The sequence below is a fragment of the Kineosphaera limosa NBRC 100340 genome, assembly GCF_000298215.1.
GTDB classification, from domain to species: domain Bacteria; phylum Actinomycetota; class Actinomycetes; order Actinomycetales; family Dermatophilaceae; genus Kineosphaera; species Kineosphaera limosa.
Window position 1 is genome coordinate 1 of record NZ_BAHD01000003.1, and the last position, 112,644, is coordinate 112,644.

At 71.0% G+C, this 112,644-nt stretch carries 103 protein-coding genes, 4 tRNA genes and 1 pseudogene (1 of these 108 only partly in view); 74 read left to right on the top strand and 34 right to left on the bottom strand.

The window, feature by feature from the left end; genetic code table 11:
* A partial coding sequence (locus KILIM_RS00385) for a hypothetical protein (protein ID WP_006590612.1) occupies positions 1-2,839 on the top strand: 2,839 nt, incomplete at its 5' end.
* A gap of 23 nt (positions 2,840-2,862) precedes the next feature.
* On the opposite strand, the gene KILIM_RS00390 is transcribed toward KILIM_RS00385, so the two are convergent.
* The 5 genes from KILIM_RS00390 to KILIM_RS00405 all read right to left on the bottom strand — a co-directional run bounded on the left by KILIM_RS00390 (position 2,863) and on the right by KILIM_RS00405 (position 5,545).
* On the bottom strand, positions 2,863-3,126 hold the full coding sequence (locus KILIM_RS00390; RefSeq protein WP_006590613.1) for a metal-sensitive transcriptional regulator: 264 nt from the start codon (positions 3,124-3,126) through the stop codon (positions 2,863-2,865).
* Positions 3,127-3,326: 200 nt separating this feature from the next.
* On the bottom strand, positions 3,327-3,470 hold the full coding sequence (locus tag KILIM_RS23795) for a hypothetical protein (protein WP_157551369.1): 144 nt from the start codon (positions 3,468-3,470) through the stop codon (positions 3,327-3,329).
* 57 nt (positions 3,471-3,527) lie between these two features.
* Entirely contained in the window at positions 3,528-4,178 is a 651-nt protein-coding gene (gene msrA / locus KILIM_RS00395) for a peptide-methionine (S)-S-oxide reductase MsrA (protein ID WP_218880129.1), read from the bottom strand.
* Between the two features lie 74 nt (positions 4,179-4,252).
* Entirely contained in the window at positions 4,253-4,741 is a 489-nt protein-coding gene (greA, locus tag KILIM_RS00400; protein ID WP_006590616.1) for a transcription elongation factor GreA, read from the bottom strand.
* Between the two features lie 330 nt (positions 4,742-5,071).
* Positions 5,072-5,545, bottom strand: coding sequence for a DUF4307 domain-containing protein (locus KILIM_RS00405; protein WP_006590617.1), 474 nt, complete (start codon positions 5,543-5,545; stop codon positions 5,072-5,074).
* Positions 5,546-5,658: 113 nt separating this feature from the next.
* Between KILIM_RS00405 and mca the strand changes: the two genes are divergently transcribed.
* Positions 5,659-6,600 carry a mycothiol conjugate amidase Mca gene (gene mca, locus KILIM_RS00410; protein ID WP_006590618.1) on the top strand — a complete coding sequence of 314 codons (942 nt, stop codon included), beginning with the start codon at positions 5,659-5,661 and terminating at the stop codon, positions 6,598-6,600.
* 1 nt (position 6,601) lies between these two features.
* On the top strand, positions 6,602-6,883 hold the full coding sequence (locus tag KILIM_RS00415; RefSeq protein WP_006590619.1) for a hypothetical protein: 282 nt from the start codon (positions 6,602-6,604) through the stop codon (positions 6,881-6,883).
* A gap of 34 nt (positions 6,884-6,917) precedes the next feature.
* Here KILIM_RS00415 and trhA read toward each other — a convergent pair whose 3' ends face one another.
* Entirely contained in the window at positions 6,918-7,697 is a 780-nt protein-coding gene (trhA, locus tag KILIM_RS00420; protein WP_006590620.1) for a PAQR family membrane homeostasis protein TrhA, read from the bottom strand.
* A 192-nt stretch (positions 7,698-7,889) separates the two neighbouring features.
* Between trhA and KILIM_RS00425 the strand changes: the two genes are divergently transcribed.
* The 4 genes from KILIM_RS00425 to KILIM_RS24530 all read left to right on the top strand — a co-directional run bounded on the left by KILIM_RS00425 (position 7,890) and on the right by KILIM_RS24530 (position 13,045).
* Positions 7,890-8,654, top strand: a complete 765-nt coding sequence (locus KILIM_RS00425; RefSeq protein ID WP_006590621.1) for an isoprenyl transferase — start codon at positions 7,890-7,892, stop codon at positions 8,652-8,654.
* 157 nt (positions 8,655-8,811) lie between these two features.
* The gene (gene mptB / locus KILIM_RS00430; protein WP_006590622.1) at positions 8,812-10,449 is read left to right on the top strand and encodes a polyprenol phosphomannose-dependent alpha 1,6 mannosyltransferase MptB; all 1,638 of its coding nucleotides are present in this window, start codon (positions 8,812-8,814) and stop codon (positions 10,447-10,449) included.
* Positions 10,450-10,618: 169 nt separating this feature from the next.
* On the top strand, positions 10,619-12,022 hold the full coding sequence (gene phoH2, locus KILIM_RS00435; RefSeq protein WP_006590623.1) for an RNA 5'-3' helicase PhoH2: 1,404 nt from the start codon (positions 10,619-10,621) through the stop codon (positions 12,020-12,022).
* A gap of 312 nt (positions 12,023-12,334) precedes the next feature.
* On the top strand, positions 12,335-13,045 hold the full coding sequence (locus KILIM_RS24530) for an aggregation-promoting factor C-terminal-like domain-containing protein (RefSeq protein ID WP_006590624.1): 711 nt from the start codon (positions 12,335-12,337) through the stop codon (positions 13,043-13,045).
* 48 nt (positions 13,046-13,093) lie between these two features.
* Here KILIM_RS24530 and coaA read toward each other — a convergent pair whose 3' ends face one another.
* A complete protein-coding gene (coaA, locus tag KILIM_RS00445; protein WP_040561763.1) occupies positions 13,094-14,026 on the bottom strand; it encodes a type I pantothenate kinase in 933 nt (310 codons plus the stop codon).
* 161 nt (positions 14,027-14,187) lie between these two features.
* Here coaA and glmS point away from each other — a divergent pair, with 161 nt between their 5' ends.
* The 6 genes from glmS to tsaE all read left to right on the top strand — a co-directional run bounded on the left by glmS (position 14,188) and on the right by tsaE (position 21,165).
* The gene (glmS, locus tag KILIM_RS00450; RefSeq protein ID WP_006590626.1) at positions 14,188-16,047 is read left to right on the top strand and encodes a glutamine--fructose-6-phosphate transaminase (isomerizing); all 1,860 of its coding nucleotides are present in this window, start codon (positions 14,188-14,190) and stop codon (positions 16,045-16,047) included.
* 16 nt (positions 16,048-16,063) lie between these two features.
* Entirely contained in the window at positions 16,064-16,438 is a 375-nt protein-coding gene (locus KILIM_RS00455) for a holo-ACP synthase (protein WP_006590627.1), read from the top strand.
* 96 nt (positions 16,439-16,534) lie between these two features.
* Positions 16,535-18,187 carry a bifunctional ADP-dependent NAD(P)H-hydrate dehydratase/NAD(P)H-hydrate epimerase gene (locus tag KILIM_RS21905; protein ID WP_006590628.1) on the top strand — a complete coding sequence of 551 codons (1,653 nt, stop codon included), beginning with the start codon at positions 16,535-16,537 and terminating at the stop codon, positions 18,185-18,187.
* The gene (alr, locus tag KILIM_RS00465; protein WP_006590629.1) at positions 18,184-19,470 is read left to right on the top strand and encodes an alanine racemase; all 1,287 of its coding nucleotides are present in this window, start codon (positions 18,184-18,186) and stop codon (positions 19,468-19,470) included. The genes KILIM_RS21905 and alr overlap by 4 nt, the downstream gene beginning before the upstream one ends.
* Entirely contained in the window at positions 19,467-20,648 is a 1,182-nt protein-coding gene (locus tag KILIM_RS00470) for an alpha/beta fold hydrolase (protein ID WP_006590630.1), read from the top strand. Before alr ends, KILIM_RS00470 begins: the two co-directional genes overlap by 4 nt.
* 58 nt (positions 20,649-20,706) lie before the next feature.
* The gene (gene tsaE / locus KILIM_RS00475) at positions 20,707-21,165 is read left to right on the top strand and encodes a tRNA (adenosine(37)-N6)-threonylcarbamoyltransferase complex ATPase subunit type 1 TsaE (protein WP_006590631.1); all 459 of its coding nucleotides are present in this window, start codon (positions 20,707-20,709) and stop codon (positions 21,163-21,165) included.
* A 40-nt stretch (positions 21,166-21,205) separates the two neighbouring features.
* On the opposite strand, the gene KILIM_RS00480 is transcribed toward tsaE, so the two are convergent.
* Genes KILIM_RS00480 through KILIM_RS00495 form a run of 4 tightly spaced genes read right to left on the bottom strand, consistent with a single transcriptional unit; the run spans position 21,206 to position 24,681 of the window.
* On the bottom strand, positions 21,206-22,135 hold the full coding sequence (locus KILIM_RS00480; RefSeq protein WP_006590632.1) for an ABC transporter substrate-binding protein: 930 nt from the start codon (positions 22,133-22,135) through the stop codon (positions 21,206-21,208).
* Positions 22,125-22,907, bottom strand: a complete 783-nt coding sequence (locus KILIM_RS00485) for an ABC transporter permease (protein ID WP_006590633.1) — start codon at positions 22,905-22,907, stop codon at positions 22,125-22,127. The genes KILIM_RS00480 and KILIM_RS00485 overlap by 11 nt, the downstream gene beginning before the upstream one ends.
* Positions 22,904-23,578, bottom strand: coding sequence for an ABC transporter permease (locus KILIM_RS00490; protein ID WP_006590634.1), 675 nt, complete (start codon positions 23,576-23,578; stop codon positions 22,904-22,906). The genes KILIM_RS00485 and KILIM_RS00490 overlap by 4 nt, the downstream gene beginning before the upstream one ends.
* On the bottom strand, positions 23,575-24,681 hold the full coding sequence (locus tag KILIM_RS00495; protein ID WP_006590635.1) for an ABC transporter ATP-binding protein: 1,107 nt from the start codon (positions 24,679-24,681) through the stop codon (positions 23,575-23,577). The genes KILIM_RS00490 and KILIM_RS00495 overlap by 4 nt, the downstream gene beginning before the upstream one ends.
* Positions 24,682-24,909: 228 nt before the next feature.
* Here KILIM_RS00495 and tsaB point away from each other — a divergent pair, with 228 nt between their 5' ends.
* From tsaB to KILIM_RS00515, 4 genes are all read left to right on the top strand, one after another.
* Positions 24,910-25,638: a tRNA (adenosine(37)-N6)-threonylcarbamoyltransferase complex dimerization subunit type 1 TsaB gene (gene tsaB, locus KILIM_RS00500; RefSeq protein WP_218880994.1), complete on the top strand. Its 729-nt coding sequence runs from the start codon at positions 24,910-24,912 to the stop codon at positions 25,636-25,638.
* Complete coding sequence (gene rimI, locus KILIM_RS00505; protein WP_006590637.1) at positions 25,635-26,168, top strand: ribosomal protein S18-alanine N-acetyltransferase; 534 nt, start codon at positions 25,635-25,637, stop codon at positions 26,166-26,168. The genes tsaB and rimI overlap by 4 nt, the downstream gene beginning before the upstream one ends.
* Positions 26,165-27,226 (top strand): tRNA (adenosine(37)-N6)-threonylcarbamoyltransferase complex transferase subunit TsaD, encoded by a 1,062-nt coding sequence (gene tsaD, locus KILIM_RS00510; RefSeq protein WP_006590638.1) that lies wholly within the window; start codon positions 26,165-26,167, stop codon positions 27,224-27,226. Before rimI ends, tsaD begins: the two co-directional genes overlap by 4 nt.
* Positions 27,227-27,390: 164 nt before the next feature.
* Positions 27,391-28,380, top strand: coding sequence for a sodium:calcium antiporter (locus KILIM_RS00515; RefSeq protein WP_006590639.1), 990 nt, complete (start codon positions 27,391-27,393; stop codon positions 28,378-28,380).
* Here KILIM_RS00515 and KILIM_RS00520 read toward each other — a convergent pair.
* Positions 28,347-29,486: an alcohol dehydrogenase catalytic domain-containing protein gene (locus KILIM_RS00520; protein ID WP_006590640.1), complete on the bottom strand. Its 1,140-nt coding sequence runs from the start codon at positions 29,484-29,486 to the stop codon at positions 28,347-28,349. The two genes, KILIM_RS00515 and KILIM_RS00520, sit on opposite strands and share 34 nt — an antisense overlap.
* A gap of 22 nt (positions 29,487-29,508) precedes the next feature.
* A complete protein-coding gene (locus KILIM_RS00525) occupies positions 29,509-30,213 on the bottom strand; it encodes a phosphonatase-like hydrolase (RefSeq protein ID WP_040561753.1) in 705 nt (234 codons plus the stop codon).
* Positions 30,214-30,416: 203 nt separating this feature from the next.
* On the opposite strand from KILIM_RS00525, the gene KILIM_RS00530 reads away from it, so the two are divergent.
* A complete protein-coding gene (locus tag KILIM_RS00530; RefSeq protein ID WP_006590642.1) occupies positions 30,417-31,622 on the top strand; it encodes a TIGR03364 family FAD-dependent oxidoreductase in 1,206 nt (401 codons plus the stop codon).
* 60 nt (positions 31,623-31,682) lie between these two features.
* Here the strand turns inward: KILIM_RS00530 and phnE are convergent, their stop codons facing one another.
* From phnE to KILIM_RS00545, 3 genes are read right to left on the bottom strand one after another with little or no spacing between them, the layout of a single operon-like run.
* Complete coding sequence (gene phnE / locus KILIM_RS00535) at positions 31,683-33,404, bottom strand: phosphonate ABC transporter, permease protein PhnE (RefSeq protein ID WP_006590643.1); 1,722 nt, start codon at positions 33,402-33,404, stop codon at positions 31,683-31,685.
* Positions 33,404-34,261, bottom strand: a complete 858-nt coding sequence (phnC, locus tag KILIM_RS00540; RefSeq protein ID WP_006590644.1) for a phosphonate ABC transporter ATP-binding protein — start codon at positions 34,259-34,261, stop codon at positions 33,404-33,406. The genes phnE and phnC overlap by 1 nt, the downstream gene beginning before the upstream one ends.
* Before the next feature lie 11 nt (positions 34,262-34,272).
* Complete coding sequence (locus KILIM_RS00545; protein ID WP_006590645.1) at positions 34,273-35,247, bottom strand: phosphate/phosphite/phosphonate ABC transporter substrate-binding protein; 975 nt, start codon at positions 35,245-35,247, stop codon at positions 34,273-34,275.
* A gap of 181 nt (positions 35,248-35,428) precedes the next feature.
* Between KILIM_RS00545 and KILIM_RS00550 the strand changes: the two genes are divergently transcribed.
* From KILIM_RS00550 to KILIM_RS00570, 5 genes are all read left to right on the top strand, one after another.
* Positions 35,429-37,159, top strand: coding sequence for a glycoside hydrolase family 3 protein (locus KILIM_RS00550; protein ID WP_006590646.1), 1,731 nt, complete (start codon positions 35,429-35,431; stop codon positions 37,157-37,159).
* Positions 37,156-37,995 (top strand): PfkB family carbohydrate kinase, encoded by an 840-nt coding sequence (locus KILIM_RS00555; protein WP_006590647.1) that lies wholly within the window; start codon positions 37,156-37,158, stop codon positions 37,993-37,995. Before KILIM_RS00550 ends, KILIM_RS00555 begins: the two co-directional genes overlap by 4 nt.
* A gap of 35 nt (positions 37,996-38,030) precedes the next feature.
* Positions 38,031-39,026 (top strand): carbohydrate kinase family protein, encoded by a 996-nt coding sequence (locus KILIM_RS00560; RefSeq protein WP_006590648.1) that lies wholly within the window; start codon positions 38,031-38,033, stop codon positions 39,024-39,026.
* 75 nt (positions 39,027-39,101) lie between these two features.
* On the top strand, positions 39,102-41,021 hold the full coding sequence (gene menD / locus KILIM_RS00565; protein WP_051988570.1) for a 2-succinyl-5-enolpyruvyl-6-hydroxy-3-cyclohexene-1-carboxylic-acid synthase: 1,920 nt from the start codon (positions 39,102-39,104) through the stop codon (positions 41,019-41,021).
* Between the two features lie 452 nt (positions 41,022-41,473).
* Entirely contained in the window at positions 41,474-42,358 is an 885-nt protein-coding gene (locus tag KILIM_RS00570) for a MerR family transcriptional regulator (RefSeq protein ID WP_006590650.1), read from the top strand.
* A gap of 37 nt (positions 42,359-42,395) precedes the next feature.
* On the opposite strand, the gene KILIM_RS00575 is transcribed toward KILIM_RS00570, so the two are convergent.
* Entirely contained in the window at positions 42,396-43,739 is a 1,344-nt protein-coding gene (locus KILIM_RS00575; protein WP_006590651.1) for an isochorismate synthase, read from the bottom strand.
* A gap of 59 nt (positions 43,740-43,798) precedes the next feature.
* Here KILIM_RS00575 and KILIM_RS00580 point away from each other — a divergent pair, with 59 nt between their 5' ends.
* The 18 genes from KILIM_RS00580 (at position 43,799) to KILIM_RS00665 (ending at position 64,015) form a co-directional block, all read left to right on the top strand.
* Positions 43,799-44,494: a demethylmenaquinone methyltransferase gene (locus KILIM_RS00580; protein ID WP_006590652.1), complete on the top strand. Its 696-nt coding sequence runs from the start codon at positions 43,799-43,801 to the stop codon at positions 44,492-44,494.
* A gap of 65 nt (positions 44,495-44,559) precedes the next feature.
* The gene (locus KILIM_RS00585) at positions 44,560-45,870 is read left to right on the top strand and encodes an NAD(P)/FAD-dependent oxidoreductase (protein ID WP_006590653.1); all 1,311 of its coding nucleotides are present in this window, start codon (positions 44,560-44,562) and stop codon (positions 45,868-45,870) included.
* Positions 45,871-46,066: 196 nt separating this feature from the next.
* Positions 46,067-46,432 carry an NADH-quinone oxidoreductase subunit A gene (gene ndhC / locus KILIM_RS00590; protein ID WP_006590654.1) on the top strand — a complete coding sequence of 122 codons (366 nt, stop codon included), beginning with the start codon at positions 46,067-46,069 and terminating at the stop codon, positions 46,430-46,432.
* Between the two features lie 3 nt (positions 46,433-46,435).
* Positions 46,436-46,990 carry a NuoB/complex I 20 kDa subunit family protein gene (locus KILIM_RS00595; RefSeq protein WP_006590655.1) on the top strand — a complete coding sequence of 185 codons (555 nt, stop codon included), beginning with the start codon at positions 46,436-46,438 and terminating at the stop codon, positions 46,988-46,990.
* Positions 46,987-47,769 (top strand): NADH-quinone oxidoreductase subunit C, encoded by a 783-nt coding sequence (locus KILIM_RS00600; protein ID WP_006590656.1) that lies wholly within the window; start codon positions 46,987-46,989, stop codon positions 47,767-47,769. The genes KILIM_RS00595 and KILIM_RS00600 overlap by 4 nt, the downstream gene beginning before the upstream one ends.
* On the top strand, positions 47,769-49,151 hold the full coding sequence (locus KILIM_RS00605) for an NADH-quinone oxidoreductase subunit D (protein WP_051988571.1): 1,383 nt from the start codon (positions 47,769-47,771) through the stop codon (positions 49,149-49,151). The genes KILIM_RS00600 and KILIM_RS00605 overlap by 1 nt, the downstream gene beginning before the upstream one ends.
* The gene (gene nuoE, locus KILIM_RS00610; protein WP_006590658.1) at positions 49,151-49,930 is read left to right on the top strand and encodes an NADH-quinone oxidoreductase subunit NuoE; all 780 of its coding nucleotides are present in this window, start codon (positions 49,151-49,153) and stop codon (positions 49,928-49,930) included. The genes KILIM_RS00605 and nuoE overlap by 1 nt, the downstream gene beginning before the upstream one ends.
* 4 nt (positions 49,931-49,934) lie before the next feature.
* Entirely contained in the window at positions 49,935-51,248 is a 1,314-nt protein-coding gene (nuoF, locus tag KILIM_RS00615; protein WP_040561772.1) for an NADH-quinone oxidoreductase subunit NuoF, read from the top strand.
* The gene (locus KILIM_RS00620) at positions 51,245-53,749 is read left to right on the top strand and encodes an NADH-quinone oxidoreductase subunit G (RefSeq protein WP_006590660.1); all 2,505 of its coding nucleotides are present in this window, start codon (positions 51,245-51,247) and stop codon (positions 53,747-53,749) included. Before nuoF ends, KILIM_RS00620 begins: the two co-directional genes overlap by 4 nt.
* A complete protein-coding gene (gene nuoH, locus KILIM_RS00625) occupies positions 53,746-55,167 on the top strand; it encodes an NADH-quinone oxidoreductase subunit NuoH (protein WP_006590661.1) in 1,422 nt (473 codons plus the stop codon). Before KILIM_RS00620 ends, nuoH begins: the two co-directional genes overlap by 4 nt.
* Positions 55,160-55,864: an NADH-quinone oxidoreductase subunit NuoI gene (gene nuoI / locus KILIM_RS00630; RefSeq protein WP_006590662.1), complete on the top strand. Its 705-nt coding sequence runs from the start codon at positions 55,160-55,162 to the stop codon at positions 55,862-55,864. Before nuoH ends, nuoI begins: the two co-directional genes overlap by 8 nt.
* Positions 55,861-56,628: an NADH-quinone oxidoreductase subunit J gene (locus KILIM_RS00635; protein ID WP_040561756.1), complete on the top strand. Its 768-nt coding sequence runs from the start codon at positions 55,861-55,863 to the stop codon at positions 56,626-56,628. The genes nuoI and KILIM_RS00635 overlap by 4 nt, the downstream gene beginning before the upstream one ends.
* A complete protein-coding gene (gene nuoK / locus KILIM_RS00640; RefSeq protein ID WP_006590664.1) occupies positions 56,625-56,924 on the top strand; it encodes an NADH-quinone oxidoreductase subunit NuoK in 300 nt (99 codons plus the stop codon). The genes KILIM_RS00635 and nuoK overlap by 4 nt, the downstream gene beginning before the upstream one ends.
* Before the next feature lie 70 nt (positions 56,925-56,994).
* Complete coding sequence (gene nuoL, locus KILIM_RS00645; protein WP_051988578.1) at positions 56,995-58,869, top strand: NADH-quinone oxidoreductase subunit L; 1,875 nt, start codon at positions 56,995-56,997, stop codon at positions 58,867-58,869.
* Positions 58,869-60,575: an NADH-quinone oxidoreductase subunit M gene (locus KILIM_RS00650; protein ID WP_006590666.1), complete on the top strand. Its 1,707-nt coding sequence runs from the start codon at positions 58,869-58,871 to the stop codon at positions 60,573-60,575. The genes nuoL and KILIM_RS00650 overlap by 1 nt, the downstream gene beginning before the upstream one ends.
* A gap of 47 nt (positions 60,576-60,622) precedes the next feature.
* Positions 60,623-62,152, top strand: coding sequence for an NADH-quinone oxidoreductase subunit NuoN (gene nuoN / locus KILIM_RS00655; protein WP_051988579.1), 1,530 nt, complete (start codon positions 60,623-60,625; stop codon positions 62,150-62,152).
* Positions 62,149-63,153, top strand: coding sequence for a polyprenyl synthetase family protein (locus KILIM_RS00660; protein ID WP_006590668.1), 1,005 nt, complete (start codon positions 62,149-62,151; stop codon positions 63,151-63,153). The genes nuoN and KILIM_RS00660 overlap by 4 nt, the downstream gene beginning before the upstream one ends.
* Positions 63,154-63,361: 208 nt before the next feature.
* Complete coding sequence (locus KILIM_RS00665; protein WP_051988572.1) at positions 63,362-64,015, top strand: TetR/AcrR family transcriptional regulator; 654 nt, start codon at positions 63,362-63,364, stop codon at positions 64,013-64,015.
* 23 nt (positions 64,016-64,038) lie between these two features.
* Here KILIM_RS00665 and rarD read toward each other — a convergent pair whose 3' ends face one another.
* The 3 genes from rarD to KILIM_RS00680 form a co-directional block, all read right to left on the bottom strand.
* Entirely contained in the window at positions 64,039-65,040 is a 1,002-nt protein-coding gene (gene rarD, locus KILIM_RS00670) for an EamA family transporter RarD (RefSeq protein ID WP_006590670.1), read from the bottom strand.
* Positions 65,025-66,101 (bottom strand): 2-oxoacid:ferredoxin oxidoreductase subunit beta, encoded by a 1,077-nt coding sequence (locus KILIM_RS00675; RefSeq protein WP_006590671.1) that lies wholly within the window; start codon positions 66,099-66,101, stop codon positions 65,025-65,027. The genes rarD and KILIM_RS00675 overlap by 16 nt, the downstream gene beginning before the upstream one ends.
* Before the next feature lie 73 nt (positions 66,102-66,174).
* A complete protein-coding gene (locus tag KILIM_RS00680; protein ID WP_006590672.1) occupies positions 66,175-68,127 on the bottom strand; it encodes a 2-oxoacid:acceptor oxidoreductase subunit alpha in 1,953 nt (650 codons plus the stop codon).
* 289 nt (positions 68,128-68,416) lie between these two features.
* Here KILIM_RS00680 and htpX point away from each other — a divergent pair, with 289 nt between their 5' ends.
* Positions 68,417-69,274, top strand: coding sequence for a zinc metalloprotease HtpX (gene htpX, locus KILIM_RS00685; protein WP_006590673.1), 858 nt, complete (start codon positions 68,417-68,419; stop codon positions 69,272-69,274).
* A gap of 36 nt (positions 69,275-69,310) precedes the next feature.
* The gene (gene pepN / locus KILIM_RS00690; RefSeq protein ID WP_006590674.1) at positions 69,311-71,872 is read left to right on the top strand and encodes an aminopeptidase N; all 2,562 of its coding nucleotides are present in this window, start codon (positions 69,311-69,313) and stop codon (positions 71,870-71,872) included.
* A gap of 87 nt (positions 71,873-71,959) precedes the next feature.
* Here pepN and KILIM_RS25385 read toward each other — a convergent pair whose 3' ends face one another.
* The 5 genes and pseudogenes from KILIM_RS25385 to KILIM_RS00710 all read right to left on the bottom strand — a co-directional run bounded on the left by KILIM_RS25385 (position 71,960) and on the right by KILIM_RS00710 (position 76,718).
* Complete coding sequence (locus KILIM_RS25385; RefSeq protein ID WP_373280980.1) at positions 71,960-72,610, bottom strand: MFS transporter; 651 nt, start codon at positions 72,608-72,610, stop codon at positions 71,960-71,962.
* Positions 72,605-73,135 (bottom strand): annotated as a pseudogene (locus tag KILIM_RS25390) (MFS transporter); the annotation flags it as partial. The pseudogene KILIM_RS25390 and the gene KILIM_RS25385, both read right to left, overlap by 6 nt.
* Before the next feature lie 258 nt (positions 73,136-73,393).
* A complete protein-coding gene (locus tag KILIM_RS00700; protein WP_006590676.1) occupies positions 73,394-75,097 on the bottom strand; it encodes an AMP-binding protein in 1,704 nt (567 codons plus the stop codon).
* 86 nt (positions 75,098-75,183) lie between these two features.
* On the bottom strand, positions 75,184-76,086 hold the full coding sequence (locus KILIM_RS21910; protein ID WP_006590677.1) for a polyphosphate polymerase domain-containing protein: 903 nt from the start codon (positions 76,084-76,086) through the stop codon (positions 75,184-75,186).
* On the bottom strand, positions 76,083-76,718 hold the full coding sequence (locus KILIM_RS00710; protein WP_006590678.1) for a DUF4956 domain-containing protein: 636 nt from the start codon (positions 76,716-76,718) through the stop codon (positions 76,083-76,085). Before KILIM_RS00710 ends, KILIM_RS21910 begins: the two co-directional genes overlap by 4 nt.
* Positions 76,719-76,902: 184 nt before the next feature.
* Between KILIM_RS00710 and KILIM_RS24435 the strand changes: the two genes are divergently transcribed.
* The 6 genes from KILIM_RS24435 (at position 76,903) to KILIM_RS00740 (ending at position 83,204) form a co-directional block, all read left to right on the top strand.
* Positions 76,903-77,322 (top strand): hypothetical protein, encoded by a 420-nt coding sequence (locus tag KILIM_RS24435; protein WP_006590679.1) that lies wholly within the window; start codon positions 76,903-76,905, stop codon positions 77,320-77,322.
* 9 nt (positions 77,323-77,331) lie between these two features.
* Positions 77,332-78,834, top strand: a complete 1,503-nt coding sequence (locus tag KILIM_RS00720; RefSeq protein WP_006590680.1) for a sensor histidine kinase — start codon at positions 77,332-77,334, stop codon at positions 78,832-78,834.
* On the top strand, positions 78,831-79,496 hold the full coding sequence (locus KILIM_RS00725) for a response regulator transcription factor (RefSeq protein ID WP_006590681.1): 666 nt from the start codon (positions 78,831-78,833) through the stop codon (positions 79,494-79,496). Before KILIM_RS00720 ends, KILIM_RS00725 begins: the two co-directional genes overlap by 4 nt.
* A gap of 214 nt (positions 79,497-79,710) precedes the next feature.
* Positions 79,711-82,458 (top strand): ATP-dependent helicase HrpB, encoded by a 2,748-nt coding sequence (gene hrpB / locus KILIM_RS00730; RefSeq protein ID WP_255247578.1) that lies wholly within the window; start codon positions 79,711-79,713, stop codon positions 82,456-82,458.
* Between the two features lie 93 nt (positions 82,459-82,551).
* Positions 82,552-82,779, top strand: coding sequence for a FitA-like ribbon-helix-helix domain-containing protein (locus KILIM_RS00735; RefSeq protein WP_006590683.1), 228 nt, complete (start codon positions 82,552-82,554; stop codon positions 82,777-82,779).
* Entirely contained in the window at positions 82,776-83,204 is a 429-nt protein-coding gene (locus KILIM_RS00740; protein WP_006590684.1) for a type II toxin-antitoxin system VapC family toxin, read from the top strand. Before KILIM_RS00735 ends, KILIM_RS00740 begins: the two co-directional genes overlap by 4 nt.
* A 29-nt stretch (positions 83,205-83,233) precedes the next feature.
* On the opposite strand, the gene KILIM_RS00745 is transcribed toward KILIM_RS00740, so the two are convergent.
* Positions 83,234-83,734 carry a YajQ family cyclic di-GMP-binding protein gene (locus KILIM_RS00745; protein WP_006590685.1) on the bottom strand — a complete coding sequence of 167 codons (501 nt, stop codon included), beginning with the start codon at positions 83,732-83,734 and terminating at the stop codon, positions 83,234-83,236.
* A 115-nt stretch (positions 83,735-83,849) separates the two neighbouring features.
* On the opposite strand from KILIM_RS00745, the gene KILIM_RS00750 reads away from it, so the two are divergent.
* Positions 83,850-83,933: transfer RNA gene (locus KILIM_RS00750), tRNA-Tyr, on the top strand.
* A gap of 80 nt (positions 83,934-84,013) precedes the next feature.
* Here the strand turns inward: KILIM_RS00750 and KILIM_RS00755 are convergent.
* Together KILIM_RS00755 and KILIM_RS00760 are read right to left on the bottom strand one after the other, a co-directional pair.
* Positions 84,014-84,790, bottom strand: coding sequence for a helical backbone metal receptor (locus KILIM_RS00755; protein ID WP_006590686.1), 777 nt, complete (start codon positions 84,788-84,790; stop codon positions 84,014-84,016).
* A gap of 220 nt (positions 84,791-85,010) precedes the next feature.
* Positions 85,011-86,066 (bottom strand): glycoside hydrolase family 16 protein, encoded by a 1,056-nt coding sequence (locus KILIM_RS00760; RefSeq protein WP_006590687.1) that lies wholly within the window; start codon positions 86,064-86,066, stop codon positions 85,011-85,013.
* Positions 86,067-86,390: 324 nt separating this feature from the next.
* On the opposite strand from KILIM_RS00760, the gene KILIM_RS00765 reads away from it, so the two are divergent.
* The 4 genes from KILIM_RS00765 (at position 86,391) to KILIM_RS00780 (ending at position 91,731) form a co-directional block, all read left to right on the top strand.
* Positions 86,391-87,227 carry an enoyl-CoA hydratase-related protein gene (locus KILIM_RS00765; RefSeq protein ID WP_006590688.1) on the top strand — a complete coding sequence of 279 codons (837 nt, stop codon included), beginning with the start codon at positions 86,391-86,393 and terminating at the stop codon, positions 87,225-87,227.
* Between the two features lie 283 nt (positions 87,228-87,510).
* Entirely contained in the window at positions 87,511-88,536 is a 1,026-nt protein-coding gene (locus tag KILIM_RS00770) for an LLM class F420-dependent oxidoreductase (RefSeq protein ID WP_006590689.1), read from the top strand.
* A gap of 102 nt (positions 88,537-88,638) precedes the next feature.
* The gene (locus tag KILIM_RS00775; RefSeq protein ID WP_006590690.1) at positions 88,639-90,348 is read left to right on the top strand and encodes an NAD-dependent malic enzyme; all 1,710 of its coding nucleotides are present in this window, start codon (positions 88,639-88,641) and stop codon (positions 90,346-90,348) included.
* Positions 90,349-90,363: 15 nt separating this feature from the next.
* The gene (locus KILIM_RS00780) at positions 90,364-91,731 is read left to right on the top strand and encodes an MFS transporter (protein ID WP_006590691.1); all 1,368 of its coding nucleotides are present in this window, start codon (positions 90,364-90,366) and stop codon (positions 91,729-91,731) included.
* A gap of 73 nt (positions 91,732-91,804) precedes the next feature.
* Here KILIM_RS00780 and pntB read toward each other — a convergent pair whose 3' ends face one another.
* Together pntB and KILIM_RS00790 are read right to left on the bottom strand one after the other, a co-directional pair.
* The gene (gene pntB, locus KILIM_RS00785) at positions 91,805-93,214 is read right to left on the bottom strand and encodes a Re/Si-specific NAD(P)(+) transhydrogenase subunit beta (protein ID WP_006590692.1); all 1,410 of its coding nucleotides are present in this window, start codon (positions 93,212-93,214) and stop codon (positions 91,805-91,807) included.
* A gap of 7 nt (positions 93,215-93,221) precedes the next feature.
* Positions 93,222-94,772, bottom strand: coding sequence for a Re/Si-specific NAD(P)(+) transhydrogenase subunit alpha (locus tag KILIM_RS00790; protein ID WP_218880131.1), 1,551 nt, complete (start codon positions 94,770-94,772; stop codon positions 93,222-93,224).
* A gap of 352 nt (positions 94,773-95,124) precedes the next feature.
* Between KILIM_RS00790 and KILIM_RS00795 the strand changes: the two genes are divergently transcribed.
* The 11 genes from KILIM_RS00795 to KILIM_RS00845 all read left to right on the top strand — a co-directional run bounded on the left by KILIM_RS00795 (position 95,125) and on the right by KILIM_RS00845 (position 102,380).
* Positions 95,125-95,766 (top strand): biotin transporter BioY, encoded by a 642-nt coding sequence (locus KILIM_RS00795; RefSeq protein ID WP_006590694.1) that lies wholly within the window; start codon positions 95,125-95,127, stop codon positions 95,764-95,766.
* A 16-nt stretch (positions 95,767-95,782) separates the two neighbouring features.
* Positions 95,783-97,039: an AMP-binding protein gene (locus KILIM_RS00800; protein WP_006590695.1), complete on the top strand. Its 1,257-nt coding sequence runs from the start codon at positions 95,783-95,785 to the stop codon at positions 97,037-97,039.
* Positions 97,032-98,291, top strand: coding sequence for a thiolase family protein (locus tag KILIM_RS00805; protein WP_006590696.1), 1,260 nt, complete (start codon positions 97,032-97,034; stop codon positions 98,289-98,291). Before KILIM_RS00800 ends, KILIM_RS00805 begins: the two co-directional genes overlap by 8 nt.
* Positions 98,288-98,968 carry an energy-coupling factor ABC transporter ATP-binding protein gene (locus tag KILIM_RS00810; RefSeq protein ID WP_006590697.1) on the top strand — a complete coding sequence of 227 codons (681 nt, stop codon included), beginning with the start codon at positions 98,288-98,290 and terminating at the stop codon, positions 98,966-98,968. Before KILIM_RS00805 ends, KILIM_RS00810 begins: the two co-directional genes overlap by 4 nt.
* Before the next feature lie 30 nt (positions 98,969-98,998).
* The gene (locus KILIM_RS00815; protein WP_006590698.1) at positions 98,999-99,595 is read left to right on the top strand and encodes an energy-coupling factor transporter transmembrane component T family protein; all 597 of its coding nucleotides are present in this window, start codon (positions 98,999-99,001) and stop codon (positions 99,593-99,595) included.
* Between the two features lie 86 nt (positions 99,596-99,681).
* A tRNA-Thr gene (locus KILIM_RS00820) sits at positions 99,682-99,754 on the top strand.
* 72 nt (positions 99,755-99,826) lie between these two features.
* Positions 99,827-99,903: transfer RNA gene (locus tag KILIM_RS00825), tRNA-Met, on the top strand.
* A gap of 105 nt (positions 99,904-100,008) precedes the next feature.
* Positions 100,009-100,179 (top strand): 50S ribosomal protein L33, encoded by a 171-nt coding sequence (gene rpmG / locus KILIM_RS00830; RefSeq protein ID WP_006590699.1) that lies wholly within the window; start codon positions 100,009-100,011, stop codon positions 100,177-100,179.
* Positions 100,180-100,277: 98 nt separating this feature from the next.
* Entirely contained in the window at positions 100,278-100,727 is a 450-nt protein-coding gene (locus KILIM_RS00835) for an FAS1-like dehydratase domain-containing protein (RefSeq protein ID WP_006590700.1), read from the top strand.
* Positions 100,724-101,155 carry a MaoC family dehydratase gene (locus tag KILIM_RS00840; protein ID WP_006590701.1) on the top strand — a complete coding sequence of 144 codons (432 nt, stop codon included), beginning with the start codon at positions 100,724-100,726 and terminating at the stop codon, positions 101,153-101,155. Before KILIM_RS00835 ends, KILIM_RS00840 begins: the two co-directional genes overlap by 4 nt.
* 136 nt (positions 101,156-101,291) lie before the next feature.
* Positions 101,292-102,380 (top strand): UDP-N-acetylmuramate dehydrogenase, encoded by a 1,089-nt coding sequence (locus KILIM_RS00845; RefSeq protein WP_040561788.1) that lies wholly within the window; start codon positions 101,292-101,294, stop codon positions 102,378-102,380.
* A gap of 106 nt (positions 102,381-102,486) precedes the next feature.
* On the opposite strand, the gene KILIM_RS00850 is transcribed toward KILIM_RS00845, so the two are convergent.
* Positions 102,487-102,717 (bottom strand): PTS sugar transporter subunit IIB, encoded by a 231-nt coding sequence (locus KILIM_RS00850; protein ID WP_006590703.1) that lies wholly within the window; start codon positions 102,715-102,717, stop codon positions 102,487-102,489.
* A gap of 358 nt (positions 102,718-103,075) precedes the next feature.
* Here KILIM_RS00850 and KILIM_RS00855 point away from each other — a divergent pair, with 358 nt between their 5' ends.
* Positions 103,076-104,443: a PTS transporter subunit EIIC gene (locus tag KILIM_RS00855; protein WP_006590704.1), complete on the top strand. Its 1,368-nt coding sequence runs from the start codon at positions 103,076-103,078 to the stop codon at positions 104,441-104,443.
* A gap of 6 nt (positions 104,444-104,449) precedes the next feature.
* On the opposite strand, the gene KILIM_RS00860 is transcribed toward KILIM_RS00855, so the two are convergent.
* Together KILIM_RS00860 and KILIM_RS00865 are read right to left on the bottom strand one after the other, a co-directional pair.
* Positions 104,450-105,496 carry an adenosine deaminase gene (locus KILIM_RS00860; RefSeq protein ID WP_040561757.1) on the bottom strand — a complete coding sequence of 349 codons (1,047 nt, stop codon included), beginning with the start codon at positions 105,494-105,496 and terminating at the stop codon, positions 104,450-104,452.
* 60 nt (positions 105,497-105,556) lie between these two features.
* Positions 105,557-106,783, bottom strand: coding sequence for a pyridoxal phosphate-dependent aminotransferase (locus KILIM_RS00865; protein WP_006590706.1), 1,227 nt, complete (start codon positions 106,781-106,783; stop codon positions 105,557-105,559).
* A 197-nt stretch (positions 106,784-106,980) separates the two neighbouring features.
* Between KILIM_RS00865 and KILIM_RS00870 the strand changes: the two genes are divergently transcribed.
* The 7 genes from KILIM_RS00870 to rplL all read left to right on the top strand — a co-directional run bounded on the left by KILIM_RS00870 (position 106,981) and on the right by rplL (position 111,368).
* Positions 106,981-107,053: transfer RNA gene (locus tag KILIM_RS00870), tRNA-Trp, on the top strand.
* Between the two features lie 117 nt (positions 107,054-107,170).
* Entirely contained in the window at positions 107,171-107,440 is a 270-nt protein-coding gene (gene secE, locus KILIM_RS00875; protein ID WP_006590707.1) for a preprotein translocase subunit SecE, read from the top strand.
* A 76-nt stretch (positions 107,441-107,516) separates the two neighbouring features.
* On the top strand, positions 107,517-108,542 hold the full coding sequence (gene nusG / locus KILIM_RS00880) for a transcription termination/antitermination protein NusG (RefSeq protein WP_006590708.1): 1,026 nt from the start codon (positions 107,517-107,519) through the stop codon (positions 108,540-108,542).
* Positions 108,543-108,698: 156 nt separating this feature from the next.
* The gene (gene rplK, locus KILIM_RS00885) at positions 108,699-109,130 is read left to right on the top strand and encodes a 50S ribosomal protein L11 (protein ID WP_006590709.1); all 432 of its coding nucleotides are present in this window, start codon (positions 108,699-108,701) and stop codon (positions 109,128-109,130) included.
* A 186-nt stretch (positions 109,131-109,316) separates the two neighbouring features.
* Complete coding sequence (rplA, locus tag KILIM_RS00890) at positions 109,317-110,027, top strand: 50S ribosomal protein L1 (protein WP_006590710.1); 711 nt, start codon at positions 109,317-109,319, stop codon at positions 110,025-110,027.
* A gap of 310 nt (positions 110,028-110,337) precedes the next feature.
* Positions 110,338-110,907 (top strand): 50S ribosomal protein L10, encoded by a 570-nt coding sequence (gene rplJ / locus KILIM_RS00895; protein WP_006590711.1) that lies wholly within the window; start codon positions 110,338-110,340, stop codon positions 110,905-110,907.
* A 71-nt stretch (positions 110,908-110,978) separates the two neighbouring features.
* Entirely contained in the window at positions 110,979-111,368 is a 390-nt protein-coding gene (gene rplL / locus KILIM_RS00900) for a 50S ribosomal protein L7/L12 (RefSeq protein ID WP_006590712.1), read from the top strand.
* A 118-nt stretch (positions 111,369-111,486) separates the two neighbouring features.
* Here rplL and ctlX read toward each other — a convergent pair whose 3' ends face one another.
* Entirely contained in the window at positions 111,487-112,512 is a 1,026-nt protein-coding gene (gene ctlX / locus KILIM_RS00905; RefSeq protein ID WP_217997023.1) for a citrulline utilization hydrolase CtlX, read from the bottom strand.
* A gap of 67 nt (positions 112,513-112,579) precedes the next feature.
* Between ctlX and KILIM_RS00910 the strand changes: the two genes are divergently transcribed.
* Positions 112,580-112,644, top strand: partial view of an Lrp/AsnC family transcriptional regulator gene (locus tag KILIM_RS00910; protein ID WP_006590714.1) — the beginning only. The gene runs 361 nt beyond the window's last position; only the first 65 of its 426 coding nucleotides appear in the window; the start codon lies at positions 112,580-112,582; its stop codon lies off the right edge, out of view.

Genomic DNA, 112,644 nt, shown 5'->3' on the forward strand with positions numbered 1-112,644 from the left:
CGACGACGCGCGCGTCAGCGAGCAGCTGGCCCAGCGGGCGGCCGATCGGGTCGCCGACCGGCGCGACGCCGTCGACCGCCGCCAGGCCACCGAGCGCTCCGCGCAACACCTCGCCCGGGACGTGCAGGCCCAGCGCCTCGAGATCGCCGACCGCGAGAGCGCGAACCTCGCGGCCCAGCAGGTGCAGGCGCGGCAGATCGCCAGCGATCAGGCGGATGCCGTGGCCGCCGCCATGGCGCAGGCCTTGGCGCGCATCGGCGCCGCCGACCCGACCGTGGGATCTGCAGCGGCCGCGGCAGCGGGCGCGGGGACCGTCGGAGCAGGAGCGGAGCACGGTGCGGCGGGGGTGCCGTCGGGTGCGCTGCGCTGGCCCGACGGGCAGGCGGTCTCAGGCATCTCCGGTGTGCTGGCCGGGCAACTTGCGGCCGCGCATCAGATCGTGCCGGAGGCCATCGACGGGCTCGCCGCCGTGCAGCAGCAATTCGTCGAGGCGGTGCGAGGGCTCGCGCTGCCGGGCGGCCCGCTCGCCGGGCAAGACCTCGCGTCCCTGCTGCACCCGTTGGCCAACTCACCCATGTCAACCTCGCTGGCCACCTTGCTCAGCGGTGACGCGCTCGCGGGTGGTGCGTCGGCGGCAGCCTCCGATCGTCAATTCACCGGCTCAGCCGGCTCGGCTGCCGCGTCGTCTCCCGGAGCAGCCGGGTCCCCGCGTACTGCCGCGCCAGTGCCTGCGGCCGGCGGCGGGCCCATCCACCGGCCAGGAACACCCGTTCCCAGCCCGGGCAGCACCCCCGACATCCCCATCCCGGGCACTCCGGGCACTTCGGGCGTCGGTCCGGTCGACCCCGAGGAGCTGGCCGCCGCCGCGATCGAGGAGGCGCTCGCCACGTTGGCGCAGCTGCCGGCCGCGCTCACCGGGCTCCGCGACGCAGCGGGCGACCAGGCGCAGGGTAGTCAGCGGCGCCTCGACGTGCTCTCGGTCGTCGACGCCGTGCTGGCCGGAGCGCCCGCCGCGAGCACCGGCGGCATCCTCTCGGCGTCGCTCGGTGCCACGTCGGCCGCGGACAACTCGTGGCGCCTCTCCCAGTCCGGGCAGCGGCTCGTCTCGAGCCTGCAGGCGGTCAACGCGTTGACCGCCTCGATGGGCGCCGTCGCCGGCCTGGCGGTCGCGGTGGGCCCGACCCCGCCGACCGTCAGCATCAGCGGTGTCGGCCCGCTCGTCGCGACGCCCGCCAACACTGCGACCCCGAGCCTCGGCGCGGCGGCCTTCGCCGCTGTCTCCGGCAGTGGCGCCACCCCGAACGGCACGTCTCGAGGTAACACCAACGGCGCGGCAGCGAGCGGCGCGGCCACGGGGCCGATCCCGGGAGTGATCCCCACGCCGGTCGTGGGCGCCCTCGGCGGCGCCGCCACCTCCACAGCCCCGGAGGGGGCGCTGGGGGCGTGGCGCCCCGGCGCCGGTGTGCAGGTGCAGTTGTTCAGCGCACCGCCGGAGCTCACCCTCGACGGTCTGATCGGCGCCGCTGCGGGCGCCGGCCTCGACGAGGGCATCGCACCCGATTCGGGGAGCCGGACCGCGCCGCCCGGCGCGAGCCCCGTGCCCGGTTGGGCGGGCCCGAGCCTGCCCTACGAGGCGCAGGTCATGGTGCGCTCGATCGCGGCCCCGGCGGCGATCGCGACGGCGACGCTGCCCGTCGGCGCGGTGCTCAACGCAGGCCGCGGCTTCTCGTTCGCGCTGGTCACCGGCGCGGGCACCGAGCAGGCGCAGGCCACCTCCATCGGGGTCGGCCAGGGGTCCCGACTCACCGACGTCGCGGCGGCCATCAACGCCTCCGGTGCGGCGGCGCACGCCTCGGTGGGAGCGGTCACCAGCCCGACCGGCCCGGCGCAGCGGCTCGTGCTGACCGCCGCGGATAGCGGCGCCGCGTCCCGGCTGGCACTCGTCGACGGCTTCGGCTCGACGCGGCCCTCGGCGCTCGGCGCGACGGTGGTGCTCGACCCGGGCGCCGACAGCGTGCTCGATGTCGCCTGGGCCGACGGTGCCGCCGTGCGGGTCACCGGCCCCACGACCTCCCTGCCCGGTGCCCTGCCCGGAGTCGACCTGGCCTTGCGCGCCGGCGCCACCGTCGACGCACCCCAGCAGTTGGCCGTCGGTGTCGACGCGGACGCGGCCTGGCAGCGGGTGCAGACCCTGGCCGGGGGAGCCGCGGCGGTGCTCGACGGGCTGGCCGGCGGCTCGGCGATCGACGCGGCGGCCGGAAAAGCGCTCGCCGCCGATCCGGCGATCACCGACCTCACGAGCCGAATCCGCGACGCCCTCGGCCTGAGCGCCCCCGCAGCGGGTTCCTCGGGTTGGTCGGCCGGCGCCGCGGCGAGCAGCCTGGCCGGAGCGCTCGGCGGGCTGGCCGGAGCCCTGGGCGTCGGCGGCCCGACGACCCTGACATCCGGCGACGGCACGGCGCTGGCCACCGGGGCCGGCGGCGCGCTGACCCCGGTGCCGGGGGTGGCGCTGGACCACGACCAGCGCATCAGCTTGGACCGCGAGGCGTTCACCCGCGCCTACACCGCCGACCCCACCTCGGTGGAGTCGCGGGTGCAGTCCGCGGCGCGCGAACTCCTCTCGGTGGCGCGCGAGACGACGGATCCGCGCCAAGGCATGCTGCCGGTGCGGATCATGGGCGAGCAGGCGTACGTCAACGAGTACACGGTCGGCTCCGCCGGCATCGACGAGCGGATGCAGTACCGCCAGGGCGCCCTCTCCGAGCGGGCGGAGGCGATGCAGAGCCTGCTCGCCCGCCTCGGCCAAGAGCAGCAGTGGCTCGGTGAACAGCTGGCCTGACCTGCGAGAATCCCCCTCAACCTCTACGCGAGGCTGAGGAAGAGTTTCTCCATCGTCTCGACGTCGAGGGCGTCCTCGCAGTCGTCGGCGGCCAGGCACTGCTTCATGCCGATGGAGATGAGGGCGAAGCCTGCGCGATCGAGGGCCTTGTTGACCGCGGCCAACTGGGTCACGACGTCCTTGCAGTCGCGCCCGTCCTCGATCATCTTGACGATTCCGCCCAGCTGGCCCTGTGCCCGCTTCAGCCGCCGCGTCACCACGGTCATCTGCTCCGGATCGAGCTGCATGTCGAGGTTCCTCCGTTGATCGCGCGAAGAGTCGAACGCACCCAACTATACCGGAGGGGGTATCTGGTCGCGGTCTGATCGGCCGTCTCGAGGTCACGAGGGCGGTCCAGGGGTCGCGTTCAGCAATTGATCGAGGACGAGCGCGATCCTCGTCTCGGCGATCTCGACCTCGCAGTTGCCGTTGTCGTCGTCGCTGCGCATCAGACGCGTCGGGTGGCTGCCGATTCGCCCGGGCTCACAATGGCCACGCCCTGCACCAACTCGACGTGTTCGTCGGCGATCTCCCTCGCGGCGTCCCAGTCATCCAGTCGCCAGGTCGCGAGCAGCGGCGTCGCCTGAGTCACGTGCTCCACCTCCTTGCGCTCCAGTATGAGCGGCGCAGGCACCGACCCGCCAGGCCGTCACACGGCCGGCAGCGTGCATCCGTTCGGGCCGTGGTTGCAGTAGCCGCCGGGATTCTTGCGCAGGTACTGCTGGTGGTAGTCCTCGGCGAGGTAGAACGGGCCGGCCTCGGCGAACGGGGCCAGCTCGGTGCTGATCTGCGGCAGGCCGCGGGCGTTCAGCACCCCCTGGAAGGCGTCGCGGGTGGCCTCGGCGGCCCGCTGCTGCTCCGGGGTCGTCCAGTAGATCGCCGACCGGTACTGGGTGCCGACGTCGTTGCCCTGCCGGTTGGTGGTCGTCGGGTCGTGGTTCTCCCAGAACGCCTTGAGCAGCTGCTCCGGGCTGGTCTGCGTAGGGTCGTAGACGACGCGCACGGCCTCGGTGTGCCCGGTGCGGCCCGTGCACGTCTCCTCGTACGTCGGATTCGGCGTGTACCCGCCGGCATAGCCGACGGCCGTGGAGATGACGCCGGGCAGCTGCCAGAAGATCCGCTCGGCGCCCCAGAAGCACCCCATGCCCACGTAGAGGATCTGCGCCCCGTCGGGCCACGGGCCGTCCAGCGGGGCGTCGAGCACCAGGTGGGAGGTCGCGAGACCGCTCATCGGCGTCGCGCGCCCGGGCAGGGCGTTTTCAGGAGTGACCATCGTGGGCGTGGCAGCGAAACCGAACATGCCCCACTCAACGCGGTGTGCCCCGGCGAACTTCCCGCCGGGGCACACCGATTGCGTGAGGGTTGTGTAGGGGCTCAGCCCGAGTAGGGCTTAGCGGAGATGATCTTGACCGTGATCGTCTTGCCGTTCGGGGCCACGTAGGAGGCCTCGTCGCCGGCCTTCTTGCCGTTGATCGCCTCGCCCAGCGGGGACTTCTCCGAGTAGACCTCCAGGTCGTCGCCCTGGATTTCGCGGCTCCCCAGCAGGAAGTGCATCTCGTCGCCGAACATGTCGACGGTCACGACCATGCCGGGCTCGACGATGCCGTCGTCGGGCGGGGTCTCGCCGACCGTGGAGTTCTCCAGCAACTGCGTCAGCTGGCGGATGCGGGCCTCCATCTTGCCCTGCTCCTCCTTGGCCGCGTGGTAGCCGCCGTTCTCCTTGAGGTCGCCCTCCTCGCGGGCTGCCTCGATCCGCGAGGAGATATCGGTGCGCCCATCGGTCGTCAGATGGTCCAACTCCGCCTTGAGGCGGTTGTACGCCTCCACGGTCAGAAAGCTCGACGTGGTCGGGGCTTCGGACACGGGACTACTCCTTGTTCGTTTTCATCGTCCTGACGGGTACGGCACCGACAGCTTTGCTGCCTGCGTGCACGAAGGTCGGGAGCGGTCCATGACCGCGCCCGACCGATGCCTACGGGACTGGGTAAGTAATCGACTATAAGGGTCTGCGCGCACGGAAGCGATTCGATCCGCCGTTCCGCCGGATATCGCCCCGGGGCACTCCCCGGATTGAGTCGATATCCGGTCGCGGTCGCCTCGCCGGCGAATCGGCTCCCGCGCAACCCCCGTGGTCACTACACGGTTACTGCACGGGGTCACTGCACGCGTACTGCACGGGGTCACTGCACGCGGTCACTGCTCGTGGCAGCTGCGGACCGTACCGATGACGGCCAGGCTGGTCGTGCGAATCGTCGCCTCGTGCACGGTGGTGCGTTCGGTCGATGGGCCGAGAACTACCGTCATTCGACCCACCACTCCGTGGTTGGTTTCCTGAGCCAACAGCAGGCATTCGGCGGTCATTTCCGGCGGTTTGGTGACCATGTAGCGCATCTGCACCTCGGTGTCGTTCGGCACCGTGAACGAGATGTCTTTCCACTGCGGCTTGGGCACCGTGGCCGCCAACGCGAACCACACGATGATGATCGTGGCGACTACTCCCATGACGATGCCCGCCAGCACGAACCGGCGCCGCCCCGGCGTCAAACCCGCCCACGCCTCCCGCATCCGCGAGCCGCTGCCCGCGCGCGCCTCCTCGAGTTCGTCGGCGAAGTCGTCGGCGACGGGGTTGGCGCGGGGATCGGCGGAGGGGTCGTACGGTGCAGCCACCCGGCCAGCCTACGCCCGGGCCGACGCGTGCCGCGCCGGTGCGACAATGGAGCGCCGGCGGTGCCCGAGGTTCGCCTACCGGCCCGTCGATCAGACCCCGCGAAGGAGACCGAGTGAGCCGGCCCCTGCGATTGCTCGCAGTGCACGCCCATCCCGACGACGAGTCGAGCAAGGGCGCCGCCTCGATGGCGTTCTATGTCGCCCGCGGCGAGCGCGTGCGGGTGGTCTCGTGCACCGGAGGCGAGCGCGGCGACGTGCTCAACCCCCGCCTCGTCGACGACCCCGACGTGCTGCGCGACCTGCCGGCCTTCCGCCGTCGGGAGATGGCCCGAGCCCAAGAGATCCTCGGCATCGAGCACACCTGGCTGGGTTTCGTCGACTCCGGTCTGCCCGAGGGCGATCCGCTACCGCCGCTGCCCGACGGCTGCTTCGCCCTCGAGCCGCTGGACGTCACGACCGAGGCGCTCGTGCGGGTGATCCGTGAGTTCCGGCCGCACGTCGTGACGACCTACGACGAGAACGGCGGCTATCCGCATCCGGACCACATCATGTGTCACGTCGTCTCGCTGGCGGCGTTCCGCGCCGCCGGCGACCCCGAGGCGTTTCCGCACGCCGGGGAGCCCTGGCAGCCCCTCAAGCTCTACTACAACCAGACCCTTTCGGCGGCCCGGGTGCGAGCCTTTCACGAAGAGCTCACCGACCGCGGCCTGGAGTCGCCGTTCGCCTCGTGGATGGAGCGGTGGAAGGATCGGGTCGACCGCACGACGACGACGCGGGTGCCGGCGGGGGAGTACTTCGAGACCCGTAACCGAGCGCTGCTGGCGCACGCCACGCAGATCGACCCCGACGGGGCCTGGTTCGGCATCCCGCTGGAGGTCGAGCGCGACGTGTGGCCGACCGAGGACTTCGAGGCGGCGTGCTCGTACGTGCCGATCGTCGAGGGAGAAAACGACCTGTTCGGTGGGCTCGGCGACGGGCAGCAGGCCGACGCCCTGGCCGCCCGCGCACTTGCCGGCGAGCTCGACATCGTCTATGACGAGATCAAGGAGGCGTGACATGGGTGGTGGCATCGATCAGAGCATCGGCCCCGGGCTGGGTGGCTTTATCGCGTTCTTCCTGCTCGCCTGCGCCTTGTGGCTACTGATGCGCAATATGGGCAAGCACCTGCGCAATGTGGCCTATCTCGCCGAGCGCGAGGAGGCCGCGCAGCAGCCCGACAAGCAGGGGCGCGCCGACGCACCGGCCAGTCGGGAGGATGCGGCGGGGGAGCAGGTGCAGACCCGCCCCCGCAGCCTGTCGTCGGGGTACCCGCGGGACCAGGAAGGCACCGACCGCTAGGCGCGGTGCTGGTAGGTGCGGTGCTGGGCGCGGACTAAGGGCGCAGCGCCAGGATCGCGGCGGCGACGAAGTGCGCGGCGAAGGCCGCGATCGTCAGCGAGTGAAAGATCTCGTGAAAGCCGAACCAGCGCGGCCACGGATCGGGGCGGCGCAGAGCGTAGACGACACCGCCGAGGGTGTAGAGCACCCCGCCGAGGATGATGAGCGCGAGCACCAGCGCCCCGCCGGCGGCGTAGAACGGCTCGATATAGAAGACCGCGACCCAACCCAGCGCGATGTAGATGGGCGTCGAGAGCCACCGCGGCGCGCTGACCCAGAAGACCTTGAAGAGCACCCCGCCGAGGGCGGCGATCCACATGATCGCCAGCAGCGTGCGGGCCTGCCCGGGTGGCAGCAGCGTCAGGGCGAACGCGCTATAGGTGCCGGCGATGATCAAGAAGATGTTCGCGTGATCGAGTCGCTTCAGCAGCTTGTGGGCGCCTGGCCGCCACCGGCCGCGGTGATACAGCGCCGACGTGCCGAACAGCAGGCAGGCGGTCGCCACGAAGATGGCCATGCCGATCCGCCCCCGCTGCGTGGGCGTTGCCGCCACCAGCGCGAGTCCGCTCAGGAGCACGAGCGGGAAGGTGCCCGCGTGCAACCAGCCGCGCAGGTGCGGCTTGACCGCATCGACGATGTGCCCCGCGTTGTCGAGCGCGTCGCCGAATCGTCCGTCGCGCAGGTCCTCGACCGTCGCTTCGGCATGCGATCGCATCCCCTCCGCAGGTGCTGCGGTGGGGTTCGGCTCGGAGCGCCGGGTGGGGCGCGAGATCAACGACATATCCCTACCGTAACTTACGCAAGCGTAGGTTACGTAACCGGAGGTTACGCGTCGGCGAACACTGGGCGACCGCAGTTGGCTGGCACACACCGCGGTTCGGAGCCGATCACGCGCTCGCACCGGCGGTAATCTCACAGAGCACGTCGAAGGGCATCTGGCGTGCAGCTGTGTCCCCCAGGAGGACCTGTGGACCTGTCCCATCTGCTGTACAGCGCCTACGAGCGGCGTCTCGTTGCAGACCTGGACGCCGCCCGACTGCCACGGCACGTGGGGGTCATGCTCGACGGCAATCGCCGCTGGGCCAGGGCCAAAGGGGCCGGTACCGCCGACGGGCATCGCGCCGGGGCCGACAACATCGAGCCGTTCCTCTCCTGGAGCGAGGAGCTCGGCATCGAGATCGTCACGCTGTGGCTGCTCTCGACCGACAACCTCAACCGCTCGATGGATGAGCTGGCGCCGCTGTTGACGATCATCGAGGACGTCGTCGACCAGTTGGCCACCCGCGGTCGCTGGCGGCTCAACATCGTCGGTGCGGTCGACCTCCTGCCCGACCAGACCGCTCGCCGACTCACGGCGGCGGCCGCCACCACGAAGGGCCTGGCCGACGGCCTCGTCGTCAACATCGCGGTCGGCTACGGGGGGCGCCAGGAGATCGCGGACGCCGTGCGCGGGATGCTGCTGGAGGCCGCCGCCGAGGGCAAGACCCTGGAGGAGGTGGCGGCCGGCGTGCGCACCGAGCACATCGCCGCGCACCTGTACACCCGCGGCCAGCCCGACCCTGACCTCGTCATCCGCACCTCCGGTGAGCAGCGCGTCGGCGGATTCCTGCTGTGGCAGTCGACGCACAGCGAGTTCTACTTCTGCGAGGCCTACTGGCCGGACTTTCGCCGCGTCGACTTTCTACGGGCGCTGCGCGCGTACGTAGAGCGGGAGCGTCGGTACGGGGCATGACCCGGGCGCCTGATCGAGTCCGGTTCGCACCGACTCTGTCCGCAGTGCGGGCGGGGGGCGCGTCCGAATGGACGTGGACCCCCCTGGTGCTGGACACTTGCGCGAGGTAACGATTGCACAACGACGAACGGCTGGGCCGAGAACCGGGGGGTTTGGGGTGACGCAGACCAGTGGCGACGCCACTCGTAGGTCCACCAGCAGGCCCACCAGCAGGCCCACCAGCACCAACGCAGCAGCGGGCTCCGACGAGCAGGTCAACCATCTGGGCACCTGGCTGAGCCAGGGCCGCTCGTGGCTGGCGCTCTTCTGGGCGGACCTGCGCCTGGCCTGGGCCTTCACCTACGTGCGCCACGGCGTGTGGGGCATGCTGCTCGTCGCCGTCGCGGCCATGACGCCGGCCTTTCTGCCGCCCGACCTGTGGGTGCTCGACCGCTTCGGTCTGCAATGGCTGGAGGACGGCGCGAGCCTCATCCTGAGCACCGGACTGATCCTCGGCGGGGTCGCGTTGCTGCTGCACGCCTGGCTGCGGCTGCGACCCACGCCCGACCGGCCCACCGCGCCCACCTCCGCGTGGGTGTTGTGGAGCCTGCCGATCCTGCTGGCGCCGCCACTGTTCAGCCGCGACGCCTACAGTTACGCCGCGCAGGGCCTCATCGTCGATCGCGGCATGGACCCGTACACGACCGCGCCGATCTCGGTGCCGGGGGCCTTCGCCGACAACGTCGACTCGATGTGGCTGTTCACGGCCGCCCCCTACGGTCCGTTGGCGCTGCAGATGCAGCACGCCGTCGTCGACGCCACTTTCGGCAACGCCTACGTCGCCGCCGTCGCCATGCGCCTGCCGGCGCTGCTCGCCGTGGCCGTGCTGGCGATCGTCCTGCCCAAGCTCGCCGCACGGTTGGGCCGCTCCGAGGCGGCCGCCCGCTGGCTCGGGGTGCTCAACCCGCTCGTGCTGCTGCACCTGGTCGGTGGCGCACACAACGACGCCGTGATGATCGCCCTCGTCGCCGTTGGCCTGCTGCTGGCCCTCGACCGGCACATCGTCTGGGCTTCACTGACCATCGCCGCCGCCGCCGGATTCAAACAGACCGCGATCTTCGCGCTCATCGCCGTGGCCGCGCTGGCAACCCGGCAGGTCTGGGGCGCCGGACACACCTTCATCCAGTATCTGCGGGAGTCCGCCAAGGTCGGCCTCGTCTCCTTCCTCGGGTTCGCCGGGCTCACCATGCTCAGCGGGCTGGGCTGGGGGTGGCTGCACAACCTGTCGGTGCCCATGCAGTTGCGCTCGATGCTGGCCCCGCCGACGTTCCTGGGCACCATCGGCGAGTTCGTTCTCGCGCAGCTGGGGGCCGAGGGGGCCGCGGCCAACGCCGTGCCGTTCCTGCAGTCGATCGGTGCCGTCGTCGCGGTGCTCGGCATCGGCTACCTCTACCTCGTTGTGGCCCCCAAGCACCCGATCGGGGCGAGCACCGGCGCCTTCGCGCTGTTCGTGGTCTGCGGGCCGGTCGTTCAGCCCTGGTACGTGCTGCCCGTTCTGGCGCTGCTCGGCGCCACCAGCGCCTCGCGTCGCTGGGTGCAGGCCGCCGTGTGGCTGACCATCGGCCTGGTCGGCTACAGCGCCTTCGACGTGGCTCTGGCCAACGGCGCCCCCGTCGTCGGCGTGGTCATCGTCGGCTACGCCCTGTACCGGCTGATGCGCTCGCGCACCGACCTCGTCGATGCTCCGTTGGGTCCCGAGCCCGCCGCCGCAGGCGGATCGCCGGCCGTCGCCGGGGCCCGCGCCCAGGCGGAGTGAGCACCCGGCATCGCGGGGTCGTCGGGTAGGTGAACGGTCTGCGACGCGCGGTGCCCACAGTCGCCGCCGCGGCGCGCAGCACGTACCGTCGATGACGTCAGCAGCCGAACGGCCCGCGCTCGTCCCCCGTATGCCGCTCGGTCAGCCGAGTCGGGACGCAGGAGCAGCGATGCACGAAGAGCACCGTTCCGCGCAGGGTTACGCCGGCGGCGAGCCGTACTCGGGCGACGGGCCCGGCCCGCTCGAGTCACCGGCTCCGGTCGGCTCCGACCCGCAGCACACCGCCTGCAAGACCTACGTGCTCGACACCTCGGTGTTGCTCTCCGATCCGCGCGCGCTGCTGCGGTTCAAGGAGCACGACATCGTGCTGCCGGTCGTGGTCATCACCGAGCTGGAGGGCAAGCGCCACCACCCCGAGCTGGGCTACTTCGCCCGCGAGGCGCTGCGCCTGCTCGACGACCTGCGGATCAAGGCCGGCCGCCTCGACCGACCCGTGCCGCTGGGGCCGGGGCGGGGCCGCCTGCACGTCGAGCTCAACCACGGCGACGCCGCCGGGCTGCCGCCGGGCTTCCGGCTCGGCGACAACGACTCCCGCATCCTGGCCGTGGCCGCCAATCTCGGCGCCGAGGGCTACGACGTCACGGTGGTCTCCAAAGACCTGCCGATGCGCATCAAGGCCTCCGCCATCGGCCTGGACGCCCAGGAGTACCGCGCCGAGCTGGCCGTCGACACCGGCTGGACCGGCATCGCCGAGCTGCACCTGGCCGAGGGCGACATGAACACTCTCTACGAGAGCGGCCGCGTGGCCAACGACGAGGCGGCGACGCTGCCCGTCAACACCGGGCTAATCCTCTCCTCGGCCCGCGGCGGCGGACTCGGCCGGGTGGGGGCCGACGGGACGATCCGGCAGGTGCGCGGCGACCGCGACGCCTTCGGGCTGCACGGCCGCAGCGCCGAACAGCGCATCGCCCTGGACCTGCTCATGGACCCCGACGTCGGCATCGTCAGCCTCGGCGGGCGGGCCGGCACCGGCAAGTCCGCGCTCGCGCTGTGCGCCGGGCTCGAGGCCGTCATGGAGCGTCGCCAGCACCGCAAGGTGCTCGTCTTCCGCCCGCTGTACGCCGTCGGCGGCCAGGAGCTCGGCTACCTGCCCGGCACGGAGGCCGAAAAGATGGGGCCGTGGGCCCAAGCGGTCTTCGACACTCTCTCGGCCGTCGTCTCCACGGAGGTCGTCGAGGAGGTGCTCGACCGGGGTCTGCTGGAGGTGTTACCGCTGACGCACATCCGCGGGCGCTCGCTGCACGACGCCTTCGTCATCGTCGACGAGGCGCAGTCGCTGGAGCGCAATGTGCTGCTCACCGTGCTCTCGCGGATCGGGCAGAACTCGCGGGTGGTGCTGACGCACGACGTGGCGCAGCGCGACAACCTGCGGGTGGGCCGGCACGACGGCATCGCCGCCGTCATCGAGGCGCTCAAGGGGCGGCCGCTGTTCGCGCACGTCACGCTGACCCGCAGTGAGCGCAGTCCGATCGCCGCTCTGGTGACCGAGTTGCTGGAGGGCCTGGAGATCTGATCGGCCAGCCGTTGCCCACACACAGTCCTGTGGGTTTGCCGGCCCCGCGACGAGGCCCCGCCGTGTTCTGACGGCGGGGCCTTCGCGTGGACCCCCAGCGGGTTGCGCAAATCGAATGTGCTAAGCGCCCGCGCTGGCGAGCTCGCCGCGAGTTCCGCTGGTCACGAACCGTTTCGGCCTCCTATGGGCGTGAACCCATGCCCGATTGCCTGGAGATCTGCCCGTTCTTGATTTGGTCGGTCGTTCGACCTTCTGGCAAGGTAACGATCAAGTCACGAAGTGGTATCGAAATCGCCAAGGAGCTAAAGCCGGATGTCGAGCAGCACACCCACCCGCACCGCCCGCCGGATCTTCTCCGGGTCCGCCCTCACGGCCGCTACCGCCGCCACCGCCCTGAGCATCGGGATGCTCGGCGTCGGCTCCGGTTCGGCCGCCGCGGTGCCCAGCGACGGTCCCGCCTGGGGTGCCGAGGCGCTCTCGATCACCGTCCCGCAGGGCATCACCGTCCCGCTGGCCCCCGGCTCCGCCCCCGCGAACCCGACCCGCGCCGTCGCGCTCGTCAACTCGGTCGCCGACTACCAGGCCGCCTCCGCCCAGGTCATCGCCAAGGCCCAGGCCAAGGCGAAGGCCGAGCAGAAGAAGAAGCAGGAGGAGAAGGCCGCCAAGGCCGCCGCCTCCGCCCGCGGCTCCCAGCAGGCCTCCCGCAGCGCCGCGCGTCCCTCCGGCTCCCCGCGCGCCATCGGCCAGCAGATGGCCTCGGCCCGCGGCTGGGGCGGCGCGCAGTTCACCTGCCTCGAGAAGCTGTGGACCAAGGAGAGCAACTGGACGCCCACGGCGGCCAACCCGACCTCCTCCGCCTACGGCATCCCGCAGTCCCTGCCCGGCTCGAAGATGGCCTCGCACGGCTCCGACTGGCGCACGAACCCCGCGACGCAGATCGCCTGGGGCCTGGACTACATCGCCGACCGCTACGGCTCCCCGTGCTCGGCCTGGGCGCACTCCCAGCGCAACAACTGGTACTGATCCACCCAGGGCAACCTGGCTGGGGCTCATCCCGGGGGGGATCAGCGGTTACAGCTTGCGGAGGCGGACCCGGGTCACCTGGTGATCGGGCCCCTTCGTCAGCACGAGGGTGGCTCGGCCGCGGGTGGTCAGCACATTCGCCATGAGGTTGGGCTCGTTGATCGTGCGCCAGATGACCTCGGCGGTGTCGCGCGCCTCCTCATCGGTCATCGCGGCGTACCGGCGGAAGTACGACTCCGGCTTGGCGAACGCCGTCTGGCGTAGCTGCAGGAAGCGCTCGACGTACCAGCGGCGGATGTGGTTGACGTTGGCGTCGACGTAGACGGAGAAGTCGAAGAAGTCGCTGACCGCCAGGCCTGTGCGGCCGTCCTCGCGCATCCGTGGGGCCTGTAGCACGTTCAGGCCCTCGACGATCAGCACGTCGGGGCGGTGCACGACGACCTCCTGATCGCGCACGATGTCGTAGGACAGGTGCGAGTACACCGGCGCGCGTACCTCCTCGCTGCCGGCCTTGACCTCGGCGACGAAGCGCAGCAGTGCCCGCTGGTCGTAGGACTCCGGAAAGCCCTTGCGGTGCAGCAGTCCGCGCCGCTCCAGCTCGGCGTTGGGAAACAGGAAGCCGTCGGTGGTCACCAACTCGACCCGCGGGGTGCTGGGCCAGCGTGCCAGCAGCTCACGCAGGAGTCGCGCCGTCGTTGACTTGCCGACCGCCACCGAACCCGCCACCCCGATGACGAACGGGGTGCGCTCGGGCCGGTCGCCGAGGAAGTTGCTGGTGATGCGGTGCAGATGCCCGGTGCCCTCGACGTAGTAGCTGAGCAGCCGCGACAACGGCAGATAGACCTCTTCGATCTCCGACATGTTCAGCGACTCGCCCAGACCGGTGAGGCGGGCCACATCCTCGTCGGTCAGCACCAGTGGGTGCGCCCGGCGCAGCCGCGCCCAGTCCTCACGGTCGAGCTCGAGGTACGGCGAGGGCATGTAGCCGGCGGCCGCGAACGCGCCACCGTTGCTGCGGGCTCGTCGAGAGCGCAGCAATGCGTCGGGGGAATGGCGGCCGCCCACGCGCCCCATTGTGCCCAAGCCCACCCGATCGCGCGTGCGCGGTGGGCGCAGCAAGTGGAGAAAGTAGGCTGGAGATCATGTGCGGAATCGTGGGATACGTCGGTCCGAGCACGAATCGACGGGCGCAGGACGTGGTCATGGAGGGGCTCGCGCGACTGGAGTACCGCGGCTACGACTCCGCCGGAGTCGCCCTGCTGGACGGCGATCACGTGGCGACCCGCAAGCGGGCTGGCAAGCTGACGAACCTGCGACACGCCCTGAACGACAATCCGCTGCCGGACTCCTCCACCGCCATCGGGCACACCCGCTGGGCCACGCACGGCGGGCCGACCAACGAGAACGCCCACCCGCATCGGGGCGGCGCCGACGGCAAGCTCGCGGTCATCCACAACGGCATCATCGAGAACTTCCATTCGCTCAAAGCCGGGCTCCTGGACGCCGGGGTCGAGTTCACGTCCGAGACCGACACGGAGGTGGCCGCGCACCTGCTGGCCGCCGCTCACGAGCGCACCGGCGACCTCACGCAGGCGATGCGCGAGGTCGTCAACCGGCTCGAGGGCGCCTTCACCCTGCTGGCCGTGCATGCCGACACCCCCGACACCGTCGTCGCCGCCCGCCGCAACTCCCCGCTGGTCATCGGCCTGGGGGAGGGCGAGAACTTCCTCGGTAGCGACGTCGCCGCGTTCATCGGCTACACCCGTCAGGCCGTGGAGATGGGGCAGGACCAGATCGTCACCATCACCCCCGACCAGGTGCAGGTCATCGGCTTCGACGGGGCGCCGCAGGAGGGCAAGCCGTTCGAGGTGACGTGGGACGCGGCGGCCGCCGAGAAGGGCGGCTACGCGACGTTCATGGAGAAGGAGATCCACGAGCAGCCGCACGCCGTGGCCGACACCCTGCTCGGGCGCACCGACGAAGACGGGCGCCTCACCCTCGACGAGGTGCGCATCGACGAGGAGGAGTTGCGCGCGGTCGACCGCATCGTCATCGTCGCCTGCGGCACCGCCGCCTACGCCGGCATGGTCGCCAAGTACGCCATCGAGCACTGGGCGCGCATCCAGTGCGAGGTCGAGTTGGCGCACGAGTTTCGGTATCGCGACCCGGTGCTCACGCCGCACACGCTGGTGGTCTCGATCAGCCAGTCGGGCGAGACCATGGACACGCTCATGGCCGTCAAGCACGCCCGCAGCCTGGGCGCCAAGACCGTCAGCATCTGCAACACCCACGGGGCGACGATCCCGCGCGAGTCCGACGCGGTGCTCTACACGCACGCCGGCCCGGAGATCGCGGTCGCCTCGACCAAGGCCTTCCTCGCCCAGATCACCGCCTGCTACATCCTCGGTCTGTACCTGGCGCAGCTGCATGGTGGCGCCGGGGCTCGCAACGCCGAAGAGGTGATGCGCCAACTGCAGGAGGTGCCCGCCAAGATCACCGACGTGCTGGGGCGCATGGATCGGGTCAAGGAGATCGCGCGGTTCATGGCCGACACCCGCTCCGTGCTGTTTCTCGGTCGCCACGTCGGCTTCCCCGTCGCGATGGAGGGGGCGCTCAAGCTCAAGGAGTTGGCCTACATCCACGCCGAGGGCTTCGCCGCGGGCGAGCTCAAGCACGGGCCGATCGCGCTCATCGAGCCCGGCCAACCGGTGTTCGTCGTCGTGCCCAGCCCGAGCAGCCCGCACAACCTGCACGACAAGGTCGTCTCCAACATCCAGGAGATCCGCGCCCGCGGGGCTCGCACCCTGGTCATCGCCGAAGACGGCGACGAGGCCGTCGTGCCGTTCGCCGACGAGGTGATCCGGGTGCCGCAGGCCTGGTGGATGCTCGACCCGCTGCTGACCGTCGTGCCGCTGCAGGTGTTCGCGTGCGAGCTGGCCACCGCCAAGGGCCTGGATGTCGATCAGCCGCGCAACCTGGCCAAGTCGGTCACGGTCGAATGAGTCTGGTGATCTTTCGGTGATCGTCGGAGTCGGCGTCGACGTCTGTGAGATCGCGCGGTTCGAGCGGGTGCTGGCGCGCACGCCCGGCCTGCGCACCCGCCTGTTCACCGACTCCGAACGCGACCTGCCGCTGCACTCCCTGGCGGGGCGGTTCGCCGTCAAGGAGGCCGCGGCCAAGGCCCTCGGAGCGCCGCCCGGCATGATCTGGGCCGACGCCTGCGTGACCACCGGCCCGCACGGCTCGCCGCATCTGGAGGTCAGCGGCACCGTCGCTGCCCGCGCCGCCGAACTCGGCGTGACGATCTTCCACGTGTCCTTGTCGCACGACGGGGGTATCGCCACCGCGATGGTCGTCGCCGAGGGGCGCCGGCCCTGCGGATGCGACGGGTAGGGGCTCGAGTGCGCCGACGACGCGTGTCGTTGTTCGTGAAAGCGGCTCGGGTCAAGCGAAGTTCGTAGCAACACAGGTCCGATAGAGGAGAGCATTGTGCCGATCACCGCGTGGTCCGTCACCGACGTGCGCAGCGCCGAGGCGCAGGCGATGGCCGACCTGCCCGACGGCGAACTGATGCAGCGCGCCGCCCATGGCCTGGCCCTCGTCGTTGCGGCCCGCCTACCGAATCTGCCCGTGCAGGGGGGGGAGTCGGCCCGGGTCGTCGTGCTCGCCGGCGCGGGCGGTAACGGTGGCGATGCGCTGTTCGCCGCGGCCTTTCTCGCGCAGGAGTCCGACGCCTCCGTCGTCGCCGTGTGCACCGGCCCTGCCGCTCACCCTCCGGCCCTGGCGGCCGCCCGCAGCGCGGGGGTACCGATCGTCGAGTTGTTCGGCTCGTCTGCGGACTCGGCCGCGAAGGAGCCGACGGGCTCGAAGAAGGGGTCGAAGAAGTCGGGCAAGAACGTGACGCCCGACCGGTATGGGCTCACGGAGGCGGCGGCGCTCGTGGCCGAGGCCGATCTCGTCATCGACGGGATGTACGGGATCGGGGGGCGCCCGGGGCTGGTGGACCACGCGGCCGACGACGGTGGGCAGCTGTGGCAGCTGGTGCAGGCGATCCCGGACGATGCCTACATCGTGGCCGTCGACCTGCCCAGCGGCGCCGACCCGGCGGGGGAACGGCCGGTGGCCGACGCCGTGTTCGCCGACGAGACCGTGACGTTCGGGATGTGCAAGCCGGTGCATGTTCTTGCGGGCGCCGACGCCACCGGGCTGCTGACGGTCGTGGACATCGGGCTCGCCGAACCTGTGACACCGCACGCGGCGGCGCGCCTCGTGCACGACGACATCGCGGCCTTCTGGCCGGTGCCCGGGCCCGGTGACGACAAGTACTCGCGCGGGGTGCTGGGGGTGGTCGCCGGGGGCATGACCTACACCGGGGCGGCCGTGCTCGCGGTGACTGCCGCGGTCAGTGCCGGGGCGGGGATGGTGCGATACATCGGGCCGCGGCACCCCAGCGAGCTCGTGCGCTTCCACGTGCCGGAGGCCGTGTTCGGGCCGGGACGCGTACAGGCCTGGCTCGTGGGCCCGGGGCTCGACCCGCAAGTTGCAGCCGACGACTCGATCGGGGCGGCGCAGGTCGCGGCGGCTCGCGAGGCACTGGCCGCGCCGGAGCCGTGCGTCGTCGACGCGGGCGGACTGGACCTGCTCGAGGGCCCGCGCCCGCAGGCCGGGGCGCGGACGCTGCTCACCCCGCACGCCGGTGAACTCGCCCGGCTGCTCAGCCGCCTGGAGGGCGCCTCGATCAGCCGCGCGCAGGTCGACGCCGAGCCGGTCGCCCACGCCCGGCGGGCCGCTCAGGCGCTGCGCGCGACCGTGCTGCTCAAGGGCGCGACCACCTACGTCGTGCCGCCGACCGACTCGCTGCCGGTGTTCGCGCAAGCCGACGCGCCCCCGTGGCTGGCCACCGCCGGCAGCGGCGACGTGCTCGCGGGCCTGGCCGGCACGCTGCTGGCCGCCGGGCTCGATCCGCTGGTCGCCGGGGCACTTGCGGCGCAGGTGCACGGTCTGGCCGGGCACGAGGCCAACCCGGACGGCCCCGTGCGGGCCCTCGACGTGGCACGCGCCATCCCTCGCGTCGTCGCGGCCGCCCTGCGGCGCAGGAACGCCCTGCTGCTCCCGGGGTCGGTGCGGGAGGAGGAGCAGTGAGCGACGCACTGCGGCCACCGGCGCGCGTCGTCGTCGACCTGGGGGCCATTGCCGACAACGTGCGCTCGCTGCGGGCCCGCAACCCGGGGTCCGCGCTGATGACCGTCGTCAAGGCCGACGCCTACGGGCACGGGCTCGTGCCGGTCGCCCGCGCGGCGCGCGGCGCCGGCGCCGACTGGCTCGGCGTGGCGCAACCGCTGGAGGCGCTCGCCCTGCGCTCGGCCGGGGTGGGTGGGCCGCTGATGTGCTGGTTGCACACCCCCGGCACGGACTTCGCGGCGCTGCTGGCCGCCGATGTCACGCTCGGTGTCTCGGCGCAGTGGGGGCTGGAGCTGATCGAGGCGGCCGCCGCTGCCGGTGGGCAGGTTGCGCGGGTACACCTCAAGGTCGACACCGGCCTGGGCCGCAACGGTGCCTTCGCGCCGTCGGACGATCCCGCGCGGCCCGACCAGCTGGGCGCGGACGCGGCCGGGCTCATCGAGGCCGCCGCCCGCGCGCAGGACCGCGGCCACGTGCGCGTCACCGGGCTGTTCTCCCACTTCGCCGAGGCCGACGAGCCCAGCAGCCCCAGCGTCGCCGCCCAGCAGGAGGTCTTCGAACGGGCGACGTCGGCCGCGACCCGCGCGGGCCTGGGCCCGCTCGTGCGCCACCTGGCCAACTCGGCCGCGACGCTGCTCGACCCCTCCGCGGCCTACGACCTCGTGCGGCCCGGTCTCGCGACCTACGGCCTATCGCCCGCTCCGCAACTGGGTACCTCCGCCGACTTCGGGTTGCGCCCCGCGATGCAGGTCGCCGCAGACCTGGCCGGCATCAAGGCGGTCCCCGCCGGGCAGGGCGTCAGCTACGGCCTCACGTACCTGACGACGGTGGCGACGCGACTGGGGGTCGTGCCGATGGGCTACGGCGACGGGGTGCCTCGGCACGCCTCCGGGGCCGGGCCGGTCACCCTCGGCGGCCGTCGCTTCACCGTGGCCGGGCGCGTGTGCATGGATCAGTTCGTGGTGGACCTGGGCGATGCGGCCGCGCAGGCCGGTGACGAGGTCGTGCTGCTCGGCGACCCCGCGCGCGGCGAGCCGAGTGCGCAGGACTGGGCCGATGCCTGCGGCACCATCTCCTACGAGATCGTCACCCGCCTCTCCGGGCGGCTGCCGCGCACCTACATCGAGGCATCGGACGGCAGCGCCTTGGGTAGCGGGGCCTTGGGTGGCGGGGCCTTGGATGGCGCGGCGCCCGATGGCGGCGCGCAGCGGCCGGGCGGTGGCGAGGCGGGGGAGCCTCGATGAGCCCGAAGCTGCCCGCCCCGAAGGGCGTGCCGAAGCTGCCGGAGCTGAAGGCGCCGCGCCCCAAGAGCCTGCCCAAGGGCGCCATCGGCGTGGCGCTCGGTCTGACCGCTGCCGGCCTGACGGCGGCTGCGGGTTTCGCCGCGGACCGGCTCAACCGGGACCGGCGCCTGGCGCTGGAGCTCGACAAGGAGCTGACCGTCGACCCGTTTCACGACGATCCCGACGAGGAGCACACGGTGCACGCCGCCGACGGGGTGGCGCTGCACGTCGAGGTCGATCTGCCGCGCGGACCGGACGGTGAGCTGGTCAGCGATCCGCGGCCGACGATCGTGCTGAGCCACGGCTACTGCCTGTCGTCGCGGGCCTGGGTGTTTCAGCGGCGGGCGCTGCGGGAGGCCGGCTACCGGGTGGTGCTCTGGGATCAGCGGGGGCACGGCCGCAGCGGCACCGGCGAGCCGGACTCCTACGACATCGCTCAGTTGGGCAGCGATCTGGAGCATGTGTTGGCGGCTGTTGTGCCGACGGGGCCGATCGTGCTCGTGGGGCACTCGATGGGCGGCATGACGATGATGTCGCTGGCCCTGAACTTTCCGGAGGTGGTGAGCCAACGGGTCGTCGGGGCGGCCTTCGTGGCCACCAGCCCGGGCAACCTGGCCGGCACGACCTACGGCATCCCGTTGTTAGGCCGCTTCATCAGCCGGCTGGCGCCGCCGACCACGGTGTTGCTGTCGGGCCGCCAGGGCCTGGTGGACGGCACGATCCGCGCGACCCGCGACGTCGTCGACCTGTTGGTGGATTGGGGCTCGTTCGGGTCGCCGGTGCCGATGAGCATCGCGCAATTGACGACCGACATGATTTTCGGCACCCGCATGGACGTCATTTCCGCCTTCATGCCGAAGTTCGAGGCCATGGATCAGCGGGAGGCGCTGCAGCGCTTCGACGGCATCGAGGCGTTGGTGCTCAGCGGCATGCAGGATCGTTTGACGCCTCCGTCGCACAGCGACGAGATCGTGCGCCACCTACCCGGTGCCGAGCACGTGCTCATCCCCGATGCGGGCCACGTCATCATGCTCGAGCACCCCGACGTACTCAACGAGCAGCTGCTGGCTCTGGCCGAGCGCGCCACCCGCTCCGGCGCCACTCCCGCCGATAGTCATACGTTGCGGCGAAAGTCATAGTTAGAACTCTGAATCGCCGCAAAGTACGACTTTCGGCGAATAGGTGGGAGGACGACGCGTGGTGGAGGGCGAGTGGCGGGAGTTGCCGTCGGCCGACGACACGACGGCCTTGGGGCGCGAGCTGGCGGAGCTGGTGCGCGCCGGGGACGTCGTGCTGCTCGTCGGCGAGCTGGGTGCGGGCAAGACCACCCTGACCCAGGGGCTCGGCGCGGGGCTGGGCGTCCGCGGACCGATCACGTCGCCGACGTTCGTCATCGCCCGGGTACACCCCTCCTTGGTCGGCGGTCCGGCGCTGGTGCACGTCGACGCCTACCGGCTCGGGGATGCGCTCGAGTTGGAGGACCTCGACCTGGAGGCGTCGCTGGCCGACGCCGTGACCGTCGTCGAGTGGGGCCGCGGACTGGCGGAGCAGCTCACGGACTCCTACCTGGAGGTCGAGTTGGCCCGGGCCGTGGCCGGCGAGGACGAAGTGCCGCGCCGCGCCCGAGTGCGCGGCTACGGCCCCCGCTGGGCCTGAGTCGCCCGGCCGCCTGACCAACCGCGACCGGGCAGCCGGCCTACTTCAGTTCGTGGGTGGTGAGGAAGGCGTCGGCGACGGCGGCGGAGTCCTTGCGGTCGATGACGACCTCCTTGACGGCGGCGGCGAGGTTCTCGGTGGTCAGCGCTGCGGAGACGGCGTCGAGAGTCTGAGTGACCTGGTCGGTGGCGGCATCGGCGGCGATGAGCGGCACGATGTTCTGCGCGGCGAACAGCGACTTGGGGTCTTCGAGGGCGACGAAGTCGTTGGCTGCCACGTTCGGGTCGGTGGTGAAGAGGTTGGCGGCCTGAACCTGGCCGTTCTTCAAAGCCTGCACGGTCAGCGGGCCGGCGGTGTCCAGCGGGCGGAACTCCTTGAACGTCAGGTCGTAGACCCGTTTCAGGCCGGGCACCCCCGTCTCGCGGGTGCGCCACTCCGGCGGCCCGCCGAGCACCATGTCGCCGGCGACGGGTGCCAGGTCGGCGATCGTCTTGAGGTTGTGCTGGGTGGCGGTCTCGCGGGTCACGACGACGGAGTCCTTGTCTTCGGCCTCCGCCTTGGCCAGCACCTTCAGACCGTCGGGCACGTGTTGCTGCAGCGCGGCGTAGACCTCGTCGGGGGCCGTGGCCGTCGCGCTCTGGTCGAAGTACTGCATGAGGACGCCCGTGTATTCGGGTACGAGATTGATGGAGCCGTCCTTGAGCGCCGGGATGTACGTCTCGCGGCTGCCGATGTTCGGGCGGGTCGTGACATTGACGCCCTTGGCCTGCAACGCACCGGCGTAGATGTTCATCAGCAATTCGGACTCGGGGAAATTGGCCGAGCCGACCGTGATGCTGCCCGCCGCCGCGGTCGCGGCCGGCGCGCCATCGGTCGGTTGGTCGAGCGGGGTGCCGTTTGTGCCGCCGCAGGCGGCTGTGGCGAGCAGGGTCGCGAGGGTCGCGGCGGTCAGGGTCGTCCTACGAATCATCGGATGCTCTCCTTCGGTGAGGTGGCCTCAGTCTGGTCGGTGGTGCGGGTGGCGTCGATCTGCGATGTCGCGACACTAGGGGGCGCTCTCCGCGCCCGCCGAAGCCGCCCCCGATGCCAGGTGAGGTCACCGCCCGCTTGAGCAGCGACATGAGCAGGTCGACGGCCAGCGCCAACAGCGCGACGAGCACCGCCCCACCGGCCATCTGGTAGTAGTCCCGAATCGCCAGCCCGTCGATGAGGAAGCGCCCCAGCCCGCCCATCCCGGCCGTCGCGGCCAGCGTTGCCGTGGCGATGACCTGCAGCAGCGCCGACTGCAGCCCGGAGAAGATGAGCGGCAGAGCGCACGGCACCTCCACCTGCGCCAGCACCTGCGGGCCGCGCATCCCCATGCCCTTGGCGGCGTCGCGGGCGGCGGGGTCGACCGCCTCGATGCCCGCGTAGGTGCCCGACAGGATCGGCGGGATCGCCAAGACGACGAGCACGAGCATGTTCGGGATATAGAACGCCAGCTCGCCGCCGATGAGCGGGCTGAGCCACACGACGAACAGGTACAGCAGTCCCAGCGAGGGGATCGCCCGGGCGGCGCCCGCGATGCCGACGGCGAAGACCGCGCCGCGACCGGTGTGCCCGATCCACAGCCCGAGCGGGATGGCGATGAGCGCGGCGAGCAGGGTCGCCAGCAGCGAGTACTCCAGGTGCTCGACCAGCCGCCGCACGATGTCGGCCGTGTTGGCCGGGTCGGTGAGCCAGTCGAGGATGCCGCCGATCATCGCGCACCCCCTGCCGCGACGGCGCGACCGGGTTGCCGCCTCGCCCGCGTCCACGGCGTCAGCACCCGCGACGTGACCACGATGAGCAGGTCGAGGATCAACGCCAGCAGCACGCACGCGACGAGCCCGACGACGATCGGGGCGGCGAATGCGCGGTTGAACCCGTCGGTGAACAGCGACCCCAGCTGCTGGACGCCGATGAGTGCCGCCACCGAGACGATCGAGACGTTGCTGACCGCCGCCACCCGCACGCCGGCCGCGATGACCGGGACGGCCAGCGGCAGGTCGACGGCCACGAAGCGGCGCACCCCGCGGTAGCCCATAGCCGTCGCGGCCAGCCGCACGTCCTCCGGCACGGCATCCAGGCCGTCGACGACCGTGCGCACGAGCAAAGCGATCGTGTACAGCGTCATGGCGATGAGCACGTTGAGGGGGTCGAGAATCTGCGTGCCGATGAGGCCGGGCAACAGGATGAAGACGGCCAGGGAAGGCAGTGTGTACAGCAGTCCCGTGCCGGCCACGAGCGGCGCCCGCAACCACGGGACCTGCCGGGCGAGCCAGCCGATGGGGATCGCCAGCGCCAGCCCGACGAGCAGCGGCACCACCGCGAGTTTGGCGTGAGCCCACGCGTAGTGACCAATCAGGTCGAGGTGCTCCAGAAACCACGTCATGGCGCCTCGTTCCGCGCCTCGTCCTGCGCCTGCGAGCCCCGGTTGGCCGCCTCGATGGCGGCCAGCACCCGGTCGGCCTCGACGACCCCGGCGTACCGACCCTCCTCGTCGACGAGCAAACCCTGCAGGGTCGGAGAGGAGAGCGCGGCATCGAGTTGCCCGCGCAGCGAGCCGTCGACCCGCGCGATCGTGCCGCCGCGGTGCACGACAGGCGCAGTGACGGGCCCGTCGAGGCGATGCGGCTCGACCCACCCGACCGGGCGATCTCCGTCGAGCACCACCACCCAGGGAGCGTCGGCGCGGGCGACCTCACCGAGGTGGACCGTCGGGGCCCGCCCGGGCGAGACGTGGGCGCTGGTGAACCCCAACGCCCGAAACCCCCGGTCGCGGCCCACGAAGTCGGCGACGAAGTCGTCGGTGGGGTTGTCGAGCAGGGCCACCGGGGTGTCCATCTGGGCGAGCACCCCGCCGACGGCGAACACGGCGACCTGGTCGCCGAGGGTGACGGCCTCGTCGATGTCGTGCGTGACGAACACGATCGTCTTGCCGAGCTCGTCTTGCAGCCGCAGGAACTCGGCCTGCAGCTGCTCGCGGACGATGGGGTCGACGGCGCTGAACGGCTCGTCCATGAGCATGATCGGCGGGTCGGCCGCCAGCGCCCGGGCGACGCCGACGCGCTGCTGCTGGCCGCCGGACAGTTGCGCCGGATACCGATTGGCCAGGCCGGTGGCGAGCCCCACCCGCTCCATCAACGTCAGCGCCTGCTCTCGTGCCGGGCCGCGCTTGGTACCCAGGAGCCGCGGCACGGTGGCGATGTTGTCGAGCACGGTGCGGTGCGGAAAGAGCCCGGCGTGCTGGATGACGTAGCCGATGTTGCGCCGCAGCTGCGCGGCGTCCATCGAGGCCGTGTCTTCGTCGTCGATGAGGATGCGGCCCGAGGTCGGCTCGATCATCCGGTTGATCATGCGCAGCGTCGTCGTTTTGCCACAGCCCGACGGCCCGACGAACACCGTGATACGCCCGGTCGGGACGACCAGACTCAGGTCGTCGACCGCGACTGTGCCGTCGTCGAACCTCTTGGTCACCGCTTCGAACGTGATCATGTGGGCCCCAGCTGTCGGCGGAAGTCGTCTGCTCGTGTGCCTGTGGTGCGGACTTGCTCGTGCGATGCCGGCAAACGCACCGCCCCGCCCGAGTGTGCCTCGCGGCGTTGGGCGTAACGCTACGTGCCGACACCGACAAGCACGCTACGTGCCACCACCGACAAGCGCTCGCGCAGCGACGGGCGCACGCACTTGTCGGTGGCGACCCGTAGCCTGTGGGGCGTGTTGATGCTCGCGATGGATACCGCCACCGGGGTCGTCTCGGTGGCGCTGCACGACGGCTCCCGGGTGCTGGCCCAAGAGGATGTCGCGCGCCCGCAGGCGCACGCCGAGCATCTGGCGCCGGCGATCGAGACGGTGCTGGCCCGCGCGGGCCGCCGCCCGCAGGAGGTCACCCAGGTCGCCGCGGGCACGGGGCCCGGCCCGTTCACCGGCTTGCGGGTGGGGCTGGTGACCGCCGCGACCTTCGCCTACGCGATCGACGCGCCCGTCGGCGGGGTGTGCAGCCTCGACGCCATCGCCCACCAAGTGTGGCTTGAGGGGCTCGCCGGTCCGCGGCTGCTGGTGACCGGCGACGCCCGCCGCAAAGAGGTCTACTGGGCGCCCTACCGCCTCGATGAGTCCGGCGCCCACGCCGAGGCGGAGCCGGCCGTCGGCAAGGCCGCCGACTTGCCGCCGGAGCTGCTGGAGTGGCCCGTCGCCGGCCGCGGCCCCCTCCTGTACCCCACCGCTTTCGGCGGCGACCCGCAGAGCGGGCAGCCGGCGCCCCTGGCCCTGCCCGTGCTCGACGTCTCCGCCGGGGCACTGGCCCACCTCGCGATCACCCGGCTCGCGCGGGGCGCGGCGCTGGACTCGACGCAGCCGCTCTACCTGCGCCGACCCGATGCCCAGCCACAGGCCGAGCGCAAACCGGTGAGCCAAGCCGGCGCAGGTGCGGCGCCAGGACCCTCGGCATGAACAGCGCGAAAGCACCCGCAACCACGACCGAGGCGACCGAGGCAACCGAGGTGACGCTGCGCGAGACGCGCTGGCAAGACCTGCAACGCCTCGCCGACCTGGAGAGCGAGTTGTTCGGCCCGCAGGCGTGGAGCCTGGCCTCGTGGTGGGGCGAGCTGGCCGCGCGCCCGCGCCGCGCCTACGTCACGGCGGTCCGCGGGGGCGAGATCGTCGGCTACGCGGGCGTCGATCGGGGTGGGGCGGTCGCCGACGTCATGACGATCGCGGTGACCCCGGCCGCTCGCGGGCTGGGTCTTGGCCGCCGGCTGCTGCACCGGCTCGTGGAGTCGGCCGAGCCCGCCGAAGCGTTGCTGCTCGAGGTCCGCGCGGACAACGCCGCGGCCCGAGCGCTCTACGACAGTGAAGGATTCGAGGTGGTCACCGTGCGTCGGCGCTACTACGGCGAGGTGGATGCGCTCGTGCTGCGCCGCCACCTTGGGGCGGCACCGGGGGCGGCACCGGGGGAGGCACAGGTGGAGGCACAGCGATGAGTGCACCGACTCAGGCGGATGGCCCGCTGGTTCTAGGCATCGAGACCTCGTGCGACGAGACCGGCGTCGGCATCGTGCGCGGGCAGACGCTGCTGGCCGATGTCATCGCCAGCAGCGTGCAAGAGCATGCGCGCTTCGGCGGGGTGGTGCCCGAGGTGGCTTCGCGGGCGCACCTGGAGGCGATGATCCCGACGATCGATGCGGCGTGCCAGCGCGCCGGGGTGCGGCTGCGCGACCTCGACGCGATCGCCGTGACCAGCGGCCCGGGCCTCTCCGGCGCGCTGCTCGTGGGGCTGGCCTCGGCGAAGGCGCTCGCGCTGGCGCTCGACAAGCCGCTCTACGGGGTCAACCACCTGGCCTCCCACGTGGCCGTCGACATCGTCGAACACGGGCCGCTGCCCGAGCCGACGGCGGCGCTGCTCGTCTCCGGGGGGCACTCCAACCTGCTGCTCGTGCCCGACATCACGAACGACATCCGCTCGCTGGGCTCGACCATCGACGACGCGGCAGGGGAGGCCTTCGACAAGGTCGCCCGTGTGCTCGGGTTGCCGTTCCCCGGCGGCCCGCACATCGACCGCGTGGCGCGGGAGGGCGACGCCGCCTACGTGACCTTCCCCCGGGGCCTGACCTCGGGGCGCGATATGGAGCGGCACCGGTTCGACTATTCCTTCTCCGGCTTGAAGACCGCCGTTGCGCGCTGGGTGGAGGCGCGCGAGCGCGACGGTCAGCCGGTGCCGGTGGCCGACGTCGCCGCGAGCTTTCAGGAGGCCGTCACCGACGTGCTGACCCGCAAGGCGGTGCTGGCCTGCCGCGAGCACGGCGTCGACGACCTGCTCATCGGCGGTGGGGTGGCCGCCAACTCGCGGCTGCGCGCGATGGCTCAGGAGCGCTGCGACGCCGCCGGCATCAGGCTGCGGGTACCGCGCCCCGGCCTGTGCACCGACAACGGGGCGATGGTCGCCGCGCTCGGCGCACAACTCGTCGAGCGTGGCCGAGCCCCCTCCGATCTGGCGATCCCGGCCGACTCCTCGCTGCCCGTCGACATCGTGCACGTGTGATCGGGACACCGCCGTTGTCGTCGGCCTGTTCGACTGTCCCGCGGTAGGGCGGACGCCGGGCACGAAGGCCGGCGCCCGCCGCTGGGCACGCCACCCGACTCAGTGGGTACGGGGGAGCCGGGCATCATGGCGGGCACAGGCAGGCGGGGCAGAGGGGGTTCGGCATGACGGAGACGCTGCTGGCCCTCTCCCCGCCGGTGGTCCTGCTGCTCTTCGGGTGTGTGCTGCTGACCTGGGGCGCCGACGAGTTCGTCGAGCGCATGGCCGGGGTGGCGCGGTTGCTGGGGCTGCCGATGCTGGCGCTGGCACTGCTCTTGGCGGGCGCCGAACCGGAGGAGTTGGCGACGGCCGTCACCGCGACCGCTCAGGGCTACCCGGTGCTGGCCGCCACGGATGCGGTCGGTGCGAACATCACGATGCTCACCGTGGGCCTGGGGTTGGCGTTGCTCGTGCAGCCGCTGCCGGCCGGGTCGATGATCCGCCGGTACGCCCTCTACGCGACGGGAGCCGGGGTGCTCGCGGCGGCGGCGCTGTGGGACGGCGTCGTCGAGGCCTGGGAGGGGGCCGGTCTGATCGCCGTGTTCGTGGCCGTCGTCGCCGTCATCTGGCGCACGCAGCGTGAACCCCCGAAGCTCGGCGAGCTCGCCGAAGACGAAGACGAAGACCGAGAGGCGGACGAGGGAGAGCGAGAACGCGGCGACGACGACCGCAGAAGCTCACGGCGCGACCTGTGGTGGCTGCTCGGCGGGCTGCTGGCGATGGTCGTCGGCGGCGCGATCGTGGTCGACGGCGCGGTGCGGATCGCGACGGTCGCCGGACTCGGGCAGCATGCGACCGGCCTCACCGCCCTGGCCTTCGCGACCTCCGCCGAGGTGCTGGCGTTGGTGTGGGTCGCGCACCGGCGGCGCCTGACCGGGGTGGCCGTCGCAGGCGTGCTCGGCGCAGTGCTCTACAACGCCACGCTCACGCTCGGGGTGAGCGCGCTCGTCGCGCCGCTGACCGCTCCGGGCCTGGGAGCGGCGGCGCTGCTCGCCGCGGCCCTGCCGCTCGTGGTGCTGCTGACGGTGTGGGCGCGGGCGACGCGGCTGCTCGGCGGACTGCTGGCCGTCGGTTACCTGGGCTATCTGGCGGCGGTGCTAGCCGGGCTGCTGTGAGGCGTGGGGGCGACCGACCGGCGCAGCCACCCGTTCGGCTCGAGCACCGCGGCGCGGGTGTCGGCCAGGCCGACCGGTTCGGCGATGAAGGGGCTCCAGTCGATGCCGGCGCCCGGCCCGGCGAGAAACGCGACCGCCTGCGCCAGATGCCGCGGCTCGTAGTTGTGCACGCCCACGATCCGCAGGTGGGCGCGGACGACGTGCTCGGGGTCGATGCCGACCGTGCCGCGGGGAGCGACCGACCCGGCCAGCACCAGGACGCCGCCGATGTCGAGCGCCGCCAGGCCCGTCTCGATGCCGGGGATCGCGCCGGAGAGTTCGATGACGACGTCGACGGGGCCGCTGTCGGTCTCCCGCGAGAGCGCGCCGAGGGCGGCAGCCTGCTCCCGCCGAACGGGGTCGGGGTCGCTGACCTGTACGAAGGCGCCGCGAGCGCGCGCCACGGCCACAGCGCACAGGCCGAGCATGCCGGCGCCGACCACGAGCAGCCGCCAACCCTGCAGATCACCGCCGGCCGCCTCCACACAGGCCATGACGGTGGCCAGCGCACAGGCCGACATTGCAGCGGGTCCGTCGGGCACGTGCTCGGGCACGACGACCAGCGGCAGCCCGGGCAGCACGTGAACGTGGGTCGCGTAGCCGCCGGAGAGCGGCCAGGACGAGTCGATCGGCTCGTGACCGGTCTTGCGTAGGTACAGGCACTTGGCGGTGCGCCCGGCGAGACACCGGGGGCAGGTGCCGCAGCCGACGGTCACACCCCACACGACTCGGTCCCCGACCTGCGCGGGCCGCTGTCGAACGGCGGTCTCGGCCTCGCCAGCAGCGGCGGCGTCGATCTCGAAGACGGAAGGTGGCTGGGTGCCGACGGCAACGATCCGCCCGACGCTCTCGTGACCCAGGATGCCGGGGTGCGGCCCGTGCCGGCGCCCGCTGACGGTGTGCAGGTCGCTGCCACACACGGTCGCCAGGTCGACCGCCGCCAGCGCCTCACCGGGGCCGAGATCGGGCGCCGGCCAGGTGCGCTCCTCGAAGTCGGTGCCGCCGAGCCACACTTGCGCCCGCACCGTCTGCACGAGCGGATCGGCCACCGTCTGCGCGCTTGTCATCGGCTGCGTCCCAGGTGCCGGGTCAGCCGGCGAACGCGGGCACGCCCGCGAACTCCGGCAAGTCGAGCAGGTCGGCCACGCCGGGAATGACGTGGTCGACGTCGACCCCGTCGAACGCTGTGGCCGGCAGCTTCCCGCTCGTCACCGCGATGGCCAGCACGCCGGCGTTACGGCCGGCCTCGACATCCGCGACGGTGTCGCCCGTGGCCGATGTCTGCTCGACGCTCTCGACGCCGGCCAGTTCCATCGCGCGAAAGATCATGTACGGCGCGGGCCGTCCGCGGCGCACCTCGTCGGCGCACACGATGCCGTCGATCGTCGCGGACTCGTCGTCGCCGGTCGTCCACCCCATCGCCGCCAGGATCGGGTAGGCGATGCTGCGGGTGAAACCGGTGGTCAGCACCACCTTGATGCCGCGCGCCCGCAGGGCGGCGATGCCGTCGACGACCCCGGGCAGCGGCGTCGGCGGCGCCTGCCGGTAGGCCCGTTCCAGCTCGGCGAGGAACCACGTGAACGCCGCCTCGACCTGAGCCTCGTCGGTCTCCACCCCGCCGATGCGCAGCAGGTTGGTGATGGCGTCGCGCTTCTCCGTGCCCATCCACTCCTGCAGCTGGGCGTCGGTGATCGAGGCGCCCTCGCGCGTCACGGACTCCGCCAGCACGCGGTACACGTGATGGCCGTCGTCGACGGTCGTGCCGGCCATGTCGAGGGTGGCGAGTCGGATCATGGGGGAGCCTCCCGGAGGCGAGGTGGGGGGCGGCCGTCGGTCGACAAAGCTCGGCAGCGGCGCGCGGGTGCAGCGCGAGCCTACGAAGGTGGCGGCGGCGTTGGTGCGACGCCGCATGTCCGCGGTGTGAAGCACCGATGAACTCTGGTGCAGGTCCACGGCCGATTGCTGCTAGGGCCCGGCGCAGCGGGTGGGATGAGGGCATGAGCTTCGATGCCGCAACCGCGTCCCCTGCCCTGCCCCGCACGCCACCCAGTGGGCCATCCAGCACGGAGTCGTCCGCCCGGGAGGCGATCGGTGGCGATGGCGGCGCCGATCTGGTCGTGGTCGGTGCCGGACTCGTGGGGCTGGCACACGCTGTGGAGGCGGTGCGGGCGGGGTGGAGCGTGCAGATCGTGGAGCGCGACGCGGCCGCGGTCGGCGCCAGCGTCCGCAACTTCGGGCACGCTTGCGTGACGGCGCAGGTCGGGGAGCTGCTCGAGCTGGCGCAGGACTCCCGCGACGGTTGGCTGGGGGCTGCGTCGCGAGCGGGTTTCTGGGCGGCGCAGGCGGGGGCGGTCGTCGTCGCCCGGGCCGCCGACGAGATGGCCGTGCTGGAGGAGTTCGCCGGCCTGCGCGGTGCGGACGCGGTGCAACTGCTCGACGCCGAGGGCGCGGCGCGCCGGCTCGGGCGCGGCTCGCAGGGGCTGGTGGGCGGCGCGTTCTTCCCCGCCGACCTGCGCATCGACCCGCGCGTCACCGCGGCCGCCATCGCCGGCTGGCTGCAGCAGCAGCCCGGCGTGCGCATCCACTGGCGCACCTGCGTCCAGGGCGTCGAACCGGGAGTGGTGCACACCTCGCGCGGGCCGGTGCGCGGCGAGCGGATCGTCGTGTGCGTCGGCCACGACCTCGATTATCTCTTCCCGCAGCTGGCCGACGACAACGACGTGCAGCGGTGCCGTCTGTCGATGGCGCTCGTCGACGCTCCGCCGGATCTGGGGGAGAACGCGGTGCTCACGGCGACCTCGATGCTGCGCTACGACGGGCTCGCGCAGACGCAGGCCGCAGGTGCCCTGCGGGAGCGCATCGCCCAGCATCGCCCGCAGTTGCTCGACATCGTCGCCAACGCCATGTGCACCCGGCGACCCGACGGCACGCTCCTGGTCGGCGACTCCCACCACTACGACCTCGCCGCTCCGCCGTTTCTCGACGAGGACGTCGCCGACCTGCTGCTCGCCGAGCTGGCCGACGTGCTCGGCGTCGAACGGCTGCGGGTGCGGCAGCGCTGGCAGGGTGTCTACGCCTCGAGCGCGACGACGCCGCTCGTGCGAGCCGAGCCCGCTCCGGGCGTCCGCGTCGTCACCGTCTCCACCGGCATCGGCGTCACCCTGAGCTTCGGTCTCGCGCGCCAATCCCTCGCGCAGCTCTAGCCCGGCGCGCGAACGGCCCCGCACACAGGTGTGTGCGGGGCCGTTCGCGGATCGTGCGACCTACGACAGGGCCTTGCGGACGAAGATGGCCAACCCCTCGATGATGAGGACGACTGCCAGGATCATGAGCACGATCGTCGTGACGACGTCGAACTGCATGACGCGCGAGGCGTTGAGCAGGTAGAACCCGATACCACCGGCTCCGACGATGCCCAGCAGCGTGGCCGAGCGCACGTTGACGTCGAGCAGGTACATCAGGTGCGCGACGAACGCCGGGGCGGCCTGACGCAGGGTCGCCGCCACGAACACCTGCGGGCCGGTCGCCCCGCTGGCCCGCAGCGCGTCTTGCACGCGGGTGTCGGTCTCCTCGAGGGAGTCGGCGACGAGTTTGCTGAGCAGGCCGATGGCGCCGATGGCCAGCGCCAGGGTGCCGGCCACGCTGCCGAGTCCGGTGACGACGACGAAGATGATCGCCAGGATCAGCTCGGGGATGCCGCGCACGAGCACGATGAGCACCCGGAAGGTGGTCTGCACCGCCCGGTTCGACACCACATTGCGCGCCGCGAGAATGCCGATCGGCAGCGCCAGGATGGCGCCGAGCAGCGTTGCGGCCAGGGCGATCTCGACCGTGATGAGCAGCTCGCGCAGCAGCATCGTCAGCAGGTCGACGCCGCCGGGCGGGAAGAACAGCCCGACCGTGGGTCCGACCTGCGCCAGGCCGGTGAACGTGTCTCGCCAGGTCAGGCCCGAGCCCAGGAAGGCCAGCGCGAGCACGATGGCGATGGCTGCGACGAAGGCGAAGCGGCGCACGCGTTCGGCGGTCCACGGCGGCACGAGCGCCCCGGGGCCGGTGGGGCGGGTGGTCTGCGCGCGGCGGCCGCCGGTGAACCAGCCCGAGGAGATGCGATCCAGGGCGCCGGCCAGGCCGCCGCTGCGGCGGGTGGTCGCGCCCGCCATGATGGCCGACCGGATCGCCCCCGAGAGCAGCTCGACGACGATGCACAGCACGAGCACGAACAGCGCGAGCGCCATGCCCCGCGGGTAGTTCAGGGTGCGCATGGCATCGGCCATCTCCAGCCCGAGCCCGCCGACTCCGACGTACCCGAGCACCACGGAGGTGCGCAGGTTGATGTCGAAGCGGTGCAGCGCGGTCGCGATGAGCTGCGGCATGAGCGGCGGGATGATGCCGACGGTGATCTGCTGCAACCGGGAGCCGCCGGCCGCCCGGATCGCCTCGAGCGGCCCGTTGTCGAGGGACTCGATCGCGTCGGCGTAGAGCTTGGCGACCATGCCCACCGAGTGGATGCCGAGGGCCAGGATGCCGGGCAGCGCCCCGAGCCCGAAGATGCGGAAGAAGATGATCGCCAGGATGAGGTCGGGGATGGCGCGGGCCACGACGATGAGCACGCGAGCGGTACCGCGCGACATCCGCCCGGTGGTCGTGTTCGAGGCGGCGAAGATGGCCACCGGCAGCGACAGGACGACCGACAGCGCCGTGGCCAGGGTGACGATGGCCAGCGTGGTCGCGACCAGTCCGAGCAGTTCGCCCAGCGGCGGGAAGTCGAGCGGGAAGACCCGCTCGGCGAAGTCGACGGCGTTCGATGCGCTGTCGGCCAGGCTCGCGATGTTGATGCGCAGATCGATGATCGACCAGATCGCGGCCGCCAGCAGCGCGAGCAGGATGACCGCCGCGGCGATCGTGCGAGCCGAGGGCGGTGGCGCCGCCGGCAACTCGGCCGTCGACGCCGACTTTTGTGGAGCCGAGGGGGTGGAGACCGGCATCAGTGCCCGCCCGGAGCTGACGTGGCGGCCCCAGCGGGCGCAGCAGGCGCGGAGTCCGAGGTGGCGGCTTCGGGGGTCGCCGCGGCCACGCTGTCGTAGATCGACAGCGCCTCCTCGCGACCGATGTCGGCGGTCGCGCGGTCCAGCACGATGCGCCCGGCGCGCAGCCCGACGATGCGGTCGGCGTGGGTCAGGGCGGTCTGCACCTGGTGCAGGCTGCACACCACGGTCAGGCTCTCTTCGCGGCTGATCCGGGTGATGAGCTCCATGACCTGCGCCGCCGACACCGGGTCCAGGGAGGCCACAGGCTCGTCGGCCAGCAGGATCTTGGGGCGCTGCACGAGGGCGCGGGCGATGGCGACGCGCTGCTGCTGGCCACCGGAGAGGGTGTCCGCCCGCTGGTAGGCGCGCTCGGCCAGCCCGACCCGCTCGAGCTGCTCGTAGGCCTGGCGCCGGATGGCCTTGGGGTAGCTCATGAGCGACAGCCGCGGCCCGCGCAGCCCGCCGAGGGTGCCGGTGCACACGTTCTCCAGCACCGACATCGACTCGACGAGGTGGAAGTGCTGGAAGATGAACCCGATCTCGCGGCGCAGCGCCTTCAGCGCGCGACCGGAGGCGCGCTCCACCGACTCGCCGCGCACGATGACGCGCCCCGAGGTGGGCTGCTGCAGCCCGTTGATGTGGCGCAGCAGCGTCGACTTGCCCGAGCCCGACAGGCCGAGCAGCACGGTGACCCGCTCGGCCTCGAACGCCACGGAGACATCGTCGAGGCCCTTGGTGCCGCCGAAGTCCTTGGTCACGTGGTCGAGGCGCACCTCTGAGTAGCCGGGCACCCCGCTGGCCGAGCCGGGGGGCATCGCAACGGCACTCACTGCTTGCCCGAGCAGGCGGGCGACTTCGTCAGGTCGCAGACGGTGCGCACGCTGGCGTAGTCGGCGTCGGTGGCCGCGGCGAAGCCCCAGCTGTCCTCGGGCAGCGGGCACGAGGCGGCATCCGAGCAGTCGCCGGCGGCGACGAGCGCGTCCTTGTTGCCCTTCTCGACGATCGCGGCCTTGATCTTGGCCTGCATGTCGGCCGGAATCGTCGTGGTGTTCATCGCGATGGGGGAGCCGGGGATGACCTCCGAGGTCCACACCTGCTTCAGCTCGCCCTCCTTGAGCTGGCCCTTCTTGACGAGCTCGGCGGCCATCGTGTCGTAGGCGAAGCCGGCATCGCACTGACCGCTCTTGGTCGCCAGCAGCGACGCGTCGTGGCCGCCGGCCATGACCGGGGTGACGCCGGTCTCGGGGTCGATGCCGTCGGCCTCGAGCCCGGCGGAGGGGTAGAGGTAGCCCGACGTCGAGGCCTTGTCGACGAAGCACACCTTCTTGCCGGCGAAGCCCTTGAGGTCGGCGATCTCCGAGGCCGCGGGCACCCACGCCGTCGAGGTGTAGCCCGGCTTCTCGTCCTTGGCGTCGATGAGGGCGCCGATCGGCTCGACGGGCACCCCGCCGTCGTGGGCCATGACGTAGGACAACGGGCCGTACATCGCCAGGTCGATCTTGCCGGCGCGCTGGCCTTCGACGATCGCGGCGTAGTCGGTGGCCTGCTGGATCGTCACCTTGGCGCCGGTCTCCCGCTCGAGCAGCTTGGCGATGCCGCCCCACTGGCTCGTCAGCGCCGTCGACTCCTCGGCCGGCACCGCGGCCACGACCAGCGTGGTCTTCTCCCCGCCCGTGCTCCCCTCGCCGGCCGGTGACGAGGATTCGGCGGCACTCTGACCGCAGCTCGCGAGGGCGAGCAGGGTGGCGGCAGAGGCGGCAACGACCGACGAGAGTCGGAAGAGGTGCGGGGTGCGTGACATGGTGAGTCCTTCGGGCGCAGAGGGACGACCGACGGCGTGCGGTCGGGACCCAGAGTCGACCGCAGCCAACGGTCAGTCGGTCGACGCCCGGATGAACTCGGGTTGACCATTCGGCCAAGGGTCGGCTCGCCCCCGCAGACTGGGCAGAGTCGGTCGTAGGGAGCCGGTTGTAAGGAGAGGGATGAACGGGAGAGCGATCGCAGGCGGACGCCGGCGCGCGGCCGGGTTGGTGGCGTTGGTGACCGCGACGATGCTGCCGGTCGCGGCGTGCAGCCTGGCGGGGTCGGCGCCGCAGGCGCACTCGAGCGCCCAGGCGCCGGCCGGGTCCGACGAGAACGCCCGGCCGCAGGAGGGGGCGGCCGGCGGGCAGACCGCAGCCGATGAGACCCCGTCGCGTCTGCCGAGCGCCGCCCAGCTGAGCGCGGCCCGCGCGGACGTGGCGAAGCTGTCGACCCGGCGGCTGGCGGCCCAGCTCGTCGTCCCCCGCCAGTCCGGCTCCGCCTCGGCTGCCGCGACGGCCCTGCAGCAGCAGGGTTACGGGGGCTACGCGGTCTTCCGCGACAACTTGCCCGCCGGGAGCGCGGCCGTGCCGGCGGCAAAGGCGGCCAACCAGGGCTTCACACGCGCGGTCGAGGCCTCCGGTCGCACCTGGCCGGCGTTCATCTCCATCGATCAGGAGGGCGGGCCGGTGACCCGGCTCGATGCGCCGCTGACGATGTTCCCCGCCGCCATGGCCCTGGGGGCCGCCGACGACCAGGGGCTGGCACGCACGGTGGGGGCGGCCTCCGGTGCCGAGCTGCGCGGACTGGGATACACGGTCGTGCTGGCGCCCGACGTCGACGTGACGATCGGCGCGCAGGACCCGACGATCGGGGTCCGCTCGCCCAGCTCGGACCCCCAGCGCGTCGCCCGTGTCGGTGCTGGCCTGACCGCCGGCTACCTCGACGCGGGCATCGTGCCGACCCTCAAGCATTTTCCCGGGCACGGCTCGGTGACCGCCGATACACACGTCGGCACCGTCGTGCAGCCGGCGAGCCTGGCCGCGCTGCGGCAACGCGACCTGGTGCCGTTCGCGCAGCTCAAGGGCGCCCCGGCGATCATGACCGCGCACATCGTGGTGCCGGCGCTCGACCGCGACCGGCCCGCGACGGTCTCGCACAAGGTGCTCACCGGCCTGCTGCGCGAGGAGTTGAGGTTCGGTGGCCTCATCGTCACCGACGCCCTGGAGATGGCGGCGGTCAGCGGGCGGTTCGGCGCCGGCAAGGCCGCGGTCGAGGCGGTGCGCGCGGGTGCCGACGTGCTGCTCATGCCGGCCGATCCCGCGGCCGCCGTCGATGCCCTCGTCGCCGCCGTCGACGACGGCACCCTCACCAGGGCGCGGCTCGAGGAGTCGGCGACGCGGATGGTCGCGACGCTGCGCGCCGGCGTGCACGCGGCCCCCGAACCCAGCGCTCCCGGCAGCCATCAGCAGGTCGCCAAGCAGCTCGCAGCCGCCTCGATCACACAGATCTCTGGGCAGTGTGGGGGCAAGCTCGTCGGCTCGGGTATCTCCATCAGCGGCGGCAGCGAAGTCGACCGGGCCGCCCTGACCCGGGCCGCGCAGGCCGCCGGGCTGCGCACAGGCTCCGGGACCACCGTTGCCTTACGCGGCGGTTCGACCTACCGCGCGGCCGAGAACGCGGGCGAGGCCGGTGGCGGCCGACTCACCGCCGACATCGTCGTCGCGCTCGATGCGCCCTACGCCCTGGCCAACGACCGCGCCCGCGTCGCTAAGCTCGCAACATTCGGCCGCACGCCGGCAACCTTCGCCGGGCTCGTCGACGTGCTGCTGGGTCGGCAGGCCGCCGCCGGAACACTGCCGGTTGCGGTCGGCGACCACGCCATCGGCTCCGGATGCGGGAGGGAACAGTGAGCGGTCGGGTCATCGTCATCGGCTCGTTGAACATCGACCTGGTGACCCAGGTAGAGCGACACCCAAAACCAGGAGAGACGCTGACCGGATCCGACCTCGTGCGGGTCGCCGGCGGCAAGGGCGCCAATCAGGCCGCCGCGGCGCAGCGAGCCGGGGCGAATGTCGCCATGGTCGGCCACGTCGGCGACGACGAGGGTGGCCGGGCCTACCGGTCCAGGCTGGCCGACCTCGGCGTCGACGTCGACCTGCTCGTCACCGACGAGACTCGTCCGACGGGCACGGCCCTGATCGTGGTGGATGCGCAGGGCGAGAACTCCATCGTCATCGCGCCGGGCGCCAACGCCTCCGATCGCTGGCCCGACACCCTCGCTCAAGCCCTCGAGGGACTGACCCCCGACGACGTCGTGCTGCTGCAGCAGGAGATCCCGCACGAGGTGAGCGCCGACGCGATCCGCGGGGCCACCGCCGCCGGCGCGCGGGTGCTCATCAACCTCGCTCCGTTCGCGCCGCTGGAGCAGGAGGTGCTCGACCTCGTCGAGGCGGTCATCGTCAACGAGCACGAAGCCCAGCAGTTGGCGGAGGCCGGGCTGCACGCGCCGTCGACGATCACGACCTTCGGCGCCAAGGGAGCCGGCTGGGACGGCGAGCCGCGCAGCGGCCCGAAGGTACCGGCCGACCAGGTCATCGACACGACAGGCGCCGGCGACGCCTTCTGCGGTGCCCTGTGCGCGGCCCTGGCCGCCGGGGCGGACCACGATGCCGCGCTCGACGCAGGTCAGGAGTCCGGAGCGACCGCCGTCCGGCACGCCGGGGCCCAACCCGACGCCACCCTGTGAGTCGGGCCCCCGAGGGCGGCGCAGCTGTTCGGCCGGTGCCCCACGGCGTCCCTGAGGCTCGGGCGCGCACCGTCGTCGTGGCCGGCGCGGTCCTCGTGGGCCGTCTGCTGGAGGTCACCGCGCTGGGGGGCGTCCCCGCCCAATACCTGGCCGCGCCGATCTACACCTGGGTCGACGGCGCCGGCGCCGCAGCGGCTGTGGGCGTCCGCGCCGGCCGCGCGCAAGTGGTGCTCGCCGCCGATGTCGGCGACGACGAAGAGGGGCGCGCGTGCCTCGAACGGCTGACCGCAGCGGGCATCGACACGACGCACCTACGGGTGCGCACCGGGGTGGCCACTGGCGCACTTTCCTACTGCCTGCTGCCGTCGGGACCGCAGGAGCCCGTGGCCGTCACGACGCCGCCCGCCGACCGCACCGGTGGCCTGTACGTGCCGGATCGGGACTCCTACGACCGCCTCGCGACCGAGGAGGTGGCGGCACTGCTCGCGCGCACCAGGCCGGGCGACTGCCTGCTGCTCGACGGGTTCACGCTGGCCCGCGAGCCCGAGCTCATCGAGGCCGCCCTCGAGGCGGACCTTCAGCTCGTGGCAGACCTGCGCCCGCTGCCGCCCTTCGCGGCCGGCTCGACGTCGGCATCCGGTGTCCAACCGCAGCTGTTCGAACGCATCGATGTCGCGGTCGTCGACACCGAGGGCGCCGGCATGCTCGCGGAGTCCGGAGCGATGTTCGGCTCGACGCTCGTGCTCGACGGCGGCTACGGGGCCTCGTGGGACGGGGCGCTCAGGTCGGTGCCGGAGGCCGTGGCGGCCGCGGGCGGACAGTACGACAGGTGGGCAACCGTCGATGCGACCTCCGCGTGGGCGCAGCATGCCTTCTGCGGGCGGCTGGCCGCCGAGCTGGCGCACGGTCGGGACCGTGAGGAGGCTCTCGACGCCGCCCTGCTCACGTGGTGGCAGCAGGCCCACGTCGATGCTGGCAAGGCGCTTGGCGGCTACTTGCTGGGCCCCCTCGCCGAACCCGAATGGGACTGAGTCCCGTCGTGTCCGGCCAGTGATGATGCGATGGGCGACGCTGGGCGGCACCCTGGGCAGCATGGTGAGGTGGGCATGAGCAGCGAGTCCGACCGCTCTGCAGGGGAGCAGGTGACACCCGCGCAGGGCTTGGCGCAGGTCTTCGTTGACGAGCTGGCCCGTTGCGGCGTGCGGCACGTGGTGCTCTGCCCCGGGTCGCGGTCGGCGCCGCTGGCCTACGCGCTGCTCGCCGCCGACCGCCGCGTCGACGCCCGCCGCATCCGGTTGCACGTGCGCGTCGACGAGCGCAGCGCCGCCTTCCTGGCGCTGGGTCTGGCGCGCGGCAGCCGCCGACCCGCCGCGGTGGTCACGACCTCTGGCACGGCGGTGGCCAACCTGCATCCGGCCGTCCTGGAGGCGCACGAAGCCGGCGTGCCGCTGCTCCTGCTCACCGCCGACCGCCCGCCGGAACTGCGCGGCACCCGCGCCAACCAGACGACCCAACAGGTCGGCCTCTTCGCTGAGGCCGTGCGCTGGGCCCACGACCTGGGGGTGCCGGAGGCGCTGTGGCCGGGGCAGGCGGCCACGTGGCGCACCGTCGTCGACCGCGCCGTCGCCGCCGCCACCGGAGCACTCGGCGGTGAACCCGGACCGGTGCACCTCAACCTCCCCCTGCGCGACCCGCTGGCGCCGTCGCTCCTGCAGGCCGACGCCACCCCCGCCCCCGACAACGCCCGAGAGGCCGACGACCAGAAACCCGACGCCCGGGACCGTGCGGCCGGCGACGAGCGGGCGCCGAACCCCGTGCAAGGACGACCGGGTGGGGCCCCCTGGACGGCGACCCCCGCAGCACCCCCGCCCACCGCGCTGTCACCGCACCTGCGCGCCGAGCCGGCCGTGACCTCGTTCGGCGACCTCGACCTGCCGGGCGATCGCACGCTGGTGCTCCTGGGCGACCTGGGCGATGCCGACGGGCGCCGGTCCGCGCAGGTTGTGCAGACGGCCCGTCGGCTCGGGGTGCCGGTGCTGGCCGAGCCCTTCGGTACCGGTGATCGGGCGGGGGTCATCCCGCACGGACCGCTGCTGCTGGCCGCCTCCGACCTGCTGCGCGAGGCGCCGCCGGAGCGGATCCTCGTCGTCGGCCGGCTCACCCTCTCCCGGGAGTTCGCGGCCCTGCTGCGCACCCCCGGCGTGCGGGTCGAGGTCGTGGCCGACTCGGCGCGCTGGCCCGACCCGGGGCACGTCGCCCACCGCGTGTACCCCTGGTCGACGTGGCGCGCCTGGGGTCAGCTCGCCGAGCGCGCCGGCGACCGCGAGCCCCGGCCCTGGGCCGCCCGCTGGTTCGAGGCGGGGCGCACTCTGCACGACCTCGTCGAGGCGCACCTCGCTGCGGCCTGGCGCGACGATGCGGAGGCGACCGGCGTGGCCCTGGCTCAGGCGACGCTGCGCGCGGTGCCCGCGGGCGCGGTCCTCTTCGTCGGCTCGTCGAACAGTGCCCGCGACGTCGAACTCGCCCGCGGCCCCCGCGGCCCCCTCGTCGTGGCCAACCGCGGACTCGCCGGCATCGACGGCTGCCTGAGCACCGCCACCGGCCTGGCGTTGGCTCGGGCAGATCACCCCACATACGCGCTCGTCGGCGACCTGACGTTCCTGCACGACGCGAACGCACTGGCCATCGGCCCGGCCGAGCCGGTACCCGACCTGACGATCGTGCTCGCCGACGACCGCGGCGGCGGCATCTTCGCCACCCTGGAGTACGGGGACCCGGCCCGCCGCGACGCCGACTCGGCCGGCTACGAGCGGATCTTCGCCACCCCGACCGACACCGATGTCGCGGCCCTGTGCGCGGCGCACGGCGTGCCCTACGAGCGCATCACCGGCCGCGCCGACCTCGCGGCCCGCCTGGCCCCACGCCCCCGCGGACTGCGCGTGCTGCACGTCCCGATCCGCCGCGACGCCGCCCGGGCCGAACGCGCCACGCTCAACGCCCTCGCCGCGCTCTCCTCCCGCCCGTAAACCCCTTCTGCCGCCCCTTCCCGCTGGCACCCCCTCCTGCCGAAAGTCCCACGCTCGGCCCAGAGCCACAGTTCTAGCTCTGCATGTCGCCGCGAACTAGGAATGTCGGCGAACTGGCGGTGGTGTCGCATGTTTGTCTAAGGTTGGAGTGCTTCAGTCGCCGCTCGCGACGATCGTCGCCAGATGCCGCCGCCAACGCGTCTGGCGACATATGCGCGAGTGACAACCTTTTGCGCGTCAAGGCAGTGAGGGGGTGGGGACAGGCCCGCCGCGTGGGGAGTGATGCCGCGGGCCCGCGAAGACGTCCGAGCGGCGGCTGAAGAGTTCGGGGGATTCCCCGGAGCCGGCAGGGTGGGCTCCGGGGAACCCCGAGCCACTGGTCGGTCGATGGGGCCGAGCGAGGGCATCGAGGGAGGCTGGCCATCACGAAGACGACGACGGCTGAGCCCGCCATGCGCATCGCCGAACTCGCCGCGCGCACGGGAGTCAGCCCCCACCTCATCCGGATGTGGGAGCGTCGCTACGGCCTGCTCAGTCCCACGCGCTCCGCCGGTGGTTACCGGTTGTACGGGCCGCGTGACGAGGCGCTGCTGAACCAGATGCGCGAACAACGCGCCCAGGGGGTCCCCGCCGGTGAAGCGGTCACCCGGGTGCTCGCGCGGCGGAACGGACGCCCGGCCCCACCAGCGCCGACCGGCGTCACCGAGCCCAAGAGGCCGAGCCGCGAGCTGCTGGACCACCTGCACGAGGCGGTCCAGGGCTTCGACGAGGTGCGCGCCTCCGTCGCGCTGGACGATCTGCTCGCCGACCACCCGTTCGGGGCCGGCCTGGACGAGATCCTCATCCCGTACCTGCGCGAGCTCGGGGAGCGCTGGGCCGACGGCCGCGCGACCGTCGCGCACGAGCACTTCGCCAGCTCCCTCATCCGCCGCCGACTGGCGCCCCTGTGCCAGACCGACGAGCAAGGAGACGGACCGCTGGCCCTGCTCGCCTGCCCCTCGGGGGAGCAGCATGACCTGATGCTGATGAGCTTCGGCATCCTGCTGGCGCAGGCTGGCTGGCGGGTGCGGCACCTCGGCTCGGACACCCCCATGAGCGCCATCACCAGCGCCGCCCAGGCCCTGACCCCTGACCTCGTCGTGCTCTCGGCCACCCGCGCCGAACTGTTCTGGAGCAAACGCCCCGAGCTCGGCCAGCTGCGCGACCTCATCGGAGCCGACCGGCTGGCCCTCGCCGGGACCGGAGCGTCCGCGCAACTCGCGGACGACCTGGGCGTGGGCCGCTTTACCGGCACACCCACCCAAGCAGCCCAAGCCCTCGTCGGCACCCCGCGCTGACCGGTAGCTTGCGGGGCGCACCGGCGGACCCGGGCGCCTACGCCCCCAACAACCCCGTCAGCGCGTCGCGCATCGGCACCAGTTTGGCCTCCGACTCGGCGAGCTCGGCGTCGGGATCGGAGCCGGCGACGATCCCGCAGCCCGCGAAAATGCGCATCCGCCGCGGATCGTCCGCCGCCATCGCCCCGGAGCGCAAAGCGATCGCCCACTCGCCGTCGCCGCTGGCGTCCATCCATCCGACCGGACCGGCGTAGCGCCCCCGATCCATCCCCTCCAGCTCGGCGATGAGCCGATCGGCGGTGCTCGTCGGGGTGCCGCAGACGGCGGCCGACGGATGCAGCGAGGCCGCCAGATCGACCGACGTGTCGCCATTGCGGGTGCGGCCGGCCACGTCCGTGGCCAGGTGCATGACGTTCGGCAGATGCAGCACGAACGGCGACTCCGGCACGCTCATCGAGGTGCAGTGCCGCGCCAGGCTTTCGGCCACCGACCGCACGGCGTACTCGTGCTCCTCCAGGTCTTTGCTCGAGCGGGCCAGCGAGCCGGCCAAGGCCAGGTCGTGCTCGTCGTCCCCCGAGCGCCGGATCGTGCCGGCGAGCACCCGCGAGGTCACCAGCCCGCGCTCCAGCCGCACGAGCATCTCGGGGGTCGCCCCCACCATCCCGTCGACACCGAAGACCCAGGTGCGCGGGTAGCCCGACGCGAGCCGGGTCAACAGGAGGCGTGGATCGATGGGTCGCTCCGCGATCGCCAGCAGATCGCGGGCCAGCACCACCTTCTCCAGAGTGCCCGCGCCGATCCGCTCGACCGCCTGCGCCACGACCTCGCGCCAGGCCGGCCCCGACAGGGCTCCGTCCGCGAAGGCGACCTCACCGTGGTCGAGCGGCGGGTCCAGCGGCGGGTCGACGTGCCCCTGCCACAGCCCCGGGTCGCCGGGGTCGGCCGAGTCGGCGGGGGAGAGGGTCGTCCGCCACCACCGACCGTCGCGGTGCCCCAGGACGACGCGCGGCACGACGAGGCACGAGCCGGCATCGGAGGCGGCGGAATAGGAGAAGCTACCGAAGGCGAGCGGCCCGCTGCCGAACACGCCCACCTCGTCGTCGACGTCGAGGCGGTCGACGAAGGCCCGCCACCAGGCCTGCGCATCCGCGAATCGGCCGCGGCCCCACGTGGTGATCCGCCCGGCGATGCCCCAGCCCACGACGCCCTGACCGTCGCGCACCCAGGCGCACAGATCCTCCGGGCGCCGACCGTGCGGCAGCTGCGCCAGCAGGTCTGCGGGCGCCGGCAGCTCGTCGGCACCGACCAACCGGGTGCGCGCCACCAACCGCGGCTCGCCGGCCGGGCCGGCGTCCAGGGCGGGCAGCACGGAAGACGTCACAAGGGGTCAGCCTAATCCCGGCTCCGCGCCCGGGGCCGCCCTGGGGGAGAATGCCACGCATGGGTCGCGCCAGTCTGGAGAAGAAGCCCCGCGAGGTCGCCGCGATGTTCGACGACGTCGCGGCCCGCTACGACATCACGAACGACGTGTTGACCGGCGGACTCGACCGCTACTGGCGCAAGGTCGTCGTCGGTGAGATCGCCGCTCACCCGGGCGAGCGGGTCCTCGACATCGCTGCCGGCACCGGCACCAGCAGCGTGCCGCTGGCCGATGCGGGCGTCGACGTGGTGCCGGCCGACTTCTCCCTGGGCATGCTGCTGCAGGGGCGCCGACGCCGCCCCGACCTCGCGTTCACGGCCGCCGACGCCACGCAACTGCCGTTCGCGGACGGCAGTTTCGACGTCGTGACGATGTCGTTCGGACTGCGCAACGTCGACGACGTGCACGCCGCGCTGCGGGAGTTCCACCGCGTCACCAAGCGCGGCGGCCGGCTGGTCATCGCTGAGTTCAGCCGCCCCACCAACACCGTGTGGCGCACGCTGTACCACCGCGGCGCGCTGCGGGTGCTGCCGATGATCGCTCAGCGCGTCAGCTCGGACCCCTCTTCGTACGTCTATCTGGCCGAGTCGATCCAGGCGTGGCCCGATCAGCAGGGGCTCGCGGACCGCCTGCAGGACGCCGGCTGGGCCGGAGTCGAGTGGCGCGACCTGACCGGCGGAATCGTCGCGGTGCACCGCGCCATCCGCCTCGATTGAGCGCCACCCACGGTCGACGCGACACCGCAAGATGTACCGAACACAACAGATGAGGAAGTTGCAGCGTGACTGGTAGCGGCACCGAGCGGGCCGACGTCGTCGTCGTGGGAGCCGGCCCGGGCGGGTCGGCGACCGCGGCCTATCTGGCGGGGCACGGCCTGGATGTCGTGTTGCTGGAGAAGGCGCGCTTTCCGCGCGACAAGATCTGCGGCGACGGACTGACCCCCCGCGCGGTCAAGGAGCTCCTGCACCTGGGCGTCGACACCACCGGCTGGGCCCGCAACCGCGGCCTGCACATCCAGGGCGGCGGGCACGACCTCACCTTGGACTGGCCCAGCACCGACGCCTTTCCCGATTACGGGCTCGTGCGCCGCCGCAGCGAACTCGACGAGACGCTGGCCCGGTACGCCGCCGCCTGCGGCGCCCGGCTGTTGGAGGGGATGAACGTGCAGGCCCCGCTGCGCGACGACCGCACCGGGCGCATCGCCGGCGTGCAGGTCAAGGTCATGGGTCCGGACGGGCGGGCGACGGGGGAGCGGCGCAGCGTGCTGGCTCCGGTCGTGGTCGCCGCCGACGGAGTCTCGTCGCGCCTGGCGACCGCGTTGGGCCGGCCCAAGCGCGAGGACCGCCCGATGGGGGTGGCCGTGCGCGCCTACTGGGACAGCCCGCGCACCCGGGACGACTACATCTCGTCCTGGTTGGAGCTGTGGGTGCCGGAGGACCCGGCGGCGGACCCCAACGACCCGGCCACCAAGAAGATCCTCATGCCCGGCTACGCCTGGTTGTTCCCGACCGGCGACGGCGGGGTCAACGTGGGGCTGGGCATGCTCGACACCTCGCCGTCGTTCGGCACTGTCGACTACAAAGACGTGCTGCGGCGCTGGATCGCCACCACCCCCGCCGAGTGGACGCTGACGCCGCAGACGATGACCGCCCCCATTCGCGGCGCCGCGTTGCCGATGTGCTTCAATCGGGAGCCGCTGTACGCCGACGGCCTGCTGCTCGTCGGCGACGCGGGCGGCATGGTCAACCCGTTCAACGGCGAGGGCATCGACTATGCGTTGCAAGCCGGGCGGGTTGCCGCCGAGTGCATCGCGGCGGCCAAGACCCTCGACCCCGTCGGCCGCGAGCGCGCCCTGCAGCGCTATCAGAGCGCCATGAAGGACTCGCTCGGTGGCTACTACACCCTGGGCCGGCACTTCGCCGGGCTCATCGGGCACCCGCAGATCATGCGGTACGCCGTCAAGTACGGGTTGCCGCGCACGGCGCTCATGCGGCTGTTGCTCAAGGTGATGGCCAACCTCGGCGAGCCCTCCGGGGGACGCCTGGACGACCGGGTGATCGCTGCCCTGACCAGGGTGACCCCAGCCGCCTGAACGGGCCGACCCCTGCCGCCCGAACGGACAAGCGGGTCACTAGTATGGGCGAAGTCTGCGCGTGACCTCAGAATTCGGCGGGTACGGCTAGGCGACACCCTGCGCGAACTGCTGGCAACCGCCCGCCCGGCACGACAGACTGACAGCGGCCGCACCGCGGCAGCCACCGGACCAAGCGAAAGGGGAGCGTGTCGAGATGACCAGCCCCTATCTGCCGATTCTCTTCTTCTTCACGTTCGGGGTGGGCTTCGCGGCCCTCTCGGTGCTTTTGCTCGGCATCATCGGGCCGCGCAAGTACAACGCGGTGAAGTTCCAGGCCTACGAGTGCGGCATCCAGCCGTCGCCGCGCGCCGAGGCCGGCGGGCGGTTCCCCGTCAAGTACACGACGGTCGCGATGCTGTTCATCATCTTCGACATCGAGGCGGTCTTCCTGCTGCCCTTCGCGGTGGCCTTCGACCAGCTGGGTCTGGCGGTCCTGCTGGGCGTGACCCTCTTCCTCGTGAACGCGTTCTTCATTGCCGACGCCTATGTGTGGCGCCGCGGCGGATTGGAGTGGGACTGACCCATGGGAGTCGAGGAGAAGCTGCCGTCGGGGGTACTGACGGCCAACGTCAGCCAGGTTGCGGGGTACCTGCTCAAGACGTCGATGTGGCCCGCCACCTTCGGTCTGGCCTGCTGCGCGATCGAGATGATGGCGGTCGGCACGCCTGACTACGACATCGCGCGCTTCGGGATGGAGCGGTTCGCCGCCACCCCGCGCCAGGCCGACCTGATGATCGTCGCGGGCCGCGTGAGTCAGAAGATGGCTCCCGTCGTCCGCCAGGTGTACGACCAAATGCCCGAGCCCAAGTGGGTGCTCTCGATGGGCGTGTGCGCCAGCTCCGGCGGCATGTTCAACAACTACGCGATCGTGCAGGGCGTCGATCACATCGTCCCGGTCGACGTCTATTTACCAGGCTGTCCGCCGCGTCCGCAGATGCTGCTGCACGCGATCATCACGCTGCACGAGCAGATCATCAAGGAGCCGCACGTCGGCAACCGCGCGGAGATCGCCCGCAAGGTCGAGCAGGCCGCGCTTAATGCGACCCCGACGCACCAGATGAAGGGGCTTTTGGCGTGAGTGACCCTAAGGCGGAGGGTAAGGGCCAGGTTCAGGCCGGGCAGGAGAGCGGGTTGACCCCCGAAGAGGCGGCGGCGGCCAACCTGCCGGCGTCGCCGGGTACCATCCCTGACCCCGAGCAGCGAGGCGAGCGGCGCGGCATGTTCGGTGCCCGCAACGGCGGCGACACGACCGGCTTCGGCGGCCTAGTCGCGCCGATTCTCTTTCCGGGCGCGGCGACCCGCCCGTACGGCGGCTACTTCGACGAGATCGCTGACGAGCTGGGCAGCGCGCTGGCCCAGTGGGGTCAGACCTCGATCGAGGAGGCCGTGCAGCACGTCATCGTCGACCGCGGCGAGATGACGCTGTTCGTGGCGCGGGAGCACCTGCTGCCGGTGGTGCGGGTGCTGCGTGACGCGCCGGCGCTGCGTTTCGAGTTGTGCACGGGCGTCTCGGGGGTGCACTTCCTGGACACCCCGGGCACCGAGTTGCACGCGGTCTACCACTTCGCTTCGGTCACCCACGGCGGCCGCCGACTGCGCGTCGAGGTCACCTGCCCCGACGCCGACCGGCACATCCCCTCGATCGTCGAGGTCTACCCCTCGGTGACCTGGCACGAGCGGGAGACGTGGGACATGTTCGGCATCATCTTCGACGGCCACCCCGCCCTGACCCGCATCCTCATGCCGGACGACTGGCCGGGTCACCCGCAGCGCAAGGACTACCCCCTCGGCGGCATCCCGGTGGAGTACAAGGGCGCCACCGTGCCGCCGCCGGACGAGCGGAGGGCGTACAACTGATGAGCACCGACACCAACACCGCGGGCGGGTCCACCGCCTTCGCCGGCGGCGAGAACGTGCACGCCACCGGCGGCATGGGCGACTCCGAAGAGGGCTACGTCGTCAACGCCTCCGGCGGCGACTGGGACGAGTTGTCCCAAGAGGCCATCGCGCACAGCGACGAGCGGATCGTCGTCAACATGGGTCCGCAGCACCCCTCCACCCACGGCGTGCTCCGACTCATCCTCGAGCTCGACGGCGAGTCGGTCACCGAGTGCCGCGTCGGCATCGGCTACCTGCACACCGGCATCGAGAAGAACATGGAGTTCCGCACGTGGACGCAGGGGGTCACCTTCTGCACCCGCATGGACTACCTGACCCCGATGTTCCAGGAGACGACGTACTGCCTGGGCATCGAGCGGCTGCTCGGCATCGAAGACCAGATCCCCGAGCGCGCCAACATCATCCGGGTGCTCATGATGGAGATCACCCGGATGTCCAGCCACCTCATCTGCCTGGGCACCGGCGGCATGGAGTTGGGCGCGACCACGGTCATGACCTGCGGCTTCCGGGAGCGCGAGCGGCTCTTCCGGTTCGTTGAGGCGACCACGGGCCTGCGCATGAACAACGCCTACATCCGGCCCGGTGGCGTCGCCAACGACCTGCCGGTGGGCTGGAAGGATATCTTCGACACCGAGTTGCCGCTGTTCCGCCAGGGCATCCGTGAGCTCGAGGCGCTGATCCTGGAGAACCCCATCCTCAAGGGCCGCACCGAGGGCGTCGGCTACCTCGACCTCGCCGGGTGCATGGCCTTGGGCATCACCGGCCCGGTGCTGCGCTCGGCCGGCTTGCCGTACGACCTGCGCAAGACCAACCCGTACTGCGGCTACGAGACCTACGACTTCGACGTCTGCACCTGGGACACGGCCGATTCCTACGGCCGCATCCGCGTGCGCTTCGACGAGATCTGGCAGAGCCTGCGGATCGTCGAACAGTGCATCGAGCGCCTGGAGAAGACGCCCGGTCCGGTCATGGTGGAGGACAAGAAGATCGCCTGGCCGGCGCAGCTGTCGATCGGCTCGGACGGCCAGGGCAACAGCCTCGAGCACATCCGCGAGATCATGGGCACCTCGATGGAGGCGCTCATCCACCACTTCAAGCTCGTCACCGAGGGATTCCGCGTGCCGGCCGGCCAGGCCTACGTGCCGGTGGAGTCCGCCAAGGGCGAGCTGGGTGCGCACGTCGTCTCCGATGGCGGCACCCGCCCCTACCGGGCGCACTTCCGCGACCCGGCCTTCAACAACCTGCAGGCCACCGCCCTGATGGTCGAAGGCGGCAATGTCGCCGACACCGTCGTGGCCGTCGCCTCCATCGACCCGGTGCTCGGAGGGGTGGACCGCTGATGGCCCATGGCAACCAGCCCAACTACGGCACGTCGCCCGCCGTCGAGCTGCCGCCGTACGAGGCGGACGTGCTCGACCGGATGCGGATCGACGCCGCTGACATCGTGAGCCGTTATCCGCACAAGCGCTCGGCGCTGCTGCCGCTGCTGCACTACGTGCAGAGCGTCGACGGTTACGTGACGACCCGCGGCATCGAGTTCTGCGCCGAGGTCGTCGACGTGACCCCCGCCGAGGTCAGCGGCGTGGCGACGTTCTACACGCAGTACAAGCGCTTTCCCAACGGCGATTACACGGTCGGGGTCTGCACGAACACGTTGTGCGCCGTGATGGGCGGCGACGCGATCTTCGAGCGCGTCAGCGAGCACCTGGGTATCGGGCACGACGAGACGACCCCGGACGGCAAGATCACTCTGGAGCGGGTCGAGTGCAATGCCGCCTGCGACTACGCGCCGGTCGTCATGGCCAACTGGGAGTTCTTCGACAACCAGACCCCGGAGAGCGCCGTCGACCTGGTCGAGGAGTTGCGCGCCGGCCGCGACGCGACCCCGACCCGCGGCGCCGCCAAGGTGTGCACGTTCAAGGAGGTCTCGCGGGTGCTGGCGGGCTTCTCCGACGGGCGGGCCGACGAGGGCACCGCGGCCGGCCCGGCGTCCCTGGCCGGCCTGCGGGTGGCCCGCGACCATGGCTGGCACGCGCCGGGATACGGTGACGGCGAGTCGGATCAGAGCACGGCGAACGCGCCGGTTGAAAAGCCCGGAAACGACAAGGCGGGTGCGTGAGGCGATGTCGACACAGCTGACCCCCATCCTCAGCAGGTACTGGGACCACAAGAACGCCTGGCGGCTGAGCACCTACGAGGAGAACGGCGGCTACAGCGCGCTGCGCGTGGCACTGGAGCGCACCCCGGAGGAGCTGGTCGCCGAGGCCAAGGACTCGGGTTTGCGCGGCCGCGGCGGCGCGGGCTTCCCGACGGGCATGAAGTGGGGCTTCCTACCGCCACCGGACGGCGGACCCCGCTACCTGGTCGTCAACGCCGACGAATCCGAGCCGGGCACCTGCAAAGACATCCCGCTGCTCATGGCGACCCCGCAGTTCCTCATCGAAGGCATGATCATCACCTCCTACGCGATCGGCTGTCACCACGCCTTCGTGTACCTGCGCGGTGAGGTCGTGCACGTCTACCGCCGGCTCATGCAGGCGGTCCAGGAGGCGTACGCCGCGGGTTACCTCGGCAAGAACATCCTGGGCAGTGGGTTCGACCTCGACATCACGGTGCACGCGGGCGCCGGCGCCTACATCTGCGGGGAGGAGACGGCGCTGCTGGACTCCCTGGAGGGCCGCCGCGGGCAGCCGCGGCTCAAGCCGCCGTTCCCGGCGGTGGCCGGACTCTACGCGCGGCCGACGGTCGTCAACAACGTGGAGTCCATCGCTTCGATCCCGCCGATCATGGGCCACGGCTCGCAGTGGTTCACGCAGATGGGTACCGATCGCAGCAAGGGCTTCGGCCTGTTCAGCCTTTCCGGCCACGTGACCAACCCGGGGCAGTATGAGGCGCCGCTGGGCATCACGCTGCGCGAGCTGCTGGACATGGCCGGCGGCATCCGCGCCGGCCACGAGCTGAAGTTCTGGACCCCCGGCGGCAGTTCGACGCCGATCTTCACCGCCGAGCACCTCGACGTGCCACTGGACTTCGAGTCGGTCAGCGCGGCCGGTTCGATGCTGGGCACGCGGGCGCTGCAGATCTTCGACGAGACGGTCTCGGTGGTCAAGGCGGTGTCCCGCTGGATCGACTTCTACGCCCACGAGTCCTGCGGCAAGTGCACGCCCTGCCGCGAGGGCACGTACTGGCTCAAGCAGATCCTCACTCGGCTCGAGGCCGGTCAGGGCCTACCGGGTGACATCGAGAAGCTCGACGACGTCGCCAGCAACATTCTCGGCCGGTCGTTCTGCGCCCTCGGTGACGGTGCGACGAGCCCGGTCATGTCCGGCATCCAGTACTTCCGCGAGGAGTTCGAGCTCGCGATGACGACCCCCGTCGATGTGTCCTTCCCGCCGGAGCGGTCCACCCTGTTCGCGAAGGAGAGCGTGTCCTCATGACCGTCCCGACGAGTCCTGCCTCGGGCGCCAACGCCACCAGCACGGGCGGCGACGCGGCGCTACCCGCGGTCACGCCGAAGGTCGAGATGGTCGACCTGAGCATCGACGGCGTCGCGGTCAGCGTGCCCAAGGGGTCGCTGGTCATCCGGGCAGCGGAGCAGATCGGCATCGAGATCCCGCGGTTCTGCGACCACCCCCTGCTCGAGCCCGCCGGCGCCTGCCGGCAGTGCCTCGTCGATGTCGCGACCCCCGGTCCCGACGGCTCGCTGCGCCCGATGCCCAAGCCGCAGGCGTCCTGCACGATGACGGTCAGCCAGGGCATGGAGGTCAAGACCCAGCACACGTCAGCGGTGGTCGACAAGGCGCAACAAGGCGTCATGGAGCTGCTGCTGATCAACCACCCGCTCGACTGCCCGGTCTGCGACAAGGGCGGCGAGTGCCCGCTGCAGAACCAGGCGATGTCGCACGGTCGGGCCACCAGCCGCTTCGACGACGTCAAGCGCACGTTCCCCAAGCCGGTCAACGTCTCGGCGCAGGTGCTGCTGGACCGCGAGCGGTGCGTGCTCTGCCAGCGGTGCACCCGCTTCTCCGACCAGATCGCAGGCGACCCGTTCATCGCGCTCGTCGAGCGCGGCGCGGCCCAGCAGATCGGGGTCTTCCAAGACGAGCCCTTCGACTCCTACTTCTCCGGCAACACCGTGCAGATCTGCCCGGTGGGCGCACTGACCGGGGCGATGTACCGCTTCCGGTCGCGCCCGTTCGACCTGGTCTCCACCCCGAGCGTGTGCGAGCACTGCGCCAGCGGCTGCCACCAGCGCACCGACCACCGCCGCGGCACGGTGTTGCGGCGGATGGCGGCCAACACCCCGGCTGTCAACGAGGAGTGGAACTGCGACAAGGGTCGCTGGGCCTTCCAGTACGCCGTCGCGGCCAACCGGCTCGACCGGCCGCTGGTGAGGGACGGTGACGGGCAGTTGCAGCCGGTCTCTTGGTCGGAGGCCATCGCCGCCGCCGCGAAGGGACTGAGCGCCGCTCGCGAGGCCGGCGGTGTCGGCGTGCTGACCGGCGGCCGGGTCACCGCCGAGGACGCCTACGCCTACAGCAAGTTCGCACGCGTCGTGCTCGGCACCAATGACATCGACTGCCGGGCGCGGGCCGCCTCGACCGAGGAGGCCGACTTCCTCGCCGGGCACGTCGTCGCCACGTCACCGGGGCACGGCGGGGTCTCGTACGACGACCTCGAGAACGCGCCGGCCGTCCTCCTCGTGGGCCTGGAGCCCGAGGAGGAGTCGCCGATGATCTTCCTGCGGCTGCGCAAGGCCGCCCGCAAGAACAAGGCCGTCGTCTTCTCCGTGGCGCCGTTTGCTACCCGCGGGCTGACGAAGATGACCGGCAGCCTCATCCAGGCGGCTCCCGGCACCGAGGTCGGCGTGCTCGACGCGCTGGGCAACACCGGCGGCGAGCTCGACATCCCCGCGCAGGCACTGACCGCCGACGGCGCGGTGATTCTGGTCGGCGAGCGGTTGGCCACGGTCCCCGGCGGCTTATCGGCCGCCGCCCGGCTCGCGCAGACCACCGGCGCCACTCTGGCCTGGGTGCCGCGGCGCGCCGGTGAGCGCGGAGCCATCGAGGCCGGTGCCCTCCCGGGTCTGCTGCCCGGTGGGCGCCCGGTCGTCGACGCCATCGCCCGTGAGGAGGCCGCCGGCATCTGGGGTCTGGACGCGGTGCCGAACACACCGGGTCGCGACACCGTCGGCATGCTCGAGGCCGCCGCCAAGGGCACCCTCTCCGGTCTGCTCGTCGGCGGCGTCGAACTGTCCGACCTGCCCGGTCAGGAGGTCGCGCGGGCAGCCGTCGAGCGGGCCTTCGTCGTCAGCCTCGAACTGCGATCCAGCCTCGTCACGGACGCCGCCGACGTGGTGCTGCCGGTCGCGGCGGTCGCCGAGAAGGCCGGCACGTTCGTCGACTGGGAGGGTCGCCCCGGTGCGTTCGACCGGGCCCTGACCGCCGAGACGGTCACCGACGCCCGCGTGCTGGACATGATCGCCGCCGAGCTCGGCGAGTACCTGGGCACCCGCACCGTCGAGGCCACCCGCGAAGAGATGCGCGAGTTCGGTGCTTGGGGCGGACCGCGACCGCGTCGCTCCGCCGCGCCGGCCACCGACCGCCCGCGCCCCGGGCCCGGTCAAGCCGTGCTGGCCACCTGGCACCACCTGCTCGACGCGGGTCGGATGCAGGACGGTGACCCGTTCCTGGCCGGCACCGCCCCGGTGGCCCAAGCCCGCATCTCGCCGAGCACCGCGCATGAGCTGGGGGTCGCCGACGGGTCCGCCCTCACGGTCTCCACCGAACGCGGCTCCATCACGCTGCCGACCCTGGTCACCCCCATGGTCGACCACGTGGTGTGGCTGCCGAGCAACTCGGCCGGGTCTCGCGTGCGTGCCACGCTCGACGCGCAGGCCGGAGATGTCGTCAACATCAGCAAGGGTGGTGTGGCATGACCGTCATGACCTCGCTGGCGGCCTGGTCGGAGGCGGCGCCGACGCTCGCCGTGCTCGCCTCGAACGAGCAGCCGGTCGCGGACTTCTCCGACACGCCCTGGTGGCTGTCGCTCTTCAAGGCGTTCCTCGTCTTCGTCTACCTCATGCTCCAGGTGGTCGTGGTCATCTGGTTCGAGCGCCGAGTCATCGGACGCATGCAGCAGCGCCCGGGCCCCAACCGGTTCGGCCCGTGGGGCATCGGCCAGACCCTGGCCGACGGCTTCAAGCTGATGTGGAAAGAGACGTTCATCCCCAAGAACGCCGACAAGTTGACCTACACGCTGGCGCCGATCATCGCCGGCGCGGTCGCGTTCATCGGGTTCGCGATCATTCCGCTCGGCGGCACGGTCACGATGTTCGGTCACACCACCCCGCTGCAGATCACCGACGTGCCGGTCGCCGTGCTGCTGGTGCTGGCTGCCGCCGGCGTCGGGGCCTACGGCTTCGTGCTGGCGGGCTGGAGCTCGGGCTCCACCTACCCGCTGCTCGGTGGGCTGCGTTCCACAGCGCAGGTGATCTCCTACGAGATCGCGATGGGCTTGGCGCTGCTGGCGGTCTTCCTCTACGCCGGGTCGATGTCCACGTCGACGATCGTCGAGGCCCAGCGCGGCATGTGGTTCATCATCCCCGCGTTCTTCAGCTTCGTCGTCTACGTCATCTGCATGGTGGGCGAGACCAACCGACTCCCGTTTGACCTGGCCGAGGGTGAGGGCGAGATCGTCGGCGGTTACCACACCGAGTACCCCGGCATGTGGTTCGCGATGTTCTTCCTCGGTGAGTACGTCAACATGTTCACCGTCTCGGCCTTGGCCACGACCCTCTTCCTCGGCGGCTGGCACGCCCCCTTCGGGCTCGGCCTCATCGGCGACGGCGTGCTGGAGAACGGCTGGATGGGCCTGATTTGGTTCACCGCCAAGATGTGGCTGTTCATGTGGTTCTTCGTGTGGCTGCGCGGCACGCTGCCCCGCACCCGCTACGACCAGTTCATGCGTTTCGGCTGGAAGTTCCTCATCCCCGCCACCCTCGTGTGGATCATCGCGGTGGCGTACATCCGCGGCGCCCAGATCGGTTTCCTCGGCGCGAACACGCTGCTCGCCACGATCAGCGTCGTCGTCATCGTCGCGGTCATCGCGTTGGCCATCGCGTGGAAGTGGGACACCAGCCGCGAGGCGGCCCTGGCCAAGCCGCCGGTACCCGCCGAGATCGACCCGTTCGCCGGGGGCTACCCGGTGCCACCGATGCCCGGCCAGACGCTGCGGGAGCCGAGCCTGCTCGGCACCGGCCACGAGGCAGGCCACGAGCCCGCCCGCGAAGTCGGCCCTGGCACCGGCTCGACCACGACCGGATCTGCCCCGACAAAGGAGACCGACCATGGCTGAGTCCACCGGCAACCCCTCGCGGTCCGGGGACCACTCGCGCGAGGAGAGCCCCGGCTTCTTCGCCGAGCTGCTCGCCCCCGTCGCCGGCTTCGGGGTGTCGTTCAAGACGATGTTCCGCAAGGTCAAGACCGAGATGTATCCGGAGGAGAAGCGGCCGACCGCGCCCCGGTACCACGGCCGCCACCAGCTCAACCGGCATCCGGACGGGCTGGAGAAGTGTGTCGGCTGCGAGCTGTGCGCCTGGGCCTGCCCGGCGGACGCGATCCTCGTCGAGGGCGCCGACAACGACGACACACCGCTGGCCGACGGCGGCACCGGCCGCTACTCGCCGGGGGAGCGGTACGGGCGCGTCTACCAGATCAACTACCTGCGCTGCATCTTCTGCGGGTTGTGCATCGAGGCGTGCCCGACGCGGGCGCTGACGATGACCAACTTCTACGAGCTGGCCGATCACAGCCGGGCCGACCTGATCTTCGAGAAGCACCAGCTGCTCGCGCCGCTGGCCGAAGGCATGGTCGACCCGCCGCACCCGATGGTCGCCGGCATGGAAGAGCGGGACTACTACCTGGGCAAGGTCGACGGTGCCACCCGCGAGCAACGCGAGTACGCCTCGCAGCGCGAGCAGGACAGCGCTGAGCCCGACGAGCCCACCGAGTCCGCTAAGGCGCGCGAGAACGAGAGCGAGGGAGCGCGATGATGGGCACGGGTGAGGCCTTCCTCTTCTGGGTCTGCGGCACCCTCATGGTGCTCGGCGCCCTCGGCCTCGTCTTCTCCAAACGGGCCGTCTACGCGGCCCTGTCCATGGCGCTGACGATGATCGTCCTGGGCATCGTCTACATTGCGCAGGGCGCCGAGTTCCTCGGCCTGGTGCACATCTTCGTGTACACGGGCGCGGTGATGATGCTGTTCCTGTTCGTCGTCATGCTCGTCGGGGTCGACTCCAGCGAATCGATGGTCGACACCCTCAAGGGCCACAAGTGGGTCTCCCTGATCGTGGGCATCGGGCTGGCCGCCCTGCTCATCAGCTCCATCGCGGCCGCGAGCTTCGGCCCGGCACCGCCCATCTCACAGATGAACGCGGAGGGCAACGTCACGGGCCTGGCCTATCTCATCTACGGCCGCTACATGTGGCTCTTCCAGATGACCGCCATGCTGCTGATCGTCGCCGCCATCGCCGCGATGGTCCTGGGCCACCGCGAGCGGTTGCTGCCCAAGCCCACGCAGAAGGAATGGAGCGAGCGGCGGGTGCGCGAGAACCGCTTCGTCGCGGGCCTGCCCGCTCCCGGCGTGTACGCCCGACACAACGCCGTCGACACCCCGGCCCTGCTGCCGGACGGCAAACCCAGCGAGCTGTCGGTCTCCCGTGTGCTCGCGGCCCGCCAGCAGATTCAACTGCCGGACGACTACACGGCCGCCGACGACGAGATCACTCGTGAGATCGAGGAAGGTTCGCAGCGATGAGCCTGGTCTTCTACCTCTACCTCGCGGCGATTCTGTTCGCGCTCGGCGCGGCCACCGTCGTCGTTCGGCGCAACGCGATCATCGTGTTCATGGGCATCGAGCTCATGCTCAACGCGGTCAACCTGATGTTCGTGACGTTCTCGCGGATGAACGGTCACCTCGACGGTCAGGCCATCGCACTCTTCGTCATGGTCGTCGCGGCCGCCGAGGTCGTGGTCGGCCTGGCGATCATCTTGGCGATCTTCCGCGCTCGTCGATCGGCCTCGGTCGACGCGGCCAACCTGCTGAAGCTGTAAGGAGCCAGGCGTGCATCTCCTCACCTCGATCGCTCCCACGGCGGTCTCGCCCGCGGCCCCTGCCTCGGGGATGGCGGCCATGGCCTGGCTGCTCGTCGCCCTTCCGCTGCTGGGCGCCGCGCTGCTGCTCATCGGCGGCAAGCGGACCAACTCCTTCGGGCCCGGGTTGGCCACCGGTCTTTCCTGGGCCAGCTTCGGCGTCGGGGCCGCCATCTTCTTCGAGATGGTCAGTCGCCCCGCCGGCGAGCGGGCGCAGAACCTGACGCTGTACTCCTGGATCCCGGCCGGGCCGTTCCAGCTCGACGCCGGGATGCTGGTCGATCAGCTGTCGCTGACGTTCGTGCTGCTCATCACCTTCGTCGGATCGCTGATCCACGTGTACTCCCTCGGCTACATGAGCCACGACGTCGACCGGCGCAAGTTCTTCGCCTTTCTCAACCTGTTCGTCGCGGCGATGCTGCTGCTCGTGCTGGCCGACAACTACCTGCTGCTCTACGTCGGTTGGGAGGGCGTCGGCCTGGCGTCCTACCTGCTCATCGGCTTCTGGAACTGGAACCCGCCGTACGCCTCGGCCGCGAACAAGGCGTTCATCGCCAACCGCGTCGGTGACTACGGGCTCGGGCTGGCGATCATGGCGATGTTCGCCACCTTCGGCACCGTGACCTTCAGCGGCGTCGCCGAGCGCGTCTCCGGGGCCTCCACGACCATGCTCACCGTCATCGGCCTGCTGTTGCTGCTCGCCGCGTGCGGTAAGTCGGCGCAGTTCCCGCTGCAGAGCTGGCTGGGTGACGCGATGGCCGGCCCGACGCCGGTGTCCGCCCTCATCCACGCGGCGACGATGGTCACCGCCGGTGTCTACCTCGTGGTGCGCAGCTTCCCGATCTACGACCTGGCGCCGAGCGCGCAGCTAGCCGTCGCGGTCGTCGGTGCGATCACGCTGACGATGGGCGCGATCATCGGCTGCGCCAAGGACGACATCAAGAAGGCCCTCGCCGCCTCGACGATGAGCCAGATCGGCTACATGATGCTGGCCGCCGGGCTCGGCCCGATCGGATACGCCTACGCGATCTTCCACCTGCTGACCCACGGCTTCTTCAAGGCCGGCATGTTCCTGGGTGCCGGATCGGTGATGCACGGTATGAACGAGCGGGTCAACATGCGCACCTTCGGCAACCTGTCGGGGGCCATGAAGATCACGTGGGCCACGTTCTTGTGCGGCTGGTTGGCGATCATCGGTTTCCCGCTGCTGTCCGGCTTCTGGTCCAAGGACCACATCATCGAGTCGGCCTTCGTCGGCGAGGGTTGGCGTCCTTGGGTCTTCGGCATGACCACAGTGCTGGTCGCCGGCCTGACCGCCTTCTACATGTCGCGCCTGTTCTTCATGACCTTCCACGGCAAGAAGCGCTGGCTGCCGGGCGACCACCCGCACGAGTCCCCGGCGACGATGACCGCTCCCATGGTCATTCTGGCCATCGGGTCGGTCGGCCTCGGTGGGTTGCTGAACTTCGGTGGCTTCACCGACTGGCTGGCCCCGGCGACCGGCGGCCACCACGAGCATGCCGAGCCGGTCCTGCCGCTCATGGTCATCATCGCGATGACGATGACGCTGATGGTCATCGGCGTGGCGATCGCCTGGATGCGCTACTGGCGTGACGATGTCGCGCCGGAGCCCAGCAGCTCGCTCGTGCGCACGATCGCGGCCCGCGACTTCTTCCAGGACGACGTCAACCACGGCGGTCTGGTGGTGCCCGGCCGGGCCCTGGTCGACACGCTGAACTACACCGACGACCACGGGGTCGACGGATCGGCCCGTGGCGTGGCCGGTAGCGTCGGCGCGATGTCGGCCCTGCTCCGCCGCGCCCAGAACGGGTTCGTGCGTTCTTATGCCCTGACGATGCTGCTCGGTGTCGTCGTCATCCTCGGTGCCGTGTGGGTGGTGCAGTGATGTCCCAGATGTCCCAGATGTCCTCGATGGCGACCTTTCCCCTGCTGACGACGCTCGGGCTGATCCCGCTCGTCGGCGCGGTGGTCCTGGTCGTCCTGCGTAACTCCGCGGCGGGGCGCGCCATCGCGCTGGCGTTCTCGCTGGTCACCCTTGGCTTGGCGATCGTGCTCGCGGTGATGTTCGACCGCGGGTCGAGCGCCCAGTTCCAGTTCGCGGAGCGGCACGACTGGATCCCGCAGTTCGGGGTCAGCTACGCCCTGGGCGTCGACGGCATGGCGCTGGCGCTCATCGTCATGGCCGCGATCCTCGTGCCGATCTGCATTGTCGCCGCATGGAACGACATCCCCGAGGGCGGGCCGCGGCAGAACACCTACTTCGCGTGGATGCTGTTGCTGGAGACGTTCATCGTCGGTGTCTTCGCCGCGACCGACGTCTTCCTCTTCTACGTCTTCTTCGAGGCCATGCTCGTGCCGGTGTACTTCCTCATCGGGTCCTACGGCGGGGCTCGCCGGCACGCGGCCGCGATGAAGTTCCTGCTGTTCTCGCTGGCCGGCGGGCTCATTATGCTCGTCGCGGTCATCGGCTTGTACTTCCAGGGCCCGCGCGGCAACGGCGGCTTCCTGCTCGACAACCTCACCGGCCTGCAGATCCCCAGTGACGTGCAGAACTGGCTGTTCATCGGCTTCTTCATCGCGTTCGCCGTCAAGGCCCCGATGTGGCCGGTGCACACGTGGCTGCCCGACGCTGCCGAACAATCGCGTCCCGCCACTGCCGTGCTCTTGGTCGGCGTGCTCGACAAGGTCGGCACCTACGGCATGATCCGGTTCTGCCTGCAGCTGTTCCCCGAGTCGAGCCAGTGGGCCACCCCCGTGGTGCTGACCCTGGCGCTGATCTCGATCATCTACGGCGCGGTGCTGGCCATCGGCAGCCAAGACATGATGCGGCTCATCGCGTTCACCTCGATCAGCCACTTCGGCTTCATCGTCATGGGCATCTTCGCGTTCACGCACGTGGCGACGGCCGGGTCGATCCTCTACATGGTCAACCACGGCTTCTCCACCGCCGCGCTGTTCCTCATCGCAGGCATGCTCATCACTCGCGGCGGCAGCCAGCGGATCGCCGACTACGGCGGTTGGCAGCGGGTCACCCCGGTGCTGGCCGGCTGCTTCCTGGTCTCCGGCCTGTCGGGCCTGGCGTTGCCGGGCATGGGCTCGTTCGTCTCCGAGTTCCTCGTCATGATGGGCACCTTCCAGCGGTACCCGTGGGTCGCGGTCATCAGCTCGGTCGGCATCATCCTGGCGGCGCTCTACATCCTGCTGCTCTACCAGCGCGTCTTCACCGGCCCGCCGCCCGGCACGCACGTCATCGACGTCGAGGGTGCGCCCAAGCTCGTCGGCCCCGACGGGCAGCCGATCGCGCACGACGACGAGCACGCGAGCGTTGCTCACGCGCCGGTCCAGCAGGGCGCGCTCGGGACCGAGCCCGGCGAGGCCGAGCGTCCCGCCCCCCGGGTCCTGGCGATCGCTGACCTGAACACCCGCGAGCGGTGGGTGATGGCGCCGCTCATCGCGCTGTTCCTGCTGCTCGGCTTCTTCCCCAAGCTGGCGCTCGACTACATCGACCCGGCCGTCACCCAGACGCTCACCCACGTGGGCGTCACCGATCCTGCGCCCGCTGTGGGCGCCGTTACCGGGAGTGCTCAGTGATCTCGGCTCTGGTCCCCGCCCTCGCCCCGCTGCCGGCGCAGTTCACCATGCCGGAGATGAACTTCCTGGCCGTCGCGCCGATGGCGTTGGTCTTCGCCGGCGCGGTGCTGTGCGTGCTCGTCGAGGCCTTTGCGCCGCGACGCTCGCGACACACGATCGAGCTGTCGATCAGCCTCGTCGCACTGGCAGCGGCCCTGGTGCTGCTGCTGGTGCGCGGCGCCGACATGCACGGGCAGACCTTCGGTGGCACGGTCGTCATCGACGGCCCGTCGGTCATCCTGCAGGCGCTCGTCGTGCTGCTCGGCGGCCTCTCGCTGGTCATCATGTCGGAGCGCTTCCGCGGCCGGATCGCCGACGCCTTCACCCCCTCGGGCGCCTCGGTGCCCGGCTCGGAGCAGGAGGCCGTCGCCGAGCGGCTGGGCACCACCACGGAGATCTTCCCGCTGGCGCTGTTCTCCATCGGCGGCATGATGCTCTTCCCGGCCAGCGGTGATCTGCTGACGATGTTCATCGCGCTCGAGGTGCTCTCGATGCCGCTCTACGTGCTCACCGCCATCGCCCGCCGGCGTCGGCTGCTGAGCCAGGAGGCGGCGCTGAAGTACTTCCTACTCGGTTCGTTCTCCTCGGCGTTCTTCCTCTTCGGCGCAGCCCTCATCTACGGCTACTCCGGCTCCATCAACCTCGGCGCCATCGCCGCGTCGATGCCGGTTGTCGACGGCCGCGAGTCGCTGCTGGTGCCTGGCGTGTTGATGATCCTCGTCGGCCTGCTGTTCAAGGTCGGTGCGGTGCCCTTCCACGCCTGGACCCCGGATGTCTACCAGGGTGCCCCGACCCCGGTCACCGGCTTCATGGCCGCCTGCACCAAGGTCGCCGCGTTCGGCGCCATGATGCGGATCGTCTACGTCGCCTTCGCCGGCGACCGCTGGGACTGGCAGGCCGTCGTGTGGGTGGTCGCGGCGCTGACGATGATCGTCGGCTCGGTGCTCTCGGTCACCCAGAACGACATCAAGCGGCTGTTGGCCTACTCCTCGATCGCGCACGCGGGCTTCATCCTCGTGGGCCTCATGGCGTTCGACGCAGCGGGCGTCTCCTCGGTGACCTTCTACCTGGCCGCCTACGGGCTGGCGACGATCGCAGCCTTCGGCCTCGTGATGCTGGTGCGTTCCGGCGGCTCGGAGGCAACGCACCTGGGGCAGTGGGCTGGCCTGGGGCGGCGGTCACCGTTGGTGGCCGGCGCGATGGCGGTGCTGCTCATGGCCTTCGCCGGTATCCCGCTCACGTCGGGCTTCGCCGCCAAGTTCGCGGTCTTCGCCGCTGCCATCGGCAACGCCGGGCTCGCCGGCGCGGTGCTCGCCGTCATCGGGGTACTCTGCAGCGCGATCACCGCGTACGTCTACTTCCGGATCGTGGTGCTGATGTTCTTCTCTGAGCGCACCGACGATTCGGTCCTCGTCCTCACCCCGTCGGTGGGTACGAGCGCGGCGATCACCCTGGGTGTCGTGGCGACCGTGCTGCTGGGTGTGTTCCCGGCCCCGCTGCTGTCGATGGCTGCCGATTCAGCGCTCTTCCTGCGATGAGCTCCGGCGCGACCTCGGTCCAACTGCCGGGGGCGTCGGGCGACCTGCTGGCCTCGGTCGTCACCGACCTGGGTCGGGTGGACGCGCTGCTCGGCCAGGCCATCGACCACGACGACCCGTTCGTGGCCGAGGCCGGCGGTCACCTGTTCGCGGCCGGCGGCAAACGCTTCCGGCCGATGCTCGCGATCCTCGCCGCCCATGTGGGGCCCCGCGGGGTCACCGACGAGGTGGTCAAGGCGGCCGCGGCAGTCGAGCTGACGCACCTGGCCTCCCTGTACCACGACGACGTGATGGACGAGGCGCCGCTGCGGCGCGGGGTGCCCAGCGCCAACGCCGCCTATGACAACTCCACCGCCATCCTCGTCGGCGACCTCCTCTTCGGCACCGCGAGTTCGCTGGTGGCCGATCTCGGAGCGGACGCGGTGAAGATCCAGGCGCAGACGTTCGTGCGACTGTGCGCGGGGCAGATCCGCGACGCCCGCCCGGCCCCGCCGACCGACGACCCCATCGGGTACTACCTGCAGGTGCTCGCCGACAAGACCGGCGTGCTCATCGCCACCGCCGCCCGCTACGGCGGCATGTTCAGCGGTTGCGACCCCGAGCAGGTCGAGATCCTGCGGGAGTTCGGCGAGCGCCTCGGCATCGCCTTTCAACTCGCCGACGACCTGCTCGACGTCGCGGGCGTCAGCGGCGTCTCCGGCAAGGAGCCCGGCACCGACCTGCGCGAGGGAGTCGACACGCTGCCGACCCTCTACGTGCGGTCGGCAGCCGACCCCGCCGATGCGCGGCTGCTGGAGCTACTCGACGCCGATCTGCGCGACGCCGAGCTGCACGCTGAGGCGCTGCGACTCCTGCGGGCGCATCCGGCCCTCGAGAAGGCGACCACCCACACGCGTGACTACGCCATGGCCGCCCAGGCGATCCTCGATCCGCTGGGCGACACGCCGGCCACGCGGGCGCTGCGCGCCCTGGCCGGCCAAGTCGTGGATCGCGCCGTCTGAGCCGTGCGCGATACGCCTTCTCGAGCGTATTCGCCAGCGCTACCGCCTACCGGAGAGTAGTGTTTGCGCTGGTCAACGTGAGCGGCGGCACATTCTGGCGGACTTCCGTCACTGTCGGGTCAAGGTTTGATAACGGCAGGGTATGCGGTCGGTAAGGTTGGCCGTTCGGATGCCGGAACACAGCCGGGGAATCCGTATCGTGTGGGTTATGTCCCGAGTCCCTGCGGAGCAACGCCGTGAGCAGCTCATCGAAGCGACGATCGACCTTGCCATTCGCGAGGGTCTTGCGGCCACATCGGTGCGGCGGATCGCGGACGAGGCGAGTGTCTCGCTCGGCGTTGTGCACTACTGCTTCAGCAGCAAGGAGGCGCTGCTCAACGCGGTCGCCGAGTCGTTCGCCACGCCGATCCTTGGTCCGGTAGCCACCGCGATCGAGGCGAGCCGCGGATTCGAGCGCACCGTACGCGCCGCGTTCACGACGTTCTGGGAGGTCACCCAGAGTGCCCCCGGCCGCCAACTGCTGAGCTACGAGCTGGCCGCCTGGTCCATCCGTGGCGACGGTGAGGCCGCCCGCCTGCTGTACCAGACCTACCTCGATGTCATCGAGAGTTTCATCACCGAGGGAATGGGCATTACCGGCTCCGAGGCACTGTCGTCGCGCACCCTGGCGCGCATGACCCTGGCGCTGACCGACGGCATCATGCTCGCCTGGCTCGTGGACCGTGACGACGAGGCCACCCAGGCCGTCATCGACGCCTTCGTGGGCATCCTCGTGGCGATCGTGCGCGACGCCGAGCGCAGCGGCATCGTGACCGTGCGCGATCGCGACCCCGAGCCCGACGAGGCGGACGGGCAGGCCTGACCGGCCGACATCGCCCGCCGACCTCAGGTGGCGGGAGTGGTCCCCTCCGCGGGCGCGGCGCGCGGCGGGCGACGCCTGGACCGCACCGAATGACGCACTGCGTCGGCGGCCAGCACGACCAGCGCGATCCACACGATGAGAAAGCCCGTCCAACGGGCCGAACTCATGTGCTCACCCAGGGCCAGGCCGGTGAGAAACTGCAGGATCGGCGCGATGAACTGCAGCAGCCCGATCGTCACCAGGGTCACCCGGCGGGCGGCGGCCGCAAACAGCAGCAACGGCACCGTGGTGACGATGCCGGTCGAGACCAGCAACAACGCGTGCGAGACCCCGTGCGAACCGAAGGTCGCCTGCCCACTGGTCGCAAGCCACACCATGGCTGCGGCCGCGAACGGGGCCAGCACCGCCGTCTCCGCGGTGAGGCTCTGCAGGGCGCTCAGCTGCACGCCGAGGCGCTTTTTGACCAGCCCGTAGGTGCCGAACGAGAAGGCCAACCCGAGCGCCACCCACGGCACCGACCCGGTGGCGATCGCCAGGTAGATGCCGCCGATGCCGCCGATGACCACGGCCACGGCCTGCCCGCGGCGGATCGTCTCGCGCAGCACCAACAGCCCGAGGGCGACGCTGACGAGCGGATTGAGAAAGTAGCCGAGCGCCGCGTCGGTGACATGCCCGCTGGTCACCGCGAAAACGTAGATCAGCCAGTTGATCGCGATGAGGGCCCCCGCCAGCAACACCCCCGCCAAGCGTCGCGGCGAGCGCAGCGCCTGCAGCAGCCCCTTGGCCTGGCGCAGCACGACGAGCAGCACGACGCACAGCAGGGCGCTCCACAGGATGCGGTGGACGAGGATCTCCGCGGCGCCGCTCGGTGCCAGCGTGAGGAAGTACAGGGCCATCCCGCCCCAGATGGTGTACGCGCCGAGTCCGTACAGGGTGCCGGCGCGCGCCTGGCTCACGTCGGTGACGCCGGTCGATTCGGCCGACCCCGTCGAGCCGGCCGAACCAGCGCTCAGCTCACGGTCCACGTGTCCCTGCCGGCGAGCAGGGCGGCGATGTCGTCGTCGTCGGCCGGTCCGCCGTTGGCTGCGACCGCCCCGGCGACCTGGGAACGCACCTGGTCGTCGTACGTCGGCTTGGAGACCGAGCGGAAGATGCCCATCGGCACGTGCGCCATGTCGGGGCCGTCGAGCTGGGCGATGGCGAAGGCCGTCGCCGGGTTGTCAGCCTGAGCGTCGTGCACGATGATGCGGGACTCGTCGAGCCCGGTGGTGCCGACGACCTGCAGCTCGCCGTTGGCTCCCCACACAAGCGCGTGGTTCTCGCCGGCGCGGACCTGCTCCTTGTCGTTGACGTGCAGGATGCGCGCCTGCGCCTGGTCGCGGTCCTTGAGTACCTGGAACGCGCCGTCGTTGAAGATCGGGCAGTTCTGGTAGATCTCGACGAACGACGCGCCCCGGTGCCGGGCCGCCGCCTCCAGGGTGGCGGTCAGGTGTTTGCGGTCCGAGTCCATCGTGCGAGCCACGAACGTCGCTCCGGCGCCCAGGGCCAACGAGACGGGGTTGAACACGCCGTCGACCGACCCGGCGGGGGAGGACTTGGTGATGATGCCCGGCTGCGAGGTGGGGGAGTACTGCCCCTTGGTCAGCCCGTAGATCCGGTTGTTGAACAGCAGGATCTTGAGGTTGACGTTGCGGCGCAGCGCGTGGATGAGGTGGTTGCCGCCGATGGACAGGGCGTCCCCGTCACCGGTGACCACCCACACCGACAGGTCGTCGCGGGAGGTGGCCAGGCCCGTCGCGATGGCCGGCGCGCGCCCGTGGATCGAGTGCATGCCGTAGGTGTCGAGGTAGTACGGAAACCGCGAGCTGCAGCCGATGCCGGAGATGAAGACGATGTTCTCGCGCTTGAGGCCCAGCGTCGGCAGAAAGCCCTGCACGGCCGCCAAGATCGCGTAGTCACCGCAACCGGGGCACCAGCGCACCTCCTGGTCGGAGGTGAAGTCCTTCTTCGTCTGCGCGGGGGCGTCCTGCGGCAGCCGCGGCACGCCGTGCGTGCCCAGGCTCGGCATCCCGAGGTCGATGCTCATGTGGAGTCCTTCGTGCTTGTCGGCGCTTGTCGGCGCCTGTCGGCATGGTGCCGGGGTCAGCCGGCGGGAGGGGTCAGGAGGAGGCGACGGCGTGGTCGCGGGCGACGCCGTTGCTGCTGGTCGGCGTGCCGTTCGACGTGTCGAGATCGTCGAGGCCGGCGACGGCGTCGAGGTCGCCGAGTTGCGCGCCGATGACGTCGACGAGTTCGGCAGAGGCGAACGGCTGGCCGCGCACGGCGGTGTAGGAGTGCACGTCGACCAGGTAGGTGCCGCGCAGCAGCAGCGACAGCTGGCCCATGTTCATCTCCGGCACGAGCACCCGTCGGTAGCGGCGCAGCACCGCTCCGGTGTTGGCCGGCATGGGGTTGAGGTACTTCAGATGCGTCGTGGCGACCTGCAGGCCCGATTGCCGCAGCTGGCGGGCGGCGGCGCTGATGGGGCCGAACGTCGAGCCCCACCCGAGCACGAGCAACTCGGCCGAGCCGCTGGGGTCGTCGACCTCCAGGTCGGGCACCTCGATGCCGGCGATCTTGTCCGCCCGCAGCCGGGTCATCTTGTCGTGGTTGTCGGGATCGTAGGAGATGTCGCCGGTGCCGTCGGCCTTCTCGATGCCGCCGAGGCGGTGCTCCAGCCCGGGTGTGCCGGGGATGGCCCACGGGCGGGCCAGCGTCTGCGGGTCGCGCAGGTACGGCTGGAAGTCGGGGGTGCCGTCGGCCGCCACGGCGTTGGGTTCGGTGGCGAACTGCACGTCGATGGCGGGCAGGTCGGCGACGTCCGGGATCCGCCACGGCTCCGAGCCGTTGGCCAGGTAGCCGTCGGAAAGCAGGATGACGGGAGTGCGGTAGGTCGTCGCGATCCGCACGGCCTCCATCGCCATCGTGAAGCAGTCGGTGGGCGTGCTCGGCGCGATGATCGCGACCGGTGCCTCACCGTTGCGGCCGTACATGGCCTGCAGCAGGTCGGCCTGTTCGGTCTTGGTCGGCAGCCCGGTCGAGGGCCCGCCGCGCTGCACGTCGATGATGACCATCGGCAGCTCGACCGAGACAGCAAGGCCGATCATCTCCGCCTTGAGGGCAAGGCCCGGCCCAGACGTCGAGGTGACGCCGAGGGCACCCGCGAAGGCCGCGCCCAGGGCGATACCGGCGCCGGCGATCTCGTCCTCGGCCTGCAGGGTCGTCACGCCGTAGCGCTTGAGGTTGGAGAGCGTGTGCAGGATGTCGGAGGCCGGGGTGATCGGGTAGCTGCCGAGCACCAGCGGCAGGCCGCTGCGGTGCGCCGCGGTGACCAGGCCGTAGGCGGTGGCCACGTTGCCGGTGATATTGCGGTAGCGACCCGGTGCCATGGGCGCGGGGGCGACTTCGAAGTGAACGGTGAAGTCCTCGCTGGTCTCGCCGTAGTGGTAGCCGGCGGTCAGGGCCGTGAGGTTGGCTTCGAGCACCTCGGGCTTCTTGGCGAACTTGGACTTCAGGAACGCGCGGGTGCCCTCCAGCGGGCGCGAGTACAGCCAGGAGAGCAGGCCGAGGGCGAACATGTTCTTCGCCCGCTCCTTCTCCTTACGGGTCAGGCCGAAGTCGGCCAGAGCCTCGACGGTCACCGAGGTCAGCGGCAACGAGTGCACGTGCCAGGACTCCAGCGAGCCGTCCTCCAGCGGGTTGGCCGAATAGCCGACCTTGGCCAGGCTTCGCTTGGAGAACTGGTCGGAGTCGGCGATGATCGTGCCGCCGCGGCGCAGATCGCGCAGGTTGGCCTTGAGCGCCGCCGGATTCATCGCGACCAGCACGTCGGGGCCGTCGCCCGGGGTGAGCACGTCGTGGTCGGCGAAATGCAGCTGGAAACTGGAGACGCCCGGCAACGTGCCCTGCGGGGCGCGGATCTCGGCGGGGAAGTTCGGCAGCGTCGACAAGTCGTTACCCAGCGCGGCCGTCTCACTGGTGAATCGGTCTCCGGTCAACTGCATGCCGTCGCCGGAGTCGCCGGCGAAGCGGATGATGACGCGGTCGAGCTGCTGGACCTGCTTGACGGACATGAGATGAGCTCACCAGGCTTCCGGGGACTTTTCGCTTCGTACTGGGCGGCCGGTCCTCTTGTCGCGACCGCCAACGGTCCATGGTAGGAGAACCTTACGCCTGCGTAGGTTGCGTTCCGCAGCGTGAACGCGCCGCGAACCTAAGACCGTGAACCCTCAGGTCAGACACGAGCGGGTCGGCGGCTATTCCCGGCGACGGACACTCGTTTCGACCGGTGAGACGAACGACCGTCCGCGACCGTTGGTGCGCTGCGGAACACGCGGCGGGTCCAGGCGCGTTGGGCCTGGCATGACCAACCACTTCAACGGCGTGAAGACCGCTGCGCTGTTCGGCGCCATCTTCGCGATCCTGCTGGGGATCGGTGCGCTCATCCAAGGCGGCCGCTACATCTGGGTGTTCGCGCTGATCGGTGTGGCCATGACGTTCTACGGCTACTGGAACAGCGACAAGATCGCCATCAAGGCGATGCAGGCGTATCCGGTGACGCGCGAGCAGGCCCCGGCGATGTATCGGATCGTGGAGGAGCTGTCGGCCAAGGCCAACCAGCCGATGCCGGCTCTGTACATCTCGCCGACCCAGGCCCCGAACGCGTTTGCGACCGGGCGCAATCCGCAGCACGCCGCGGTGTGTTGCACCGAGGGCATCCTGGATCTGCTCGACGAGCGGGAGTTGCGCGGGGTGCTGGGCCACGAGCTGATGCACGTCTACAACCGCGACATCCTGACCTCTTCGGTGGCGGCCGCGCTGGCCGGCATCATCACGAGCGTCGCGCAGATGGCCATGTTCTTCGGCGGCAGCCGCGAGAATCGTCCGAATCCGATCGCGATGATCGCGATCGCGCTGCTGGCGCCGCTGGCGGCCTCGATCATTCAGATGGCGATCAGTCGCACCCGCGAGTACGACGCGGACGAGGACGGCGCCAAGCTCACCGGCGACCCGTTGGCCCTGGCCGACGCCCTGCGCAAGCTGGAGTCCGGCGTGCAACGCGCCCCGCTGCCTCCGGACCCCAAGCTGCAGAACGCCGCGCACATGATGATCGCCAATCCGTTTCGCGCCGCCGACGTCAAGAGCCTGTTCTCCACCCACCCCCCGATGGCCAACCGCATCGACCGCCTGGAGAACATGGGCCGCGAACTGGGCCGCTGACCCGCTCCCCGGCGGCCGACGTGCGAGGGTGGGGTGATGGGGAGTCTGACCGTGGAGGAGGCCCGCGAGCGGGCCCGACTGCTCGATGTCACCGGTTACCAGGTGGAGCTCGACCTGGATCGGGGGGCGCAGGTCTTCGGGTCGGTGACGCGGATCGCGTTCGACTGCCGAGAGCCGGGGGCCGCGACCTTCCTCGACGTGCGCGCCGTGGAACTGGGCTCGGTGATGCTCAACGGCCGCGAACTCGACCCCACGACGTGCGTCGACGGACGCCTGCCGCTGCTCGACCTGGCGGCGAGCAACGTCGTGCAGGTCGAGGCGACGATGGCCTATCGGCACGACGGTGAGGGGCTGCATCGCGCGACCGATCCCGCGGACGGCAACGACTACGTCTACGCGATGACCTTTCTCGACGCGGCCCCCACCGTCTTCGCGTGCTTCGACCAACCCGATCTCAAGGCGCCCTACGAGGTGCAGGTGCGGGTGCCGCAGGACTGGTCGGTCCTCGGCAACGGCGCGGCGAAACAAGTCGGCCCAGGGGAGTGGGCGCTGGAACGGACGCAGCCCCTGGCGACCTACTTCGTCACGGTGTGCGCCGGGCCGTGGGTCAGCGTGCGCGCCGAGCACCGGGGAATCGACCTCGGCTGGCACGCTCGGGCCAGCGTCGCCGCCGAGTTGCGCGAACAGGTCGACGAACTGCTGGAGGTCACCCGCGACGGGCTGGACTACTTCGAGCGGCTCTTCGGCATCGACTACCCGTTCGGCCCCTCCTACGATCAGGTGCTCGTCCCGGAGTTCAACGCCGGCGCGATGGAGAACCCGGGCTGTGTGACCTACTCCGAGCACGCGCTGCACCGGGGGGCGGCAACATTGGCGCAGCGCCGGGGCCGGGCCAACACGATCCTGCACGAGATGGCGCACATGTGGTTCGGCGACCTCGTGACGATGCGCTGGTGGGACGACTTGTGGCTCAACGAGTCGTTCGCCGAGTACATGGCCCACCGCGCGCAGGAGGCGATCGGCCGGTTCGAGGGCGCGTGGGCCGAGTTCGGCATCTCCCGCAAGGCGTGGGGGTACGCGGCGGAGCGGCGGCCCTCGACGCATCCGGTCGCGGCCAACCCGGCCCCCGACGCGGCCAGCGCCCTGCAGAACTTCGACGGCATCTCCTACGCCAAGGGCGCCTGCGTGCTGCGGCAGCTGATCGCCTACGTCGACGACGGACCGTTCATCGCCGGCGTGCGCGACCACCTGCACGATCACGCCCACGGCAACGCCGACCTGGCCGACTTCCTCGACGCGGTGGGTGCCGCCAGCGGGCTGGACCTGCGCAGCTGGGCCCAGGCGTGGCTGCGTTCGGCCGGACGCGACGAGCTGGCCGTCGAGATCGAGACGAGGCAGGACGAAAAGACCGGCGAGATGATCCGCGAGGCCCGGTTGTGGCGCACCCCGCCGATGGGGGAGTGGGGCGAGCTGGCCGCCGACCGGCCGCACGCCCTCGACATTGCCGGCTTCACCGACGGGCAGCAGGTATGGCGGATCGACGTGCGCGCCCTCGGCGACGAGACGCTGCTGCCCGGGCTGACCGGCCGCCCAGCGCCCGCGCTGGTGCTGCCGAATGCCGCCGACCTCACCTGGGCCGACGTGCGCTTGGACGCCGCGAGCGCCGTGCACCTGCCGCGGCAGCTGCCTCCGCTGCACGACCCGCTGGCCCGGGTGGTCACCTGGGTCGCGCTCGCCGACGCGGTGGTGCAGGGCGCCACGCCCCCGGACCTCTACCTGGAGACCCTCGTCGCGGCGCTGCCGACCGAACGCGACAGCGGTGTCGTGGCCATGCTCGGCCGCGTCGCGGGGTCGCTGGCCACCTCGTACTTCGCCGATGAGCAAGGCGCGCGCACCCGCATCGCCCGCGCCGGTCACCTCCTGCTCGAACGCCTGGGTGACGCGCAGGCAGCAGACGCGACCGAGGGCGTCGAGGCGGCTGAGCGAGCGTCGCTGCGGCTGGCGGCGCTGCGGATCGTGGCCTCGGCCACCGACGACGTGGCCTTGCTGCGCACCTGGCTGGCCGGAGAGGGCGCGGCCGACGGGCTCGGCGCGGATCGCGACTTCGGCTGGTTGTGTCTCACCGCCCTCGCCCGGCTGGGCGCGGCCGGCGAGACGCAGATCGAGGAGCGGCTGGCTGCCGACAGCTCCCTCGACGGCCATCTGGCTGCGCTCGCGGCCCGCGCCGCCATTCCGACGGCCGCCGCGAAGGCTCAGGCGTGGGACGTGCTGGTGGGGCGCCCCGAGGGTGGCGGCGCAAGCAACTCCGAGCGGCTGCACACGGGCCTCAGCTTCTGGCGCTGCCCCGATCTCGACCTCGTGCGCCCCTACGTGCCTCGCTACGCGCAGGAGCTGCCCGAGCTGGCGGGCGTGCTCGGCGAGTACGCACTCGGTCGGGTCGCCGAAGCGGCGTTCCCGCACGCCGTCACCGAGGCGCACACCGCCGAGGTGATCGAGGCAGCCCTGCAGCGCCCCGACTTGGCCGCGGCCGTCCGCCGCTCCTTCGCCGACGGCCTCGCCGACCTCCGCTACGCCCTGGTCTCCCGCTCCCGCTACTAACGCCCGCCGCCCTGCGCCGGGCGACATGGTTCGCGGCGACCTGCACAGCCACCCGCTGAACTTCGCCCGTGAGTGTCTTTCGGGCGATCAGGGGCGGCCGTCGCGCCAGGTGCGGTAGCGGCGGGCGATGACGACGACGAGGGGCTCGACCTCGATGCCCTCCTCGGCGGTGAGGCGGGCGCGCACCTGATTGCGCGTGTGCCGGATGGCCAGCAGGCCCAGGAGGGCGATCGGCAGCTGCGCGGCCATCGCCCAGCGGAACGCCTCGAAGCTGTATCCGCCGAACAGGTCGAGCACGACACCGATGCACAGGATCGCCAGCAGCGCGCCGGTGAAGCCCCCGGTGTTGATGACGCCCGTTGCGGTCCCGAGGCGATGGCTGGGCATGAAGGTGCGGGCGAAGTCGAAGCCGATGGCCGAGCCCGGGCCGCCGACCGCGATGCAGATCATGAGGATGGCCACCAGCCACAGCGGCGCGGCGCTCGGCAGGGCCAAGATGACGATCCAGGGGATCATCGTCACCGCGACGACCCCGATGGCCATATTGCTGCGCCGGTACGGATGCCGACCGGTGAGGATCCCCAGCATGGGCCCGACGACCAGGCTCGTGATGGCGAAGAGGGTCATCATAGCGCTGGCCTGCGGGCCGGTCAGCGCCTGCCCGACCGTCAGGTACGGAAAGCCCCACATCATCGCGAACGTCATCGTCGAGAACGACGTGGTGAAGTGCGTCGCCATGCCCAGCCGCGTCGCCGGGTGCGCCCAGACCGCCTTGATCCGCTCGGTGATCGGCGCACCGTCGAACTCCGGCGCGACCACCCGCAGCGAGCCGGTGTCGGTGCGTCGCAGCGGCGAGTTACGCACGAACAGCACGGCCGCCAGCGCGCCGAACAGGCTGACGAAGGACGCGGCCAGGAACGCCGGGCGCCAGCCGAAGGAGTGCAGCGCCCACGCGAACGGAATGGCGGAGGCGATCTGCCCCAGCTGCCCGAGCATGCCGGTCAACTGCGTCATCAGCGGCGCCCGGTCGGGCGGGAACCACGAGGGGATCGTACGCAGCACGCTCGCGAAGATCATCGCGTCGCCGCCGCCGAGCAGGAGTCGGGCGACGATGCCCGAGGGCACCGACTCCGCGAACGCCAAAGCGAACTGCCCCAGGAACATCAGCGCGCTACCGAAGATCAGCAACGCCCGCGGTCCGAACCGATCGATGAGCACCCCGACGGGGATCTGTAGGCCCGCGTACACGACGAGTTGCAGCACGACGAACGAGCCGATGACCCCCCGCCGGCGCGTTGAAGTGACGGGCCGCGTCGAGACCGGCGATGCCGAAGCTCGTGCGCTGCATCACCGCGGCGACGTAGATGAAGACGCCGGCGACCCATACGACCCACATCTGGCGCGATCTCACGAAGGTCGATTGTGCCAGCCGCGGCAAGGGAGGGCGGCAGACGCAGCGGCGGCGACACCCTGCAAGGGATGTCGCCGCCTCAAACGTGTCGCCGGCTAAGCCGCCGTGCCTCAGCTGCCGCGCAGATCGAAGTCGTCGTCGCGCCACTCGCCCTCGGGGCGGTTGCCGACGATGCCCTCCTCCCGATGCCGCAGCTCGACGCGGCGGATCTTGCCGCTGATCGTCTTGGGCAGTTCGCCGAACTCCAGGCGACGGATCCGCTGGAACGGGGCCAGCCCCTCGCGACAGTGCCGCAGGATCGACTCGGCCGTCTCCCGTGTCGGCTCGTGCCCGGGAGTCAGCACGACGTACGCCTTGGGCACCGCGAGCCGCAGCTCGTCGGGCGCGGGCACGACCGCCGCCTCGCCCACGGCCGGGTGCTCGATGAGCACCGACTCCAGCTCGAACGGGGAGATCTTGTAGTCGCTGGCCTTGAACACGTCGTCGGTGCGGCCGACGAAGGTCACGCGGCCCGTCTCGTCCATGCTCGCGACGTCACCGGTGTGGTAATAGCCGCCGGCCATCGCCTCGTCGTTGCGCGCCGGGTCGTCCTGATAGCCGGCCATGAGCGACACGGGGTGCTTCGACAGGTCGAGGCACAGCTCGCCCTCCTCCTTGGTCGGCTCGCCGGTGACGGGGTCGACCAGCACCGACGGGATGCCGGGCAGCGGGCGGCCCATTGAGCCCGCCACCACGTCCTGACCGGGGGTGTTGCCGATCTGGCACGTGGTCTCGGTTTGGCCGAAGCCGTCGCGGATCGTCAGGCCCCAGTGCTTCTGCACCTGCTCGATGACCTCCGGATTCAGTGGCTCCCCGGCGCCGACGACCTCGCGCAGGCTGCCGCGGCGGCCGTCGAGATCGGCCTGGATGAGCATGCGCCACACGGTCGGCGGGGCGCAGAACGTGGTGACTCCGGCGTCGCCCATCGCACTGAGCAGGCCGACCGCGTCGAAGCGCGTGTAGTTGTACTCGAAGATCGTGGCGCCGGCGATCCACGGCGCGAAGAAGCAACTCCACGCGTGCTTGGCCCAGCCGGGGGAGCTGATCGCCAGGTGCACGTCGCCGGGCTTCAGGCCGATCCAGTACATCGTGCTCAGGTGTCCGACGGGGTAGCTGACCTGGGTGTGCAGCACCAGCTTGGGCTTGCTCGTGGTGCCCGACGTGAAATACAGCAGTAGCGCGTCACTCGCGTCGGTGACGACCTCGCAGCGCGGCGCCTCCGGCCCGGCCTGGGCGTCACGCAGATTCGCGAAACCTTCGGCCTCGCCCGCACAGATCAGTGTGAGGTCGGGGGCGGTCTCCTTGGCCCAGTAGAGCTTGCCGGCGTCGTCGGGGCTGCAGATGATCGCCTTGGCGTCGGCGCGCGCGATCCGCTCCTTGAGGTCGGCGGCGCCCAGGGCGACGGTCGTGGGGGCGATGACGGCGCCGATCTTCATGATCGCCAGCATCGAGTCCCACAGATCGACCTGGTTGCCGAGCATGAGCAGCACCGCGTCACCCTTGCCGAGGCCCCGCTCGCGCAACCACGCGGCGAGCTTGTCGCTGCGGGTGCGCATCTGCTCGAACGTGTACTGCTCCTGGGTGCCGTCTTCCTCGACGATCCACAGGGCAGGCTGCTCGTTGCCCTCGGCAAGGACATCGAACCAGTCGATCGCCCAGTTGAACGGCCCGGAGATGTCCGGCCACGTGAAGCCGGCGACAGCGCTGTCGTAGTCGGCGCGGTGTTGCAGCAGGAAGTCCCGCGCGGCGGCGTACTGCGAGGTAACGGTGCTCATCCGTCTTCTGTATCAGGAACGGCCCGCCGGGCTGGCCCATTTGGGTCAACTGTGCCCGGGACCTCGCCGCCCAGGGTGGCAGGAGGTCAGGCCGCCGCGGGGTGCTCGCGCACCATCGGGTCGAGATGCCGGCTGATCGCCTCCGCCCACGGACGGGTGGACAGGTCGCGGGTCAGGCCGACCCCGACGCCGTACTTGCTCATCGACACCGGGCGGGCGCCCAGCTCCAGCAGCAGGCGGTGGATCGGGTCGCGCTCAGTGGGGGTCTTGACCTCCAGCAGCAGCCGATCGTGCAGGGCGTGCAGGCTACGCCCGGGCCCCACGCACTCCAGATCGGTGTCGACGGTGAGCCGCACCGGGCGGTGCCGGCCGACGAGGGTCGTGCGCGAGTAGGTCGTGATGAGCGCCTCCCGCAGCCCGGTCAGCGGGGGATAGCCGCGGTCGGCCAGTTCGGTGTGCACCGCGGCCACGGCCGGGTGCCCGGTGTGGGAGTCGGCCGGGTGCCCGGCGCCGGTGAGCTGGGCGACGTCGGTGTCGTCGATGGCCCAGCGCAGCTTCTGCGTACCCCGGGCCCCGGCGAGCTTGAGCTCCAGGTGGCTGCCGCCGGAGTCGAGATAGGTGCGGGTGCGCACCTTGAACCGGCGCCGACGGCCCTGCACGTGCTCCCGGAAGGTGCGCAGGTCGGCGGTGTCGAAGTAGCGCGATTCGTACGCGAACCGGCGCCTGCCGTCGATGTCGAGCACGTCGAGCGCGCCCTCCGCGCCCTCCGCGCCGTCCGGCCCGTTCGGCCCGCCCGCCTCCGTCTCCAACTGCTCGACGAGGCGGGCCAGGACAGCCGGGTACAGCACGTACTTGGTGTCGACGCGATCCTGCAGCTCGGCGCGCTGCAACACCGTGGCCAGGTCGACGGGTGTCATGCGGGCGGCCAGAGAGTCCATGGCTGCACTCGCTGGGCTGGTGGGGCTGACCGGGTTGATCGTCGTGCTCATCGGGCACCGCCGGCGTAGATCGCGTCGCCCTGGGCGTGCCCACCGGGCAGCGCTGCGGCGGCCGTGGCCTTCTTGGGCCGCTCGACCTCGACCTTGAGCACCATGACGTCGCGCACGTAGTCGATCTCCTCGACGACCACCGACAGGGCGGGGATGCGCAGGCGCCCGTAGAGGTCGGCGCGCAACGCGTCCGGATCGTCGTGCACCACATCGAGGGTGATGCGGCGGGTCTCGGTCGGGCGCCGCTTGACGGCCTGCTCGCCGCGGTCCAGCGCCCACAGCGCGCCGACCAGCAGCACGTTGATCGTGATCGCCAGCGGCAGCACGTGCGCACCCAGGGAGTTGACGAGGCCCAGCACGAGCGCGACGAAGTAGTACGCGACCTCCGTCTGGGAGATCGCCGAGGAGCGCAGCCGGATGATCGACAGGATGCCGAAGAGCCCCATGCCCAGTGCCAGGCCGCCGTCGGCGCCGGCCAGCAAAGCGACCGCCCCGAAGACGCCGATGTTCAGCACGATGTAGCTGAGCATGAGGTCCACCTTGCTGTGCCGGCGCCGGTAGCAGCCGAACACGAGCACGGTGATGATGGTCAGGTTGAGGGCCAGGCCGGTGAACAGCGTGGTCAGGTCCATGGGGGTGTCCTCTCGGGGCGGCGCCGCAGGGGTGCCGGTCGATGGTCGGCTGCGATGAGAATCAGCGTGCCCGCCCGCTGTGAGCCGGTGATGACGGCTGGATGAGAGCACTCTCATCGACGATGAGAGCCTTCTCATCGCCAGGGGGGTGACCGGGCGGCGGGGGGAGGGTGACGATGAAGTCATGCCTCCCGTACGTCTCGTCTTTGCCGCCGTGGTCGCCATCGGCGTCGCCGCCGCTGTGGCGTTCGGCGCGTCCTGGGGCTTGGGCTCGCAGCAGCCCGAACTCGGCCGCGTCGTCGATCTCAACCGCGTTCCCGCCGCCGTGACGTCCTCTCCGGGCACCGCGGCCACCGCCCCGACGCAGAGCCCGACCCAGAGTCCGGCGTCGGGCGCCACGCAGCCCGCGCCCACGACGTCCGGGTCGACCGCGCAGAAGTCGTCAGGATCGACTGGTGCGCGAAAGCCCACCCCGGCGCGCACCTCGTCTGCGAAGGTCGTGCGGCCCGTACCCAAGCCGCCGACCCGAGTGGCGGTGGACGACGACGACGATGACGACGACGATGATGATGACGACGATGACGATGACGATGACGACGACTGAGCAGGGCCGATGACTGAACCGAACGACAGCAGCGGGGCCGGGGCGACCTACGGGTGGCGCCGGCCCTCGTTGCGGCGGCGCGTGCTGGCGGCGATCGCGGCCCTGTCAGCGGCGGGACTCATCGGCGCCGGCGCGCCGGCGTTGCTGTTTGAACGGCAGCGGGTCGGCGATCGCATCGAACGTCAACTGGCCCAGGAGGTCCGCGAGTTCACCGAGTTGGCCGCCTCGGGCATCGATCCGGACACGGGACAGGGTTTCACCGACGCCGAGCGTCTCTTCACCGTCTCCATGCAGCGCAAGGTGCCTGACGAGAACGAGACGCACGTCGGCTATCTCACCGGCTCGGCGATCGTGCAGGCCGACGGCGACGGTGACGTGCACGCCGATCCGGCGTTCCGGGCGGAGGTCACGGCTCACGAGAACCCGGCGTTCGGCGACTACACAAGCCCGGCCCACGGCCGCATCACCTACGCCGTCATGCCCGTCGTGCAGGGCGCCGACCGCGGTCACTATGTCGCGTTCTACTACCTGGACCGCGAGCTGGCCGAGTTGCACGACACGATCCGCTCGTACGCGATCGCCGCGGTCATCGCCTGGCTTGTGCTGCTGCTCGCGGCCTGGTTGCTCGTGCGCCGGTTGTTGCGACCGATGGAGGAGCTGCGAGCCACGGCCGAGGCGATCACCGAGACCGACCTCTCCCGCCGGTTGGCGGTGCACGGCGACGACGAGGTGGCCGACCTCTCCCGGCAGTTCAACGGCATGCTCGACCGCCTGCAGGAGGCGCTCGGTGCGCAACGCGGGATGCTCGACGACGCGGGGCACGAGCTGCGCACGCCGATCACCGTGCTGCGCGGCCACCTCGAGTTGATGGACGCCGACGATCGCGGCGATGTCGAGGCGGTGCGCGCGTTGGCCATCGACGAGCTGGATCGCATGAGCGGGCTCGTCGAGGACCTCATCGTACTGGCCAAGGCACGACGGCCGGATTTCGTGCGGCCGCAGGAGTTCGAGGTCGCGTTGCTCGTCGAGGAGTGTCTGGCCAAGGCGCGCTCGCTGGGCGAGCGGACCTGGGTCGTCGATCAGCTCTCCAACGTGTGGGTCACCGGTGACCCGCGGCGGCTGACGCAGGCGATGCTGCAGCTGACCGCCAATGCCGTCGCCGTGACCGCGCCGGGCGACGAGATCGGCTTCGGGTGTGCCCGCGGCCCGCACGGTGTGCAGCTGTGGGTGCGGGACACCGGGCCCGGGGTGCCGCCCGCCGAGCGCTTCCGCATCTTCGGCCGGCACCGCTCCGGCTCGACCGGCCGCGAGGGCAGCAGTGGGCTGGGGTTGGCGATCGTCATGGCGATCGCGCAGGCCCACGGCGGAACCGCGTGGGTGTCGGCGGCGGGGGCGGCCGGCGGGGCACGGTTCGTCATCGAGCTGCCGGCGGGAGCCATCGCTGCCGACCCGGACGACGAAGGCGAAGACGCACAGGAGAGTGTGGGGATCTCGGGCGGTGAGGTGCGATGAGCCGTATCCTCATCGCCGAGGACGAGCCGCGGATCGCCAGCTTCGTCGCCAAGGGCCTGGGCGCCAGCGGGTTCACGACGACGATCGTTGAGGACGGCGCGTCGGCCCTCGCGCACGCGGTCGGCGGCGAGTACGACCTCATCATCCTCGACGTGGGCCTGCCCGCCATGGACGGCTTCGAGGTGCTGCGCCGGCTGCGCGGCACGGGGTCGGCGCTGCCCGTCATCATCCTCACGGCCCGCGACTCGGCCGCCGACACGATCGCCGGCCTGGAGGGCGGCGCCGACGACTACATGAGCAAGCCCTTCTCCTTCGGTGAGCTGCTCGCCCGCATCCGGCTGCGGCTGCGTGCTCCTTCCGGTGGCGACTCGGCGGCGATGGAGCTCTCGGCGGGCGCCATCAGCCTCGACGTGCGCTCGCGGCAGGTGCGGGTCGACGGCAAGGTGCGCGACCTCTCCGCGCGGGAATTCACGCTGCTGGAGACGTTCCTGCGCAACCCCGGGCAGGTGCTCTCCCGCGAGCAGCTGCTGAGCCACGTGTGGGGCTACGACTTCGACCCCGGCTCCAACGTCGTCGACGTGTACGTGCGGTACCTACGCCGCAAGCTCGGCGCCGAGGTCATCGAGACCGTCCGCGGCATGGGCTACCGCCTGCGCGCCTGACCCGCCGACGGGCCCGTCCGCGCCCTCCCCGCACGCCGACGGTCGCGGTCCCTGCCGACGGTTGCTGTCGCGACCGCAACGCTCGGCAGGGAGCGCAGCAGTCGCCAGGGGCAGGGCCGGGGGCAGGGCCGGGGCCAGGGCTCCGGAGCCTTTGGGGCCGGCGCCTGCGGCCAGGGACCGGGCCAGGGACCTGGTGCTGGGGGAGACTGGGCCGGTGGTCTTCGACGTGGCGCGCATCGGGCATGGGCTGCCGTTCGCGGTGAGCCTGCCGGCGTTGCGCGAGGCGCTCGCGGAGGTCGGATCGGCCGCGATCGTGCAGGCCCCGCCGGGCACCGGCAAGACGACGCTCGTCCCGCCGCTGGTCGCGGAGTTGGTCGCTGCCTGGGGTCCCAACGGGATGCCGTCGAGCGGAGCCGCCACCCCAGGGGCCGGGGGCGCGGCGGGCGGTTCCGGTCCTGCCGGGCGGCGAACCGGGCGGGTGGTCGTCACGCAGCCCCGACGGATCGCGGTGCGGGCGGCGGCGGCCCGTTTGGCGCAGCTGGACGGTTCGGGCGTGGGGGAGCGGGTCGGCTTCACAGTCCGCGGGGAGCGGCGGATGTCCCGCGCCACCGTCGTCGAGTTCTGCACGCCCGGGGTGCTACTGCGGCGCCTGCTCGCCGACCCGGAGCTGCCCGGCGTCGCGGCAGTCGTGCTGGACGAGGTGCACGAGCGCGGCCTGGAGACCGACCTGCTCGTCGGCATGCTCGCTCAGGTCCGCCAGTTGCGCGAGGACCTGCGCCTCGTCGCCATGTCGGCCACCCTCGACGCGCCGCGCTTCGCGGCACTGCTCGGCGACGGTGAGCCGGTGCCGATCGTCGACTGCCCCGCCGCGCTGCATCCGCTGCAGGTGCTGTGGCGGCCGCCGCCCGACGGGCGCTTCGACGCTCGCGGCGTGACCCGCGGCTTTCTCGACCACGCCTCCTCCGTCACCCGGGAGGCGCTGCGCGCCCACCCGGAGGCCGATGCCCTCGTCTTCCTGCCCGGCGCCTGGGAGGTCGGCCGGGTGGCGGCGACCCTGCGCGCCGCGCTGCCCGCACCGTCGGACGGCGACAGGGCCGGAGGCGACCCGGTCGCGGGGATCGAGGTGCTGGAACTGCACGGTCGCCTGCCGCCCCGAGAGCAGGACCGGGTCGTCCGCGGCCGGCGGCCGGGCGAACCCCGCCGGGTCGTCGTCTCGACGGCGGTGGCCGAGTCGTCCCTCACCGTCCCTGGCGTGCGACTCGTCGTCGACGCGGGCCTCTCGCGTGAGCCGCGCCGGGACGCCGCGCGCGGCATGTCGGGCCTGGTCACAGTGGCGGCCTCCCGCGACGCCGCCACGCAGCGCGCGGGCCGCGCGGCCCGGCTCGGCCCGGGCACGGTGGTCCGCTGCTACGACGAGCAGACCTACGCCCGCATGCCCGCGCACGTCACGCCGCAGATCGCCGCGGCCGACCTCACCGAAGCGGCGCTGTTGCTGGCCTGCTGGGGGACTCCCGGAGGGGTTGGGTTGCCGCTGCCCGATCCGCCTCCGGCCGCGGCGCTCGCCGATGCGCACGCCGTGCTTCGCGGGCTCGAAGCGCTCGAGGCGGACGGCCGTGCGAGCGCGGCGGGACGGGAGCTTGCGGCCCTACCCGTGGATCCGCGCCTGGGGCGAGCGTTGCTCGCGGGGAGCCGGGCGGTCGGTGCCCGCCGTGCCGCCGAGGTCGTCGCCGCCCTCGCTGACGATCACCGACCCGAAGGCGCGGACCTGCCGGGACTGCTGGTGCGCCTGCGCTCGGGCCACGCCCCGGGACATGCCACCTGGCAGTCCCAACGTCGCCGCCTCGAAACCCTCGCCACCGGCCAGCACAGCGAGGCACCGGCAGGCTCGGGATCGCCCGAGGTCACGGGCGCCGCAGGGGGGAGGTCGGCTCACCGCACCGCGGCTCCGATGGGTCATCGTTCTGCGGATGAGGTAGCGGGGCTGGTGGTCGCGCTCGCCTTTCCCGACCGGATCGCGCGTCTGGACGGCGGGGTGTACCTCCTGGCCGGCGGAACGCGAGCGGCCCTGCCGCCAGCCTCTGCGCTGCGCGGCAGCGAGTGGATCGCGGTGGCCGACGTGGGTCGCAGCGACGCGGCAGCGGCCAGCGGTACCGGCGCCCTCATCCGCCTCGCCGCGCCGTTGACCGAGCAGGATGCGTTGGCGGCCGGCTCGGCGCTCCACACGAAAGTCGCGAGTGCGACCTGGCGCGACGGCCGCGTCACCGCCCGCCGGGTCGAGGCCCTCGGCGCCATCGAGCTGGCCGCGACGCCCATCAAACCCACGCCCGAGCTAGGTCGCGCGGCGGTCACTCGGGCCCTGCGGACCGAGGGTCTGAGCCTGCTGAGCTGGTCGGAAGCCGCCGAGGGACTCCGCCGCCGCCTGGCGTTCCTGCGCCACCACCTGCGCGAGCCGTGGCCCGACGTGCGCGACGACGCGCTGCTGGCCGAGCTGGAGGTCTGGCTCGGCCCCGAACTGGCTCGGCTCGCCGAGGGCACCCGAGCCGAGCGGCTCGACCTGCACGAGGCGCTCCGCCGCCTGCTGCCGTGGGCCGACGGCAGCGCCGGGCGGCTCGACGACCTCGCCCCGGCGCGGCTCCCCGTGCCGAGCGGTCGGACCGCGGCGATCACGTACCCGACCGTCGATCGGGCCGACGAACGCCCGGTCGTCGCGGTGAAGCTGCAGGAGTGCTTCGGCCTGGCCGACACCCCGCGCTTGGCGGACGGCCGTGTCCCGGTGCTCTTCCACCTGCTGTCGCCGGCCGGGCGGCCACTGGCCGTCACCGACGACCTCGCGTCGTTCTGGTCCGGCCCCTACCAGCAGGTCCGCGCCGAGATGCGCGGCCGCTACCCCAAGCACCCGTGGCCGGTGGACCCGTGGACGGCGCCCGCGACCGCCCGGACCACCCGACGCGTCGGCCGCTGAACACGCACAGCCGAGTAGCCGCCACCGCAACACTCCTCTAGGTGGCAAGCGCTAGCATTGCAGTCAATGCAAGCAGACGGAGGGGAGTGTCGAATGGCCACTGTGACGGTTCGCAACCTGTCCCCGGAGACCAGGCAGGCGCTCAAGGAGCGGGCGGCGCGCAACGACCGATCGATGGAGGCGGAGGTCAGGGCAATCCTCGAGGAAGCTGTCCGGCGCCCCAATCACATCGCGCACTGGTTGGAGCGCGCGCAGACGTTGCGCGGAAACGACTTGGAGTTGCCAGAACGGCGCGCGCCACGCGGGGTCGACCTCGCGTGATCATCGTCGACACCAACGTAGTGTCCGAACCGTTGCGTCGCCGGCCGGACCCGCACGTCCTGGCCTGGCTGGAAGCGACCGGCTCGGAGGCTGCCATCACCAGCGTGACGGTCGGCGAGCTCTGGTTCGGGGCCGTGCGACTCCCGGCAGGTCGACGCCGAAGGGAGCTGCTCGAGTCGCTCGAGCAGCTGGTGTTGCAGGCCGGTGATCGTCTGCTGTCGTTCGACGAGCCGGCCGCCCACGCCTACGGCCAGCTACGGGCGGACCGGGAGGCAGCCGGACGCGCGGTCGAGGTCGAAGACCTGATGATCGGTGCAATCTGCCTGGCGCGAGGCCTGCCGCTGGCGACTCGGAACGTCCGGCACTTCGAGGGATTCGGGATCCGGCTCGTGAACCCGTGGGAGGCGGAGCCGGGCGAAGCGTAGCGTGCCCGAGTCGCGCAGCGGCGGCAGGCTCAGCGGTAGTTGACGAACTGCAGGGCGACGTCGAGGTCGGCGCCCTTGAGCATCTGCTGCACGGCCTGCAGGTCGTCCTTGCTCTTGCTGCTGACGCGCAGCTCGTCGCCCTGGATGACGGGCTTGACGGTCTTGCCGAACTCGTCGCGGATGAGTTTGCTGATCTTCTTGGCGTTGTCCTGGGTCAGGCCGTCGCGCAGGGCCGCCTCGAGCCGGTACTCCTTGCCCGACGGCTTCGGTGCTGGGCCGTTGTCGCCCATGTCGAGGGACTTCAGGGAGACCCCGCGCTTGACGAGCTTGGTCTGGAAGACGTCGAGCACCGCCAGCAGGCGCTCCTCAGTGTTGGCCTTCATGAGGATGCCCTCGCCGCTCCAGTCGATGGAGGCGCCGACGCCCTTGAAGTCGTACCGCTGGGAGATCTCCTTGGCGGCCTGGTTGAGGGCGTTGGCCACCTCCTGCTTGTCGGTCTTGCTGACGATGTCGAACGAACTGTCGGCCATGAGGCTCCTTCGATGGGTGGGGCTGTCGCGGGCGTCCGGCCGCGCGGCCGGACGCCGGTCGCCGACCTGATTGGACGCGACCCGGGGTCGGCTTGCTATCCTTCCAGACGCACCTGGCGGGTTGCCCGAGCGGCCAATGGGAGCGGACTGTAAATCCGTCGCGAGAGCTTCGAAGGTTCGAATCCTTCACCCGCCACCACAGCGCGAAGCCCCCGGTTCATCGGAACCGGGGGCTTCGTCGTCCGCGCACTCACAGGCCTCTGCACTGCGCGGATGCAGCTAGACCGGCTGCGCGGCGAGCCCTCGGGCAAGTTCGGTGAGCATGGCGTGAGCGGCGGGCAGGCTCGGGCCGTACCAGGTGAGCAGGCGGCCGTCGACGAGGCGGGTCGGGGTGCGCACGAAGGCCTCGGGGCCGTCGGTGGGGCTGAACGCGTAGGGCTCGTCGGGCAGCAGCACGACGTTGGCGCCGACCGAGTCGATGTCCGCCAGGTCGACGTGCGGGTAGCGGCCCTCCTCGCCGGCGAGCGCGTTGCGCAGACCGACGCGGCTGAGCAGGTCAGAGGTGAACGTCGCCGACCCCACGACCATCCACGGGTCCCGCCAGATCGGCACGGCCACCCGCGCCACCGGGGGCACCGGCGGACCGGACCAGAGCCGGTCCGACTCCTCGAGCCAGGCGGGCACCGATCCGCTGACGGCCAACAGCAGCCGATGCAGGGAGTCCAATGCCTGCGGCACCGTCTCGACGTCGGTGACCCAGACGCTCAGGCCCGCGTCGCGCAGTCGCCGCACGTCGAGCTCCCGGTTCTCCTCACGGTTGGCTACGACGAGGTCGGGCTGCAGCCGCATGATGGCGTGCCGGTCGGGGTTCTTCGTGCCGCGCACCCGCGTGACCTGCAGGTCGGCCGGGTGGGTGCACCAGTCGGTGGCGCCCACTAGGGCCTGCGGCACACACGAGGCGAGCGCCTCGGTCAGCGAGGGCACCAGGCTGACGATGCGGGCGGGTTGCTGCGGCAACGCAATCGGCGTGCCGAGATCATCGGTCACTGTGGGCATGATCGTTCACCATCTCATTTCTTTCGGACAGGGGACAGCCCCAAACGGCTAGGGCAGGGCGGGGCCGAACAGGAGGTTCGACCTCGCCGGCGGCATCATCGGCGCCATAAGGAGTGGTCGGCGCAGGCCGTAGGTGACCCGCGCCGGGGAAGGTTGGACCCCCGCGTCGGCACGCCCCCCGGGATCGTGCCGACGCGGCGGAGAACCAGGCGCCGGCCGGCTAGGCGGGCCGGTACACGGCGATGTGGTCGATGACCATCTGGGCCGGGAACCGTGTGTCGGCAGCGGGTTCGCCGCCCCACGTGCCGCCGACGGTGAGGTTGAGGATGACGAAGAACGGGTCCTCGAAGACCCACTCGTTCTCGCCGATGAGGTCGCGGTGCATCCGGTAGAACTCGTTGCCGTCGACGGAGAACACGAGCTCTTGCTCGTGCCAGTCCAGCGCGAACGTGTGGAACTCGTCGTTGAACGTCGAGCCCTCCGGCAGGTCGTACTTGGCGGTGTGCCCGGCGAGGGTATAGCCGGGGCCGTGCACCGACGCCCAGGCGCGGAACGGCTCGTCGCCGACGAGTTCCATGATGTCGATCTCACCGCTTTGCGGGTGCCCCACCTGTGGATAGTTCGCCCCGAGCAGCCAGAACGCCGGCCACAGACCCTGGCCCTTGGGCAGCTTCATCCGGGCTTCGACGCGGCCGTGGGCGACGGTCTTCTTGCCCTGGGTCGTGATCCGCCCGGAGGTGTAGCGGCACGGACCGTACCAGCAGTACAGCCCCGCGACGTTGTCGGAGCGGGCCGTCAGCACGAGGTTGCCGGCGCCGTCGAGCGAGGCGTTCTGCGGGCGATTCGTCGTGTACTCCAGGTTCTGGTTGCCGCGGCCGCTGCCGCCGAGCTCGTAGTTCCACATGGCGGGGTTCGGCGGCGCACCTGCGGGCCCGTCGAAGTCGTCGCGCCAGTCGAGCACGAGCTGCCGTTCAGGTGTCGGCTCGGGCGCCGGTTCAGGCGCCGCAGTGGGGTCTGGGGTGGGGGTCGGAGTCGGAGTCGGTGTGGGCGGTGTGGGCCGCTTCTTGGCCTGCCCCGGCGGCACCTTCTTGCCCGAGTCAGTCTGTGAAAAGGCCTGTGCTGGTGAGGTTTTCGCAGCTGCGGTGCTGTGTGCCGCAGGCCCGGAGCGGGTGGGGCCGGGGCCACTGTCAAGGGGTGGGGCGGCGTAGCCGGCGCCGCCGGCGAGCGCCAACGGCAACGTGGCAGCCGCCAGATCGGTGAGCATCCGGGTACTCATGAAGTCCCTCCATGGACGAGGCCGCGCGGCAGCAAGTCGGCAGCAAGCTGGCAGCGCGGGAGTGGGTCGGCTGCCTGTCGGTCGCCAGAGGGTGCCACCTGAGCGAGTGTCCGTTTCGTGCGGGTCGGCGCGTGCGGCCGCTGGGTCGGTGGGGCCGGCTTAGACGCCGGCGGCGTGTCGGCGAAACGCCGCGAGGCCGAACCGAGGCGCGCGCGACCGCGACGACGGGCCGGCCCCACAGCCTCCAGTCGCCGTTACTAAAACGTGACCTTTGCGACCGCCGAAGCGCGACGGGTCACTTCTGGGCGGCGCGAAGGTGGGTGCATGGTCACCCCCGACACCCCGGCCGACGCCACCGACGCATCGGCCGAGCAGGTCCTCGTGCAGCGTCACGGGGCGCGCGTCGACATCGTGCTCAACCGCCCGCAACAGCACAATGCGATGACCCCAGCGATGTACGGCGCGCTCACCCAGGCGTTCCGCGAACTCGCGGACGACATCGACGCGCGTGTCGTCGTCCTGCGGGGGGCCGGTGGCCGGGCGTTCGCGGCCGGCAACGACATTGCCGGCTTCGCGGGCCGCAGCGGTGCCGAGATCGTCGCCGACTACGAGAGTCGCGTCATGGGCATGCTCGACGCCCTCTTCGCGCTGCCGCAAGTGACGATCGCCGCGGTCGAGGGCATCTGCGTCGGTGGGGGACTGGCGGTCGCGACGTGCTGCGACGTGCGGCTGGCGACGGCTGACGCGCGCTTCGGGTATCCCATCGCGCGCACATTGGGCAATGCACTGAGTCGCTCGGTGCTGGCCCGCTGCCGGCACGTCTTCGGAGAGTCCCTGACCCGGGCCATGCTTCTCACCTCGCAACTGGTCGATGCCCGGCGGGCGTACGACGTCGGCGCGGTGCTGCAGGTGGCGCAGGACTCCCAGGCCTTGACGAACCTGCTCGACCAGGTGGCCGATGGCGTGGTGCGCTCCGCGCCGGTGACGATCGAAGTGACCAAGGCCCAACTCGCCGAGCTCACCTCCGCCGGCACCGCACCAGAGGCGGAGTTGCTGCGGGCCGTCTACTCCTCGCCGGGATTCGCCGAGGGGGTGCGCGCGTTCCTGGCCAAGGAGTCGCCCGCCTTCCCGCCCGAACGCCTGGGGCGCGGCGGCGGTTGAGGCGCCGAGTGTCCCGCGACCCGCAGTGCCGACGGACGTAGCGACTTCTTGACGTACTGGGAGCATCCATGCCCGGAGCCGCGACAGCGAATGTGCAGGTCAGAGCGATTCGCCGAAATGTGACGCCGTCGCGAGTACGTTGAGAAGTCGCTACGTCCCTCGAGCCGACGATCCCCGGCGAGGGTGTGGCCCTCGGGTGGAGTGCGGGCGCGGGCTGGCTGCGAAGGCTACTGGTGAGTAACATGGCGGGGTCGTCCGACGACGGGCGCGAAAGGGGCACGCAATGAAGCTGGGTCTGTCGCTGGGCTACTGGGGAGCGCGGCCGCCGCAGGGGGTCGACGAGCTCGTCACCGCAGCCGCGGACATGGGGTACGAGTCGATCTGGACCTCCGAGGCGTATGGCTCCGATGCGCTGACCCCGTTGACCTGGCAGGGCGCGCGCAACCCTGGCCTGCGGCTGGGCACCGCCGTGCTGCAGATGTCGGCGCGCACCCCGACCGCCACCGCCATGGCCGCCCTGACCCTCGATCATCTGACCGGCGGCAAGTTCGCCCTCGGTATCGGCGCCTCGGGCCCGCAGGTCGTCGAGGGCTGGTACGGCCAGCCCTATCCGCGGCCGCTGGCCCGCACCCGCGAATACGTCGCGATCTTGCGCCAAGCGCTGGCTCGAGCGGATGTCGAGTTCGACGGCGAGCACTACCAGGTGCCGCTGCAGGGGGGTGCCGGCCTGGGCAAGCCGCTGCACGCCACGATCCGCCCGCTGCGCACGGACCTGCCGATCCTCCTGGCCGCCGAAGGCCCTAAGAACGTGGCGCTGGCTGCCGAGATCGCCGACGGCTGGATTCCGCTGTTCTACGCCCCCGACGACGACGCCACCTATCGCGCGCGCCTCGCCGAGGGCTTCGCGCGCCGCGCCGCCGACGACGCCCGCCGCGTCGAGGACTTCGAGGTCGCCTGCCCGGTGCAGGTCGTGCTCGACGACGACGTGGAGGCCGCCGCCGACACGTTGCGCCCGATGATCGCCCTCTACGTCGGCGGGATGGGCGCCAAGGGCGCGAACTTCCACAACGAGGCCATCGCCCGGCTGGGCTTCGAGGCCGAATGCGCCGCCATCCAGGAGGCCTACCTGGCGGGCCGCCGCCAAGAGGCGATCGCCGCGGTGCCCACGAAGATGGTCGACAAGATCGCGCTCGTGGGCCCCAAGGCGCGCATCGCCGAGCGCTTCGCGCAGTGGGAATCCTCACTGGTCACCACCCTGCTCGTGGCTGGTGCACCGAAGGCGCTGCAGGCGCTGGCGCAGGTCGCCTGAGCAACCTCGGCCCGGGGCGCTACCCGACGCCGGAGGTTCTGAATCCGATATGCGGCGCCGCCAATCGCGCCCGGGAGCGCCGCCGCATTTAGGCTGCCCCCTATGACCGACGCGCGAAAGCCCTTCCTGCGACTCGACAACGGCGAGGAGCTGCCCATCAAGCCTCGCGGCTACCAGCTGATGAGCCGCCCGATGCTCAACCGCGGCACGGCCTTTACGCATGAGGAACGCACGGCCCTCGGCCTGACGGGCCTGCTGCCCCCGGGATCGAACACGCTGGAGATGCAGGTGCGGCGCGTCTACGCCCAGTACCAGTCGCAGGGTGACGACCTCAGCAAGAACGTCTTCCTCACCCAGATGCGTGACCGCAACGAGGTGCTCTTCTACCGGCTGCTGTCCGAGCACCTGGAAGAGATGCTGCCGATCGTCTACACCCCCACGATCGGCCAGGCCATCGAGCTGTACAGCGACTGGTACTCCCGCCCGCGTGGGGTCTACCTCTCGATCGACCGCCCGGAGGAGATGGAAGACTCCCTGAGCAACTACGGCTTGGACGCGGACGAGGTCGACCTGGTCGTCGTCACCGACTCCGAGGGCATCCTCGGCATCGGCGATCAGGGCGTCGGTGGCATCGCGATCACCACCGGCAAGCTGGCGGTCTACACCGCGGCGGCCGGCATCCACCCGCGCCGGTCCATCCCGATCGTCCTCGATGTCGGCACCGACAACCTGCGGCTGCTGAACAACGACAACTACCTCGGTGAGCGTCACGCCCGGGTGCGTGGCGAGCGCTACGACGAGTTCATCGACCGCTTCGTCCAGGTCGTCTCCCGGATGTTCCCGGGCGCGCTGCTGCACTGGGAGGACTTCGCGGCGGACAACGCCCACCGCATCCTGGCCAAGTACCGCGGCGAGCACTGCACCTTCAACGACGACATCCAGGGCACGGCGGCGGTCGTGCTGGCCGCCGCGCTGGCGGGTGTGCAGCGCATCGGCAGTCGCATGGCCGACCAGCGCATCGTCGTGTACGGGGCCGGCTCGGCCGGGGTCGGCATCGCCGAGGCCATGCGCGACGTGATGGTCAGCGAGGGGCTGAGCCGCGAGGAGGCCAACCGACGGTTCTGGTGCCTGGGCAGCCGCGGCCTCATCACCCAGGGCATGGGCAGCCGGGTGCGCGACTTCCAGGAGCCGTACGCCCGCCCCGACGACGAGGTCATCGGCTGGGCGTCGACGGGCAACCGCATCGGCCTGCTCGATGTCGTCCAGCGGGTGCAGCCGACCATCCTCATCGGCACCTCGGCGCAGGCGGGCGCCTTCACCCAGGAGGTCGTCACCGAGATGGCCAAGCACACCGCGCGGCCCATCATCATGCCGCTGTCGAATCCGACGCCGCGGGCCGAGGCCAAGCCGGTCGACATCGTCTCCTGGACCGACGGGCGGGCGCTCATCGCCACCGGATCCCCCTTCGCGCCCGTGCGGCACGGCGACGTCGTGCACTACATCGCGCAGGCCAACAACGCGCTCGTGTTCCCGGGCCTTGGCCTAGGCGTCTCGGTCAGCAAGGCGAGCCGCGTCTCCGATCGGATGATCGAGGCCTCGGCACGGGCCGTGGCCGACATGGCTCAGGACCGTGAGCCGGGGGCGCCGCTGCTGCCGTCGGTCGACCAGCTGCGGACCGTCTCCGCGGCCGTTGCGCTCGCCGTTTGCAAGGCCGCCGCGAAGGAGGACCTGGCGCGCGTCGAGCTGACCGATCCGGTGCAACAGGTCTTCGCGCAGATGTGGCAGCCCACGTACGCGAAGATCGTGCTCTAAGGCAACAATGACCGCGTGACCACAGGCTCAACTCGCCCGCAGCCGGACCAGCTGACTCGATCGGAGCGGCTGGACCGGCTGCCGTTCACCCGGGCGCACGGCAAGCTGCTGTTCGGCTCCGGCATCGGCTGGGCGCTGGACGCGATGGATGTCGGGCTCATCTCGTTCGTCATGCTGGCGCTGGCGCAACACTGGCAGTTGTCGCAGACGACGCTGGGCTGGATCGGCTCGATCGGCTTCCTCGGCATGGCGCTGGGGGCGAGTCTGGGCGGGCTGTTGGCCGACCGGATCGGGCGCCGGCAGGTGTTCGCGTTCAGCCTGCTGATCTACGGCCTCGCGACGGGGCTCTCGGCGCTGGCCACGGGCGTGGCGATGCTCATCGTGCTGCGCTTCATCGTGGGGCTGGGGCTGGGGGCGGAGCTACCGGTCGCCTCCACGTTGGTCAGCGAGTACTCCCCGCGCGCCATCCGGGGCCGCATGGTCGTGGCGCTGGAGTCGTTCTGGGCGGTCGGCTGGATCCTCGCGGCGCTCATCAGCTTCCTCGTCATCCCGGCCTCGGACGACGGCTGGCGGTGGGCGTTGGCGGTCGGCATCGTGCCGACGATGTACGCGGTCGTCGTGCGCTTCGGCCTGCCGGAGTCGGTGCGCTTCCTGGAGGCCAAGGGTCGCCACGAGGAGGCGGAGGCGGCGGTCCGCCGGTACGAGGAGTCGGCCGACATCCCGGCGCCGGCCCACGTCGTGGCCGATCAGCCGTCGGGCGAGGTCACCCCCGTCGACGATGCCGGCCCGCGGCACCTGTGGTCGGCGCCTTACCGGCGGCGCACCGCGGCGCTGTGGGCGGTGTGGTTCATGGTCAACTTCTCGTACTACGGCGCGTTCATCTGGCTGCCGAATCTCATCGCCGCCCAGGGTCACTCGCTGGTGCGTTCGCTGGAGTACACGCTCATCATCACGCTCGCGCAGCTGCCCGGCTATGCGCTGGCGGCCTGGCTCATCGAGGTGTGGGGGCGCCGTGCGACGCTGGCGAGCTTCCTGCTCGGCTCCGCGCTGGCCGCCGGGGCGTTCGGGATGCTGGCCGACAGCGCGACGACGATAGTCGTCTTCGGCATGTGCCTGTCGTTCTTCAACCTCGGCGCGTGGGGCGCCCTGTACGCGGTCTCTCCGGAGATCTACCCGACGGCGATCCGCGGCACGGGCACCGGCGCGGCCGCCGCCTTCGGCCGCATCGCCAGCATCCTGGCGCCCCTCTCGGTGCCCCCCATGCTGGCCCTCGGCGGCCAGGCCCTCGTCTTCGGTGTCTTCGGTGGCGCCTTCGCGATCGCGGCAGTAGCCGCCCTGTTCCTGCCCGAACTCAAGAACGCCGCCCTGGAAGAGACCGTCTGAGGCACCGCGCCACAACGGCAGCGGCGCCGGCTCCCCTTGGGTGGGGGAGCCGGCGCCGCTAGGGCTATCGGGCTTACAGGGCCGCGAGGATGTCGTCCACGCGCTCCTTGGCGTCGCCGAAGAGCATGACGGTGTTGTCGCGGAAGAACAGCGGGTTCTGCACGCCGGCGTAACCGGTGTTCATCGACCGCTTGAAGACGACGACCTCCTTGGCGTCCCACACGTGCAGCACGGGCATACCCGCGATGGGGCTGGTCGGGTCGTCGGTGGCGGCCGGGTTGACCGTGTCGTTGGCGCCGATGACGAGCACGACGTCGGTGTCGGAGAAGTCGTCGTTGATCTCGTCGAGCTCCAGCACGATGTCGTAGGGCACCTTGGCCTCGGCGAGCAGCACGTTCATGTGCCCGGGGAGGCGACCGGCGACCGGGTGGATGCCGAAGCGCACGTCCACGCCCTTGTCCCGCAGTTTCTGCGTGAGCGTGGCCACCGGGTACTGCGCCTGCGCGACGGCCATGCCGTAGCCGGGCGTGATGATGACCCGATCGGCGTTGGCCAGCGACTCGGCGACCTCCTGGGCGCTGACCTCGCGGTGCTCGCCGTAGTCCTTGGCCTCGCCGGTCACCGCACCGTCGGAGCCGAAGCCGCCGGCGATGACGGAGACGAACGAGCGGTTCATGCCCTTGCACATCACGTAGGACAGGTAGGCACCGGAGGAGCCGACGAGCGCACCGGTGACGATGAGCAGGTCGTTGCTGAGCATGAAGCCCGCCGCCGCCGCGGCCCACCCGGAGTAGCTGTTGAGCATCGAGACGACAACGGGCATGTCGCCGCCGCCGATCGCGGCCACGAGGTGGGCACCTAGGGCCAGCGAGACGAGGGTCATGAGCAGCAGCGGAATGACGCTCTCGGTCGCGACGAACCACACCATGAGCAGCAGCGAGGCGACGACCGCGCCGAGGTTGATGAGGTTGTGTCGCGGCAGGTTCAGCGGTGCCGACTTCATGCGGGCGCTGAGTTTGAGGAACGCGATGATCGAGCCGGTGAAGGTCACCGCACCGATGAAGATGCCGACGAAGATCTCCCCGGCGTGCACCGAGGCCATGCCGAGCAGTTCGAGTTCGAGCCGGCGTCGTGGCTCGTGGGCCTCGATGTAGGAGTTGAAGCCGACGAGCACGGCGGCCAGACCGACAAAGCTGTGCAGCAGCGCGATGAGCTGCGGCATCTCGGTCATCTCGACCTTGACGGCGCGCCAGATACCGACGGCGGCACCGATGGCCATGGCGATGATGATCATCGCCAGCGCGGCGACGCCGGAGATGTCGGTGGCCTTGAGGATGGTGGCGAAGATCGCCAGCGCCATTCCGCTGATGCCGAAGGCGTTGCCGAGTTTGCCGGTCTCGTGCTTGGAGAGCCCGGCCAGGGCGAGGATGAACAGCAGGGCCGCGACGATATAGGCGGCCTGGACGAAGGTTTCGATTGCCATCGTTACATCAGCCCTTCGTGAACATCGACAGCATGCGCTGGGTGACGGTGAAGCCACCGAAGACATTGATGCTCGCGACGAGGGTGGCTATGAAGGCCAGGACGAGGACGAGCGGATTACCGGATCCGAATTGCAGCATGCCGCCGACGATGATGATCGCCGAGACCGCGTTGGTCACCGACAGCAGCGGCGTGTGCAATGCGTGGTGCACGGCGCCGATCACGTAGAAGCCGATGACCACCGCGAGCATGAACACGGTGAAGTGCCCGAGGAACGACGGCGGGCTCACCGTGGCCATCGCCAGGAAGAGCACCGCGCCGATCCCGAGGGCCAGGACCTTCGATTGCCGCGACATCGGAGGCTTGGCCTTGGGTGGTTCTATCGGGGCGACGGCCTTCTGCGGGGCCGCCGAGACCTGGACCGGCGGCGGGGGCCACATGAGGGCGCCGTCGAGCACGACGGTCATGCCGCGCTGCACGACGTCCTCCATGTCGAGTACCAGCTGACCGTCCTTGCCGGGGGTCAGCAGCGTCAGGAGGTTGACGACGTTCGTGCCGTAGAGCTGGCTGGCCTGGGTGGGCAGCCGGCCCGCCAGGTCGGTGTAGCCCAGGATCGTCACGCCGTTGTCGGTGACGACCTTCTCGTCGGCGACCGATCCCGCGACGTTGCCACCCTGTGCCGCGGCCATGTCCACGATGACGCTGCCCGGCTTCATCGAGGCGACCATCTCGTCGGTGATGATGCGCGGCGCCGGGCGTCCGGGGATCAGGGCCGTCGTGATGATGATGTCGACGTCCTTGCACTGCTCCGCGTACATGAGCGCGGCTTTGGCCTCGTAGTCCTCGGAGGTTTCGCGGGCGTACCCGTCGGTGGAGACCTCCTCGGTGGTGTTGTCGACCGCGAGGAACTCGGCGCCCATCGAGCCGACCTGCTCGGCCACCTCCGGCCGCGGGTCGGTGGCCCGCACGATCGCGCCGAGGCTGCCCGCGGCGCCGATCGCCGCGAGGCCGGCGACACCGGCTCCGACGACGAGGACCTTGGCGGGCGGCACCTTGCCGGCGGCCGTGACCTGCCCGGTGAAGAACCGGCCGAACTCGTGCGCGGCCTCGACGACCGCGCGGTATCCGGCAATATTGGCCATCGAGGACAGCACGTCCATCGACTGGGCCCGCGAGATGCGCGGCACCGCGTCCATCGCCAGAGCCGTGATCGGCCGGGACGCCAGGCGCTCGACGAGTTCGGGCCGCAGCGCCGGCTGCAACAGGGAGATGAGCGTCGCCCCTTCGCGCAGGGCGTCGATCTCCTCGTCGCTGGGTGCTTCGATCTTTACGACGACATCGGCGCCCCAGGCGTCCTGGGTACTGCCGATGCGGGCTCCGGCGGCCTCGTAGGCCGCATCGGGGATGGTGGAGCGTTCGCCTGCGCCGGCCTCGATTACGACGTCGTAACCGAGCTTGCGCAGCTTCTCCACGGTGGGCGGGGTCGCCGCGACGCGTGTCTCGCCGGGCCTTGTCTCCTGAGGTACGCCGATGAGCACGCCTGCCTCCTTGTCGGACATCTGGTCAGCGGGCACGGGTGTTGACCCGCTTCGCCGCCGGTCCAGCCCGAGATGGCCGGTCGGTTGGCGAGGAGGATCGGGCTCGAGACGCGTGGGCGCGTCGTCGTGACCGCAAGAGGGAACTTACCGTGCGAGCGACGGGGCGGGTCAACGCATGGGTCGGCCAACCGCAGCTGGGCGTTGCTGAAGGCGGGGCGCGATCTCGCCACATGCGTGTGTGGAGGCTGGTGTTCCGGCGGTGTGGGTGCGCGGTAGGGTCGCAATACTGAACGCTGTTCGGTTCCCGTCGACGCCCACTTCAGGGCGGTCGGCGGGGGCCGCACGACCACCCGTGTCCCAGAGAGGAAAGCCCATGTCAGCACCCCAGCGCCAGGCCGGCACGCAGGAGGGCCGCGCCGCGCGCGCGACCGGCGGTGACGGCGCTCCCGAGCGCACTCGACGGCTGGGAGCACGCGATCTGGCGCTCATCGCCGTCTTCGCCGCCCTGATCGTCGTGCTGGGCATGCCGGGGGCGTTGTTCGCCGGGACGGCCGTGCCGATCACGCTGCAGACGCTCGGTGTCATGCTCGCGGCCGGGCTACTCGGCTGGCGCCGCGGTGCCCTGGTGTCGCTGACGATCATCGTGCTCGTTGCGGTGGGCCTGCCCGTGCTCGCCGGTGGCCGCGGTGGCCTCGGCGTCTTTGCCGGGCCCACGGTGGGCTACTTGCTCGCCTGGGTGCCCGCGGCCATGGTGACCGGCTACCTGCTCGAGCGGGCTCGGCGCCTCAACGCCGCCGTCGTCTTCGGGGCGATGGTGCTCGGCGGCATCGTCGTCATCCACCTGTTCGGCATCGTCGGCATGATGTGGCGGGCCGAGCTCAGCCTGAGCGCCGCGCTGGTGGCGGACGCCGTCTTCCTGCCTGGCGACCTCATCAAGGCTGTGCTGGCCACGGCGGTCGCTCTGGGGGTCTACCGCGCCGTGCCGGACCTGCTGCCGCGCCGCCCGCGGGCCTGACCTGCCCGCCCGTTCGTTGACGCCGCTCGTCCTCTGCGAGTCCGATCCGCGGCGGCTGTTCGAGGCCTTTTGGGGCGGCGTTCAGGAGGGTCGTGCGGTCGCGGTGCTCGACGCCCGCTGGCCGTCGGGGCTGGTGAGTCGGTCGCGTCGGCTCGTCGAGGCGGCGGCCAACTCGCTGCGCCCTGGCGATCTCGTGTTGTTCACCTCCGGCAGTGGTGGTCGCCCGCGGGCGGTGCATCGCAGCCTCGCCTCGTGGGAGGCGAGTCTTGCGCCGCTGACGCAGGTGCTGGGCAGCACCGCTGACGACGTCACGTGGCTGCCGGGTCACCCGACCTCGACCGCGGTGCTCTACGGCGCCTTTCACGCTGCGAGCCTCGGCGCGCCCGTGTGCTTCGCAGGCGAGCCGCGGGCCACGGCCCAGGCCCCCGAGCGGGCCGCCGCGCGCGTGGTGCACGCCGTGCCCTCGCTCGTGCCGGGGCTGCTGCGGGCGCACCGCGCCGGCGAGCTACCGGCGCTTCGGCTGATCGTCACCGCGGGAGACGCAGTCCCCGAGGCACTGCACGGAGCCTGCCGCGCCCAGGGTGTGCGTCTGGTCGCCTACTACGGAGCGGCTGAGCTGTCCTTCGTCGCGGTTCGCGGGCACGAGCTCGACCGCGACGAAGAAGACGGCGACCGCGAGGGCGACGAGGCGATGGAGGGGTATCGACCGTTCCCGGGAGTGGAGGTGCAGGTGCGCGACGGACTGTTGTGGAGCCGCTCGCCCTACCAGGCCTACGGCTACCTCCAGGCGCCGGAGGAGTCGCCGGAGAAGCCGCACGACGACGGCCCACTGCGCCACGACGACGGCCCACTGCGCCGTGATGCGCAGGGCTTCGCGACGGTCGGCGACCACGCGGTCCTACGGCAGGTCGCCGGCGGACCCGCCCGGGTGCAGGTGCTCGGGCGAGCCGACGCGGCCGTCACCGTCAGCGGCCACACCGTCATCGCCGAGGAGGTCGAGTTGGCGCTACGCGCCGCGCCGGGGATCGGTGATGTCGTCGTCGTCGGGGTGCCCGACCCGGTCCACGGGCAGCGGATCGCCGCCCTGTGGACCGGCTCCTCGGACGCAGACATCAGGGGAGCCGTCGCGGCCCTACCGCGGCCTGCCAGGCCCCGTTCGTGGCACCACCTGCCCGCCCTACCGCGCACCACCGGCGGCAAACCCGACCGCGCCGCAGCCCGTCGCCTCGCCGAGCAGCTGCGCGCACCAGCAGGTGGTGCCGCTCATGAGTGACCTGGCCCCGAACACGCCCGTCGTCGTGGCGGCCGCCCGCACCCCCATCGGCACAGCCGGGCACGCGCTGGCAGACGTCGACGCAGCGGGGCTGGCCGCGCCGGTGCTGCGGGCCCTGGCCGATCGCGTCGCGCAGCGTCGAGCGGCGGCAGGTGAGTCGGAGCCACTGCGCGTCGCCCACGTCGTGCTCGGCAACTGCCTGGGGCCGGGCGGCAATATCGCCCGAGTGGCCGCCCTGGCGGCCGGCCTGGGGCAGCACGTGCCGGCGGTCAGCGTCGATCGCCAGTGCGGCAGCGGCCAGGAGGCGATCCATCAGGGCGCGGCACTCGTGGCCCTCGGCCACGCCGACCTGGTGCTCGCCGGGGGAGTGGAGTCGGCCAGCACGGCCCCCTGGCGCGTCGCCCGGCCCGCCGGCGCGACCCAGTCCGATCCGCCGCCCGGCCTGCCCGCCTACGCCCGGGCGCCGTTCGCCCCGCCGGGCTACGCCGACCCCGACATGGGCGCGGCGGCCCAAGCGGTGGCCGACCGCTTCGGCATCGACCGCGCCCGGCAGGACGAGTACGCCGCCCGCTCCCACTCCCGCACACTGTTGTGTGCGGATCGGCTGGCGGCGGAGATCGTGCCCGTGGCGGGCGTCGCCGGCGACGAGCGGCCCCGACGCCTCGATCCGCGGGTGCTGGCCCGGCTGCCCGGAGCCTTCGCGCCCGGCGGGAGCGTGACCGCCGGCAACTCCTGCGGAGTCAGCGACGGGGCGGCGGCCGTCGCCATCGTCCCGGAGCGGGTGCGCGCCCAGCTCGGCCTGCCGGGCCTGGCGATCCTGGACTGGCACGCCGGTGCCGGCGACCCGGCGCTGCCCGGCATCGGCCCCGTGGAGGTCGTCCGAGAGCTGCTGCGGCGGATGAAGCTGCCGATCGGCGCCCTGACCGCCGTCGAGATCACCGAGGCCTTTGCCGCACAGGTGCTGGCCTGCACCGACGCACTGGGCCTCGACCCGCTCGGGCGCGACGACGACGTCGTGTGCTCCTGGGGCGGCGCCATCGCCCTGGGCCACCCGTGGGGCGCCTCCGGGGCGCTGCTCGTGGTGCGCCTCTTCCACCGGCTCATGGCAGCCCGGCCCGACTCGGACTCCGGCCCACTCTTGGGGCTGGCGACCTGCGCCATCGGGGGTGGCCAAGGCCTGGCCATGGTGCTGCAACGGGTGTCGCACGGGGTGTCGGAAAAGCACGGTGTGTCGGAAAAGGTGGAGTCATGATCGTCATCGAGGGCGTGCACCACGCCTACGGCGAGCGGCAGGTGCTGCGCGGCATCGACCTGGAGCTGAGCGAGCCGCGGGTCGGCATCGTCGGCGCCAACGGCTCGGGCAAGTCGACGCTGGCCCGGATGCTCAACGGCCTCGTGACCCCCACCTCCGGGAAGGTCACGGTCGACGGGCTCGATGTGGCCCGTCACGGTGGCGCCGTGCGCAAGCGGGTCGGTTTCGTGTTTCCCGACCCCGACGCGCAGATCGTCATGCCGACGGTCGCCGAAGACGTCGCCTTTTCCCTGCGCCGGCAGAAGCTCTCGACGCAGGAGCGCGACGAACGGGTGGGTGGGGTGCTGGCGCGGTTCGGGCTGGCCGAGCACGCCGATCACCCGGCCCACCTGCTCTCCAGCGGGCAGAAGCAACTGCTCGCGTTGGCGGCGGTGCTCGTCACCGAACCTACGGTGCTCGTGGCCGACGAGCCGACGACCCTGTTGGACCTGCGCAACGCCCGCGCCATCACGCGCCTCCTGGGCGACCTCGACCAGCAGGTCGTGCTCGTCACCCATCAGCTGTCCCTGCTCGCCGGCTGGGACCGGGTCGTCGTCATCGACGACGGCCTCGTCGTGGCCGACGGCCCGCCCGCCGAATCACTGGGCACCTACCAACGGCTCATGGAGACGCAGTGAAAGGGCTGACGCAGTGAGAGGGCTGACGCCGTGATCGGCTTCTACGTCGCGGGCGACTCCGCGGTGCACCGCGCCCGCCCCGGACTCAAGGTGGCGCTGCTGCTGGCGCTGACCACGGTGCTGGTGGTCGTACGCACCTGGGAGGTCGTCACCGGGGCGGCGGTGCTCGTCGCGCTCGTGGGCCTCTGGGCGGGTCTGGGGCTGCGCGGGCTGGGACGGCTGGTGTGGCCGCTGCGGTGGATCGTGCTCGTGCTCACACCGGTGCAGGCCTGGCTCACTGGCTGGGAGCGGGCCTACGTCATCGTCGGCGGCCTCGTCGTGGCGATCGGGGCCGCGGCGCTGGTCAGTGCCACCACGCGGGTGGCCGACATGACGGACGCGATCATGACCGTGCTGCGCCCCCTGGGCCGTCTCGGCCTGGATGTCGAGCGGGTGGGCCTGGTCATCGCCCTGTCGATCCGGTCGGTGCCGGTGTTGCTCGACGCCCTGCGCACGGTTCGCGAGGCCCGGGCCGCCCGCGGCATGCGCCTGACCCCGGACACTCTCTTGACCCCGCTCGTCATCCGAGCGGTCCGCCACGCCGACCGGGTCGGTGACGCCCTGGCCGCCCGCGGCGTCGACGACTGACGCCCTCGACCAGGCGATTTCACTCTGGCGCACCGCGTCAGGTATGGTCGTCCCTGCATGTCAGCGCGCTGCGCGCGCACTGGCAGGCCCCGATAGCTCAGTCGGCAGAGCGTCTCCATGGTAAGGAGAAGGTCTAGGGTTCGATTCCCTATCGGGGCTCCGGTCACGACCGCGCCCGCCGCATCCGGCTCCCACTGGTTCTGGAGGCGGCGGTGTTCGTGTCGAGACCATGGCGGGGTAGCTCAGGTGGTTAGAGCACACGACTCATAATCGTGGTGTCGCGGGTTCAAGTCCCGCCCTCGCTACCAGCGCTTTTCGGGATCCTCCAGCACATCACGTAGGCTGGAGAGTCCGTGTGCCCGCGTCGGGCACCGCGCTGATCCGACCCGATAGTTCGAAAGTCAGGTAGTCCTGTGGCCAGCAAAGCCAGTGAGGTCCGTCCGAAGATCACGCTCGCGTGCGTGGACTGCAAGGGCCGCAACTACATCACCAAGAAGAACCGTCGTAACGACCCCGACCGGCTCGAGCTCGCGAAGTTCTGCCCGCGCTGCGGCAAGCACACCGCGCACCGCGAGACTCGCTGACTTCCAGCCTCCGGTCGACTCGATCGACTCGCGACGAAGGCCGCCACCGGCACCCGGTGGCGGCCTTCGCACGTTCGATCCGCCCTAAGGTGGTCGCCATGTCAGTCAACGCCTCCTTCGAGGGACGCACCTACCCGGCCGGGGAGACCTTTCTCGTCGGCCGCGAGCACATTCGGGATTTCGCCCAGGTGCTCGGCGCCCACAGCCCGCTGCACCACGACGTCGCGGCCGCGCAGGCGGCCGGCCACCGCGACCTCGTCGCGCCGCCGACCTTCGCAGTCGTGATTGCTCAACGCGTCGAGTCGCAGTTCATCACCGACCCGCAGGCGCAGATCGACTTCACCCGGGTCGTCCACGGCGAGGAGAAGTTCGTGCACCACGCCCCGCTGACCGCCGGTGACGAGATCGTCGGCGTGCTGCACGTCGACCGGGTCCGCGAGGTCGCCGGCAACGCGATGGTCACCACCCGCGTCGAGCTGGCCACCGTCGACGGCGACTCCCGCGCCACTGTCACCTCCAGCCTCATCGTGCGCGGGGAGGACCAGTGAGCACCCTGACCGTGGCCGACGTGCGCGTCGGTGACCAGCTGCCGCCCCTGCGCATCGATGTCGACCGCGCCCGGCTCGTGCACTATGCCGGAGCCAGCGGCGACCGCAACCGCATCCACTGGGACGAGCGCTTCGCCACCGGCGTCGGCCTGCCCGACGTCATCGCTCACGGCATGTTCACGATGGGTGCCGCCGTCGAGGCCGTCACCGCGTGGTGCGGTCGGCCTGATCGGATCGTCGAGTACGGCACGAAGTTCGTCGGCATGGTGCCGGTGCCGCACGAGGGCGGCGCGAGCGTCGATGTCGCCGGCACCGTCAAGAAGATCGACGAGGAATCGGGCCGAGTCACCGTCGAGCTCGCCGTGACCTGCGCGGGCACCAAGGTGCTCGGTCGCGCGCTCGTGGTCGTCGCTCTGCGGGAGCGCTGAGCCGGTGTCCTCGGTCTCTCCCTACGACCTCTCGGAGGCCGCGTCCGGCCTCGTCCGGGCTCCCGACCTCGACGGTGACGCCTGCGCCGCGATCGTGCGCGACCCGGGCCCGCTCCCACCAACCCCGGCTCCGCCGGTGTCCGCCACTTCGGACGGGGTCCGGTTGGCGGAGCTGACGACGATGCGCGTGGGAGGCCCGGCCCGGCGGGTCGTCACCGCCACGGACCCCGCGCAGGTCGTCGCCGCCGTGCAAGCCGCCGACGACGCCGGCGAGCCGCTGCTCGTGCTGTCCGGAGGCTCCAACCTGCTCGTGGCCGACGAGGGCTTCGAGGGCACGGTGCTGCGCATCGCGTCCCGGGGGATCCACGTGGAGTCCGCCGACCTGTGTTCCGGCGCCGTCGTCAAGGTTGCGGCCGGAGAGGTGTGGGACGAGGTCGTGCAGGTCGCTGTCGAGCAGGGTTGGGCCGGCGTCGAGGCGCTCTCCGGGATTCCTGGTCTCACCGGGGCGACCCCGGTGCAGAACGTCGGCGCCTACGGCCAGGACGTCTCGCAGACGATCGCGCGGGTGCGCACCTGGGACCGGCTGGAGGGACGGATCCGCACCTTCACCGCCTCGGACTGCCAGTTCTCGTACCGGCATTCGCGGTTCAAGGGCGCCATGACGGGTGCCAGCCCCCGGTTCGTGGTGCTGGAGGTGATGTTCCAGCTCGAGATCGCCGACCTCTCGCGACCCATCGCGTACGCCGACCTGGCCCGCGGCCTCGGAGTCGATCTGGGCACCCGGGTGCCGCTGGCCGACGCCCGCGCCGCCGTCCTGCAGCAGCGCGCCCGGCGGGGGATGGTGCTCGACGCCCCCGACCACGACACGTGGAGCTGCGGCTCGTTCTTCACCAACCCCATCCTGAGCGCCGCCGACTTCGAGCAGTTGCGGGTCCGCGTCACGGCGCGGCTCGGCGACGAGGCAACCCCGCCCGCCTTCCCGGAGGCTGACGGCGCCGTCAAGACGAGCGCCGCGTGGCTCATCGACAAGGCCGGGTTCACCAAGGGCTACGGGCTGCCCGGCCCGGCGGCTCTCTCCACCAAGCACACGCTGGCGCTCACCAACCGGGGCGACGCCCGGGCCGCCGACGTGCTCGCGCTCGCCCGAGAGGTCCGTGACGGGGTCGCCGACACGTTCGGGGTGCGCCTGGTCAACGAGCCGGTGCTCGTCGGCCTGGAGCTCTAATCGAGCCTGGCCGGCACGGCAGCTCAGCCCCGCGGCCCCACGGGCCGCACGCGCAAGGGGCGCGCCTGGTGGCGCGCCCCTTGCTGGTGTCTGGTCGGCGGCGTGCTCAGCGCAGCCCCTCGATCTCGTCCGCGAGGTTCTCGGCATTGAGGCCGACGACGATCTGCACGACGTTGCCCGCTGTGATGACCCCGTGCGCACCGGCCTGCTTGAGCTTGCGCTCGTCGACGATGCCCGGGTCCGACAGTTCGGTGCGCAGGCGGGTGGTACAGGGCTCGATCTCGACGATGTTCTCGCTGCCGCCGAGGGCGGCGAGGATGTCGGAAGCCTTGCTCATTGGGCGTGTCCTCACTGGTCGTGTGGGTCGGCGGGGCCGACGTCGGGTCGCCTCTCAGTCTCCCGGCTGCATGGGCGGCGCATCAAACTCCCCGGGACCCCGTCCGCCAGCTGATCGCGCAGGTGACCGCACTGTGGATGGCCCGACCGCTCCCGCGTGGACAACGCCCGGCGGGCGTGGGGCAGCCGATCCCCGTAACTTGCCGCGCACCGGGCGTCGCGCCTCCCGCTCGCCGACCCGGCGCCGCAGGACTATGGGAGGCGCAGGATCATAGGTGCGTCGATGGTGAGGCCGGGGGGACACCGCCAGGCAGCACGATCCAGCTCGATGCAGGCACGTGCAGCACGGAAGGAACGCCATGACCACGTTGGACTCGAACTCCGCTCGGCGCGTCAATCTGGCCGGCCTGCAGAAGTTCGGTCGCAGCCTCATGCTCCCGATTGCCGCGCTGCCCGTGGCGGGCCTCATGCTGCGGTTGGGTTCGCCGGACCTGCTCGGCGACGACGGTCTGGGCTGGGGACCTGTCGCCGCCGTCATCGGAGCGGCGGGCGGAGCGCTGTTCACTCATCTGCCGCTGTTGTTCGCGGTGGGCGTCGCGATCGGTTGGGCCCGCAAGTCCGACGGTTCGACCGCGCTGGCCGCTGTCGTCGGCTACCTGACGTACAAGGCCGTCGGCGACGCGATGAGCCCCTACATCCTCGGGGTAGCACCGGCAGGCGAGACCCAGAGACTCATCAACTTCGGGGTGCTCGGCGGCATCCTCGTCGGCCTCCTCGCCGGCTGGCTGTGGCAGCGCTTCCACCGCATCGCCCTACCGGAGTACCTGGCGTTCTTCGGGGGCCGCCGGTTCGTGCCGATCGTCACCGCCTTCGCCGCGCTCGGGCTGTCGGTGGTCATGGCGTTCATCTACCCCGCGTTCGACACCGGTCTGACCTCCATCGGCGAGTGGGTCAGCCAGAACACCGTCATCGGCGGCTTCGTCTACGGCACCCTCAACCGGCTGCTCATCCCGTTGGGTCTGCACCACATCCTCAACTCAGTGCCGTGGTTCCTGCTCGGCTCGTTCGATACGACCGGTGGCGTCGTGCACGGCGACATCGCTCGCTTCCTGTCCGGAGACCCGACCGCCGGCGCGTTCATGACCGGTTTCTTCCCCATCATGATGTTCGCGCTGCCCGCCGCGGCCCTGGCGATGGCCCAGGAGGCGCGCCCGGCCGCCCGCAAGGCCACCTTCGGCCTCATGTTCTCCGTGGCCCTGACCGCCTTCCTCACCGGCGTCACCGAGCCGCTGGAGTTCGCGTTCATGTTCGTGGCCTGGCCGCTGTACGTGCTGCACGCGGTGCTGACCGGCACCTCGATGGCTCTGGTCAACGCCCTCGGCATCCGCGACGGATTCTCGTTCTCGGCGGGGCTGTTCGACTTCGTCCTCAACTGGCGCATCGCCGAACAACCGGGCCTGCTCATCGTCGTCGGGCTCGGCTATGCGGTGGTCTACTACGTGCTGTTCCGGTTCGCCATCCGCCGCTGGAACTTGCGCACGCCTGGCCGCGAGGAGGAGACCGACGCGATGGAGGCGTCCGGGCCGGCGGGGGCGAACGTTGGCTCCGATAGTCCCGGTGCGGGCGGCCCCGGTGCGGGCGGCCCCGGTGCGGGCGGCTCGGGCTCCGGCCCGGCGAGCGGTGGCTCACCCGGCACTCACCCTGGAGCGCCGCACCAGCGTCCGTAACCGTCGCTAAGCAGGAGCAGGAGCAGGAGCAGGAGCGGCGAGCCAGCGGTCGACGCCGCCCAACAGGTCGTCCTTGACGTGCTCGGGGGCGCGACTGCCGAGGATGGAAGAGCGCGCCAGGTGCGCCAGGTCGGCGTCGTCGAAGCCGTGGACGGTGCGCGCGGACTCGTACTGATCGGCGAGTCGGGAGCCGAACAGCAGCGGGTCGTCAGCGCCCAGGGCCACTTGGGCGCCGGCGTCGATGAGTCGGCGCAGGGGCACGTCGGCGGGCTCGGCGAACACCCCGAGCGCCACGTTGCTGCCCGGGCAGACCTCCAGCGTCACGCCGGCGTCGACGACCCGCGCCAGCACGTCGCGATCCTCGACGCTGCGCACCCCGTGGCCGATGCGCTGCGGATGCAGCCACTCGAGCGTCTCCGCCACCGCGTCGGCGCCCAGCAGCTCCCCGCCGTGCGGCACGGCGGCCAGCCCCGCGTTGGCGGCGATCCGGAACGCCGGCGCGAATTCCGTTGTGTCACCGCGCCGCTCGTCGTTACTCAGGCCGAACCCGACGACCTGTCCCGATCCCTCTCCGGCGTGCTGGGCGGCTAACCGGGCCAGCGTGCGCGCGTCCAGGGGATGCCGGGTGCGGCTGGCGGCGACGACGATCCCGACGCCGATGTCGTGCCGGTCGGCAGCGGCGCGCGCCTCGTCCAGCACGATCTCCAGCGCCGGCGTGATGCCGCCGACGAACGGCGCGTAGCTCGTGGGGTCGACCTGCAGCTCCAGCCAGCCGGACCCCTCCGCGGCATCGTCGGCGACGGCTTCGGCGACGATTCGGCGCATGTCCGCCTCGCCCCGCACACACGCCCGAGCGGCGTCGTAGAGGCGCTGGAAGCGGAACCAGCCGCGGGTGTCGGCCTCTGTGAGGTCCGGCGGCCAGCTCTGCGTCAGCGCTCGCGGCAGCCGCAATCCGTGCGAGGCGGCCATGTCGACGAGCGTCGGCAGCCGCATGGAGCCGGTGAAATGCAGGTGCAGGTGGGCCTTGGGCAACGTGTGCACCGGACGCGTCATCACCCCAGTGTCACACCTGGCCAGCGCGATTCCGCAGGCAGGACGCCTGTTGTCGACCCCTCAGCGCGCCTGGCCGAGCAAGTTCTGCAGCCGTCCGACGCCCTCGACGAGGTCTTCGTCGCCCAGGGCGTAGCTCAGGCGCAGGTAGCCGCTGGGGCCGAACGCCTCCCCGGGCACGACCGCCACCTCGGCCTCATCGAGGATGAGTGTGGCCAACTCGGCCGAGGTCTGGGGAGTCTTGCCCGCGATCTCTTTGCCGAGCAGCCCCTTGACGGAGGGGTAGGCGTAGAACGCGCCCTGCGGGGTCGGGCACTCGACGCCTTCGATGGCGTTGAGCATCTCCACCATCGTCTTGCGGCGCCGGTCGAAGGCGACCTTCATCTCCTCGACGGCCTCCAAGGAGCCACTGAGCGCGGCGATCGCGGCGCGCTGCGAGACGTTGGCGACATTGCTCGTCGCGTGGCTCTGCAGGTTGGTCGCGGCCTTGATGACGTCGGTCGGGCCGATCATCCAGCCGACCCGCCAGCCGGTCATCGCGTACGTCTTGGCGACCCCGTTGAGCACGACGCAGGTGTCGGCCAGCTCGGGCACGACGACCGGCATCGAGACCGCCTCGACCCCGTCGTAGGTCAGGTGCTCGTAGATCTCGTCGGTGACGACCCAGATGCCGTGCTCGAGCGCCCAGCGTCCGATCGCCTCGACCTGCTCGCGCGGGTACACAGCCCCGGTCGGATTGGAGGGCGAGCAGAACAGCAGCACCTTGGTGTTGTCGGTGCGGGCCTCCTCCAGTTGCTCGACGGTCGCCAGGTAGCCCTGGTCCTCGTCGGCGAAGACCTCGACGGGGGTGCCGCCCGCGAGCTTGATCGCCTCGGGGTAGGTCGTCCAGTAGGGAGCGGGTAGCAGCACCTCGTCGCCCGGGTCGAGCAGCGCCGCGAAGGTGTTGTAGACGGCTTGCTTGCCCCCGTTGGTCACCAGCACCTGCCCGGCCTGCACCTCGTACCCGCTGTCGCGGGCGGTCTTGGCGACGATCGCCTCCTTGAGGGCCGGCAGGCCACCAGCGGGGGAGTAGCGGTGGTTCGCCGGGTCCTGCGCGGCCTCGACCGCGGCCTGCACGATGTAGTCGGGTGTGGGAAAGTCGGGTTCGCCGGCCCCGAAACCGATGACCGGAGCTCCCTGCGCTTTGAGCGACTTGGCCTTGGCGTCGACGGCCAGGGTGGCGGACTCGGCGATCGCGCCGAGGCGGCGCGAGACGCGGGAGCGGGCGGGGGCGTTCGTCGTGTCGGTCACGGGTCCATCGTTCCACGGGCGGGCGCGCAGCGCCGCACCTCCGGGAGGGTGAGTTGGCTTTGGCCGCTGGCCGTCACGTATGCTCTACCTCTGGGTGACTGACGAAGGTCGGCCGCCGCATGCGCTGTGATCGCGTCTCGGGCCACGAGGCAGATCGGCAGCGGCTGCGGTCCAGTCGATCGGTGCCCGTCATCCGTAGGGCAGTGGCTCAATTGGTAGAGCACCGGTCTCCAAAACCGGCGGTTGGGGGTTCGAGTCCCTCCTGCCCTGCGTAGGCGCCGTGAGCGCAGCGTAGATCGAAGTGTCGAGACAAGGAGAGCCGTCCCGCGACAGTCCAGGAATCCCATCCTGAGGTCGCAGGGGTGCGCTCGGTAGGGAGAGGACGTCGTGAGCGACCAGAGGACGGCCGCCCCCGGGGCGCGCTCGGCTCGTGAGCCCGAGCCGCGTCAAGGCAACGTCATCACCCGTTTCTTCGCCTCCATCGGCCTGTTCCTCAGTCAGGTCATCGACGAGATCCGCAAAGTCGTGCGGCCCACGCGCGAAGAACTGCGCAGCTACACCATCGTCGTCATCGTCTTCGTGACCGTCGTCATGATGTTCGTCTTCGGGCTCGACACGGTCTTCACCCGACTCGTCTTCTGGGTGTTCGCGGGCTAGTGCCCGCGAGCCCCGTATCCGCGCGCCGACAGCCTTGAGCGCGCAGCCCGTTGCCAGAGAGGAAGTAGGTCACCGCGTGTCGCAGCAGGACAGCACGCTGCCCCAGCCGCAGGAGGGTTCCGAACCGGACCCGTTCGCGCAGGACGCCGAGCACGAGCCCAGCCCCACCGAGTTGGAGCAGGAGGCCCCCGAGGTCTCGCTCGCGCCGGGTGGATCCGAGGTCGACCCCGCGGAGTTGGCCGAAGCCGACGAGATCGTCGAGCTCGACTCCGACGACACGGACTCCGCTGACGACGAGTTCGACGACGACGGCTCCAACGACGACGAGACCGACGACACGGACCCCGACAACTCTGACGACGACGACTCGGACGAGGACTCGGCCCCCTCGGTCTCCGATGCACCGGAGGCGGAGGCGGAGGCGGAGGTTGCGGCTGACGGCGACGCGGGCGAGGAGGCCGAGCCGGAGGTGGATCCGGTCGAGGAGCTGCGCCGCTCGCTGCGCTTCGCCGAGGGCGACTGGTACGTGGTGCACAGCTACGCGGGGTACGAGAACCGCGTGAAGCAGAACCTCGAGCAGCGCATCACCTCGCTGAACATGGAGGAGTACATCTTCCAGTCCGAGGTGCCCATGGAGCAGGTCACCGAGATCAAGAACGGCCAGCGCAAGATCGTGCGCCGCGTGCGCATGCCCGGGTACGTGCTGGTGCGGATGACGCTGACCGACGAGAGCTGGGGCGCCGTCCGGCACACCCCGGGCGTCATGGGTTTCGTCGGCAACGCGTACTCGCCGGTGCCGTTGAGCCAGGACGAGATCTTCTCGATGCTGGCCCCCCAGACCGAGACGGCGGCCGCGGAGGCCGGCGCCGCGGGCAGCTCCGGGGCAGGTAAGGTCGCGGCCACTGCGGGTTCTGCTGCGGCGGCCTTCGACGCGGAGTTCTCCGTCGGTGAGTCCGTCACCGTCATGGAGGGCCCGTTCGAGACGATGCCCGCCACGATCTCCGAGGTGCTGCCCGAGAGTCAGAAGCTCAAGGTGCTCGTCTCGATCTTCGGCCGGGAGACCCCGGTCGAGCTCGCGTTCAACCAGGTCGCCAAGATTTAAACGCACGGGGGGCTGCGCCCCCCGTGGACCCCCGAAAAGCTCGGAGCGGCTTTGCCGCGCCGGTTCATTTCCGAGAAACAGGCTCCTTCGTCGCGTTTCTCGGATGCAACCGGGTCATCGCCCATGGCGTCGGCCCACCACTGAGAGAGAGAGCACATGCCTCCCAAGAAGAAGGTCTCCGGCTACATCAAGCTCCAGATCCAGGCCGGCGCGGCCACCCCCGCGCCGCCGGTGGGTCCGGCGCTGGGTCAGCACGGCGTCAACATCATGGAGTTCGTCAAGGCGTACAACGCCGCGACGGAGTCCCAGCGCGGCAACGTCATCCCCGTCGAGATCACCGTGTACGAGGACCGCTCGTTCACGTTCGTGACCAAGACCCCGCCGGCAGCCGAGCTCATCAAGAAGGCCGCGGGCATTGCCAAGGGCTCCGGCGAGCCGCACAAGACCAAGGTCGCCAAGCTCACCAACGAGCAGGTCCGCGAGATCGCCCAGCAGAAGCTGGAAGACCTCAACGCCCACGACATCGACCAGGCCGCCAAGATCATCGCCGGCACCGCCCGCTCCATGGGCGTAACCGTCGAAGGCTGACACCCACGGGGGGCGCAGCCCCCCGTGCACCCCCCAAGAAGATGAGCGGCAAAGCCGCACCGCGCTTTTCGGGGGCACACGGGGGCAGAGCCCCCGTGCGCGTGGGAGGGTCAAGCGCTGACCCGTACCACGACTCCACACAACAGTGGGCGATCATCCGCCCGCGCAGATCCACTAGGAGAGAACATGAAGCGCAGCAAGGCCTACCGGGCCGCTGAAGAGAAGATCGGCCACGACGAGGCCTACTCCCCGCTCGAGGCCGTGCGCCTGGCGAAGGAGACCTCCACCACGAAGTACGACTCGACGGTTGAGGTCGCGATGCGCCTCGGCGTCGACCCTCGTAAGGCCGACCAGATGGTGCGTGGCACCGTCAACCTGCCGCACGGCACCGGCAAGACCGCCCGGGTGCTGGTCTTCGCGACCGGCGCCAACGCCGAGGCCGCGGAGGCCGCCGGCGCCGACTACGTCGGTTCCGACGACCTGCTCGCCAAGGTGCAGGGCGGCTGGCTGGACTTCGACGCGGTCGTCGCCACCCCTGACCTCATGGGCAAGGTCGGCCGCCTCGGTAAGGTGCTGGGCCCGCGCGGCCTGATGCCGAACCCGAAGACCGGCACGGTGACGATGGACGTGGCCAAGGCCGTCTCCGACATCAAGGGCGGCAAGATCGAGTTCCGCGTCGACAAGCACTCCAACCTGCACTTCATCATCGGCAAGACGTCGTTCGACGACAAGGCGCTGGTGGAGAACTACGGCGCGGCGCTGGAGGAGATCCTGCGGCTCAAGCCGTCGGCGTCCAAGGGCCGGTACATCTCGAAGGCCACGATGACCACGACGATGGGCCCCGGCATCCCGCTGGACTACACCCGCACCCGCAACCTGCTGGAGGACGAGGCCTGAGGCCTGTCCGCCTGACGCACGAGAGCGCCCGTCACCCCTGGGGGGCGGGCGCTCTCCTCGGTCGGGGCGTGCGGATTTGGCCGCAAGGCGGGGGATCCCGTACCTTTAGGGACGACCCATGACCGCCGGTTGTCGCCGGGCGCCCCGCGCCTGATCGACCGAAGAGCCCGTGAGGGGCTGTCCAGCGCAGGCCACGAATGTGAACGCTTCCGCGGGCTGATGCCCGCGTGATGTCCAAGCTCCCGTGCCCTGCGCCGGGAGCTTTTCTCATGCGCCAGGGTGCCGGCACCGTTCGTCACAAGGAGGCCCCATGGCAACGCCCGCTAAGCAGGCAGCCATCGCCGAGCTCACGGACAAGTTCCGCGAGTCCGGTGCGGCCGTTCTCACCGAGTACCGCGGCCTGACCGTCACGCAGCTCTCGCAGCTGCGCACGTCGCTGCGCGCCCACGGCTCGTACTCGGTCGTGAAGAACACGCTTACGGAGATCGCTGCCAAGGACGCCGGGGTTACGGCGTTCGACGGTCAGCTCTCCGGCCCTTCGGCCATCGCCTTCATCACCGGTGACCCGGTGGAGGCGGCCAAGAGCCTGCGTGACTTCGCGAAGGCCAACCCCCTGCTCGTCATCAAGGCCGGCGTTCTCGACGGCAAGGCGATGACGGCGGAGGAGATCACCAAGCTCGCGGACCTCGAGTCCCGCGAGGTTCTGCTGGCCAAGCTCGCCGGCGCCATGAAGGCGAAGACGAGCCAGGCTGCCGCGCTGTTCCAGGCGCCGTTGAGCAAGACGGTTCGCACCGTCGAGGCTCTGCGCGCCAAGGTCGCCGAGGGCGCTCCGGCGCCGGCCGCGGCCACCGACGTCGCCGCGGGTGGCGACGAAGGCTGACGCGCTTGAAGCGCGCAGTCTGATCCGTTCACGATCTGCCACTCACGGCATAGCTAGGAAGGAAGCCAATCATGGCCAAGCTGAGCAATGACGAGCTGCTTGACGTTTTCTCGGAGATGACGCTCATCGAGCTGTCCGAGTTCGTCAAGGCGTTCGAGGAGAAGTTCGACGTCACCGCCGCCGCCCCCGTCGCGGTCGCCGCCGCTGGTGGCGCCGCTGGTGGCGACGCCGCTCCGGCCGAGGAGGAGAAGACGGAGTTCGACGTCATCCTCGAGGCTGCTGGCGACAAGAAGATCCAGGTCATCAAGGAGGTGCGCGCCCTCACGAGCCTCGGCCTGAAGGAGGCCAAGGACCTCGTCGACGGCGCCCCCAAGGCCGTCCTGGAGAACGCCAACAAGGACGACGCGGAGAAGGCCAAGGCTGCCCTCGAGGGCGCCGGCGCCACCGTCACCCTCAAGTGACGTCGCGCTGCGGGTCTGGGCACGCGCTCTGACCTGCAGCGCCCCGCCGAGTGACAAGTGCGGCGAGCTGAACGGAAATCCCTGTTCAGCTCGCCGCACTTTTTTGTTGCGGACCTCCCTAGAGCTGCGGCTGCAGGTGGATGCCCGCCAGCATGCAGCGGGCCGAGCCGCCGGCGTGCTCGATCGTCGGGATGGCGACAGGCAGCAGGGGAGTGGCGGCCTCGATGGTCGCCCGCTGCGCGGGGCTCAGCGAGGCGACCCCGCGGGCGCTCATGACGAGCACATTGCCGGTCGGGGTCGACAGCTCGAAGGCGTTGCCGGCGAACTCGGCGATCTGCGCGCGGCTCAGCGGCACGACCTGGCGGCCCGTCGCCTCCAGTTCGGCGCGCACCCGTCGGCGATCCGTTGGCTCGGGCATCGCGTCCAGGCCCACGAGGGCGGTGCTGGTGCCGACCGACATGAGGACGTTGCTGTGGTAGATCGGCACGCCCGAGTCGTCGAAGGCGTCGAAGACGACCGGCTCGTAGTCGAAGTCCGCGCAAAACCGGTGCAGCAGCGGCTCGCTCATGCGCCGGGAGCGGCACGCGTAGGCCCGGCGCGCGTGGTGGTCGAGCACCATCGAGCCGGTGCCCTCGAGAAACAGCCCGTCATGCTCGTAGCGCGAATAGTCGAAGTGCCGCGTCACGCGGTAGTGGCGAGCGAGTTCGTCGAGGATGTCCTGGCGTCGCTCGTTCCGGCGGTTGGGGCAGTGCATCGGGTAGATGGCGACCGACCCGGAGGCTTCGGTCGAGAACCAGTTGTTGGGAAAGACGGAATCGGGCGTGGCCGTGCCGGTGTCGTCGAAGAGGTGCACCGTGACGCCCGCTGTGCGCAGGGTGTCGGCCATCGCGGTCACCTCGTCAAAGGCGGCGCGGGCGACCTGGGCGGGGGTGCCGGCAGGGACGCTCTGGTAGGCGTTGTCGGCGCGCGTCGCCGGATTGGGTGCGAAGTGGTGCGGGCGCACCATGACCACTGCGTTCGGTGCGTGGTGCCGGCACGGTGCGGCGGTGTCGGCGCATCGGCCGACCGTCATCTCGAGCAGCATCGGTTGCCCCAATCGTTCGTCGTTGCCTCGATGATCGGCCACGACGACGGCTGGCACCATGCCCATATGTCACATGAAATGCCCAGAGACTGAGCAGAGTGATCGGCAGTGAGTTACATTATGCGCAATGCGAGCCTTGGATGATATCGACCGGCGCCTCATCTTCGAACTGCGCAACGACTCACGTGTCAC

Bases quoted from the DNA above. Each gene is read 5' to 3' on its own strand.
- KILIM_RS00665 (WP_051988572.1), top strand. From the start codon at position 63,362: ATGTCCCGAGTCCCTGCGGAGCAACGCCGTGAGCAGCTCATCGAAGCG.
- KILIM_RS00660 (WP_006590668.1), top strand. From the start codon at position 62,149: ATGAGCTCCGGCGCGACCTCGGTCCAACTGCCGGGGGCGTCGGGCGAC.
- nuoF (WP_040561772.1), top strand. From the start codon at position 49,935: ATGTCGACACAGCTGACCCCCATCCTCAGCAGGTACTGGGACCACAAG.
- rimI (WP_006590637.1), top strand. From the start codon at position 25,635: ATGAACAGCGCGAAAGCACCCGCAACCACGACCGAGGCGACCGAGGCA.
- KILIM_RS00485 (WP_006590633.1), bottom strand. From the start codon at position 22,907: ATGATCGGCGGCATCCTCGACTGGCTCACCGACCCGGCCAACACGGCC.
- KILIM_RS00755 (WP_006590686.1), bottom strand. From the start codon at position 84,790: ATGCCCACAGTGACCGATGATCTCGGCACGCCGATTGCGTTGCCGCAG.
- ndhC (WP_006590654.1), top strand. From the start codon at position 46,067: ATGACCAGCCCCTATCTGCCGATTCTCTTCTTCTTCACGTTCGGGGTG.
- KILIM_RS00605 (WP_051988571.1), top strand. From the start codon at position 47,769: ATGAGCACCGACACCAACACCGCGGGCGGGTCCACCGCCTTCGCCGGC.
- nuoI (WP_006590662.1), top strand. From the start codon at position 55,160: ATGGCTGAGTCCACCGGCAACCCCTCGCGGTCCGGGGACCACTCGCGC.
- KILIM_RS00810 (WP_006590697.1), top strand. From the start codon at position 98,288: ATGATCGTCATCGAGGGCGTGCACCACGCCTACGGCGAGCGGCAGGTG.
- coaA (WP_040561763.1), bottom strand. From the start codon at position 14,026: ATGCCCTCGCCGTACCTCGAGCTCGACCGTGAGGACTGGGCGCGGCTG.
- KILIM_RS00570 (WP_006590650.1), top strand. From the start codon at position 41,474: ATGCGCATCGCCGAACTCGCCGCGCGCACGGGAGTCAGCCCCCACCTC.
- msrA (WP_218880129.1), bottom strand. From the start codon at position 4,178: ATGTTCGGTTTCGCTGCCACGCCCACGATGGTCACTCCTGAAAACGCC.
- KILIM_RS00675 (WP_006590671.1), bottom strand. From the start codon at position 66,101: ATGAGCATCGACCTCGGGATGCCGAGCCTGGGCACGCACGGCGTGCCG.
- KILIM_RS00620 (WP_006590660.1), top strand. From the start codon at position 51,245: ATGACCGTCCCGACGAGTCCTGCCTCGGGCGCCAACGCCACCAGCACG.
- phoH2 (WP_006590623.1), top strand. From the start codon at position 10,619: ATGCACGAAGAGCACCGTTCCGCGCAGGGTTACGCCGGCGGCGAGCCG.
- KILIM_RS00550 (WP_006590646.1), top strand. From the start codon at position 35,429: ATGAACGGGAGAGCGATCGCAGGCGGACGCCGGCGCGCGGCCGGGTTG.
- KILIM_RS00860 (WP_040561757.1), bottom strand. From the start codon at position 105,496: ATGACGCGTCCGGTGCACACGTTGCCCAAGGCCCACCTGCACCTGCAT.
- nuoH (WP_006590661.1), top strand. From the start codon at position 53,746: ATGACCGTCATGACCTCGCTGGCGGCCTGGTCGGAGGCGGCGCCGACG.
- KILIM_RS00770 (WP_006590689.1), top strand. From the start codon at position 87,511: ATGAAGCTGGGTCTGTCGCTGGGCTACTGGGGAGCGCGGCCGCCGCAG.
- KILIM_RS21910 (WP_006590677.1), bottom strand. From the start codon at position 76,086: ATGAGCACGACGATCAACCCGGTCAGCCCCACCAGCCCAGCGAGTGCA.
- KILIM_RS00760 (WP_006590687.1), bottom strand. From the start codon at position 86,066: ATGAGTACCCGGATGCTCACCGATCTGGCGGCTGCCACGTTGCCGTTG.
- KILIM_RS00390 (WP_006590613.1), bottom strand. From the start codon at position 3,126: ATGCAGCTCGATCCGGAGCAGATGACCGTGGTGACGCGGCGGCTGAAG.
- phnC (WP_006590644.1), bottom strand. From the start codon at position 34,261: ATGCCCCCCGGCTCGGCCAGCGGGGTGCCCGGCTACTCAGAGGTGCGC.
- KILIM_RS00790 (WP_218880131.1), bottom strand. From the start codon at position 94,772: ATGTCCGACAAGGAGGCAGGCGTGCTCATCGGCGTACCTCAGGAGACA.
- KILIM_RS00700 (WP_006590676.1), bottom strand. From the start codon at position 75,097: ATGAGCACCGTTACCTCGCAGTACGCCGCCGCGCGGGACTTCCTGCTG.
- nuoK (WP_006590664.1), top strand. From the start codon at position 56,625: ATGAGCCTGGTCTTCTACCTCTACCTCGCGGCGATTCTGTTCGCGCTC.
- KILIM_RS24530 (WP_006590624.1), top strand. From the start codon at position 12,335: ATGTCGAGCAGCACACCCACCCGCACCGCCCGCCGGATCTTCTCCGGG.
- rplK (WP_006590709.1), top strand. From the start codon at position 108,699: ATGCCTCCCAAGAAGAAGGTCTCCGGCTACATCAAGCTCCAGATCCAG.
- KILIM_RS00520 (WP_006590640.1), bottom strand. From the start codon at position 29,486: ATGACAAGCGCGCAGACGGTGGCCGATCCGCTCGTGCAGACGGTGCGG.
- rplA (WP_006590710.1), top strand. From the start codon at position 109,317: ATGAAGCGCAGCAAGGCCTACCGGGCCGCTGAAGAGAAGATCGGCCAC.
- KILIM_RS00495 (WP_006590635.1), bottom strand. From the start codon at position 24,681: ATGATCACGTTCGAAGCGGTGACCAAGAGGTTCGACGACGGCACAGTC.
- nuoE (WP_006590658.1), top strand. From the start codon at position 49,151: ATGGCCCATGGCAACCAGCCCAACTACGGCACGTCGCCCGCCGTCGAG.
- KILIM_RS00530 (WP_006590642.1), top strand. From the start codon at position 30,417: ATGAGCTTCGATGCCGCAACCGCGTCCCCTGCCCTGCCCCGCACGCCA.
- pntB (WP_006590692.1), bottom strand. From the start codon at position 93,214: ATGGCAATCGAAACCTTCGTCCAGGCCGCCTATATCGTCGCGGCCCTG.
- KILIM_RS00855 (WP_006590704.1), top strand. From the start codon at position 103,076: ATGACCACGTTGGACTCGAACTCCGCTCGGCGCGTCAATCTGGCCGGC.
- KILIM_RS00795 (WP_006590694.1), top strand. From the start codon at position 95,125: ATGTCAGCACCCCAGCGCCAGGCCGGCACGCAGGAGGGCCGCGCCGCG.
- nuoN (WP_051988579.1), top strand. From the start codon at position 60,623: ATGCCGGAGATGAACTTCCTGGCCGTCGCGCCGATGGCGTTGGTCTTC.
- KILIM_RS00720 (WP_006590680.1), top strand. From the start codon at position 77,332: ATGACTGAACCGAACGACAGCAGCGGGGCCGGGGCGACCTACGGGTGG.
- KILIM_RS00650 (WP_006590666.1), top strand. From the start codon at position 58,869: ATGTCCCAGATGTCCCAGATGTCCTCGATGGCGACCTTTCCCCTGCTG.
- KILIM_RS00580 (WP_006590652.1), top strand. From the start codon at position 43,799: ATGGGTCGCGCCAGTCTGGAGAAGAAGCCCCGCGAGGTCGCCGCGATG.
- KILIM_RS00525 (WP_040561753.1), bottom strand. From the start codon at position 30,213: ATGATCCGACTCGCCACCCTCGACATGGCCGGCACGACCGTCGACGAC.
- KILIM_RS00710 (WP_006590678.1), bottom strand. From the start codon at position 76,718: ATGGACCTGACCACGCTGTTCACCGGCCTGGCCCTCAACCTGACCATC.
- KILIM_RS00680 (WP_006590672.1), bottom strand. From the start codon at position 68,127: ATGTCCGTCAAGCAGGTCCAGCAGCTCGACCGCGTCATCATCCGCTTC.
- KILIM_RS00595 (WP_006590655.1), top strand. From the start codon at position 46,436: ATGGGAGTCGAGGAGAAGCTGCCGTCGGGGGTACTGACGGCCAACGTC.
- KILIM_RS00635 (WP_040561756.1), top strand. From the start codon at position 55,861: ATGATGGGCACGGGTGAGGCCTTCCTCTTCTGGGTCTGCGGCACCCTC.
- KILIM_RS00775 (WP_006590690.1), top strand. From the start codon at position 88,639: ATGACCGACGCGCGAAAGCCCTTCCTGCGACTCGACAACGGCGAGGAG.
- KILIM_RS25385 (WP_373280980.1), bottom strand. From the start codon at position 72,610: ATGGCGACGCACTTCACCACGTCGTTCTCGACGATGACGTTCGCGATG.
- KILIM_RS00745 (WP_006590685.1), bottom strand. From the start codon at position 83,734: ATGGCCGACAGTTCGTTCGACATCGTCAGCAAGACCGACAAGCAGGAG.
- KILIM_RS00415 (WP_006590619.1), top strand. From the start codon at position 6,602: ATGGGTGGTGGCATCGATCAGAGCATCGGCCCCGGGCTGGGTGGCTTT.
- KILIM_RS00835 (WP_006590700.1), top strand. From the start codon at position 100,278: ATGTCAGTCAACGCCTCCTTCGAGGGACGCACCTACCCGGCCGGGGAG.
- KILIM_RS00545 (WP_006590645.1), bottom strand. From the start codon at position 35,247: ATGTCACGCACCCCGCACCTCTTCCGACTCTCGTCGGTCGTTGCCGCC.
- KILIM_RS00490 (WP_006590634.1), bottom strand. From the start codon at position 23,578: ATGACGTGGTTTCTGGAGCACCTCGACCTGATTGGTCACTACGCGTGG.
- glmS (WP_006590626.1), top strand. From the start codon at position 14,188: ATGTGCGGAATCGTGGGATACGTCGGTCCGAGCACGAATCGACGGGCG.
- KILIM_RS24435 (WP_006590679.1), top strand. From the start codon at position 76,903: ATGCCTCCCGTACGTCTCGTCTTTGCCGCCGTGGTCGCCATCGGCGTC.
- nuoL (WP_051988578.1), top strand. From the start codon at position 56,995: ATGGCGGCCATGGCCTGGCTGCTCGTCGCCCTTCCGCTGCTGGGCGCC.
- phnE (WP_006590643.1), bottom strand. From the start codon at position 33,404: ATGCCGGTCTCCACCCCCTCGGCTCCACAAAAGTCGGCGTCGACGGCC.
- KILIM_RS00515 (WP_006590639.1), top strand. From the start codon at position 27,391: ATGACGGAGACGCTGCTGGCCCTCTCCCCGCCGGTGGTCCTGCTGCTC.
- KILIM_RS00480 (WP_006590632.1), bottom strand. From the start codon at position 22,135: ATGATTCGTAGGACGACCCTGACCGCCGCGACCCTCGCGACCCTGCTC.
- tsaD (WP_006590638.1), top strand. From the start codon at position 26,165: ATGAGTGCACCGACTCAGGCGGATGGCCCGCTGGTTCTAGGCATCGAG.
- tsaB (WP_218880994.1), top strand. From the start codon at position 24,910: ATGCTCGCGATGGATACCGCCACCGGGGTCGTCTCGGTGGCGCTGCAC.
- KILIM_RS00805 (WP_006590696.1), top strand. From the start codon at position 97,032: ATGAGTGACCTGGCCCCGAACACGCCCGTCGTCGTGGCGGCCGCCCGC.
- KILIM_RS00470 (WP_006590630.1), top strand. From the start codon at position 19,467: ATGAGCCCGAAGCTGCCCGCCCCGAAGGGCGTGCCGAAGCTGCCGGAG.
- menD (WP_051988570.1), top strand. From the start codon at position 39,102: ATGAGCAGCGAGTCCGACCGCTCTGCAGGGGAGCAGGTGACACCCGCG.
- rplL (WP_006590712.1), top strand. From the start codon at position 110,979: ATGGCCAAGCTGAGCAATGACGAGCTGCTTGACGTTTTCTCGGAGATG.
- ctlX (WP_217997023.1), bottom strand. From the start codon at position 112,512: ATGGTGCCAGCCGTCGTCGTGGCCGATCATCGAGGCAACGACGAACGA.
- KILIM_RS00850 (WP_006590703.1), bottom strand. From the start codon at position 102,717: ATGAGCAAGGCTTCCGACATCCTCGCCGCCCTCGGCGGCAGCGAGAAC.
- KILIM_RS00725 (WP_006590681.1), top strand. From the start codon at position 78,831: ATGAGCCGTATCCTCATCGCCGAGGACGAGCCGCGGATCGCCAGCTTC.
- rplJ (WP_006590711.1), top strand. From the start codon at position 110,338: ATGGCAACGCCCGCTAAGCAGGCAGCCATCGCCGAGCTCACGGACAAG.
- htpX (WP_006590673.1), top strand. From the start codon at position 68,417: ATGACCAACCACTTCAACGGCGTGAAGACCGCTGCGCTGTTCGGCGCC.
- KILIM_RS00765 (WP_006590688.1), top strand. From the start codon at position 86,391: ATGGTCACCCCCGACACCCCGGCCGACGCCACCGACGCATCGGCCGAG.
- pepN (WP_006590674.1), top strand. From the start codon at position 69,311: ATGGGGAGTCTGACCGTGGAGGAGGCCCGCGAGCGGGCCCGACTGCTC.
- KILIM_RS00735 (WP_006590683.1), top strand. From the start codon at position 82,552: ATGGCCACTGTGACGGTTCGCAACCTGTCCCCGGAGACCAGGCAGGCG.